General features: G+C 74.1%; 92 protein-coding genes and 1 pseudogene (2 of these 93 only partly in view). 59 read left to right on the forward strand and 34 right to left on the reverse strand.

Going from position 1 to position 115,343, the window contains the following annotated elements:
- Together ACEQ2X_RS20630 and prfA are read left to right on the forward strand one after the other, a co-directional pair.
- Positions 1-457 carry the final stretch of a DUF1385 domain-containing protein gene (locus ACEQ2X_RS20630; protein WP_370327761.1) on the forward strand. Its footprint begins 608 nt before the window's first position, so the window shows 457 of its 1,065 coding nt (coding positions 609-1,065); its start codon lies beyond the left edge, outside the window; it ends in the stop codon at positions 455-457.
- An 11-nt stretch (positions 458-468) separates the two neighbouring features.
- Entirely contained in the window at positions 469-1,545 is a 1,077-nt protein-coding gene (gene prfA / locus ACEQ2X_RS20635; protein ID WP_370327860.1) for a peptide chain release factor 1, read from the forward strand.
- A gap of 7 nt (positions 1,546-1,552) precedes the next feature.
- Here prfA and ACEQ2X_RS20640 read toward each other — a convergent pair whose 3' ends face one another.
- Complete coding sequence (locus tag ACEQ2X_RS20640) at positions 1,553-2,518, reverse strand: UDP-glucuronic acid decarboxylase family protein (RefSeq protein ID WP_370327762.1); 966 nt, start codon at positions 2,516-2,518, stop codon at positions 1,553-1,555.
- A gap of 399 nt (positions 2,519-2,917) precedes the next feature.
- Here ACEQ2X_RS20640 and ACEQ2X_RS20645 point away from each other — a divergent pair, with 399 nt between their 5' ends.
- The 3 genes from ACEQ2X_RS20645 to ACEQ2X_RS20655 are packed head-to-tail and all read left to right on the forward strand — an operon-like array spanning position 2,918 to position 5,367.
- Positions 2,918-3,526 (forward strand): septum formation family protein, encoded by a 609-nt coding sequence (locus ACEQ2X_RS20645; RefSeq protein ID WP_370327763.1) that lies wholly within the window; start codon positions 2,918-2,920, stop codon positions 3,524-3,526.
- 27 nt (positions 3,527-3,553) lie between these two features.
- On the forward strand, positions 3,554-4,900 hold the full coding sequence (locus ACEQ2X_RS20650; protein WP_370327764.1) for a replication-associated recombination protein A: 1,347 nt from the start codon (positions 3,554-3,556) through the stop codon (positions 4,898-4,900).
- An 11-nt stretch (positions 4,901-4,911) separates the two neighbouring features.
- Positions 4,912-5,367: an adenylyltransferase/cytidyltransferase family protein gene (locus ACEQ2X_RS20655; RefSeq protein ID WP_370327765.1), complete on the forward strand. Its 456-nt coding sequence runs from the start codon at positions 4,912-4,914 to the stop codon at positions 5,365-5,367.
- Between the two features lie 6 nt (positions 5,368-5,373).
- Here the strand turns inward: ACEQ2X_RS20655 and ACEQ2X_RS20660 are convergent, their stop codons facing one another.
- On the reverse strand, positions 5,374-7,224 hold the full coding sequence (locus ACEQ2X_RS20660) for a cell wall-binding repeat-containing protein (protein WP_370327766.1): 1,851 nt from the start codon (positions 7,222-7,224) through the stop codon (positions 5,374-5,376).
- Between the two features lie 112 nt (positions 7,225-7,336).
- Between ACEQ2X_RS20660 and ACEQ2X_RS20665 the strand changes: the two genes are divergently transcribed.
- A complete protein-coding gene (locus ACEQ2X_RS20665; protein ID WP_370327767.1) occupies positions 7,337-8,905 on the forward strand; it encodes a serine/threonine-protein kinase in 1,569 nt (522 codons plus the stop codon).
- Between the two features lie 11 nt (positions 8,906-8,916).
- Positions 8,917-11,205: a copper resistance protein CopC gene (locus ACEQ2X_RS20670; protein WP_370327768.1), complete on the forward strand. Its 2,289-nt coding sequence runs from the start codon at positions 8,917-8,919 to the stop codon at positions 11,203-11,205.
- A 3-nt stretch (positions 11,206-11,208) separates the two neighbouring features.
- On the opposite strand, the gene ACEQ2X_RS20675 is transcribed toward ACEQ2X_RS20670, so the two are convergent.
- From ACEQ2X_RS20675 to ACEQ2X_RS20685, 3 genes are all read right to left on the reverse strand, one after another.
- On the reverse strand, positions 11,209-12,378 hold the full coding sequence (locus ACEQ2X_RS20675; protein ID WP_370327769.1) for a glycosyltransferase: 1,170 nt from the start codon (positions 12,376-12,378) through the stop codon (positions 11,209-11,211).
- Positions 12,375-13,346, reverse strand: coding sequence for a glycosyltransferase family 2 protein (locus ACEQ2X_RS20680; RefSeq protein WP_370327770.1), 972 nt, complete (start codon positions 13,344-13,346; stop codon positions 12,375-12,377). The genes ACEQ2X_RS20675 and ACEQ2X_RS20680 overlap by 4 nt, the downstream gene beginning before the upstream one ends.
- 81 nt (positions 13,347-13,427) lie before the next feature.
- Positions 13,428-13,631 (reverse strand): PspC domain-containing protein, encoded by a 204-nt coding sequence (locus ACEQ2X_RS20685; protein ID WP_370327771.1) that lies wholly within the window; start codon positions 13,629-13,631, stop codon positions 13,428-13,430.
- A gap of 62 nt (positions 13,632-13,693) precedes the next feature.
- Here ACEQ2X_RS20685 and ACEQ2X_RS20690 point away from each other — a divergent pair, with 62 nt between their 5' ends.
- The 4 genes from ACEQ2X_RS20690 to ACEQ2X_RS20705 are packed head-to-tail and all read left to right on the forward strand — an operon-like array spanning position 13,694 to position 20,696.
- Positions 13,694-14,104 (forward strand): secondary thiamine-phosphate synthase enzyme YjbQ, encoded by a 411-nt coding sequence (locus ACEQ2X_RS20690; protein ID WP_370327772.1) that lies wholly within the window; start codon positions 13,694-13,696, stop codon positions 14,102-14,104.
- A gap of 58 nt (positions 14,105-14,162) precedes the next feature.
- A complete protein-coding gene (locus tag ACEQ2X_RS20695; RefSeq protein ID WP_370327773.1) occupies positions 14,163-16,709 on the forward strand; it encodes a glycosyltransferase in 2,547 nt (848 codons plus the stop codon).
- A gap of 2 nt (positions 16,710-16,711) precedes the next feature.
- The gene (locus tag ACEQ2X_RS20700; protein WP_370327774.1) at positions 16,712-18,085 is read left to right on the forward strand and encodes a hypothetical protein; all 1,374 of its coding nucleotides are present in this window, start codon (positions 16,712-16,714) and stop codon (positions 18,083-18,085) included.
- Between the two features lie 37 nt (positions 18,086-18,122).
- Positions 18,123-20,696 (forward strand): glycosyltransferase, encoded by a 2,574-nt coding sequence (locus ACEQ2X_RS20705; RefSeq protein ID WP_370327775.1) that lies wholly within the window; start codon positions 18,123-18,125, stop codon positions 20,694-20,696.
- Here the strand turns inward: ACEQ2X_RS20705 and ACEQ2X_RS20710 are convergent.
- Positions 20,638-22,251 (reverse strand): DUF2142 domain-containing protein, encoded by a 1,614-nt coding sequence (locus ACEQ2X_RS20710; protein ID WP_370327776.1) that lies wholly within the window; start codon positions 22,249-22,251, stop codon positions 20,638-20,640. The two genes, ACEQ2X_RS20705 and ACEQ2X_RS20710, sit on opposite strands and share 59 nt — an antisense overlap.
- 159 nt (positions 22,252-22,410) lie before the next feature.
- Positions 22,411-23,103: a hypothetical protein gene (locus tag ACEQ2X_RS20715; protein ID WP_370327777.1), complete on the reverse strand. Its 693-nt coding sequence runs from the start codon at positions 23,101-23,103 to the stop codon at positions 22,411-22,413.
- Positions 23,104-23,239: 136 nt separating this feature from the next.
- Here ACEQ2X_RS20715 and ACEQ2X_RS20720 point away from each other — a divergent pair, with 136 nt between their 5' ends.
- From ACEQ2X_RS20720 to ACEQ2X_RS20760, 9 genes are all read left to right on the forward strand, one after another.
- A complete protein-coding gene (locus tag ACEQ2X_RS20720; protein WP_370327778.1) occupies positions 23,240-24,643 on the forward strand; it encodes a cell wall-binding repeat-containing protein in 1,404 nt (467 codons plus the stop codon).
- A gap of 125 nt (positions 24,644-24,768) precedes the next feature.
- Entirely contained in the window at positions 24,769-27,033 is a 2,265-nt protein-coding gene (locus ACEQ2X_RS20725; RefSeq protein ID WP_370327779.1) for a cell wall-binding repeat-containing protein, read from the forward strand.
- Between the two features lie 85 nt (positions 27,034-27,118).
- Positions 27,119-27,982, forward strand: a complete 864-nt coding sequence (locus ACEQ2X_RS20730) for an ABC transporter permease (RefSeq protein WP_370327780.1) — start codon at positions 27,119-27,121, stop codon at positions 27,980-27,982.
- 2 nt (positions 27,983-27,984) lie between these two features.
- Positions 27,985-29,379 (forward strand): polysaccharide ABC transporter ATP-binding protein, encoded by a 1,395-nt coding sequence (locus ACEQ2X_RS20735; RefSeq protein WP_370327781.1) that lies wholly within the window; start codon positions 27,985-27,987, stop codon positions 29,377-29,379.
- On the forward strand, positions 29,376-30,389 hold the full coding sequence (locus ACEQ2X_RS20740; protein WP_370327782.1) for a glycosyltransferase family 2 protein: 1,014 nt from the start codon (positions 29,376-29,378) through the stop codon (positions 30,387-30,389). The genes ACEQ2X_RS20735 and ACEQ2X_RS20740 overlap by 4 nt, the downstream gene beginning before the upstream one ends.
- Before the next feature lie 16 nt (positions 30,390-30,405).
- Entirely contained in the window at positions 30,406-35,391 is a 4,986-nt protein-coding gene (locus ACEQ2X_RS20745; protein ID WP_370327783.1) for a hypothetical protein, read from the forward strand.
- Positions 35,392-35,605: 214 nt separating this feature from the next.
- Positions 35,606-35,839 (forward strand): WhiB family transcriptional regulator, encoded by a 234-nt coding sequence (locus ACEQ2X_RS20750; protein WP_370327784.1) that lies wholly within the window; start codon positions 35,606-35,608, stop codon positions 35,837-35,839.
- Positions 35,840-35,928: 89 nt separating this feature from the next.
- Positions 35,929-39,147 (forward strand): glycosyltransferase, encoded by a 3,219-nt coding sequence (locus ACEQ2X_RS20755; RefSeq protein ID WP_370327785.1) that lies wholly within the window; start codon positions 35,929-35,931, stop codon positions 39,145-39,147.
- Positions 39,144-40,901, forward strand: a complete 1,758-nt coding sequence (locus tag ACEQ2X_RS20760) for a DUF5719 family protein (protein ID WP_370327786.1) — start codon at positions 39,144-39,146, stop codon at positions 40,899-40,901. The genes ACEQ2X_RS20755 and ACEQ2X_RS20760 overlap by 4 nt, the downstream gene beginning before the upstream one ends.
- On the opposite strand, the gene ACEQ2X_RS20765 is transcribed toward ACEQ2X_RS20760, so the two are convergent.
- Positions 40,902-41,297, reverse strand: a complete 396-nt coding sequence (locus ACEQ2X_RS20765; RefSeq protein ID WP_370327787.1) for a hypothetical protein — start codon at positions 41,295-41,297, stop codon at positions 40,902-40,904.
- A 61-nt stretch (positions 41,298-41,358) separates the two neighbouring features.
- Between ACEQ2X_RS20765 and ACEQ2X_RS20770 the strand changes: the two genes are divergently transcribed.
- The 3 genes from ACEQ2X_RS20770 to ACEQ2X_RS20780 all read left to right on the forward strand — a co-directional run bounded on the left by ACEQ2X_RS20770 (position 41,359) and on the right by ACEQ2X_RS20780 (position 42,913).
- Positions 41,359-42,138, forward strand: coding sequence for a DUF3499 family protein (locus ACEQ2X_RS20770; protein ID WP_370327788.1), 780 nt, complete (start codon positions 41,359-41,361; stop codon positions 42,136-42,138).
- Between the two features lie 3 nt (positions 42,139-42,141).
- Positions 42,142-42,552, forward strand: coding sequence for a hypothetical protein (locus tag ACEQ2X_RS20775; protein ID WP_370327789.1), 411 nt, complete (start codon positions 42,142-42,144; stop codon positions 42,550-42,552).
- A 178-nt stretch (positions 42,553-42,730) separates the two neighbouring features.
- Positions 42,731-42,913 (forward strand): hypothetical protein, encoded by a 183-nt coding sequence (locus ACEQ2X_RS20780; RefSeq protein ID WP_370327790.1) that lies wholly within the window; start codon positions 42,731-42,733, stop codon positions 42,911-42,913.
- A 15-nt stretch (positions 42,914-42,928) separates the two neighbouring features.
- Here the strand turns inward: ACEQ2X_RS20780 and ACEQ2X_RS20785 are convergent, their stop codons facing one another.
- Entirely contained in the window at positions 42,929-44,581 is a 1,653-nt protein-coding gene (locus ACEQ2X_RS20785) for an FAD-binding oxidoreductase (protein WP_370327791.1), read from the reverse strand.
- 25 nt (positions 44,582-44,606) lie between these two features.
- Here ACEQ2X_RS20785 and ACEQ2X_RS20790 point away from each other — a divergent pair, with 25 nt between their 5' ends.
- Together ACEQ2X_RS20790 and ACEQ2X_RS20795 are read left to right on the forward strand one after the other, a co-directional pair.
- Positions 44,607-45,179: a TetR/AcrR family transcriptional regulator gene (locus ACEQ2X_RS20790; protein ID WP_370327792.1), complete on the forward strand. Its 573-nt coding sequence runs from the start codon at positions 44,607-44,609 to the stop codon at positions 45,177-45,179.
- Positions 45,176-46,753, forward strand: coding sequence for a glycerol-3-phosphate dehydrogenase/oxidase (locus ACEQ2X_RS20795; protein WP_370327793.1), 1,578 nt, complete (start codon positions 45,176-45,178; stop codon positions 46,751-46,753). The genes ACEQ2X_RS20790 and ACEQ2X_RS20795 overlap by 4 nt, the downstream gene beginning before the upstream one ends.
- A gap of 89 nt (positions 46,754-46,842) precedes the next feature.
- On the opposite strand, the gene ACEQ2X_RS20800 is transcribed toward ACEQ2X_RS20795, so the two are convergent.
- The gene (locus tag ACEQ2X_RS20800) at positions 46,843-47,460 is read right to left on the reverse strand and encodes a GNAT family N-acetyltransferase (RefSeq protein WP_370327794.1); all 618 of its coding nucleotides are present in this window, start codon (positions 47,458-47,460) and stop codon (positions 46,843-46,845) included.
- A 47-nt stretch (positions 47,461-47,507) separates the two neighbouring features.
- Here ACEQ2X_RS20800 and ACEQ2X_RS20805 point away from each other — a divergent pair, with 47 nt between their 5' ends.
- The 6 genes from ACEQ2X_RS20805 to hisG all read left to right on the forward strand — a co-directional run bounded on the left by ACEQ2X_RS20805 (position 47,508) and on the right by hisG (position 53,738).
- Positions 47,508-48,878, forward strand: coding sequence for a phosphomannomutase/phosphoglucomutase (locus tag ACEQ2X_RS20805; RefSeq protein WP_370327795.1), 1,371 nt, complete (start codon positions 47,508-47,510; stop codon positions 48,876-48,878).
- Between the two features lie 13 nt (positions 48,879-48,891).
- Positions 48,892-49,113, forward strand: coding sequence for a Trm112 family protein (locus ACEQ2X_RS20810; protein ID WP_370327796.1), 222 nt, complete (start codon positions 48,892-48,894; stop codon positions 49,111-49,113).
- 2 nt (positions 49,114-49,115) lie between these two features.
- On the forward strand, positions 49,116-49,916 hold the full coding sequence (locus ACEQ2X_RS20815) for a purine-nucleoside phosphorylase (protein ID WP_370327797.1): 801 nt from the start codon (positions 49,116-49,118) through the stop codon (positions 49,914-49,916).
- A 153-nt stretch (positions 49,917-50,069) separates the two neighbouring features.
- The gene (locus tag ACEQ2X_RS20820) at positions 50,070-52,427 is read left to right on the forward strand and encodes a cell wall-binding repeat-containing protein (RefSeq protein ID WP_370327798.1); all 2,358 of its coding nucleotides are present in this window, start codon (positions 50,070-50,072) and stop codon (positions 52,425-52,427) included.
- A 119-nt stretch (positions 52,428-52,546) separates the two neighbouring features.
- Positions 52,547-52,831, forward strand: coding sequence for a phosphoribosyl-ATP diphosphatase (hisE, locus tag ACEQ2X_RS20825; protein ID WP_370327799.1), 285 nt, complete (start codon positions 52,547-52,549; stop codon positions 52,829-52,831).
- A 31-nt stretch (positions 52,832-52,862) separates the two neighbouring features.
- A complete protein-coding gene (gene hisG / locus ACEQ2X_RS20830) occupies positions 52,863-53,738 on the forward strand; it encodes an ATP phosphoribosyltransferase (RefSeq protein WP_370327800.1) in 876 nt (291 codons plus the stop codon).
- 17 nt (positions 53,739-53,755) lie between these two features.
- Here hisG and ACEQ2X_RS20835 read toward each other — a convergent pair whose 3' ends face one another.
- From ACEQ2X_RS20835 to ACEQ2X_RS20850, 4 genes are all read right to left on the reverse strand, one after another.
- On the reverse strand, positions 53,756-55,417 hold the full coding sequence (locus ACEQ2X_RS20835; RefSeq protein WP_370327801.1) for a DUF6297 family protein: 1,662 nt from the start codon (positions 55,415-55,417) through the stop codon (positions 53,756-53,758).
- On the reverse strand, positions 55,414-56,145 hold the full coding sequence (locus ACEQ2X_RS20840) for an ABC transporter ATP-binding protein (RefSeq protein WP_370327802.1): 732 nt from the start codon (positions 56,143-56,145) through the stop codon (positions 55,414-55,416). Before ACEQ2X_RS20840 ends, ACEQ2X_RS20835 begins: the two co-directional genes overlap by 4 nt.
- Positions 56,146-56,361: 216 nt before the next feature.
- Positions 56,362-57,042, reverse strand: a complete 681-nt coding sequence (locus tag ACEQ2X_RS20845) for an HAD family hydrolase (protein WP_370327803.1) — start codon at positions 57,040-57,042, stop codon at positions 56,362-56,364.
- Positions 57,039-58,007: a zinc-binding dehydrogenase gene (locus ACEQ2X_RS20850; RefSeq protein WP_370327804.1), complete on the reverse strand. Its 969-nt coding sequence runs from the start codon at positions 58,005-58,007 to the stop codon at positions 57,039-57,041. Before ACEQ2X_RS20850 ends, ACEQ2X_RS20845 begins: the two co-directional genes overlap by 4 nt.
- Positions 58,008-58,104: 97 nt before the next feature.
- Between ACEQ2X_RS20850 and ACEQ2X_RS20855 the strand changes: the two genes are divergently transcribed.
- Positions 58,105-58,761 carry a ComF family protein gene (locus tag ACEQ2X_RS20855; protein ID WP_370327805.1) on the forward strand — a complete coding sequence of 219 codons (657 nt, stop codon included), beginning with the start codon at positions 58,105-58,107 and terminating at the stop codon, positions 58,759-58,761.
- On the opposite strand, the gene ACEQ2X_RS20860 is transcribed toward ACEQ2X_RS20855, so the two are convergent.
- Entirely contained in the window at positions 58,661-61,000 is a 2,340-nt protein-coding gene (locus tag ACEQ2X_RS20860; RefSeq protein WP_370327806.1) for an APC family permease, read from the reverse strand. The genes ACEQ2X_RS20855 and ACEQ2X_RS20860 overlap by 101 nt on opposite strands.
- Before the next feature lie 41 nt (positions 61,001-61,041).
- Here ACEQ2X_RS20860 and ACEQ2X_RS20865 point away from each other — a divergent pair, with 41 nt between their 5' ends.
- Complete coding sequence (locus ACEQ2X_RS20865) at positions 61,042-61,740, forward strand: TrkA family potassium uptake protein (protein WP_370327807.1); 699 nt, start codon at positions 61,042-61,044, stop codon at positions 61,738-61,740.
- A gap of 4 nt (positions 61,741-61,744) precedes the next feature.
- Positions 61,745-62,416: a TrkA family potassium uptake protein gene (locus ACEQ2X_RS20870; RefSeq protein ID WP_370327808.1), complete on the forward strand. Its 672-nt coding sequence runs from the start codon at positions 61,745-61,747 to the stop codon at positions 62,414-62,416.
- Between the two features lie 2 nt (positions 62,417-62,418).
- On the opposite strand, the gene ACEQ2X_RS20875 is transcribed toward ACEQ2X_RS20870, so the two are convergent.
- A complete protein-coding gene (locus ACEQ2X_RS20875) occupies positions 62,419-62,781 on the reverse strand; it encodes a hypothetical protein (RefSeq protein WP_370327809.1) in 363 nt (120 codons plus the stop codon).
- Positions 62,782-63,006: 225 nt separating this feature from the next.
- On the opposite strand from ACEQ2X_RS20875, the gene hpf reads away from it, so the two are divergent.
- The 7 genes and pseudogenes from hpf to ACEQ2X_RS20910 all read left to right on the forward strand — a co-directional run bounded on the left by hpf (position 63,007) and on the right by ACEQ2X_RS20910 (position 74,909).
- Positions 63,007-63,618, forward strand: coding sequence for a ribosome hibernation-promoting factor, HPF/YfiA family (hpf, locus tag ACEQ2X_RS20880; protein ID WP_370327810.1), 612 nt, complete (start codon positions 63,007-63,009; stop codon positions 63,616-63,618).
- 62 nt (positions 63,619-63,680) lie between these two features.
- Complete coding sequence (locus tag ACEQ2X_RS20885) at positions 63,681-64,376, forward strand: response regulator (protein ID WP_370327811.1); 696 nt, start codon at positions 63,681-63,683, stop codon at positions 64,374-64,376.
- 868 nt (positions 64,377-65,244) lie between these two features.
- Positions 65,245-65,424: pseudogene (locus ACEQ2X_RS20890) on the forward strand (EAL domain-containing protein); the annotation flags it as partial.
- A gap of 62 nt (positions 65,425-65,486) precedes the next feature.
- Complete coding sequence (secA, locus tag ACEQ2X_RS20895) at positions 65,487-68,357, forward strand: preprotein translocase subunit SecA (protein ID WP_370327812.1); 2,871 nt, start codon at positions 65,487-65,489, stop codon at positions 68,355-68,357.
- Between the two features lie 45 nt (positions 68,358-68,402).
- Positions 68,403-70,406, forward strand: coding sequence for a cell wall-binding repeat-containing protein (locus ACEQ2X_RS20900; RefSeq protein WP_370327813.1), 2,004 nt, complete (start codon positions 68,403-68,405; stop codon positions 70,404-70,406).
- Between the two features lie 61 nt (positions 70,407-70,467).
- Positions 70,468-72,693 carry a putative bifunctional diguanylate cyclase/phosphodiesterase gene (locus ACEQ2X_RS20905; RefSeq protein WP_370327814.1) on the forward strand — a complete coding sequence of 742 codons (2,226 nt, stop codon included), beginning with the start codon at positions 70,468-70,470 and terminating at the stop codon, positions 72,691-72,693.
- Positions 72,693-74,909, forward strand: coding sequence for a putative bifunctional diguanylate cyclase/phosphodiesterase (locus ACEQ2X_RS20910; protein WP_370327815.1), 2,217 nt, complete (start codon positions 72,693-72,695; stop codon positions 74,907-74,909). The genes ACEQ2X_RS20905 and ACEQ2X_RS20910 overlap by 1 nt, the downstream gene beginning before the upstream one ends.
- A gap of 15 nt (positions 74,910-74,924) precedes the next feature.
- Here ACEQ2X_RS20910 and ACEQ2X_RS20915 read toward each other — a convergent pair whose 3' ends face one another.
- From ACEQ2X_RS20915 to ACEQ2X_RS20925, 3 genes are all read right to left on the reverse strand, one after another.
- Positions 74,925-75,896 carry an NUDIX hydrolase gene (locus tag ACEQ2X_RS20915; RefSeq protein WP_370327816.1) on the reverse strand — a complete coding sequence of 324 codons (972 nt, stop codon included), beginning with the start codon at positions 75,894-75,896 and terminating at the stop codon, positions 74,925-74,927.
- A 65-nt stretch (positions 75,897-75,961) separates the two neighbouring features.
- Complete coding sequence (locus tag ACEQ2X_RS20920) at positions 75,962-76,447, reverse strand: Rv3235 family protein (RefSeq protein ID WP_370327817.1); 486 nt, start codon at positions 76,445-76,447, stop codon at positions 75,962-75,964.
- A complete protein-coding gene (locus tag ACEQ2X_RS20925) occupies positions 76,444-77,307 on the reverse strand; it encodes a hypothetical protein (RefSeq protein ID WP_370327818.1) in 864 nt (287 codons plus the stop codon). Before ACEQ2X_RS20925 ends, ACEQ2X_RS20920 begins: the two co-directional genes overlap by 4 nt.
- A gap of 125 nt (positions 77,308-77,432) precedes the next feature.
- Between ACEQ2X_RS20925 and ACEQ2X_RS20930 the strand changes: the two genes are divergently transcribed.
- The 6 genes from ACEQ2X_RS20930 (at position 77,433) to ACEQ2X_RS20955 (ending at position 83,372) form a co-directional block, all read left to right on the forward strand.
- Positions 77,433-78,125: a sigma-70 family RNA polymerase sigma factor gene (locus ACEQ2X_RS20930; protein WP_370327819.1), complete on the forward strand. Its 693-nt coding sequence runs from the start codon at positions 77,433-77,435 to the stop codon at positions 78,123-78,125.
- A gap of 8 nt (positions 78,126-78,133) precedes the next feature.
- Complete coding sequence (gene rsrA, locus ACEQ2X_RS20935) at positions 78,134-78,361, forward strand: mycothiol system anti-sigma-R factor (RefSeq protein WP_370327820.1); 228 nt, start codon at positions 78,134-78,136, stop codon at positions 78,359-78,361.
- Positions 78,362-78,425: 64 nt separating this feature from the next.
- Positions 78,426-78,845, forward strand: a complete 420-nt coding sequence (locus ACEQ2X_RS20940; RefSeq protein WP_370327821.1) for a sigma factor-like helix-turn-helix DNA-binding protein — start codon at positions 78,426-78,428, stop codon at positions 78,843-78,845.
- 16 nt (positions 78,846-78,861) lie between these two features.
- Positions 78,862-81,498 carry a cell wall-binding repeat-containing protein gene (locus ACEQ2X_RS20945; RefSeq protein ID WP_370327822.1) on the forward strand — a complete coding sequence of 879 codons (2,637 nt, stop codon included), beginning with the start codon at positions 78,862-78,864 and terminating at the stop codon, positions 81,496-81,498.
- A gap of 177 nt (positions 81,499-81,675) precedes the next feature.
- Complete coding sequence (locus ACEQ2X_RS20950; RefSeq protein ID WP_370327823.1) at positions 81,676-81,915, forward strand: biotin/lipoyl-binding carrier protein; 240 nt, start codon at positions 81,676-81,678, stop codon at positions 81,913-81,915.
- Positions 81,912-83,372: a sensor histidine kinase gene (locus tag ACEQ2X_RS20955; protein ID WP_370327824.1), complete on the forward strand. Its 1,461-nt coding sequence runs from the start codon at positions 81,912-81,914 to the stop codon at positions 83,370-83,372. The genes ACEQ2X_RS20950 and ACEQ2X_RS20955 overlap by 4 nt, the downstream gene beginning before the upstream one ends.
- Before the next feature lie 12 nt (positions 83,373-83,384).
- On the opposite strand, the gene ACEQ2X_RS20960 is transcribed toward ACEQ2X_RS20955, so the two are convergent.
- Together ACEQ2X_RS20960 and ACEQ2X_RS20965 are read right to left on the reverse strand one after the other, a co-directional pair.
- Positions 83,385-83,618 carry a hypothetical protein gene (locus tag ACEQ2X_RS20960; protein WP_370327825.1) on the reverse strand — a complete coding sequence of 78 codons (234 nt, stop codon included), beginning with the start codon at positions 83,616-83,618 and terminating at the stop codon, positions 83,385-83,387.
- A 28-nt stretch (positions 83,619-83,646) separates the two neighbouring features.
- Positions 83,647-83,898 (reverse strand): WhiB family transcriptional regulator, encoded by a 252-nt coding sequence (locus ACEQ2X_RS20965; protein ID WP_370327861.1) that lies wholly within the window; start codon positions 83,896-83,898, stop codon positions 83,647-83,649.
- Between the two features lie 273 nt (positions 83,899-84,171).
- On the opposite strand from ACEQ2X_RS20965, the gene ACEQ2X_RS20970 reads away from it, so the two are divergent.
- The gene (locus tag ACEQ2X_RS20970) at positions 84,172-84,918 is read left to right on the forward strand and encodes a glycerophosphodiester phosphodiesterase (protein ID WP_370327826.1); all 747 of its coding nucleotides are present in this window, start codon (positions 84,172-84,174) and stop codon (positions 84,916-84,918) included.
- Here the strand turns inward: ACEQ2X_RS20970 and ACEQ2X_RS20975 are convergent.
- The 5 genes from ACEQ2X_RS20975 to ACEQ2X_RS20995 all read right to left on the reverse strand — a co-directional run bounded on the left by ACEQ2X_RS20975 (position 84,902) and on the right by ACEQ2X_RS20995 (position 92,037).
- Positions 84,902-85,831 (reverse strand): diacylglycerol kinase family protein, encoded by a 930-nt coding sequence (locus ACEQ2X_RS20975; protein ID WP_370327827.1) that lies wholly within the window; start codon positions 85,829-85,831, stop codon positions 84,902-84,904. The genes ACEQ2X_RS20970 and ACEQ2X_RS20975 overlap by 17 nt on opposite strands.
- Positions 85,832-85,863: 32 nt before the next feature.
- Positions 85,864-88,032, reverse strand: coding sequence for a transglycosylase domain-containing protein (locus tag ACEQ2X_RS20980; RefSeq protein ID WP_370327828.1), 2,169 nt, complete (start codon positions 88,030-88,032; stop codon positions 85,864-85,866).
- A gap of 49 nt (positions 88,033-88,081) precedes the next feature.
- Positions 88,082-90,736, reverse strand: coding sequence for a putative bifunctional diguanylate cyclase/phosphodiesterase (locus ACEQ2X_RS20985; protein WP_370327829.1), 2,655 nt, complete (start codon positions 90,734-90,736; stop codon positions 88,082-88,084).
- Positions 90,737-90,901: 165 nt separating this feature from the next.
- Entirely contained in the window at positions 90,902-91,693 is a 792-nt protein-coding gene (locus ACEQ2X_RS20990; RefSeq protein WP_370327862.1) for an RNA polymerase sigma factor SigF, read from the reverse strand.
- Positions 91,672-92,037 (reverse strand): ATP-binding protein, encoded by a 366-nt coding sequence (locus ACEQ2X_RS20995; RefSeq protein WP_370327830.1) that lies wholly within the window; start codon positions 92,035-92,037, stop codon positions 91,672-91,674. Before ACEQ2X_RS20995 ends, ACEQ2X_RS20990 begins: the two co-directional genes overlap by 22 nt.
- 106 nt (positions 92,038-92,143) lie before the next feature.
- On the opposite strand from ACEQ2X_RS20995, the gene ACEQ2X_RS21000 reads away from it, so the two are divergent.
- On the forward strand, positions 92,144-96,790 hold the full coding sequence (locus tag ACEQ2X_RS21000) for a DEAD/DEAH box helicase (protein ID WP_370327831.1): 4,647 nt from the start codon (positions 92,144-92,146) through the stop codon (positions 96,788-96,790).
- Between the two features lie 146 nt (positions 96,791-96,936).
- On the opposite strand, the gene ACEQ2X_RS21005 is transcribed toward ACEQ2X_RS21000, so the two are convergent.
- From ACEQ2X_RS21005 to ACEQ2X_RS21015, 3 genes are read right to left on the reverse strand one after another with little or no spacing between them, the layout of a single operon-like run.
- Entirely contained in the window at positions 96,937-99,222 is a 2,286-nt protein-coding gene (locus tag ACEQ2X_RS21005; RefSeq protein ID WP_370327832.1) for an excinuclease ABC subunit UvrA, read from the reverse strand.
- Positions 99,222-99,980 carry an ABC transporter permease gene (locus ACEQ2X_RS21010; RefSeq protein WP_370327833.1) on the reverse strand — a complete coding sequence of 253 codons (759 nt, stop codon included), beginning with the start codon at positions 99,978-99,980 and terminating at the stop codon, positions 99,222-99,224. The genes ACEQ2X_RS21005 and ACEQ2X_RS21010 overlap by 1 nt, the downstream gene beginning before the upstream one ends.
- Complete coding sequence (locus ACEQ2X_RS21015) at positions 99,977-100,969, reverse strand: ATP-binding cassette domain-containing protein (protein ID WP_370327834.1); 993 nt, start codon at positions 100,967-100,969, stop codon at positions 99,977-99,979. Before ACEQ2X_RS21015 ends, ACEQ2X_RS21010 begins: the two co-directional genes overlap by 4 nt.
- 153 nt (positions 100,970-101,122) lie before the next feature.
- On the opposite strand from ACEQ2X_RS21015, the gene ACEQ2X_RS21020 reads away from it, so the two are divergent.
- The gene (locus ACEQ2X_RS21020) at positions 101,123-101,866 is read left to right on the forward strand and encodes a TetR/AcrR family transcriptional regulator (RefSeq protein WP_370327835.1); all 744 of its coding nucleotides are present in this window, start codon (positions 101,123-101,125) and stop codon (positions 101,864-101,866) included.
- Here ACEQ2X_RS21020 and ACEQ2X_RS21025 read toward each other — a convergent pair.
- The gene (locus ACEQ2X_RS21025) at positions 101,863-102,645 is read right to left on the reverse strand and encodes a lysophospholipid acyltransferase family protein (protein ID WP_370327836.1); all 783 of its coding nucleotides are present in this window, start codon (positions 102,643-102,645) and stop codon (positions 101,863-101,865) included. The two genes, ACEQ2X_RS21020 and ACEQ2X_RS21025, sit on opposite strands and share 4 nt — an antisense overlap.
- Position 102,646: 1 nt before the next feature.
- Positions 102,647-103,543, reverse strand: coding sequence for a glycosyltransferase family 2 protein (locus tag ACEQ2X_RS21030; RefSeq protein ID WP_370327837.1), 897 nt, complete (start codon positions 103,541-103,543; stop codon positions 102,647-102,649).
- 20 nt (positions 103,544-103,563) lie between these two features.
- Here ACEQ2X_RS21030 and ACEQ2X_RS21035 point away from each other — a divergent pair, with 20 nt between their 5' ends.
- Positions 103,564-104,328, forward strand: coding sequence for a sulfotransferase (locus ACEQ2X_RS21035; RefSeq protein WP_370327838.1), 765 nt, complete (start codon positions 103,564-103,566; stop codon positions 104,326-104,328).
- Positions 104,329-104,336: 8 nt separating this feature from the next.
- Here ACEQ2X_RS21035 and ACEQ2X_RS21040 read toward each other — a convergent pair whose 3' ends face one another.
- Together ACEQ2X_RS21040 and ACEQ2X_RS21045 are read right to left on the reverse strand one after the other, a co-directional pair.
- Positions 104,337-105,080, reverse strand: a complete 744-nt coding sequence (locus ACEQ2X_RS21040) for a Stf0 family sulfotransferase (RefSeq protein ID WP_370327839.1) — start codon at positions 105,078-105,080, stop codon at positions 104,337-104,339.
- Positions 105,080-106,141 carry a glycosyltransferase gene (locus ACEQ2X_RS21045; protein ID WP_370327840.1) on the reverse strand — a complete coding sequence of 354 codons (1,062 nt, stop codon included), beginning with the start codon at positions 106,139-106,141 and terminating at the stop codon, positions 105,080-105,082. The genes ACEQ2X_RS21040 and ACEQ2X_RS21045 overlap by 1 nt, the downstream gene beginning before the upstream one ends.
- A gap of 236 nt (positions 106,142-106,377) precedes the next feature.
- Between ACEQ2X_RS21045 and ACEQ2X_RS21050 the strand changes: the two genes are divergently transcribed.
- Both ACEQ2X_RS21050 and ACEQ2X_RS21055 read left to right on the forward strand, forming a co-directional pair.
- Positions 106,378-107,427: a glycosyltransferase gene (locus ACEQ2X_RS21050; protein WP_370327841.1), complete on the forward strand. Its 1,050-nt coding sequence runs from the start codon at positions 106,378-106,380 to the stop codon at positions 107,425-107,427.
- Positions 107,424-108,488: a glycosyltransferase gene (locus ACEQ2X_RS21055; RefSeq protein WP_370327842.1), complete on the forward strand. Its 1,065-nt coding sequence runs from the start codon at positions 107,424-107,426 to the stop codon at positions 108,486-108,488. The genes ACEQ2X_RS21050 and ACEQ2X_RS21055 overlap by 4 nt, the downstream gene beginning before the upstream one ends.
- 59 nt (positions 108,489-108,547) lie before the next feature.
- On the opposite strand, the gene ACEQ2X_RS21060 is transcribed toward ACEQ2X_RS21055, so the two are convergent.
- Complete coding sequence (locus tag ACEQ2X_RS21060; protein WP_370327843.1) at positions 108,548-109,414, reverse strand: Fpg/Nei family DNA glycosylase; 867 nt, start codon at positions 109,412-109,414, stop codon at positions 108,548-108,550.
- Between the two features lie 164 nt (positions 109,415-109,578).
- Between ACEQ2X_RS21060 and ACEQ2X_RS21065 the strand changes: the two genes are divergently transcribed.
- The 6 genes from ACEQ2X_RS21065 to ACEQ2X_RS21090 all read left to right on the forward strand — a co-directional run.
- Complete coding sequence (locus ACEQ2X_RS21065; protein WP_370327844.1) at positions 109,579-109,788, forward strand: hypothetical protein; 210 nt, start codon at positions 109,579-109,581, stop codon at positions 109,786-109,788.
- Positions 109,789-109,834: 46 nt separating this feature from the next.
- On the forward strand, positions 109,835-110,869 hold the full coding sequence (locus ACEQ2X_RS21070; protein WP_370327845.1) for an FKBP-type peptidyl-prolyl cis-trans isomerase: 1,035 nt from the start codon (positions 109,835-109,837) through the stop codon (positions 110,867-110,869).
- 21 nt (positions 110,870-110,890) lie between these two features.
- Positions 110,891-111,286 (forward strand): FKBP-type peptidyl-prolyl cis-trans isomerase, encoded by a 396-nt coding sequence (locus ACEQ2X_RS21075; protein ID WP_370327846.1) that lies wholly within the window; start codon positions 110,891-110,893, stop codon positions 111,284-111,286.
- Positions 111,287-111,389: 103 nt separating this feature from the next.
- The gene (locus ACEQ2X_RS21080) at positions 111,390-113,165 is read left to right on the forward strand and encodes an N-acetylglutaminylglutamine amidotransferase (protein ID WP_370327847.1); all 1,776 of its coding nucleotides are present in this window, start codon (positions 111,390-111,392) and stop codon (positions 113,163-113,165) included.
- 137 nt (positions 113,166-113,302) lie between these two features.
- A complete protein-coding gene (gene ngg, locus ACEQ2X_RS21085) occupies positions 113,303-115,015 on the forward strand; it encodes an N-acetylglutaminylglutamine synthetase (protein ID WP_370327863.1) in 1,713 nt (570 codons plus the stop codon).
- A gap of 5 nt (positions 115,016-115,020) precedes the next feature.
- On the forward strand, positions 115,021-115,343 hold the start of the coding sequence (locus ACEQ2X_RS21090; protein WP_370327864.1) for an osmoprotectant NAGGN system M42 family peptidase. Its footprint extends 820 nt past the window's final position; 323 of the gene's 1,143 nt are visible here — the first part of the coding sequence; it begins with the start codon at positions 115,021-115,023; its stop codon lies off the right edge, out of view.

Here is a 115,343-nt window from a genome sequence, read left to right on the forward strand (position 1 = left end):
CGTCATGCTGCTCGCGATCGTCGTCTACACGACCGCCGGGATCATCATCCCCGCCCCCGACGGCGGGAACTTCTTCGCGTTCCTCGGCTACCAGGTCGGGTTGCGCATCGTCCTGCTGCCGGTCGTGGCCGGCCTGGCGTACGAGATCCTGCGCCTCGGCGCCGACCAGTCGAACCCGTTGCTGCGGTGGCTGGCCGTGCCCGGCCTGTGGCTGCAGAAGATCACCACAGCAGAACCCGACGACGAGATGGTCGAGGTGGCCATCCGCGCCTTCGAGGCCGTCGTGCCGTCCGGGGACCTCAGCGGGCGGACCGTCGACCTGCCCTCGCCGATCGAGTGGGGACCTGACACGACCACCGAGGTGGTCGGCCTGCCCAAGCCCGACGGGGCGGTGCCACCGCCGCCCGGCGGCAGCCAGGGGGAACCGGGAACCGACCCGGGATCGGCCATCGCGTGATCGACCCGTCCATGCGCGCCCGGCTCGAGGACCTCGTCGCCACCCACGCCGAGCTCGAGCAGGCGATGACCGATCCCGAGGTCCTCGGCGACCAGGAGCGCTACGCCACCACGGCGAAGCGACACGCCGACCTGAGCGAGGTCGTCAGCGCCTGGGGCGAGTACGCCCAGCTGCTCGAGGACGCCGAGGCGGCCGAGGAGCTGGCTCGCGAGTCCGGCCCGGACGACGCGGCGATGTTCCGGGCCGAGGCGGCTGAGGGGCGGGCGGCCGCCGAGGCGATGGAGGACCGGCTGAAGGTGCTCCTGCTGCCCAAGGACCCGTTGGACGAGAAGAACGTGATCCTCGAGATCCGGGCGGGCGCCGGCGGGGACGAGGCCGGCCTGTTCGCGGCAGAGCTCGAGCGCATGTACGTCCGCTACGCCGAGGGCCGGCGGTGGAAGGTGAACCGGCTCAGCGTGTCGGAGACCGGGATCGGCGGGGTCAAGGAGGTCACCTTCGAGGTCAACGGGACCGGGGCCTACTCGGTCCTGAAGCACGAGTCGGGCGTCCACCGCGTCCAGCGGGTCCCCCAGACCGAGTCCGGTGGTCGCATCCACACCTCCACCGCGTCGGTCGCCGTGATGCCCGAGGCCGAGGACGTCGACGTCCAGGTCGACCCCAACGACCTGAAGATCGACGTCTACCGGTCCTCCGGGCCGGGCGGCCAGTCCGTCAACACCACCGACTCGGCGGTGCGCATCACCCACGTGCCGACCGGGCTGGTCGTCGCGATGCAGGACGAGAAGTCCCAGCTGCAGAACCGCGAGAAGGCGCTGCGGGTGCTGAAGTCACGGCTGCTTCAGGCGGAGCGGGACCGCGTCGCCGCCGAGCGCGCCGACGCCCGCGCCAGCCAGATCGGCACCGGGGACCGGTCGGAGAAGATCCGCACCTACAACTTCCCGCAGTCCCGGGTCACCGACCACCGCATCGGCTTCACCACCCACGACCTGGACGGCGTCCTCGGCGGCGACCTGTCGGAGCTGATCGACGCGCTGAGCGCCCAGGAGCAGACCCAGAAGCTCCAGGCGCTCACCGACGGCGACACCTGACCCGGCGCTAGCCCGTGTTGGCCCGCACCCAGTCGATGGTGCGGGAGAGGCCGTCGGTCAGGCTCACCTGGGCGTCCCAGCCGAGCTCGCGGCGGGCGATGGTGGTGTCGGGTTGGCGGACCTTGGGGTCGTCGACGGGGGCGGGTTGGTGGGTGATCGACGACGACGAGCCGGTCAGTTCGATGATGGTCTCGGCGAGCTCGAGGATCGTGATCTCGTGGGGGTTGCCGAGGTTGACGGGCCCCTCGCCGCAGTCCGACGCGAGCAGCCGCAGCAGCCCCTCGACGAGGTCGTCGACGTAGCACAGCGACCGGGTCTGGGACCCGTCGCCGAACACCGTCAGCGGCTCTGCGGCGAGGGCCTGGGCGATGAAGGTCGGCACCGCCCGGCCGTCGTCCATCCGCATGGAGGGGCCGAAGGTGTTGAAGATCCGCGGCACCCGCACCTCGAGGCCGTGGGTGCGGTGGTAGGCGTAGGTCAGCGCCTCGGCGTACCGCTTGGCCTCGTCGTAGACCCCGCGGGGGCCGATCGGGTTGACGTTGCCCCAGTAGGTCTCGGGCTGGGGGTGGATCTCGGGGTCGCCGTAGACCTCCGAGGTCGAGGCGAGCATGAAGCGCGCCCCCTTGTTCCGGGCGAGCCCGAGGGCCTTGTGGGTGCCGAGCCCGCCGACCTTGAGCGTCTGGATCGGCAGCTTCAGGTAGTCGATCGGCGAGGCCGGCGACGCCCAGTGCAGCACGTAGTCCACCGCCCCGGAGATGTGGAGGTACTCGGTCACGTCGTAGTGCATGAACGTGAACCGGTCGTGGCCGAACAGGTCGGCGACGTTCTCCGCCCGGCCCGTGGACAGGTTGTCGAGCACGATCACCCGGGCACCCGAGGCGAGCAGCCGCCGCGACAGGTGGGAGCCGAGGAACCCCGCACCCCCCGTGATGACCGTCGTCGAACCGTCCAGGGCTGCGAGGTCGTAGGGCATCGGCGCGAGGATAGCCCGGTGGCCGGGGGCTCCTGTGCGCCCACCTGTCCGCGTCGCCGGGGAGGCACTAGGATCGCCTCACGTGGCGGCAGGGGGGTCGGCTCCACGTCGACCGCAGACGACCCGACCCAGCCCACCCACCCAGGAGACGCCACCGTGAGCGATGCGCCGCCGCCCGGCTGGGGACAGCCCCAGGGACAGCCGTGGGGCCAGCCGCAGGGACAGCCCGGCCAGCCGCCGTACGGACAGGGTGGCTACGGGCAGGGCGGCTACGGGCAGGGTGGCTACGGGCAGGGGCAGCCGCCTGGCTACGGGCCTCCGCCGGGACAACCGCCCGGGTACCCCCAGGGCCCGTACGGGGCCCCGCCACCGTCAGGCGGCGGTGGCGGCAAGGGTCTGGTGATCGCCCTCGTCGTCCTGGTCGTCCTCCTCGTGGTCGGCGGCGGCGCCGCCGCGTTCTTCCGGTTCGCCGCGGACGACGGGGACAGCGCCGACGAGGTCGCCTCGGAGATCGCCACCACCATCAGCGAGATGACCGGGTCCGGCCCGGCGTCGGAGACCCCGACCGCGCCCGAGACGCCCCAGCCCTTCGAGACCGGCACCTCCACGCCGACCCCGCCCCCGGGGGCGGCCACCGACCAGTCCGTCTTCGAGCTGGCGGTCGGCACCTGCTTCGACGACCCCGAGAGCGCCGAGGAGATCCAGTCCGTCGGTGCGGTGCCCTGCGAGGGCCCCCACGACAACGAGGTGTTCGCCCTCGTCGACCACCCCGCCGGCCCCGACGACCCGTACCCGGGCCGGGAGGCGCTGACGGAGTTCGCCGACGAGCAGTGCCGCGGCCAGGCGTTCAACGACTACGTCGGCAGCGAGTACCAGTTCAGCCGGTACTTCGTCAGCCAGCTCACCCCGACCGACGGCTCCTGGGAGCAGGGCGACAGGGAGATCGTGTGCCTGCTCTTCGACCCCGCCGAACCGCTGGTGGGCTCCGCCCAGGGCGCGGGGGACTGACCGGGACGGAAGTAGCGTGGTCGTCCCATGTCCGACCAGCTCTTCGACACCGGGGGTGACCCCGCCCCCTCGCCGGGCCGCCCCCCGCGCGCGGCTCCGAGCACGGGCGCGCCGCTGGCCGCCCGGCTGCGGCCCACCACCCTGGACCAGGTCGTCGGCCAGACCCACCTGATCGGTCCCGACGGGCCCATCCGCCGCGCCCTCGCAGCCGGTCGCCTCTCCTCGATGGTCCTCTGGGGGCCGCCGGGCACCGGCAAGACGACCCTGGCCGGCGTGATCGCCGCCGAGGCCGGCGCGGTCATGACCGTCCTGTCCGCGGTCAGCTCGGGCGTGAAGGACGTCCGCCAGGCCGTCGTCGAGGCGGGCGAGCGCCTGCGCCGGACCGACCGGCGCACGATCCTGTTCGTCGACGAGATCCACCGGTTCAACAAGTCCCAGCAGGACGCGCTGCTGCCGTCGGTCGAGGCCGGCGAGGTCACGCTCATCGGCGCCACCACGGAGAACCCCTCCTTCGAGGTGAACGCCGCGCTGCTCAGCCGCGCCATCCTGTACCGCCTCGAGCCCCTGGCCGACGACGACCTGTCGCTGCTGATCGACCGCGGGCTCGCCGACCCCGCCCTCGACGGCGTCGCGCTGTCCGACGAGGGACGCGCCGCGCTGCTGCACGCCGCGGACGGCGACGCCCGGGTCGTCCTGACCGGCCTCGAGACCGCCGCCGCGGTCGCGCTCGGCCGTGGGGACGACGGCCCCGCGCTCGTGGCGCCGGAGGACGTGACCGCCGCGCTGGCCCAGCCCCACCTGCGCTACGACAAGGCCGGGGACAACCACTACGACCAGGTCAGCGCCTTCATCAAGTCCATGCGCGGGTCGGACCCCGACGCGGCCCTGTACTGGCTCGTGCGGATGCTGGCCGAGGGCGAGGACCCCCGCTTCCTGGCCCGCAGGATGGTCATCCTCGCGTCCGAGGACATCGGCCTGGCCGACCCGCAGGCCCTCAACATCGCCGTCAGCGCCTTCGGGGCCCTCGAGCGCGTCGGCCTCCCCGAGGCCCGCTTCGCCCTGGCCCAGGCCTGCCTGTACCTGTCCCTCACCCCGAAGTCGAACAGCGTGACCCGGGCGCTCGCGTGGGCCGACGCCGCCGTGGCCCGCCTCGGCAACGCCCCGGTGCCGCCGGCGCTGCGCGACGCCCACTACAAGGGGGCCAAGCGGCTCGGCCACGGGGTCGGGTACGCCTACCCCCACGACGACCCCCGCGGCTGGGTGCCCCAGCAGCACGGACCGGACGGGCTCGGTGTGGTCTACGAGCCGGGACCCCACGGCCACGAGCCCCGCATCAACGGCTGGCGCGACTCCCGGACCGACGAGAGCCCCTAGGCTCGGCCCCCATGAGCGACGCCGACAGCCGCCCGACGACCGTGATCGTCAGCGGGTACTTCAACCCCTTCCACATCGGCCACCTGCGCCTGCTCCAGGCCGCCGCCGAGGCCGGCGACCGGCTGGTCGTCATCGTCAACAACGACGTCCAGCAGCGGATGAAGAAGGGGCGGATCATCATGACCGAGTCCGACCGCCGCGAGATCGTCGCCGCGATCGGCATCGTCGACGAGGCCGTCATCGCCGTCGACGACGACCGGACGGTCATCCGCACCATCGAGCAGATCGCCCAGCGCGAGCAGGGCAGCCGGCTGGTGTTCGGCAACGGCGGGGACCGCGACTCCGCGGCCGTCGTGCCCGAGCAGGAGGTCTGCGACCGCTACGGCATCGAGATGGTCTTCGACATGGGTGGGACGGACAAGGCGGACTCGTCCACCCGGATCACGTCGGCGATGTCGACCGGCTGACCCTGCCTACGGCACCGCGGTGGCCGCCGAGGCCCCTGCGAACGTCGGCGCCGGCGGGCAGCCCCCCTCCACCAGCTGGCGGATCTGGTCGGCGTAGCCGTCGCTCAGCAGGTCGGTGTCGCCGACGAGGAGGACCTCCTCGACCAGCTCGATGAAGCCCTCGGACCCCGCCCGGAAGCAGAAGTCGTTGACGATGTCCTGGGACAGGTCCTGGTTCTCGGTCGGGATGAACACGGCGCCGCCGAACCGGCCCGACACGGTGGCGGCGGCGAGCGCGTACGCGTAGTTGAACGGCCCGGCCGCCAAGGACACCGCGGCGGCGTACTGCTGCGGGTTCTCCGGCACGAGCGTCGTCATCTCGCCGAAGCGCTGCACCAGGTCGCGGTTCAGCTGGCCGACCGCGCCGCCGGTCTGCACGCGGTTGGCACCGCCCCAGCGGCAGACGAAGCTCGAGCCGCAGAACGAGCTCCACGGCCCGCTCGAGGTGTCCACCGACTGGTTGCCCAGCGCGTAGCCGTTCCCGCGGGCGTGGTCGGCCATCGCGCGGGCCGCGTCGTTGCTGATGACGCCGGTGCCGCCGATGACGTGGATGTAGTCGGGGCGCAGCTCGTCGAGCGCGGCGAGGGTGTCCGGGTGCACCGGCGGGTTCACGTCCATCAGCAGGATCGGCATGCCCCAGAACGCCCCGATCGAGCCGGCCACCACCGCGTCGGGCCAGTTCGACCGCGTCGCGATCAGGACCGAGTTGGTGTCGATGAAGTCGGTCTGGCCGACGAAGGTGTCGAGCTTGTCGGCGACCGCCGCGCTGATCAGCCGGGCGGTCTGCTCGCGGCCCGTGCCGGCGAAGCGGACGACCTCGTAGCCGAGCGCGGTGATCTCCTCGTCGAGGCCCGGGTCGAGCGCCGACGTCCCGCCCAGCAGGTACACCGTCTCACCCCGCGGGAGGGTGCGGAGGAGCTCGGCGCGGGTGATCGTCGCCAGCTGCCCCGGGTCGCGGTCGGCGGGGGCGGACTGGGGGGAGTAGGTGAACAGCAGCGGGCCCTGCCCGAAGCTGAGGGACGAGCCGGCCAGGGCGTCGGCGAAGTCGTCGTTGCGGGCGATGACCGCCCAGGCCCCCTGGTAGGCGTCGATCACGTCGGTGTCGGGGCGGTCGAAGACGAACTGCGAGGTCGCGACCGCCTGGCTGATCGGCTCGGTGCCGCCGATCCCGCACGCCAGCCGCCGGATGGTCAGCTGCTGGCCCGGGTCCACCGTCGGGTTGGCGCAGACGGGGGAGGGGGCGGGCTCGTCGCTGAGGGGGAGCGTCAGGCCGTCGTCGGGCAGGGAGTCGACGGCGACGGCCGTGCCCGCGGTCGGCTGGTACATCATCGTCGCCGCCATGCGCACCGGGGACGCCCCGATGCAGTCCGGGGCGAACCGCGCCGCGATCTGGCCGGCGACGACCAACGTCTGCGGCTCGCAGACGTCCGCACCGTCGTCGTCGACCAGGGAGGCGGCCAGGACCGGCTCGCCCTCGGCCTCGCCGCGGAACATCTCGAGGACCAGCTCGACGTCGTCGTCGGCGTCGGTCGAGAAGCCCACCACCGCCCGGGTGTCCTCGTTCTCCCACGCGGCGTCCCCGACCGGGTCGAGGTTGCCGACCGTGTCGAGGATCACGACCACGTTGGCCTGCGTCCGGTCGTAGTTGACGCACACCTCCACCAGGTCGGCCTGCGGGGCCCCGGCATCCCCGGTCACGTCGTCGTAGCAGCCGAGGGCCTGGAACGTCGAACCCTGGAACGTCGAACCCTGGGAGGCAGCGGGTGCCGCCGGCAGCAGCGCGAGCAGCAGGACGGCGGGGAGGAGGCGGCGCAGCATGGTGACTCCGTAGACGACCAGATCGGTCAGGACGGTGCGGTGACAAGACGATATCGTCCAGTCACCGTGGAGTAGCCTCTTCGGACATGCGAGTGAGGGGCGCGTAAGACCCGTGAGCGACCAGCCTGGACAGGCTCCGGACCCGGACTGGGTCCGGTTCGCCATGCCGGACGACTTCGCGGACCCCGTCCGCGTGGGTCGCGGCGGGTTCGGCTACGTGTTCCGCGCCCGCGAGCTGTCCCTCAACCGGACCGTCGCGATCAAGGTCCTCAGCCAGCCCGCGGCGGACGAGAAGGCCGACAGCCGGTTCACCTCCGAGCTGCAGGCCATGGGCACGCTGGCGGGCCACCCCCACATCGTCACCGTCTACACCTGGGGCAAGACCGCCGGCGGGCACCCCTACATCGTGATGGCGTTCATGTCCGGCGGGTCGCTGAAGGACCGCATCGCCGGCGGGACGCTGCCGTGGGAGCAGACCCTCGACGTCGGCGTCAAGGTCGCCGGGGCGCTCGAGACCGCGCACCGCGCCGGGATCCTCCACCGCGACGTCAAACCCGAGAACATCCTGCTCAACAGCTTCGGCGAACCGGCGCTGGGCGACTTCGGCATCGCGCGGATCACCGGCGGCACCGAGACGGCCACAGGGTCGATCACCGGCTCGCTGAGCCACGTCGCGCCCGAGGTGCTCGAGGGCAACAAGCCGTCGGCCAAGTCCGACGTCTACTCCCTGGCCTCCACCCTGTACGCCCTGCTGCAGGGCAAGCCGGCGTTCGCGGGCGAGGCGGACGAGACCCTCACGCCGATGCTCGCCCGCATCCTGTTGAACCCGGTCCCGCCGGTGACCGCCCAGGAGGTCCCCGACGAGCTGCTCGAGGTCGTCACCCGCGGCCTGTCCAAGTCGCCGGGTGACCGCCAGTCCTCGATCGAGGCGTTCGGCCACGAGCTCCAGGCCGCCCAGGCGGCGCTCGGGATCCAGACCAGCACCATGCTGATCCGTGGCGAGGCCGACGACGACGTCAGCGTCTCCGGGACCGGTGAGATCTCGGCCACCAACGTCGGGCTCGGCGCGATCGACCTGCCGACGGTGGACCGCGAGCCGTCGCCCGCCACCGCGGCCGCCGCGGGTGCGGCCCTGCCGACGAACGTGGTCCAGAGCCCGGCCCCGCCACCCCCTGACCGGACCTCGTCGGCGCCGCCGCCCAGGCGTCGCGGCGCGCTCGTCGGCGTGGTCGTCGGCGTGTTCCTGCTGCTGGCCGGCGGCATCGGCGCCTACGCCCTGACCCGACCCGCTGACGACGGCGGGACGGACCCCACCGAGGAGGCGTCCGGCGCGACCGAGTCCGCGTCGCCGACCGAGTCCGGGTCCGACGCCGCGACCGAGCCCGGCGACCCCGACAAGACCGACGCTCCCGGTCTGACGGTCCCCACGGCCGAGCCGACCACCGAGGAGCCGACGGAGGAACCCACCACCGAGGAGCCCACCGCCGACCCCACGTCGGACACACCGGCCGCACCCGCGCCGCCGCCTCCACCTCCTCCGCCAGCGGCCCCACCGCCTCCGCCCCCACCCCCGCCTCCGCCGCCACCCCCTCCACCACCGCCGCCGCCGCCTCCACCACCGCCTCCACCGCCCCCACCACCACCGCCTCCGCCGCCACCCCCGACGGCTGAGCCGATCTGAGCGGGGTCGACGTGAGACGGCTGGGTGCCGCCAGGCCATCCGGCCCGGCGGTCTGGCTGGCGCTGGTGCTGGCCGTGGGCGTCCTGGTGGTCGGGCCGATCCGGCCCGCGGCAGCGCACACCGCCCTGCTCGGGTCCTCGCCGGCGTCCGGCGACCGGTTGGCCTACTCGCCCGACGAGATCGTCCTGTCCTTCGCCGCCCCGGTCGACGTCCGGACCGTCGGGCACCACCTCCGCACCGCCGACGGGGAGGAGATCGCCGTCGAGGTGGCCACCCCCGGACCGACGGCGGACGTGGTCGCCTTCGAGGTGCCGCGGTTGGCGCAGGGCACCTACGGCTTCGCCTGGGAGTCCGTCGGCGACGACGGCCACCGCCTCAGCGGCGAGGTCGTGTTCGGGGTGGGCACCGCACCCGGTGCCACCGGCTCGATCGCCGGGGGTGGGGACCCGCTGGCCACCGCCCTCGACCTGTCCGCCCTGGCCGGGCGCGTGGCCTGGTACGTCGGCCTGGCGCTCGCCGCCGGCGTCGCTGCGCTGGGCATCCGCGCCACGACCCTCCCGGGTGCGTTGGCCCGACGGCGCGTGCCGGGGGTGCTGGCGGTCCTGGCGGGCGCGGCGGCGCTGCGCGGCGTCGTCGGCGCGCTGATCGTCCTCGAGGCCGGCGGCGGGATCGGACGGGCCCTGGGCTCACGACCCCCGCTGTGGTGGGCGGCCGTCGCCGTCGGGGTGTGGGCGCTCCGCTGGGTCGTCGTCCACCGGCCGGCGGTCCTCGCCCGGACCTCCGCGGCCCGTGCGCTCGGGGTGGCGGCCGGCCTGGCCGTCCTCGGGGGCACCGTCGCCGGGCACGCCCCCACCCGCCCGGACCCCGCCGTCGCGATCGCGGTCGGCGCGGTCCACGTGGCCGCCGCGGCCGCCTGGGTCGGGCCGCTGCTGGTGCTGGCCCTCATGGCGCGGACGCCGGCGTGGCGCGCGCTCGACGACGACGAGCGGCGGGCCACCCTCCGCCGCGCGATGGCGACCGTCGCCCGGACCGCGGGGTGGGCGCTCGCGGCGGTGGCGGCCTCCGGCGCCCTGCTGGCGCTGCGCGCGTGGGACGGCAGCGTCAGCACGTCCTTCGCGTGGGCGCTCGGGATCAAGCTCGCCGTCGTCGCGGCGATCGCGGTGCCCCTCGGCGTCCTCCACCACCGGACCCGCGACCGCTGGTCGGCGGTGCCCCGCACGGTCCGGATCGAGGCCGCCGGCCTGGTGGTCGCGATGGTCCTCGGCGGCGTCCTCGTGGGCGTCGACCCGGGCTGGTCCGGAGGATCGGGGGAGGCGGACATCGCACTCGAGGCCCTCCTGGACGGCACCGCGACCGACCCGGCGGCGTGCGCCGACCTGGACGTGGGGCGCGCGGCCTGCGTCCGCACCGCCCTCGAGCAGGTGCTGGTCGCCGAGGGGCCCCAGGCCGCGATCGACATCGTCGCCGAGCTCTCCACCACCGACGACCACGTCATGGCGAACTGCCACCAGGTCGCCCACGACCTGGGCAACGACGCGTCGGAGCGCATCGACGACATGGCGACCGCCCTGGCGGTGGAGGGGTCGGTCTGCTGGTCCGGCTACTACCACGGGTTCGTGGAGGCGCGGCTCGCCGCGGTGTCGACCGACGACCTGACCGCTGCCCTCCCGACCTTCTGCGAGAGCGCCGCGGAGCCGCGGTACTCCTTCACCCACTACAACTGCCTGCACGGGCTCGGGCACGGCCTGATGCTCCGGGTCGACTCGAACCTCTTCGACGCGCTGCCGCTGTGCGACGCGACGGGGGAGGAGTGGGCGATCCACTCCTGCGCCTCCGGCGTGTTCATGGAGAACGTCATCGCCGCCCAGCAGGGCCTCGACACCGGCGGGTTCGACGACGAGGACCTCCTCCACCCCTGCACCGCCGTCGACGACCTGGTGGCGGGCGACTGCTACCTGATGCAGACCTCCTACGTCCTGTGGCGCCTCGACGGGGACGTCCCCGCCGCGTTCGGCTGGTGCGACACCGCGCCCGAGGCCCACCGCACGACCTGCTACCGGTCGATGGGTCGCGACATCTCCTCCCGCGCCGCGCTGGACCCGGTCCAGGTCGTCGAGCTGTGCGCGCAGGGACGCGCCGACCTGGTCCGCTGGTGCATCGACGGCGCCGCCTCGAACGCGGTCTACGAGCAGGCCGGGACCGATGCCGCCGACGCGCTCTGCGCCGCGGTCACCGGCGACCTGCGGACGGCCTGCACCGAGGCGAGGGACACCGCCGCCGGGATCGTCGCCGCCGGCTGATCCTCAGCGGCCCGCGTGGTGGCCTGCGATGGCGGCGTGCCAGGCGTCGACGGTCCGGCTGACGGCGGCGTCGGGGTTGAGCGTCTGGCGGACCCGCTTCGCGGCGCGCACCACGGCGGGCAGGTCGGGGTCCTCGAGGGCCTCGACGATGCGGGCGCGCAGCATGCCGATGTCGCCGGGGCGGACCAGCAGCTGGCGCTCGACGAGGTCGCGGACGCCGCCGGAATCCGTCGCGACCAGGGGGCGACCCATCAGCACCGCCTCGGCGGCGACAAGCCCGAACCCCTCGGCGTGCGACGGCTGCACGACCACGTCGGCGGCGGCGTACTCGGCGGCGAGGTCAGCCTGGGGGATCCGGCCCGGCAGCTCGAGGTCGACCCCCCGCGTCGCCGCCAGCCCGCGCAGCGTGACCTCGTCCGGCCCGTCCCCGACGATGCGCAGGCGCACCGGCCGACGCAGACCGGCGACGGCCTCGACGAGGTCGCGGAAGCCCTTCTCCGGCACCAGCCGGCCGACGCCCAGCACGACCGGGCGGTCGAGGGAGACGACCGGCGCGACCGGGGTGATCGCGTCGAGGTCGATCGGCATCGGGTTCAGGCCGTGCGCCTCCACGCCGATGGCCGCGGCGGCCCGGTCGGCCAGCGACGTGGAGACAACGTCGATGCGGTCGGCGGGCTCGAGCGCCCAGCGGGCGAGGCCGGCCAGCGGCGGCCGTGACTCCACCAGGCCCACGTCGGTGCCGTGCAGGTGGACGACCAGCGGGACGTCGACTCGCGCCGTCCGGGCGATCACGGCGCCCGGCAGCCACCAGTGGACGTGGACGACGTCGGGCCGCCACCGCCGCACGGCGCGGCGCAGCGCCGCGGCCATCTCGACGCCGAACGCGCCGAGCAGCCCGGGGCCGAACGGCGGGCGCAGCGCGATGCGGTGCATCTCCCCCCGGTAGGCCAGCCGCTCCGCGCCGTCCGCGGCGTAGCGCACCCGGCGGACCGGCGTGCCGGCCACCACGTCCACCTCCGGCAGGCGGGCGTCGTGGGGTGCGATCACCCGCACGTCGTGGCCGGCGTCGCGGATCGCCCGCGCCCACATGCCGAGGAACGCCGCGGAGGGGTCGTCGTCCCACCGGGGGAAGACGTGGGTCAGGGCGATGACGCGGAACGGCCGCCCGCTCACGTGGCCGGTCCGGGGTCCCCGTCGTCGGCCAGCACCCGCCGGACCCGGTACGGGATCTCCTGGCGCGCGTTCGAGTGGCGCAGGACGTCCCCGATGAACCCGGTGCCGATCAGCTGGACCCCGACCAGGAAGCTCAGGACCCCGAACTGCAGCAGCGGCCGGGTCCCGATCCCCTCGCCGGCGAACCACAGCGCGCTGAGGTACGCCATCACCCCGAACCCGATCAGGCTGAGGGCCGCCCCGACCCCGCCGAACAGGTAGAGGGGCCGGTCGGCGAAGCGGGTCAGGAACAGGACCGTCAGCAGGTCGAGCATGGTCTTCGGGAAGCGCAGCAGGCTCAGGTACTTCGACGTGCCGGCCTGGCGCGGCCGGTGCTGCACGGCCACCTCCGACACCCGGAAGCCCAGGTCGTGGGCCAGGACCGGGAAGAAGCGGTGGAACTCCCCGTACAGCGGCAGCTCGTCGACCACCTCGCGGCGCATCAGCTTGAAGCCGGTGTTGAAGTCGTGCAGGTCGAGGCCGGTGAAGGTGCGCGTCGCGGCGTTGTACATCCGGCTGGTCCAGCGCTTGGCCGCGCGGTCGATCCGGGCGGCGCGCCACCCGCCGACCAGGTCGTGGTCACCTGCCTCCATCTCGGCGAGCAGCTTCGGCAGCTCGGCGGGCACGTCCTGGCCGTCGGCGTCCATCGTGACGATCAGCTCGCCTCGGGCCTGCGCGAACCCCGCGGCCAGCGCCCCGGACTTGCCGAAGTTCCGGCGCAGCACGACCACCCTGACCAGACCGGGGTCGTTGGCCTGGAGCTTGGCGAGCTCCTCGGTCGTCCCGTCGGTGGAGCCGTCGTCGACGTACACGACCTCGCTCGAGACGTCGAGGCCCGCGAGGGCATCGACCAGCTCGGCGTGGAACGCGGGCAGGGACTCGATCTCGTCGAAGACCGGCACCACCGCGGACAGGGTGACGGGGTTCATGACCGGTCCAGCGTACGCGCCGGCGTGCGCAGCCCCGCCGTGGCGACCCGGACAGCGGGTCGGTCGTCCGCCTGGGCGCGGTCACCAGCCGCCGCGCGGCGCCTTCGGCATGATCACCCACAGGATGACGTAGGCGAGCTCGCCGGCTCCGACGAGCCCGAAGACGATGAAGCCGAGCCGGACGAGGGACGTGGACACGCCGAAGCGCCGGGCCAGGCCGGCGCAGACCCCCGCGATCATCCGGCCGTCACCCCGGCGGGGGCGCTGCAGGGTCGTGGTGGCCATCGGCGGTCCTCTCCTGGCGGCATGACGTGGCGTCCCCCGGAACCTTCCCGCACCCTGGGCCCATGGAATCGCGCACCGTCACGATCGAGACCGGCCACGAGTTCGCCCACGTCGACCTGACCGGCCACGTCGAGGCCTTCCTCGCCGACGTCGGCGCGGGCGACGGGCTGGTGAACGTCTTCCTGCCCCACGCCACCGCGGGCGTGGCGATCATGGAGCTGGAGCCGGGCACGCGCGCGGACACCCCCCGGGTGCTCGGCGACCTGCTGCCCCGCGACGGCCGCTGGGCCCACGACCACGGGTCGCCGGGGCACGGCGCGGACCACGTCCTGCCGCTGCTCGTCGCCCCGTCGGTGAGCATCCCCGTGCTCGGCGGGCGGCTCCAGCTCGGGACCTGGCAGTCGGTCGTGCTCGTCGACCCGAACGTCGACAACCCGACCCGCACGGTGCGGGTGTCCTTCCTGTCCGGCTGAGCGCACCGCCGCGTTCCGTACACTGCGGCCGCCCCGCCCCCGCCAGGAGCCCCCCTCGATGTCCACCGCTGAGCCCGCACTGCCCACGTCGTTCCGCGAGGGCATGCCGACGATCACCGTCGTGCTCGTCAACCTCGACGGCGAGGACATGTTGGGGCCCTGCCTGGACAGCCTCGGCCGCCAGACCTACGACCCGGACCTGGTCGAGGTCATCCTGATCGACAACGCCTCGACCGACGGCTCGGTCGACATGGTGCGGAGGCGCTACCCGCACGTCCGGGTGATCGTCAACGACGTCAACGTCGGCTTCGCGCCCGCGGTCAACCAGGGCGCCCGCCTGGCCAACGGCGAGTACCTGGCGCTGCTCAACAACGACGCCGAGGCCGACCCGAACTGGCTGGTGGAGGCGGCGCTGTACCTGATGGGCCACGAGGAGGTCGGCTGCGTCGCCTCCCTCATCCTGTCCGAGGACCGCGCCAGCGTGGACTACGCCGGCTCCGCGATGGCCTTCAACGGCATGGGCTACGCGCTGCACAACTCGAAGCCGGCCCACGAGATCCCCGGCTACGCCGAGCCGACGCTGTTCGCCTCCGGCGGGGCGATGGTCACCCCCACCGCGCTGTTCGTCGACGCCGGCGGGTTCGACGAGAGCTACTTCGCGTTCTTCGAGGACGTCGACTACGGCTGGCGCCTGTGGATCCTCGGCCACGAGACCCACTTCGTGCCCGCGTCGAAGGTCCTGCACCGCCACCACGGGACGATCAAGCGCTTCGGCTACGCCCGCGAGCGCTACCTGCTCGAGCGCAACGCCCTCGCGACGATCTACAAGAACTACGGCGACGACAACCTGGCCCGCGTGCTGCCCGGCGCGGTGCTGCTGACGCTGATGCGCGGCCTCAGCGACGTCGACGACGACCACGACCTGCCCGACTTCGCCATCACCCCGGACGCGGCGAACCTCGACGACACCGACGTGCCGATCTCGGCCCTGTCCGCCGCCCACCTGGCCGCCATGCGCGACTTCGGTCGGGCGCTGCCGACCCTGACCGCGAAGCGGTCGGCCGTGCAGGGCCGCCGGGTCGCCTCGGACGCCGAGGTGCTGCCGCTGTTCCGCGAGTCGCTCCGTCCGAACGTCGGCGGCATCGAGTACACCGAGGTCTTCGACGCGGTGCTCGAGGCGTTCGACCTCACCGACGCCCTCGCCGGGCGGGCCCGGGTCCTGATCGTCACCGGTGACACGCTCAGCGCCCGGATGGCCGGACCGGCGATCCGGGCCTACGAGATGGCGACCGTCCTCACCCAAGCGGGGTTCGAGGTGACGCTCGCGTCGACGTCGCCACCCGAGATCGCCGGCCGCGAGGTGGCCGGGCGGCGGTTCACCGTCACCCACGCCGGACCGCCCGGCGCGCTGATGGCGCTGCTCGACTCGATCGACATCGTGATCTTCCAGGGCTTCGTGATGCACGCCCACCCCGAGATCGAGTCCTTCGACGGACCGGTGGTCGTCGACATCTACGACCCCTTCCACCTCGAGAACATGACCGCGCGGAAGCACGAGCTCGACTGGTTCCGCTACACGACGCACAACAGCGACCTGGCGGTCCTCAACCGCCAGCTCGAGCGGGGGGACTTCTTCGTCTGCGCGTCGGAGAAGCAGCGTGACTTCTGGCTCGGGCAGATGTCGGCGCTCCGGCGGATCAACCCGGCGACGTTCGACGACGACGAGTCGCTCCGCTCCCTCATCGACGTCGCGCCCTTCGGGCTGCCGGGCGGCCCGCCGGTCCGCACGATGGCGAAGGCGATCCGCGGGGTGGTGCCGGGCATCGAGCCCGACGACTTCCTGCTCATCTGGGGCGGGGGGATCTACAACTGGTTCGACCCGCTGACGCTGATCGAGGCGGTCGGCCGCGTCGCCGCCGAGCACCCCGACGTCAAGCTGTTCTTCATGGGCAACGCCCACCCGAACCCCGAGATCCCGAAGATGGCGATGGCGTCCAACGCCTACGTGCTCGCCGAGAAGCTGGGCCTGCTCGGCACCCACGTGTTCTTCAACGAGGGGTGGGTCGAGTACGGCGAGCGCCAGAACTACCTGCTCGAGGCCGACGTGGGCGTGTCGACCCACTACGAGCACCTCGAGACCCGCTACAGCTTCCGGACCCGCATCCTCGACTACATCTGGTGCGAGCTGCCGATCATCGCCACCGAGGGCGACACCCTGTCCCTGCTCGCGAAGGAGCGGGGGCTCGGCATCGCGATCCCGCCCGAGGACGTCGACGCGTGCGCCGACGCGATCCGGCGGCTGCGGGAGGACCGCGCCTTCCACGCGGAGTGCGTCGCGAACCTGCAGGCGATCAAGCCGGACATGACCTGGGACCGCGCGATGGCGCCGATCGTCGAGTTCTGCATGAACCCGCGCCGTGCCGCCGACGTCACCGGCGTGCGCCGCGCGTACGTGAAGCTGAACCCGATGCCCGGCGACGTCGTGCCGCCCCGGTCGGCGCTGTACTACGGCAGGCGGTTCCTCGAGAACGCGCGGCAGCAGGGTCCGCGGGCGGCGCTCACCCACGCCCGCAACATCGTCCGGCACTACACGCGTCGGACCTAGGCGTGCGCGCACCCGCGGTCGTCGGCCGGGCCGGAGCCCGGCTCGTCCCCGCCCCGCTGCGCGACGACCGCACCCGCGGGCGGCTGCTCGGCTGGCTCGGCGTCGGCCTCGTCGTCCGCCTGCTGATCGCCCCGTTCACCGTCAGCGCGGACATGCTGGCCGTCTACTGGCGCTCCCACCTGATCGCCTACGACGGGACGGTCTTCAGCGACTACCTGGTCAACATGGGGGCCCACTACACCCACGCGGTCAGCCTGCGGGTCCTCGACCCGCTGCTGCCGCCGGCCGACGTGCTGTGGACCGACCCGTGGTGGTGGTCGGACTCAGTCGGCCTGGCGCCACAGGTGCAGCGGGCGTTCGTCGACACCGACGGGATCTTCGGCACCCTCCTCACCCTCAAGCTCCCCTACCTGGCCTTCGACCTCCTCGCCGGGCTCGTCCTGCTCGCGCTCGTCGCCCGCTGCGCCCCGCGGGCGGTCGAGCGGAGCTGGGCGTTCTGGATGCTGTCGCCCATCGGGCTCTACGCGACCTACGCGTTCGGGCGCTACGAGATGTTCGCGGTCGCGCTGGTCGTCGTGGCGCTGTGGGCCTGCGAGCGGCGCCACCTCTGGTGGGGTGCGCTCGCGCTCGGCATCGCGATCACGATGCGGGGCTACCCGATCCTGCTCGTCCCGGCCTTCGCGCTGGTGGTCAGCCCGAAGCTGCTGCGCCAGATCGCCTGGGCCGCCGTCGCGCTGGCCCCCTTCGCGCTGGTGCTGGCCACCAACACCCTGCTGGCCGACACGGTCGGCGAGTTCGCCCGGCTGCGGGACTTCGACACCGGCTCGACGTTCCTCGCCTACACCGTCGACGTGGACGGCCCCGGCCCGATCTACCTCTTCGTGCTGTTCCTGCTGGGGCTGTACGGGGTCATGTTGGGCCGTGCGCGCGGCTGGTGGGGGAGGGGACCGGTCGCGGTCGAGGACCTGTGGGTCTGGCTGCTGGTCCTCCACGCCGGCCTGTTCGCCCTGACCACGTTCAGCGCCCACTACTTCGCCTGGTTCACCCCGTTCGTCGCGCTCGGCCTGGCCCGCCGACCGACGTGGCGGGGGCTCGGCTGGCTGCACCTGCTGCAGGTGGTGGTCGTGCTCGCGATGGCCGACCTCCTCGGTGGGCCCGGGACCACCTGGGGGCTGTTCCAGCCGCTGCAGCCGGACCTGGCCGACGCCGTCCCGACCCTCCGCGAGCTGCTGCTGACCGCGCCGGACGCCGCCGAGCAGGCCGCCGGGGCGCTCCGCACCGCCTTCATCGCGCTGACCGCCCTGCTGGCCTGGCCGGCGCTCGCCGAGCTGTGGCGTGGCGATCCGGCCGAGGGCGCCCTCAGCCCCCCTCCGTAGGCTGGCCCGCGACCCGTCCCCTCCTCCGGAGACCCCCGTGACTCGATCCCTCCCCACGGTCACCGTCGTCATCATCAACTACAACGGCGGCGACTTCCTGCTGCCGTGCCTGCAGTCGGTGCTGGACCAGGACTACCCCGCCGACCGCGTCGAGGTCCTGCTGATCGACAACCACTCGACCGACGGGTCCCTCGAGAAGGCCCGGGCGCAGTTCCCCACCATCCGCATCGTCGAGAACGAGCGCAACGGCGGGTTCGCGCCGGTCGTCAACCAGGGCGCCCGCCTGGGGAGGGGTGAGTACGTCGCGCTGCTCAACACCGACGCCGTCGCCGACCCCACCTGGCTGCGCGAGCTGATCCTCCCCCTCGTCGGGGACCCCCGCATCAAGGTGACCGGCGGGCTGCTGCTCGACGACACCGGCACCCGGGTCGACTTCGCCGGCGGGGTCCTCGCGTTCTACGGGCAGGGCTTCATCCCCCACCGCGGGGAGGCACCGCCGGCGGACCTGCGCCGCCGCCCCTCGATCTTCGTGTGCGGCGCCTCGATGGCGATGCCGCGCAAGTGGTTCCTCGAGGTCGGCGGGTTCGACGAGGACTTCTTCGCGTTCGTCGAGGACGTCGACTTCGGCTGGCGGACCTGGGTGCTCGGCGGGGAGGTCTGGTTCATCCCCGAGTCCGTCGCGCGCCACCGCCACCACGGCACGATCGAGCGCTTCGGCCACCCGCGGGAGCAGTACCTCATCGAGCGCAACGCGCTGGCCAGCGTGTTCAAGAACTTCGACGACGACAACCTCGCCCGCACGCTGCCGTCGTCGCTGATGCTGTCGCTGCTCCGCGGGTTCCACGACGAGCGGTCCGAGCTGGGCGACTACCGGATCTCCGAGGAGTCCGCCGGCACCCCGCCGCCCGAGCCGGTCGTGTCGTCCCTGACCGGGGCGCACATGGCGGCGATCCGCGACTTCGGGCTGATGCTCGAGAAGCTGCGCCACAAGCGTGCGTTCATCCAGGACAACCGGCAGCGGCCGGACGCCGACGTCTTCCGGTTGTTCGACAACCCCGTGGCGGCGAACGTGGTCGACCCGGTCTTCACCTCGGTGTTCCACCAGGTGATCGACGCCTTCGACATGTCCTGGCCGGGACGCTCCCGCCAGCGCGTCCTGATCCTGACCGCCGACCCGCTCGGCGCGAAGATGGCCGGTCCGGCGATCCGCGTGTGGGAGATGGCCCGCGCGCTGTCGGCCGAGCACGACGTGCTGGTCGCCTCCACCCACGAGCCCCAGACGTCGGCCGCCGAGCGCGCCGCGTCAGCGGGGCGCTCGGGACCGGCCGGGGGGCAAGCCGGTCCGGCCGAAGGTCGAAGCGGCTTGGGCGGGTTCCGGCTCGGCCACATCGACGACTCGAACGCCCGGCGGCTCGCCGACTGGGCCGACGTGATCGTCACCCAGGGGTTCATGCTGCACTTCTTCCCGCAGCTCGCCCGGTCCGAGGCGGCGATCGTCGTCGACATCTACGACCCGTTCCACATCGAGGCGCTGGTCATGCGGAAGGACCTGCCGCCGGAGGAGCGCTGGAACACGATGAACTCCGACGCCGACGTCGTGAACGCCCAGCTGGAGCGCGGGGACCTGCTGCTGTGCGCGTCGGAGTCCCAGCGCGACTTCTGGCTCGGCCAGCTCGCGTCGCTCAAGCGGATCAACCCCGCGACGTACGACGAGGACCCCGACCTGCGGCGGCTCCTGACCGTCGTGCCCTTCGGCCTGCCGGCCGAGCCGCCGGTCCAGACGCGCCGGGCGATCCGCGACACGACCGACGGGATCGGCGACGACGACATCGTCCTGCTGTGGGGCGGTGGCATCTACAACTGGTTCGACCCGGCCACGCTGATCCGCGGGTTGCACACCGCCATCCAGTCCGAGCCGCGGCTCAAGCTCTACTTCCTGGGCACCGCCCACCCCAACCCGGCGGTCCCCGAGATGGCGCGGCTGTCCGAGGCGCACCGCGTCGCCGAGGAGCTCGACCTGCTCGGCACCCACGTGTTCTTCAACTCCGGCTGGGTCGACTACGACGACCGCGCGAACTACCTGCTCGACGCCGACATCGGGGTCTCGACGCACTTCCTGCACCTCGAGACCAAGCTCAGCTTCCGGACCCGGATCCTCGACTACCTGTGGGCCGGCCTGCCGATCCTCACCACCGGCGGGGACCTCCTCAGCGGCCTGGTCACCACCCACGGGCTGGGTGAGGTCGTCGAGGCGGAGGACCCCGACGCGATCGCCGGCGCCCTGCTGCGGCTGGCCGATCCCTCCACCCGTGAGGGGGTCCGCGCCAACGTGACGGCGTTCGCGCCGACGATGACCTGGGACCGCGCGCTGGAGCCGCTGGTCGAGTTCTGCCGGTTCCCACGTCGCGCCCCGGATCTCCGCAGCGACGAGCCCCGGTACCTGGTCCGGCGCGATCGCAACCGGCTGACCCGGCGGAGCCCGCGCGATCTCGTGCGCAAGTTCCAGGACTTCGCGGCCGAGCAGGGTGTGCGCGGCGCGGTGGCCGAGGGCGTCAACTCCCTCCGGGTCCGCCTCGCCGCACGTCGCGCGCGGGCGCAGGCCGAGGCCTGACCGCGGGTCCCGCGACCAGCGGGGTGAGCGCCAGCGCCACCGCGCCGGCCACAGCGGCGAGGAGGACCACCAGATCTGGTCCCGGCGGCCCCCAGGCGGGGTCGGTCAGGTGGTCGAGCAGCGCGCTGCCGCGCCCCGTCCCGTAGCGGGACGCCGCCTGGAGGTGCGCCGCGACGTGCACGACGGCGACCGTCCCCGCCACCACCGCGATCAGCAGACCGGGCAGCCGGGTCGGCAGCCGGTGGCCGCGGTGGGCGACGGTGAGGGCGGTCACCGCGGCGATGCCGAAGGCCACCGGGATCGTGTAGCGGCCCTGCCAGGTGAAGCCCATCTCGGGGGCCGTCAGGCCCTCCGCGACGACGGGGAGCGCCGCGGTGCCGACGACGAGCGCGGCCAGGACGGCGCGCTGGCGCCAGGTGCCGACCAGCGCGGCGGCGAGGAGTGCCGCACCGGTCGCGGCCGCCCACAGCCACAGCATGGGGGAGGGGAGGGGCAGGTCGAGCGTGCCGAACACGCCGACGAGCTGTGCGAGGCGCCCCTCGGACATCGCGAGCGACTGGGCGATCGCCCCCTCGGTCGTGAGCGCCGGGTTCGGGCGGCCCACGAAGGTCTCCAGGGCACCGGACCAGGCGACCCAGACCCCGGCGCCGGCGATGCCGATCGCGGCGACCGCGGCGGCGATCCGCGCCGTGCGGCTGGCGCGGAGGGCGGCCCAGCGGTCGGCGTCGAGCGACACGACCAGCGCGGTGACGACGATCCCGACGGCGATCAGCGGGGACAGCGGGCGGCTCCACGCCGTCCCGACCGCGGCCAGGGCGGCGATGCCGGCGACCCGGCGGTCGTCGGGGGTCCGGACCAGCGCGATGACGCCCAGCCACAGCGCCGCAGAGGCGGCGATCTCCATCCCGTTCGGGTTCAGCGTCCCGAGCAGGAACACCGCCGTCGGGGTCAGCCCCAGCAGGGTCGCGGCCACCGCCAGCCGGCTGCCGAGGCGGGCGGCCAGCCACACCGCGGCGCCGACCACCAGTGAGCCGGCCAGCGCCTGGGCGAGCCGGCCGGCGTACAGCGCCGGGGTGGGGTCGAGCACCCGGCTGGGGGCGCCGACCAGGGCGTACCACAGCGGCGGGTACGCCCCGGCTGCGGTGGCCTGCAGGATCGTCCCGTCGGCCGGGCCGAGGGTCGGCATGCACGCCGCGGGCGCGCCGTCGGCCACGCAGCCGCCGAGGGTCTCGATGCCGCGGTAGCCGGCGGGCACCGCGACCTCGAACAGGACGGCCTCCTCGCCGGTGGCCTCGTTGGCGAACGCGAAGGGCCGTCCGAGCAGGTCGCCGTGGGCCAGCGACACCGCCCGGATCGCGTGCGCCGCCTCGTCGGGGGAGGTCATCAGCGGGCTGGTCAGGGCCCAGGCCGAGGCGAGGAGGGCGCAGCCGAGCACCGCCACCGCCGCCGCGCGGCGGGCGCGGCGATCGGCGTCGGTCGCGGTGCGTGCGCTGTCGAGCATGACCTCCCCGTCGTCGTACCGGCCCAGCGTGGTGCGCCGTGGACGACGTCGCACCCGCCGTCGGCTGTGCCGGATGGCCGGTCCGGGCCCCACGCGCCGGAACTCAGATCTGAGCCCCAGGTCCGTGGGTGGAGCTCCGGCTCAGATCTGGGATCCTGGTCGGGCGAGCTCGAGCTCGGATCTGAGGGGTAGGTCCGCCGGCGCAGCCACGGCTCAGATCCGAGGATCACGACGGCGCAGGCCCCACGCCGCCAGGGTCAGCCCGCCGGCGGCCGCCAGCAGCCACAGCACGGCGAAGACCGGTTCGTCGGCCAGACGGGCACCGGTCGACCGCGCCACCTCGACGACCTGGTCCACCACCTCGCCGGGACCCGATGGGCTGATCACCCGGAACGCGAGATCCCCCTCGATCGACCCGCCCGCGACCGACCCGCCCGCGACGAGCTCACCGCCGGCGTAGGGGTCGTTGGTGATCCCGTCGGTCCCCTCGAGCGGGGTGTTGGCCCACAGGGCGAGCGGGCTCCCACCCTGCCAGCCGACCTCTGCCAGCACCACGTCGCCCACCTCGACGGCCGGCTCGAACCGCGCCTCGGCCCAGCCGCCGTCGACCAGCACGTCGCCGGGGACCGCGGCTGACGCGAGCACCTCCCCGCTGGCGGGGTCTCGCAGCGCCACCTCGAGCTCGCCGGTCGGGTCCGGGTCGGCGGCGAACGTGGCGACCACGACGGCGAGGCCGCTGACCCGGTCGTCGGCGGGGTTGACCGTCTGCCCGACGACCTCGCCGGCCTCCAGGGTGATCGGCGTGTTGAGGGTCGGCTGGAACGGCTCGCCGCCCACGCGCCCGCAGCCGGCGGCGCCGGCGAGCAGCACCACCACCAGCGCCAGTCCGGCCGTCGCACGTCGCATGCACGCAAGGCTAGTGCCGGGCGGGCCGGTCGGGCGGGGGGTGATCGTTCGGACGGGGGTCACGGCACGGTAGCGTGCGGCAGCCTGTTCGGATCGCGGGGGGCGCGACGACCGCACGGGGACCCACGACGACCACATGCAGCGACCCGCTCCCACCGCCCCCACCCTCAGCCGCCGGACGGCGCTGACCGGTCTGCTCGCAGGCGGGCTCGCGCTGGCCCTGCCGGGTCGGCGTGCCGCTGCCGCCGCCGACGGCGTCGCCGCCGTGCTGCTCAGCCGGATCGACGACGAGCGCCGCCGCCACGGGCTTCCCCCGCTGCCCGAGGACCCCCAGCTGTCTGCGGTGGCCCACGCGTGGAGCGGCCGGATGGCCGGCGGCGTCGGCCTGCGCCACAACCCCGACGCGGAAGCCCAGTACGGGTGGCCGGTCGACCGCGCCGGCGAGGTCGTCGCCTACGCGGCGAACCCGGTGCGCTCCGCCGAGGAGCTCGCCGCGGAGATCGTCGGCAGCTGGATGGCCTCATCAGGGCACCGGGCGATCATCCTCGGCTCGGGCTGGACCGACATCGGGGTCGGCTGGGGGCTCGGGGCCGGCGGACGGCTGTACGCCACCGCGAACGTCATCACCGCGCCCCTGCCCGCCGCCGCCCGCGAGGCCGTCACGGTGTCCCAGGAGCTCATCGGCGCCGGGTCGGCTCCCCGGGTCGTCATCACCCGCGGCGACGACCCCGTCGACGCGCTCGCCGGGTCGGCGCTGGCCGGCGCGGACTGCCCCATCCTGTTCACACGTGCCGGACGACCCCTCGGCGACCTGGTGCTGGGGGAGGTGGCCCGCGCGGCGGCACCCGGCGGCCAGGTGCACCTGCTCGGCGGCGCCCTGCCGGGTGAGGTGGCGGACCAGGTGCGCGGGCTCGGCCTGACGGCGGTCCCGGTGGCCGGCGGGTCGCGGTACGCCACCGCGGCGGCGGTCGCGCGAGAGGTCGTGCGGTCGCGCCAGCGCCCCGGCCGCGCCTACCTCGTGCGAGCGGACGCGTGGGCCGACGCGGTCAGCATCGCCGGTCCCGCGGCGCTGGCCGGAGCCCCGGTCCTGCTGGTCGACCGCGACCACGTGCCCCACGAGACCGCCGCCGCGCTCGCCGACCTGGGCGACGTCGAGCGGATCGTCGTCGGCGGCGCCGGCGCGATCGCCGAGTCGGTCGTGTCCGCCCTGCGCGCCTACCGGGTGGCCGGCCCCGACCGGGCGAGCACCGGGGCGGTGGTGATGCGCGAGGTGTGGAGCCGCCACCGGGCCGCGGTCGGCGACCACCTGGTGGTGACCCCCGGCTGGGCGGGCGACGGCTGGGTGACCGCGCTGGCCCACGCGACCTACGGCGCTCGCCACGGCGCACCGCTGCTGTTCTCCTCCGGTGCCGTCCCGCCGCCGGTCCGCGACGCCCTGGTCCAGACCGGCTACTCCGCGGCCACGGCAGCGACCGTCCGCTTCTCGCGCGGGGTCCCGCAGGCGGCCCGACAGGAGTACCTCGCGCTGACGGGTCACTAGTCCGCGCTGACTGGTCTGACAGTCCGGTGAACCGTCACCACGCGCACGGACGGCGGTCGTCGTGACGTCGTAGGGTCGACCCGCGCGGCCGGACGTGGCGGCCGCCGGCCACCGAGGAGCCTCCCATGACCTGGTCCCGCACGCGTGCCCTCACGGCGGTCGTCGCGCTCGTCGCGCTGGTGGCGGCCCTGCCGGCATCCGCCCAGCCCTCCGACACGATCTCGATCGTGAAGGAGGGGGAGGAGGGGCTGAGCAACGCCGAGATCGCCGCCCGGCTGTCGGAGTCGACGTTCCAGTCCGCCGACCGCGTGGTGATCGGGCGGGACGACGAGTTCGCCGACGCGATGACGTCCGGGCTGCTGCAGGCCGACAGCCCGCTGCTGCTGGTCCCGCGCGGCGGACCGGTGCCACAACGGGTCCTCGACCAGCTGCAGCTGCTCGATCCCGCGGAGGTGCTGCTCCTGGGCGGGGTGGACGCGATCGCGGAGACGGTCGCCGAGGAGCTGGACCAGGCCGGCTACGCCGTCGAGCGGGCCTTCGGGGCGTCCCGGTTCGAGACCGCCACCGAGATCGCGGACCTCGCCGCCGCCGACGCCGACACGGTCCTCATCGCCCGCGCGTTCGCCGACCCGGGGGCCGCCGACCCGACCCAGGCGTTCGCCGATGCGCTCGCCGCCGGCGGGTGGGCCGCCGAGAACCGCTGGCCGATCCTCCTGACCCAGACCGACGTGCTGACCGGCACCACCCGGGACTGGCTGGCCGACCACGACGTCGAGCAGGCGTTCATCCTCGGCGGGACCGCCGCGGTCAGCGACGCGGTCGCCACCGAGCTGGCGTCCCTCGTCGGCGACGTCGAGCGCGTCGCCGGTGCCGACCGGTTCGAGACCGCGATCGAGGTCGCCGCGAAGCGGGGCGCGGACAGCGCCGCGGACGCCGCGCGGGTCACCCTCGTCGAGGCGCAGGACGCCGATGCGTGGGCAGGCGGGTTCGCCTCCGCCGCCCACTCCGCCGCGTTCGATGCCCCGGTCGTGCTGGCGAACGGCAGCGGCCTGCCCGACGCGACCGAGGACTGGCTCGGCGGCGGCAGCGCGTTCGCCCAGACGACCGTCGACCCAGGCGACGTGGTGCTGACCTGCGTCAGCCTGCCCGAGGCCTGCGACGAGGCACGCGCGGCCCTCGACCTGCCCCCAGCCGTCACGATCAGCTTCGACCCGCCCGGCGGATCGGTCGAGCAGGGGACGGTCGTGACCGTCACCGTCGACGGCGAGCTGGAGCAGCTGACCGTCGACGGCACCTGCCTGGCCTCCCCCGCCACCACGACGGCCGCGAGCCAGGCGGTCACCCTGACCGAGCCGGGCGCGTGCGAGCTGGTCGCCACCGCCACGCTCGCCGGCGGCGCCACGCAGTCCGCGACGGCCGGCTACGACGTCGGCGAGGCGCCGGTCCGCCAGATCGTCTACCTCACGAGCGACCTCGCGACCGACGGGACGACGGGCGACATCCGGCTGGTCGGCATCGACGGCTCCGCCCCGCAGATCGCTGCGCCGTGCGACCAGTGCCGCGACCTGCGGCTGTCGCCGGCCGCGACCCGGTCGGTCACGGTCGAGCCCGCCGGCCTGGTCCTGCGGAGCGCGCCCGGCTTCGACGACCCGGTGCTGCTCGCCGCCGCCGACTCCGTCACCTCCTTCGCGTACCCGCAGTTCACCCCCACCGGGGACGCGGTCGTGGTGACCCGGTACCTCCAGGGCGTCCCGTCGGTGGTGCACATCGACCTGTCCGGCACCGTCACCGGGGTCGCCGAGGGCGCCACCCTGGCCGGCTTCGACGCGGTCGGCGCGACCGCCGCGGTGTCCGGCGGGGTCGGGGCGCTGGTGCTGCGCACCTCGTCGTCGCCGGACGGGACCGTCACGTCCCTGCTCCTCGTCGACGTGCTGGGGGCGGACGAGGACCAGCCCCTCTTCTCGACCTCCCTGCTGGTCGCCTCGGCGTCGATCAACCCCGGCGGGACGGCGTTCGCCGCATCCCTCCCCGGTGCGGGCCGGGTCGTCGTCGGGACGCTCCCCGGCAGCCGGACGACGCTCTCGACGCCGGAGACCGAGCAGGTGGTCGTCTACGACCCGGTCTGGCGGAACGCCTCCACCCTGGTCGGCGTGGACGGGGGTCAGCTCGGCCCGCGTCCGGTCGCGATCTCGATCGGGTCCGGACAGCTCGACGTGACGGCGGGGCCCGTCGTCGAGGGCCTGCAGGCCCCCGGACGCGTCGGCCAGCTGCCCGACGGCCGGCTGCTCGTCGACCTGACCGGGCACCTGGCGACCGCGGCCGGGGACGTCCTGGCGGCGCACGGCGACGTGATCACGAGGAACCCCCAGCTGCTGGCCCCCCCGAGCTGACCCGCCCGAGCTGACCCGCCCCTCGGCCGTCGGGGCACCCGGTTCGCCGGTGCCCCGCGCCGGTGCTGGCAGACTTCTGGTCGTCATGTCCTCCCCCACCGCTGTGGCGGCGGAGGTCTGGAACGCCCGCGAGCTGCTGCGGAACCTCGTCTCGAAGGAGCTGAAGGTCCGCTACAAGGGCTCGGTCCTGGGCTTCGCCTGGTCCCTCGTCACGCCCCTCCTCATGGCCGCCGTGTTCACGGTGGTCTTCGCCACCTTCCTGCGGATCCCGTTCGGCAACGGCAACTTCACGGTCTTCTTCCTCGCCGGCTACCTGATGTGGCAGTTCTTCCAGAACTCCGTCATGAGCTCCGCCGGGTCGATCATCGCGAACGGCCAGCTGATATCGAAGGTGTACTTCCCCCGCGAGCTGATCCCCTTCAGCCTGGTGCTCAGCCAGGGGGTGCACCTGTTCCTCGCCCTGGTGGCGACCACCCCGCTGTTCCTGTACTACCGCGGTTTCCACCCCGAGGTCGTGCCGCTCCTCCTCGTCGCGATCCTGCTGCTGACCATCTTCACGACCGGCGTGTCGATGCTGTTCGGCGCGCTGACGGTCAAGTTCAGGGACCTGACCGAGCTCCTCCAGGTCATCATGCAGACCTGGTTCTACCTGACCCCCGTCATCTACTCGATCGAGACGATCCGCGGCGCCACCGCCAACGGCGACCAGCTCGTGCGGCTCATCCGGCTGAACCCCATGACCTGGTTCGCCGAGCTGTTCCACACGCTGATGTACGGCATCGCGCTGCCCCTCACCCCGGGCGACCCGACGGGCGGCCCGCCCCACCCGCCGCCGGGCAACGCCGACGACGTGACCTGGCTGGTGTGCACGGCCTGCGCCCTCGTCGCCTTCGCCGTCGGCTACGTCGTGTTCCGCCACCAGGCCGCGACCTTCGCGAAGGAGGTCTAGCCGTGGATGACACCCCGGCCATCCGGATCCGCGGTCTGCACGAGATCTTCCGGATCTACGACGAGGTGCCGCCCGGCATCAAGGAGCGGCTCACGAGCTTCCGCCGCGCGCACTACCGCGAGTTCCACGCCCTCGACGGCATCGACCTCGACATCATGCCGGGCGAGCGGGTCGGCCTGGTCGGCCACAACGGGTCGGGCAAGTCGACGCTGCTCAAGTGCATGGCGAAGATCCTCCCGGCCGACCGGGGGACGGTCGAGGTCAACGGGCGGGTCGCCACCCTCCTCGAGCTGGGCGCCGGCTTCAGCCCCGAGCTGACCGGGCGCGAGAACATGTACCTGAACGGCTCGATCCTCGGCCTGACCCGTGCAGAGGTCGACGCGAGCTTCGACCGGATCGTCGACTTCGCCGGCGTCCGCGACTTCATCGACAACCCGGTGAAGAACTACTCGAGCGGCATGTACGTCCGCCTCGGGTTCGCGATCGCCGTCAACGTCGACCCCGACATCCTCCTGGTCGACGAGGTCCTGGCCGTCGGCGACCAGACCTTCCAGGAGCGCTCGCTGTCGCGCATGCAGGCCTTCGCCGAGGCGGGCAAGACCGTCGTGCTGGTCAGCCACGACCTCGGCAGCGTCGAGAAGCTGTGCGACCGGATCGTGGTCCTCGAGGGCGGGCACATCGTCTTCGACGGGCCGTCGGCCCAGGCGCTGGAGGAGTACCAGCGACGCCTCGCCACCGGCCACGGCACCGACCTGCACGTCCCCGACATGCCCGAGCTGTCCGGCCACCGCACCGACGAGGACGACGAGGATCCGGTCACCCACGCGGTGCGCATCGACGAGGTGACCCTCGACCTGCCGGACGCCGAGGACGACGTGCAGGCCCGGGCGCCGCGCGTCGACACCGGATCCCCCGCGACGCTCCGGATCACCGCCACGCCGACCGCGCAGCTCGTCGGCGACGGCGGCCTGTACGTCCGCGTCGTCGTGCGCCGCCCCGACCTGGGAGTGCCGCTGTACGACTCCCGCACCTCCTACCGGGTCCAGTACGTGGCTCCGCCGCCACCGGACGAGCCGTTCACCACGACCGTGGACCTGCGCCTCAACGTCCTCAGCGGCACGTACCTCTTCGACGTCGAGATCGGCAACGCCGAGACCGACGCGGTCCACGCGGTCGAAGAGGCCGCCGCCCGCGTCGTCGTGCGCGGCCAGCCGTGGGACGTCGGCATCGTCCCGCTCGACCTCTCCTTCGGCCTGTCGAACCCCCGCGGCGTGTGGCCGCCCGAGTCCGAGCCGCCGGGCGTCGACGAGGGCGGCCCCGAACGCCACCCCGACCCGTTGTGGCCTGCGGGCGGCACCGCGCCGACGCAGGTGTCCACCGACGCGAGGAACTCGTGAGGGTCACCGCGTGCGTGGTCAGCTACAACACCGCCGACCACCTGCCCGGGCTGCTCGACTCGCTCGCCACCCAGACCCACCCGGACCTGCACGTCGTCGTGGTCGACAACAACTCCCACGACGGGTCCGCCGACGTGGTCCGTCGCCGCGGGGACGTCGAGCTGATCGCCAACCGGCGCAACGTCGGCTACGCCGGTGCGGCGAACCAGGCGCTGGCCCGCGCCGGCGACGGCGGGCTGTTCCTCGTCACCCCCGACGTCCGCCTCGCCCCCGACCACATCGCCCGGTGCGTGGCGGCGATGGCCGCGCGACCGCGGGCCGCGAGCGTTCAGGGCCGCCTGCGGCGCATGGACGCCGACGGCCACGAGGTGCGCGTCGACGGCCACCCGGTGATCGACTCGACCGGGCACACGGCCCACACCAACCGCGTCTTCCGGAACCGCGGCGACGCCCAGCCCGACGACGGGCGGTTCGACGAGGCGGCCGAGGTGTTCGGCGTGACCGGCGCGGCGGCGCTCCACCGCGTCGAGGCGCTCCACGACGTGGCGGTGGAGGGGGAGGTGTTCGACACCGACCTGTTCGCGTTCTTCGAGGACGTCGACCTCGACTGGCGACTCAAGGCCCGCGGCTGGGAGGCCTGGTACACGCCGGATGCGATCGGCGCCCACGAGCGGGGCGGTGAGGGGCCGCGCCGGTCGGCGCTCGTCGAGCGGCTGAGCTACCGCAACTGGTTCCTGACCGTGGCGAAGAACGACGACGTCGCCACCGCGCTGCCGCACGCCCACCTGCTGGCGGCCACCACGCTCCTGCGGACCGCGGACCTGGCGATCACCGTCCCCACCGCCTTCGTCATGGCCGTGACCGACGTGCGGCTGCTCGGCTCGACCCTCCACAAGCGGCGTGTCGCCGACGCCCGTCGCACCGTCAGCCGCGCCGACATCGCCGCCCGCTGGTTCGAGCCGTTCGACTACGTGGAGTGGATCCGCAAGCGCCTCCGCCGCGGCTGGTGACCCCTACGATCCCCCCATGAGCGACATCGAGTCCCGCGTCGACCAGGCCTTCGCGAACGCCGTCTCGTCCCAGCTCGACGAGCAGCGCGAGATCCGCCGACTCGTCGCCCGCGTCGACGAGAGCCTCGTCGCGCTGTCCGACGGGCTCGTGGACCTGTCGGGCGAGGTGCGCGGGACCGCCCAGCAGCTCGTCACCCCCGACGCGCTCGACGACGTCCGCAGCGACCTCGGGCAGGCGATCGGCCGGCTCGACCGCCACGTCGAGGAGCTGGGTGAGAACCTCGGCGGCCTCGCCGCCCTCGACGGCATCACCGAGGCCATCGCCGGGACGCGGGGAGAGCTCGTGCAGGCGCTCGCGGACCTCCAGCGGGACACCGCGCCGGTGGCCGAGGCCGTCGCCGGCACCCGCCAGGACGTCCTCCGCGCCCTGGACCGGCTCGGCGAGGCGATCACGGCCACCCAGGACGAGGGCTGGCGGCAGGCGGTCGACCGGCTGGAATCCGTCGTGGTCGACCTCGAGCGCGCGCAGGCCGCCCAGGTCGATGTGTCGGCGGAGGCGGTGCGACGGCTCCGCGAGGACGCCGGCGCCGCCCTGCAGGGCCTCGCCGACGCCAGCCGGCAGGACCTGGAGGAGCTGCGCGACCGGGCGGGTCAGCGCCTCGCGGACCGCATCGACGAGATCGCCCGCCAGGTCGTCGACACGTCGGCCGATGCCAGCCGCCAGCTCGGCGAGTCCCTCGCCACCCGGACCGCGGACCTGACCGACGCCGTCACCGACGCGGTCACGGGCGCCGTCGACCGGCTCGACGAGGCAGCCGGCCGCCGGGACACCGCCGTCGCCGCGATCGAGGAGGCCGCCGCCCGCGCAGCCGAGCAGGCGGTGCAGGCCGTCGCCCAGCAGGCCGGACGGGCGGTCGCCGAGGGCACCGAGGGGCTGGCCGCCCGCCTCGCCGAGATCGCGGCCGCAGCAGCAGCGGACGCCGCGGCCCAGGCCGCCGAGGCCATCGAGCGGGCGCAGGCCGCGCACCTCGACACCGTCGCCGCGTCGTCGGTCGACGCCGCCCGGGCCCAGCTCGACGCCGTCGGGCAGGAGGCCGCCGCCCGGCTGGCCGAGATCGTCGACCGGGTCGGCGAGCGGGACCACGAACTGTCGTCCCTCGCGGACCGCCTGCAGGCCATCCTGGGCGGCCTGCGGCCGCAGCTGCGCGCGACGGCGGAGGACCTCACGGCGCAGATCAGCGCGCTGCAGGCCGACGGCGAGCGGCAGTCCCAGGTCCTCGGCGAGATCGCCGAGCAGATCGCCCGGGTCGTCGGCGACAGCGCCGCGGAGACCCGCCGGACCCTGGCCGAGGCGGTCGAGTCGCTCAGCAGCGTCCAGGCGGACGGGGTCGCCGAGATGACCCGCGCGACCGCCGCGATCAGCGAGGTCGCGCGCTCGCTCGAACCCACGATCACCGCCGCCACCGCCGAGCTCCGGACGTCCCTCGAGGACCTCACGCGCGACGACCGCGCCCAGGTCGAGCAGGCGCTCGCCGCGCTGGCCGACGCATCCAGCGCCGCCCGCGAGGACGTCCTCGACGCCGTGGGACGTGCGACGGCTCGGCTGTCGGATGCCCAGACCCAGGGCATCGACCGCCTGACGGTCGTGACCAAGGACCTGGCCGGCCTGCCCGAGGAGATCCGTCCCGCGGTCCTCGAGGCCGTGGAGCAGCTGCGGGCCGGGGTCGCCCGGGGGGTGGAGGAGCTGCAGGCCGCGTCGGCGACGGCCGTCGGCCAGCTGGAGCCATCCATCGAGGCGTCGGTCGTCGGCCTGCGCGATGCGGTGCTGGCCGCGACGGAGGCCGACCGGGCGCGGACCGCCGACGCGGTGGCGGACCTCACCCGCACCGCCGAGGAGGCCGCGGCGGGCGTCCGCCGCGCCGCCGAGGAGGCGGCGCAGCGGGTCGCCGCGGCAGAGTCGGAGGGCGTGGCGGCGCTCGAGGCGACCACCGCGCAGCTGGGCGAGCTGGCCACGACCGTCCCCGGGCTGGTCGACCGCGCGGTCGAGACGATCACACCCCAGCTGACGTCTCTGGTCGGGGAGTTCCGCGAGTCCCTGATGACCGAGGTCGAGGGGGACCGGACGCGGGCTGCCGAGGCGGCGGCGGAGATGTCGCGGGCGGCGGGGGAGATGACCGGCATCGCCGAGTCCTTCCGCGACACGGGCCGCAGCTTCCTACCGTCGGCCAAGGCACTGGTCACCCAGCTCTCGAGCGCCGTCGAGCAGGCCGCCGAGCAGAGCAGCGGCGTCGCCGGCGACGTGGCCGCGGAGGCACGGGACCTGCTGCTGCAGGCCGTCGAGCAGGTCCGCGCGGACCTCGCCGCGCAGGTGGACACGACCGCCCAGACGCTGGAGCGGGCCACAGCGGCCGCGCGTGACTCCGCATCCCGCGGCGTCGACGAGCTGCGCCAGGCCGCAGAGGCCCTCGGCGCGGTCAGCACCCAGCTCGAGCCCGGCGTCGCGGCCATCGTCGACCGGCTGCGCGAGGACCTGATCGCCGAAGCCGCCACGGCGCGCGACCGCACCGAGGAGTCCCTCGCCGAGCTCCGCTCCCAGCTGGTCACCGACGCCGCGGCCGAGCGCGCCCGGGTCGAGTCCGGCCTGGCGGAGCTGACCGGTGCCGTCCGCGAGGCCGTCGCCGCGCTGGCCGAGGAGGCCGGCACGACCCGCGGCGCCACCGAGTCCCTCGTCGACCGGATCGAGGCGAGCGGGCGGGAAGCCGCCGCCGGCCTCGGCGAGCACGTCGCGGGCGCCACCGGCCGCATCGACGAGGCCACCGGACGCATCGAGGCGGCCCTCGACCGCATCGACGCCGCGGGGAGCGGGCTGGTCGCCGCGCTCCGCGAGCAGGTCGCCGAGGCCGGTCGGACCGCCGCGGAGCAGTTGTCCGCGGACGTCGAGGTCACCCGCACCCGGCTGACCGGGGTGCACGAGGGCCTCGGCGAGCAGGTCGGCGAGCTGGTGACCGTGACCGCCGAGCAGATCAGCGCGCTGATCGACCGCACGCGCGCGGACCTCGAGGCCCAGGTCGGCGAGGCGCGCGAGATGACCGGCCAGGACGTCGAGCGGCGCGAGCGCGCGGTCAGCCGGGTGGAGCAGACCGCCCGAGCCGTGGTCGCGGAGATCGCCGAGCTCATCGAACGGGCCGAGCGGGCGGTCGACGCCCGGTTGACGGTCTCCGCCGCCGGCGCCGACGACGCCGCCACGCGCATGACCGAGACCGCGGAGGGGGTCGCCGAGCGCCTCGAGGCCCAGCTCGCCGGGTTCCGCGCCGAGGTCGAGGCCGCCACCGCGACGGTGCAGGCGACCGTGGCCGAGCGGACCGCGGGGCTGACCGAGCGCCTCGACGCCGCCACGGCGCTCGAGGCCGAGACCGTCCAGCGCGGCGCCGCGCGCGTGGCAGCCGGGACCTCCCGGCTGACCGCCGAGCGCGGCCGCACCCGCGACGCGCGGCGCGAGGCGGTCGCCGGAGGCGACGAGGCCGGCCGCGCCCAGCTCGCCCGCCTCGAGACCGAGGTCGAGCGGTTGCTCTCCGGCGTGGACCAGCGGATCTCCCAGGTCGCTGACGCCCTCACCGAGGCGCAGTCCGGGACGCGTGCCGCCGAGGTGGCCCAGGGCGCGCAGCTCGAGCAGCTCGGCGTCGACGTCCGCGCGCACGTCAGCGAGCAGCTCGAGACCGTCCGCGCCGCCCTGGCCGGGCAGGTCGCCGCGCTCGCCGACCGGGAGGTGACCGGCGGGGAGCAGGTCACGACGGTGGTCGGGGGGCTCCAGGCGTCCCTCGAGTCCCAGGCCGCCCAGCTCGCCGAGCTGGTCGCCGAGCTGCGGAGCGCCGTCGTCGACGCCGTCGCAGACGACCGGCGCCACCGCGACGCGGGCCTCCAGGAGCTGAACGGCCTGGTCGACGCCGTGCGGACCGAGCTCGCCGACGCGGTGCAGGGGGTCGCCGCCGCGGCGGCCCAACCGCCGGACGTCGGCGCCCTGGTGGAGGGCGCGGTGGCCGAGCAGGTCGACCGGGCCGTCCAGCGGCTGGGTCTCGCGGCCGAGGAGCGGGTGCAGCAGGTCGTCGACCAGATCGTCGCGGCGGCCGAGCGGATCGATGCCGTCAGCGCCGACCAGGTCGTCAGGGCCGACCGGACCGAGGCGGCGCTCGCCGATCTGCGGGCCGGCATGCGGGCGGATGCCGACGCGGTCCTCGACGCCCTCGCCCAGCGCGCGGACTCGGTGCTCGACGGCGTCGGCGACCAGGCCGACTCGGTCCTGACGGGGTTGTCCGACGCCGAGCGCGCGCTCCGCGCCTCCCTCAGCGACGCGTTCCAGCAGGTGCAGACCGACAGCCTCAGCCGCCTCGACGAGGCGACGTCCCGGCTGATCGCCCTCGGTCCCCGCCTCGAGCGCCAGACCTCTGGACGCGTCGACGAGGTGGTGCGCCAGGTCGTCGATGCCGTCGCCGACCTCACCGGCGCCGTCTCCGCCGTCGAGCGGCTCGACGGGCGCGTCGAGGACGCCGTGGGCCGGGCGATCGCCGAGGCACGCCGCAGCGCCACCGAACGGCTCCCCGCGGCCGGTGACGGCAGCGGCGCAGCCGACCCCGCCGCGGTCCGGGAGCTCCGGGATCGCTTCGAGTCCCTCGAGATGACGCTCATGCAGCACGTCATCGACCTGCGCGAGGGCACCCACCAGACCGAGTCGGTGCTCGAGGAGCTGTCGCGCCAGCTCAGCTCGCTCCTCGCCCGGGACGAGGCGCGGCGCCACCGCTGGGCCAGCCCGCAGCGGGGCGCCGCCGCGGGACCCGAGGCGGTGGCGCCGCCGCCCCCGCCGGCACGGACCGCCGTCGAGGCGCCGGAGGACGCGGTCGTCACCCCGCGCTCGCTGGGCAACGTGTGCCCCGACTGCGGCTTCGTGGCGAAGACGCCGCCGGGGTTGGCCGCGCACCGCCGCACCTGCCCGGGCCGCCGCTCCTGACCGGGGGAACCGACCCGGTGCCGCCCGGCGGCACCGGGGTTCGACCGTGTCGCCGAACCCGCCGAGAGCGCCGCCGACCACCCCGCCTACCACACCCGAACCCGATCGGGGTTGACGTTCCACCACCTTTCGCCGAGAATCGCAGTCGTGTAGTTACACGTCTGTGGCACGCCGCGGACGCTGGTGGACGCGACCGACGACCGAGAGGCAGGACATGATCGGCATCGAGCAGCTGCCGTGGGCCGACCGTGCGAAGTGCCTGCAGGCCGAGCCCGACACCTTCTTCCCCGAGAAGGGCGGGTCGACGAGGGAGGCCAAGCGAATCTGCTCCATGTGCGAGGTGCGCGCCGAGTGCCTGGAGTACGCCCTGGCCAACGAGGAGCGCTTCGGGATCTGGGGGGGCATGAGCGAGCGGGAGCGGCGCAAGCTGAAGCGACTGGCCTCTTGACCATGCGGACGGGGAGCTGATGTGCGGCGTGCCTCGTTAGGCTTCGCCCCCATCGCCGGGATCCCCTGACCCCGATCCCACTTCCCCCGATGTCCTCACCACCCCCCGCCCCCTACGCCCCCGACGCGGCGGCGCCGACGACCCCGCCGCGCGTGCTGGCCATCCTGGTCAGCCGCGACGGCGAGGAGTCCGTGGCCGCCGCGCTGCGGACCCTGGCCGCCCAGCGCTACCCGCGCCTCGACGTCGTCGCCGTCGACAACGCCTCGACCGACCGGACCGCCGACGTCCTGACCAGGCGCCTCGGCGCCGAGCGGGTCATCCGCTCGGAGCGGAACGTCGGCTTCGGGCGCGCGATCGCCCTCGCCCTCCGCTCCGAGGCCGTCGCCGAGGACGTGGACTACGTCCTGTGCGTCCACGACGACCTGGCCCTGATGCCCGACGCGGTGCAGTGGCTCGTCGACGCGATGGAGACCGACCCGACGCTGTCCGTCGTCGGTCCCAAGCTGCGCGAGTGGGACGAGGAGCCGCTGCTCCAGCAGGTCGGGATGAGCGCCGACGTCTTCCTGCGGGCCGAGTCGCAGCTCGACCCCGGCGAGCTCGACCAGGGCCAGCAGGACGGCCGCGGCGACGTCCTGTACGTGTCGACCGCCGGCATGCTGGTCCGCCGCGAGGTCTTCGCCCGCCTCGGCGGCTTCGACGCCCGCTTCGACGCGTTCCGCGACGACCTGGACCTCTGCTGGCGCGTGTGGATCGCCGGCCGCCGGGTCGCCGTGGTCCCGGCCGCCGTCGGCTACCACGTCGGCGCGGCCGCGAGCGGCGCACGCCCGGACCTCGACCTGGCCGAGTCCCGCTACCGCACCGAGCGCCACGCGATCGCCTCGATGCTGAAGAACTACTCGGGACGGCGGCTCGCGTGGGTGCTGCCCCTCAGCGCGCTGGTGAACCTCGCCCGCATGGTCGCGCTGGTGATCGCGCGGCGCTTCGGCGAGGCCTTCGCCGTGGTCCGCGCCTACGCCTGGAACCTCGGGCAGCTGCCGGGGACCCTCCGGCGCCGACGGGTCGTGCAGGCCACGCGGCGCCTGCCCGACAGCCGCCTCTCCGCGCTGTTCACGCCCGGTCTGCCGCGGCTGCGCCAGTACGCGGACTCCCTCCTCGAATCCCTGGCCGGTGGCAGCACGCGCGCGCTGGTCGACGCCGAGGACGTCTCGAGGGTCGGGGTGGACCCGCTGGCGGACCAGCCGATCCAGCGGTTCCTCCGCGACCGCCCCCTCGTGCTGCTCGGCGTGCCCCTGCTGATCGCGTTCGCGCTGTCGGTGACCGGCTTCCTCGACTCCGGCGCGATCGTCGGCGGCGAGGTCGCCCCCTGGCCGGACTCCCCGATGGCGTTCCTGTCGAGCTACCTCAGCGGGTGGAGCGGCGATCCGCTCGCCTCCGCCAGCGCGCCCTCGCCGATCCAGGCGGTGCTCGGCCTGCTGTCGGGCCTCCTCGCGGGCAGCGCGTGGCTGGCCCAGCGGGTGCTGGTCTTCGGGATCGTGCCCCTGGCGTTCACGACCACCCTCCGCGCCGGCCGGCTCGTGACCAACCAGCCCTGGCCGCGCGTCGTCGGCGCGGCCATCTACGTGCTCTCACCCGCGGTCCTCGGGACGCTGGCCGAGGGCCGGTACGGCCTGGCGATCGTGGCGGGCCTGCTGCCCGCGGTCGTCTCGCTGACCATCACCACCGTCGACCCCCGCACGGCCCCCGGGGTGGCGTGGCGGTCCACCGCGCTCCTCAGCCTGGCCGTCGTGCTGTCCCTCGGCGCGGATCCGATCGAGGGGCTGCTCGTCCCGGTGATCATCGTCGTCGCCCTGGTCGTCGCGGTGCTCCGGGGGTGGGTGCGCCCGTTCGTCCGCCTGGCCGTCGGCGCCGTCGGTGCGGTCCTGATCCTGTCCCCGTGGCTGGTCGACCTCGTGCGCGACGGCGGTCCCGGCGCGGGGACGCTCGCGTCCGGCGCGGGTGCGCCGGCCGTCGACATCCCGCTGTGGCGGGCGTTGACCGGCCAGCCGCAGATCGTCGACGGCCTCGATGGGGTGATCGGCTGGGGGATGGTCGCCATCCCCGCTGCGGTCCTCCTCGGCGCGCTCGTGGTCGGCATGCGCGCGCGGCCCCTCATCACCGCGTCGCTGGTCCTGCTGGTCGTCACCTCCGGCGGGCTGGCCTGGGCGACCGGCTACTACGACGTCCCCTTCGTCCACCCGCCCGCGCTCCTGCTGCCCGGCGCCGTCGGGCTGGCCGTGCTGGGGATGATCACCGCCCGGTGGTCGACGGAGACCCTCACGGCTGCCGACTTCGGCGTCGCCCAGGTCGGCACGGCCGTCGCCGGGATCGTGCTCGTCGGCGGGGTGGTGGCGGGCCTCGGCCTGCTGGCGAACGGCCCCTGGACCGAGCTCTCCCAGGACCCCCAGCTCGTCCCCGCGTTCATCGGGGCGGACGCCGAGCAGGTCGGGGAGTACCGGGTGCTGTTGGTCGACCGGGCCGAGGACGGCGCGGTCAGCTGGGAGGTCGTCGGCGACCAGGGACCGGTGATGACGTCGTTCGGGACGTTGCGGGACGCGGCGCTGAGCGACGTCATCGCCGACGCGCTCGCCCAGATCGACGAGGGGGTCAGCACCGAGGCGGCCGCGGTGCTCGGCGTGCTGAACGTCCGCTACGTCGTGCTGCTGACCCCCGAGCCCGCCCTGCGAACGGCGCTCAGCCGACAGGTCGACCTCGAGCCGCTGCCCTCCACCGCCGCGGTCAGCTACCAGGTCCGGACGTGGCTGCCGCGCGCCGCGGTGATCGGCGAGCCCGCCGCCGGACGGCTGCTGGCCACCGGCGACCCGGGCCCGACCCGCGACGTCGACGTCCAGGCCCTCGACCCCCGGTCACCGAGCGCCTACGTCGGCCAGGTCGGTCCCGCCACGGGCGCGCTCGTCGTCAGCGAGGCCGGATCGTCGGCGTGGCGGGCCGTCGTGGGCGGGATGGACCTCGAGCGCGTCCTGGACGACCCGGTCAACGCCTACGCGGTCGCGGTCGACGAGCCCGTGACCGCCCAGGCCAGCGTGTCGACGGGCTTCGCCCTGCGCCGCCGGGTCGTGGTGGCCCTGCAGGTCCTCGTCGTCCTCGCGATCATCTCCCTGGCCGTCCGCCCGCCCGGCGCACGCGTCCGCCCGGAGCGCAGCACCTCGCTGCCGACCGACCTGGTCGGCCTGGCCGACACGACCACCTCCTTCCCGCGGATCGACCCGGACGCCGCTCCGCCCGGCACCACCAGGGGAGGTGGGCCGTGACCGACGCCGGCACCGACGACATCGGGTCGGGGCGCCGACCGCGCGTGCGGGGTCGCAAGCGCGGCATCGCGCTGCTCCTCGTCGCCGTCCTGGTCGCCGGGGCGAGCGTCGCCGCGAGCCAGCTGACCGACCCCGCCGCCATGACCGCCGCGCCGACGCCCGAGCCCGTGACGGCGGCCACCAGCGGCACCGCCTACTGCCCGGCCGTGGCCGGGGAGGGCGACACCGCCCAGCTCGAGATCGCCTCGGCCAGCGCGACGGAGCCCTCCGAGATCACCGTCACCCGCTACGTCGACGGCCAGCCGATCAGCGACGCGCCCCGCCAGCTGGCGGCCGGGACCAGCGAGGTCCTCGAGATCCCCGACGCCCAACGGGCCGTCCCGTTCGCCATCGAGTGGCGCGGCGGTCCCGTCGTGGCCCAGCACGCGATCGCCGACGACACCGAGCGCGCCCTCGCCACCTGCGCCACCCAGCCGTCGGACCGCTGGTACCTGGCGGGCTTCGACACCAACCGCGGGAACACCTCGACCCTCCACCTGTTCAACCCGTTCGGCTCCGACGCCGTCGTCCAGCTGCGCTTCGGCACCCTGGAGGGGCCCGTCGACCTCGTCATCGCCGACGAGCTCACCGTCCCGGCCGGCGAGGTCGTCAGCCGCGACCTGGCGGAGTTCCGCCCGGAGACCGCCGACCTCGCCGTGTCGGTCGTGGCCCGCTCCGGCCGGGTCGTCCCGCAGGGCGAGGTCGTGCGCGGCCCCGCCGGGGAGGGGCTCGAGGCCATCACCGGACGGGCCCTCGTCCCCGCGTCGCCCACCCCCGGCCCGACGCTGCTGCTGCCCGAGGCGCTGGTCGACGACGTCACCGAGAGCTGGGTGACGGTCTACAACCCCGCGGACCGCCACGCCGCCGTCGAGGTGCAGGTGTCCACCCCGCTCGGTACCGCCTCGACCCTGGCCAGCGAGCTGACCGTCCCGGCGGGCGGCACCGCCCGGATCGACCTGGCCGACCTGTCCGCGCTCCCCCGGATGGGGGTGCGGCTCGAGAGCGTCAACGGCATCGGGCTCGTCGCGAGCCGGACGAGCGCCGTCCGGGACGGCGAGCGGACGGGTGTGACGATCACCCCGGCGGTCGGCACGGCCGACGAGGAGTGGGTCGTGCCGGGGGCGGTGGGCACCGACGCCGTGCTGACGGTCTTCAACCCCGGGACGGCGGTGGCGACCGCGACGGTCGAGGTCGCGGGCGACCCCGTCGACGGTGCCGACGGCATCGAGGTGCCCCCGAACGCGCTGGTCGAGGTGCCGTTGGGTGACGTCGAGGGCGGCGGGGCCGCGCTGGTCACCGCCGACCTGCCCGTCGTGGCCGGCGTGGTGTCGCTCGGCGAGGGCGCCGCGGCCACGTACTGGTCGGCCACGGGCGTGCCGCTGTCTGAGCTGATCGGCGGCGGTCAGGCCCTGCCCCCGCGCCGCGACCCGTCGCTGTCCTCCCGGCCGGCCGTCTCGGCGACCGCGACGCCGACGCCGACCCCGGTGCCGGACCGCGGGGGTGAGGGGCAGCTGGACGCCACCCCGACCCCGACGATCATCGGCCCGCCGAGCGAGACCCCGACCCCCTCACCGGGTGCGGTGCCGCCCGCCGAGACGACCGAGCCCGCGACGACAGAGCCCGCACCGACCGAGACCGGCACCGGCCAGCCCGGTCCCGACCCGGGCGGCCCCGACGCGGCGCCGACGACGACCGAGGACAGCCTCTTCGGCTGATCAGTCCGGGTAGGGGGGCTGGCCGAGGGCCTCGCGGATCGCGCCGGCGACGGCCCGGTGGATCTCGCCGACCAGCTCCACCCGCGTGCTCGCGCGCAGCTCGAGGGGGCGGCGGTGGACGATGAGTCGGGCGCGGCCGCCAGGCCGTGGGAGGGTGAGGGACGCGAGCCGCACCCCGTCCTCGGGGTGGGCTGGCAGGTCCGGGTCCGGGACGTCGTCCACGACGAGCTCCGCCGCCCGCACGTGGGGGCGGAGCTCGGTGGGCAGGGCGGCGACCACCTGCTCGACCAGTGCGAGGAACCTGGCGCGGTCGGCGACCCGGAAGCCGCCGGCGGGGCGCCGGCGCTCGTCGGCGTCGACCCGGGCGACCCGCCCGTGTGGGTCGTGGGGAGCCATCGGCGGGAGGGTAGCGCCGCAAATGCGCGGCGTGACGCGCGTCCTCCCGTACGGTCAGGACATGGCCGACATGCGTTCGTGCATCAAGACGGGGTGTCGATGGCCTGCCGCCGCGACCTTGTCCTACCGGTACGCCACCGCCGAGGTGTGGCTGTCGGACCTGGCCGACGACCACCCCTCGACCCACGACCTGTGCCCGCACCACGCCGATTCGATGACGGTCCCGCGCGGGTGGGCCCTGGTCGACGACCGCCGCCCGGTCGAGGCCGTCCACGAACCCTCCGCCGCCGAGATCGTCGAGCGCGTCGCCACCCTCCGGGGCAGCGTCGACCGCATGCTGGAGGCTGAGGCCGAGCGCCCGCAGGAGCGCGCGTCGCGCTACAGCCGGCTGCTCGCCGACCTGCCGACCTACGACCCGCCGGCGGAGGACCAGGGCGCGGACGACGCCGGCGACCACGTCGTCGGGTCCGGCCGGCACGCGCTGGTCGGCGTCGGCCTGTCCCACGAGATCGCCCCCGTGTCCGCCGACATGGCGGTGGTCCGCTCGGTGCTGGGTCGCCAGCGGTCCGCCACCCGCCCCGCCGGGGAGGACGCGTCGGCCGACCACGCCGATGACGTCGAGGTGGTCGAGGTCGACCTGTCCGACGGCGAGCCGTCCGACCGGGTCGAGTCCGACCGCGAGCCGTCAGACCGGGTGGAGGAGCCGCCCGCCCCGTCGGTGCCCCAGGTCCGCGGCGCCGTCGTCCTGCCCCTCCCCTTCATGTCCGAGTTCGCCCCCGAACCCGGCCCGGCAGCCGACGACGCGCGCGAGCGCGCGCGCGAGCGCGACCGGGAGGGCTGACCGGTGGGCCTCCCGCGCGCCCTCGTGGACGAGGTGCGCCGTCTCGACGAGGGCCAGCTCCGCCAGCTCCTCATCCTCGCCCGGGGGTTGCTGCTCGGGTCCGAGGAGCCGGTCATCGAGGTCAGCGACCTCCCGGGGATGCCGACCGTCCGCTACCGCCAGAAGCGCGTGGCGTGCGGGAAGGCGGCCTGCAGCTCGTGCCCGCACGGCCCCTACTGGTACGCCCACTGGACCGAGGACGGTCGACGGCGCAGCCGCTACATCGGCGCGGAGCTGCCCGCGGACGTCCGCCGCAAGCTCGAGGACCTCGACCGGCAGCTGGGGGACGACGGGACCCGGCGCGAGGTCGCAGCGGGCGGCGAGGTGGGGATCGGTGGCGGGAGGCGGCCTGCGCGCCTCCGCCTGGTCGAGTGACACTGGTCGAGTGACGCTGGTCGAGTGACGCTGGTCGAGTGACCCGCGCGGACTAGCCATCTCGCACCCGCCGAAATGGTTCCTCTGGGTCATGGCCGCGGTACGGAGGGTGACCGATCGTAGTGATGAGCGCTCCCACGGAGGGGAGCCCCGACGTCGCCACGAAGGTGATCTCCCGATGGCTCAGTCCGTCACGTGCCCCAACTGCCGCTCTGACGACCTGCTCGTCGTGCGCCTGTCCCCGAAGGACACCCCGATGCGGTTCCACACCTGCCGCCACTGCGAGCACCGGTGGTGGGAGGACATCGTCGAGGGCACCGACGTCGCCCTCACCGCCGTCCTCGCCCACATCGCGGGGTAGCGGCGGCGCGAGCCGTCAGGGCACCAGCTTGCCCGGGTTGAGGATGCCGGTCGGATCGACGGCGTCCTTCAGCGCGCGCAGCAGCGACACGCCGACGTCCCCGACCTCTGCGGTCATGTAGGGACGGTGGTCGGTCCCGACCGCGTGGTGGTGGGTGATCGTCCCGCCCGCCGCGAGGATCGCCTCGCTGGCCGCGGCCTTGGCGGCGCGCCACTGCGCGAGCTCGTCGCCCTGGTCCTGGCGCGCGATCCAGGTGTAGTAGAGCGAGCAGCCCGACGGGTAGACGTGGCTGATGTGGCACAGCACGAGCGGCGGGGTGCCGCGATCGCCGAGGGCGTCGTGCAGCGCCCGGCGCACGGCGCCGTACAGCCGGGGGATGGCCGACCAGGTCGTCGCGGTCTCGAGCGTCTCGACCATGACCCCGCGGTCCATCAGCTCGTCGCGCAGGTACGGCCCGTCGAAGCGGCCGTGCGCCCACGCGTCACCGGGCCGGGTGCCCAGCCGCAGGGTCTCGTGGCCGCGGAGCACACGGGCCGCCGCCGCCCGGCCGAGCGCGACCGACGCGCGTGACCCGTCCCAACCCAGGATCAGCAGGCACCCCTCGCCGTAGCCGCGCAGCGACAGGTAGCCCCGCAGCGCCGTGCCCTTCACCCCCTCGGTCTGCTGCACGAACGTCCGGGTCTCGTCCACGTCGGACAGGCGGCACACGTCCGGGGCGACGCCGGCCTGCACCAGCTCCCGCAGGATCGCCGCGCCCTCGGTGAACGAGCGGACCGCGTGGGCCTCGTACACCTCCACCTCGGGGGCGTGGTGGATGCGCAGGGTGGCCTCGGTGATCACGCCGAGGAGCCCCTCGGAGCCGACCACCACCTGTCGGAGGTCCGGGCCGGCGGCGGTGGCGGGCGAGACGCCCGCGGACAGCTCGCCGATCGGCGTGGCGACCCGGACGGCGTGGACGAGCTGGTCGATGCGCCCGTGCCCGGTGGACGCCTGCCCCGCAGAGCGGGTGGCGACGTAGCCGCCGATCGAGGCGTAGGCGTAGCTCTGGGGGAAGTGGCCGAGGGAGTAGCCGCGACGGCGCAGCTCGGCCTCCGCCTCGGGCCCGCGGATGCCAGGCTCGAAGGTCGCCAGCAGCGACTCCTCGTCCAGGGTGACCAGCCGGTCCATCCGCGCGAGGTCGAGCGCGATCAGCGAGTCGAACCCGCCCCGCTCAGGCTCGACCCCGCCGACCACGCTCGTCCCCCCGCCGAAGGGCACCACGGCGACGCCGCGCTCGGCGGCGACGGCGAGGACGGCCGCGACCTCCTCGTGCGACCCCGGCAGCACGACCGCGTCCGGGGCGGCGACGGCGTCCCCCTGGCGTCGCCGGAACAGGTCGGGGTAGCTCTTGCCGCCGGCGTGGCGGACCCGGGTCAGGTGGTCGTCGAGGACCCGATCGGGACCGACGATCGCCTCGAGGGCGCGTCGGTCGTCGTCGGACAGCGCCGAGGGGCCGACCCGCACCTCCTCGAGCGGCACCGGTGGGGTGTGCCGGTCGAGCGGCCCGATCTCCTGGGCCAGGAGCGCCTCCGCCCGGGGCGACAGGCCGGGTCGGCGCGTGGGGTCGCCCCAGCCGTGCCAGATCATCGGCGTGGTGGGGGCGGTGATGAGGGTGGACGACTCGTGCATGCTCGCGCTACTTTGACATCTGGATATGAAACGTACAAGTGTCGATCAGGTCCTGGACGCCACCAGGGCGGCCGTCCTCGACCTCGGCGTGCGCCGCACCACCTTCGCGGAGGTCGCGCGGCGAGCCGGGGTGTCCCGCGCGACGTTGTACACCCACTACCCCGACGTGGAGGCGGCCGTCACGGCCGTCCTCACCCGCGAGCTCGGCGCGGTCCTGGCCGCTGCGCGGGGTCCCGCCGGGTCCGCCCCGCACGCGCGCGCCCGCCTGGTCGGCACCATCCGCCGGGCCGTCACCGCCCTGGTCGGCGACCCGCTGCTCGCGAAGGCGCTCGCGGTGGACGCCGACACGCTCGTGCCCTACGTGGTGTCGCGCTTCGGCGCGGTGCAGCGGATCGCCCTGGACCTCGTCGTGGAGGGCGTCCGGGCGGGCCACGAGGACGGGTCGGTGCGGCACGGCGACCCCGGCGTCCTGGGCCTCACCGTGGTGCTGGCCGTGCAGTCGCTGGTGCTGGCCCAGCGCGTCCCGGAGGTGGCTGCGGTGGGGGAGGGGTTGGCCGACGCCCTCGCCGACGTGGTCGACCGGGGCCTATCCCCGTGAGCGCGTCAGCGGTCAGGGGACCGGGCGGGGGGCGGGACGTCCCGTCGGCCCTCACCGCGGTGCGGCGGCGGCGGGAGCTCGAGCGCCTGGCGGAGGGGTGGCGCCCGGACCTGCTCGTCGTCGGCGCCGGGTTCACCGGCGCGGGGATCGCCCTCGACGCCGCGCTGCGGGGCCTGTCGGTCGCCGTGGTCGACCGGGCGGACCTGGCGAGCGGGACGTCGCGGTGGTCCTCCAAGCTCGTCCACGGCGGGCTTCGCTACCTCGCCGGGGGCGACCTCGCGCTGGCGCGGGAGTCGGCCCTCGAACGCGGGGTGCTGATGGAGCGCGTCGCACCGCACCTGGTGCGTCCGCTGCCGTTCGTCACGCCGCTGAACGCCGGGATGCCGCCGGTCAGCGGCGCGCTGGCCGGACTCGGCTACCTGGCCGGGAACGCGCTGCGGCTGTCGGCCGGGACCAGTGGGCTGACGCTCCCCGGCCCCCGGCTCGTCGGCCCCCGCCGTGCGCGGGCGATGGTCCCCGCGATCGGGCGCCCCGCCCTGCGCGGCGCCTGGGTCAACACCGACGGGCAGCTGGTGGACGACGTCCGGGCGGTGGTCGCGATCGCCCGGACCGCCGCGGCCTTCGGCGCCGCCGTCCTGCCGCACGTCGCCGTGACCGCCGTCGGCGCGGACCGGGCCGACCTGGTCGACGCCCGCACCGGTGAGGGGTTCGAGGCCCGGGCCGGCCGGGTGGTCGTCGCTGCGGGCGCGTGGTCGGACGCCCTCGACGACCGGGTCGTGCTGCGCCCCTCGAAGGGGGTGCACCTGGTGCTCGACGGGGCGGCGCTCGGCCACCCCACGGCCGCGGTCGCCGCCCCCGTGCCGGGTCACCTCAGCCGGTTCGTCTTCGCGCTGCCCCAGCTCGACGGGCGGGTCTACCTCGGCCTGACCGACGACCCCGTCAGCGGGGCGGTGCCGGACGAGGCGCCGGTGCTGGATGCGGAGCGGGACTTCCTGCTCGACGCGATCAGCCGGGTCCTCGACCGCCCCCTCACCCCCTCGGACGTGGTCGGCGGCTACGCCGGCTACCGGCCGCTGGTGGCGGGGGGCGAGGGTGCGGCGCCAGCGGCCACCGCGGACCTGTCCCGCGCCCACCTCGTGCTCGACGACCCCGACGGGCCGATCACCATCGTCGGGGGGAAGCTCACGACGTACCGGCGGATGGCCGCCGACGTCGTCGACCGGGTGAGCGATCGGCCCTGCACGACCGACCGCCAGCCCCTGGTCGGCGCGCTGCCCCGCCGCCGGCTCCCGGACGTGCCCGCGCGGCCCTGGCTGGTTGCCCGCTACGGCGGTGAGGCGCCGGACCTCGAGGCCCTCATCGCCGCCGACCCCTGGCTCGCCGGCCCCGTCGTCGACGGCCTGCCCCACCTCCGCGTCGAGCTGGCCTTCGCCGTGCGCCGCGAGGGCGCCACGTCCGTCGCCGACCTCCTCGACCGCCGCACCCGGATCGGCCTGGTCGCGAGCGACCGTGACGCCGCCGTCCCGATCGCCGAGGAGGTCCTGGCGCGCACCCCACCGCTTCGCACGGATTGACCACTGACGACCGGTGGGGACCGCGCCGTCGTGGTCGATCCGTGCGGGAGGGAGCGGGGACGTGCGCTCGAGCGCCCCACCGTGTTCGCTCAGCGGACGGCGTGTGGTCGATCTGTGGGGGAGGAGGGGGCAGGACGCCGTGACAGGAGCCACGTCGTGGGGGCATCTACGCCGAACCCCCAGCCCCGGCCCAGGTCGATCCGGTGATCCACGTCGAAGCCCCGCCGCTGGTACCACCCGACGGCGTGGGGGTTCGCGGTCTCCAGGGTGAGGGGTCCCCGTCCCTCCCCCTCCGCATCGACGTGTGCCACGACCGCGTCCAGCAGCGCGGTGCCCAGCCCGCGTCCCTGGGCGTCCGGGTGGACCGCCAGCGTGTGGAGGACCCAGCAGGGTTGGGGGTGGCGGTGGCGCTCCAGCACCGCGTCGGCGTCCAGCGCCGGTCCGATCCGGCGGCCGTGCAGGGCGATGACCTCCGCGCCCACCTCTGCCGAGGGGCGGGCGGCCACACCCGGCGGGACGAGGATCGCCACCCCGTCCACCGGGTCCCCGGCGACCAGCACCCGGCTGTGGGCGAACGCGACGGTGCGCAGGTACAGGCTGAACAGCGACCGGGCGGCCCCGCGGTCCGGCAGGGTCCAGCTCAGCCACGGGTCCTCGGCGTAGGCGGCGTCGAGCACGTCCACCAGTCGACGCCCGCCGGTGGACACCGATCGGACACCGACGTCGCCACGCACATCCCCTAGCCTGTCGCGCGATGGAGCATCTGCCGAGCGAGCGTGCGCTGTCCGAGCGACTGCACGGCATCGTCAAGGCCTACGACGTCCGCGGGACCGTGCCCGACCAGCTGGACGCCGAGGTCTGCCACGCCATCGGGCGGGCCGCCGCGGTCGAGCTCGGCGCCGAGAAGATCATCGTCGCCCGCGACATGCGCCCCTCCGGCCCCGAGCTGGCCGACGCGCTCATGGCCGGCATCCGCGCCCAGGGCGTCGACACCATCGACATCGGGTTGGCCTCGACGGACCTGCTCTACTACGCCTCGGGTGCTGAGGGGCTGCCGGGCATCGTGCTGACCGCCAGCCACAACCCGGCTCAGTACAACGGCATGAAGTTCTGCCGCGCCGGCGCCGCACCGGTGTCCCTCGACACCGGTCTCGGCGCGATGCGCGACCGCGCCATCGCCGGGGACTTCCCCGCTGCGGACCGCGAGGGGAGCCACGAGGTCGTCGAGGGGACGATCGAGCGCTACGCCGACCACGTCCGGTCCTTCGTCGACCTCGACGCGCTGCGGCCTCTGAAGGTGGCCGTCGACGCGGGGAACGGCATGGCCGGGCTGGTCGTGCCCGAGGTCTTCGACGGGCTGCCCGTCGACCTGGTCCCGTTGTACTTCGAGCTCGACGGCACGTTCCCGAACCACCCGGCCAACCCGATCGAGCCGGAGAACCTCCGCGACCTGCAGCGGAGCGTGCGGCTGCACGGCTGTGACATCGGCCTCGCGTTCGACGGGGACGCCGACCGGATGTTCTGCGTCGACGGGGACGGCGAACCCGTCTCCCCCTCCCTCGTCACCGCGGTCATCGCCGCGACGACCCTCGAGCGGCATCCGGGCGCGACGATCCTCCACACCCTGATCTGCAGCCGGGTCGTCCCCGAGACGATCGAGGCGCACGGCGGCACGGCCGTCCGCACCAGGGTCGGGCACTCGTTCATCAAGCAGGTCATGGCCGAGACCGGTGCGCGGTTCGGTGGCGAGCACTCCGCGCACTACTACTTCGCCGACAACTACCGGGCGGACTCCGGGCTCATCGCCGCGGTGATCCTGCTCGAGGCGCTCAGCCGGTCCGGGGGGAGCTTCGCCGACCTGGTGGCCCCCTACGACCGCTACGTCGCCTCCGGCGAGATCAACTCCACCGTGGCCGACCCCCAGGCGGCGGTGGACGCGGTGGAGCGCGCCTTCGCCGACGAGGCCACACTGTCACGACCCGACGGGCTCCTCGCCGAGGCCGACACCTGGTGGTTCAACCTGCGCCCGTCGAACACCGAACCGCTGCTCCGCCTGAACGTCGAGGGCGACGACGAGGCCACCATGACCGCCGTCCGCGACCGCGTCCTGTCCCTGATCCGCTGAGGAGAGAAGACCCATGGCCGTCCCGAAGGAGCTCGTCGAGTTGCTCCGCTGCCCCTGCGCCACGCACTCCGAGATCGAGTACAAGGAGCGGCGGCAGGTGATCCTCTGCCAGTCGTGCACGGCGGTCTTCCCGGTGCGCGACAACATCCCCGTGATGCTGCTCGACGAGGCCAAGCCGCCGCGCGGGCAGTCCGAGATCACGACCGGCGACGGCACGATCATCCGGGAGTCCTAGTCGTGGCGGTCACCGACATCGACGCCGTCGCGTCCGGGCTGACCGAGCGGCTGGAGGGGCGGGAGCCCGCCGTCATGCTGACCCTGGGCTCGGGGCTCGGCGGGTTGGCGGACGGCGTGGAGGAGCGCATCGAGGTCCCCTTCGCCGACGTCGGCCTGCCCGACACGACCGTGCCGGGCCACGCCGGGAAGTTCGTCGCGGGGACGATCGACGGGGTGCAGGTGCTGGTCCAGCAGGGCCGGGTGCACCTGTACGAGGGGCTCGGCGTCGACCGGGTCGTCGCCGCGGTCCGCGCCGCCGCCGCGATCGGGGTCGGCACGTACGTGGTGACCAACGCCGCGGGCGGGCTGGCGGACACCTTCGACCCCGGCGACCTGATGGTCATCGCCGACCACATCAACCTGTCGGGCCAGAACGCGCTGACCGGCATCGTCCCGCCGCACTTCCTCGACCAGTCCAACGCCTACGACCGCGACCTGCGGGCGTCGTTCGAGGCGACCGCGAAGGCGGAGGGGGTGGCGCTCCAGCGGGGTGTGTACGTGGGGCTGGCGGGCCCGACCTACGAGACGCCGGCGGAGGTCATGATGCTCCGCACCATCGGGGGCCACGCCGTCGGGATGTCCACGGTCAACGAGGTAATCGCTGCCAACGCGGCGGGCATGCGGGTGCTCGGCTGCTCGCTGATCACGAACGTCCACCGGCTGGGCGGGACGAAGACCGACCACGAGGAGGTCATGCGCGAGGGCAAGGCCGCCGGGCCCCGGTTGGCCTCGGTGATCAGGGCCTGGCTTCCGTCGCTCTGATCGCATCCCCGGTGACGGATGTGTGACGGAAGGTGGATCTTTCCTGAAAGCACTTGCGCTCGGGGTCGACTGCGAGGATCCTCACGCGATCTGAATCGCACGCCACCGCGGGACCTGGGGTGGGGGGTGGCACCTCCGTGAGGGGAGACCTCCATGCCCAGGAGCCTCGCTGGCCCTGCCGTCATCGTCCTGTCCCTGCTCGCACTGGTCGCCGCGCTGCTCGCGGTCGGCGCGTCGGATGCCTCGGCCCAGGGTGGCTTCGCGCGTCCTGACGGCGACGAGGTCTTCCAGCAGGGGACGGAGAAGCCGCCGCCTCCACTCATCGTGAACACCGAGGAGGACTCGTACGACGGGGAGTGCGATCCGATCGACGCTGCCGAGGCGGAGTGCTCCATCCGCGATGCCATCCATGAGGCCAACGACGTGCGGGGCGGCCACGACACGATCACCTTCGCGGATGGGATCGACCACATCGTGTTGACGCGCACCGGCGACGGTGGGGTCGACCAGGGAGATCTCGACATCACCCAGGCGGTCGCAATCATCGACGCGGAGGGAGTCGTCCTCGATGCGTCCGGGTTGCAGACGCAGTTCACGGGCGGCGACGCCGGTCCAGACCGCGTGATGCACGTCTCGCACCCTCTCTCGCCGGTCGTGAACTTCGCGGGTACATCACCCGTCGACCTGGTGGGGTTGACCCTGCAAGGCGGGTCGGGCGTCGCCAGTGGTGGGGGGTTGCTCGTCGACGAGGGGACATGGGTGGAAGGCACCTCGCTCACGTTGCGAGACAACAGCGCCGGCGTCGGCGGCGGGGCCGCGGTGCAGGGCCGCCTCACGTTGACCGGGAGCACGGTGGAAGGGAACTCCGCCATCGCGTACGGCGGTGGCCTGTACACCATCAACGGGACGGTGGAACTGGTGAACTCCACCGTCACCCTCAACGTGGCGAGCGATGGAGGGGGGCTCACGGCCGACACGGACCTCGCCAGCGCGACGCTTGTGCTGGTCCACGCGACGGTCCTGGACAACGAAGCAGTCGGAATCTCCTCCTTCGCGGGCTTGACAGAGCGGGCGGACAACATCCTCGCGTTCGCCGGCGGCTCCGATGACGCCGTGAACCTGACCGCGAACTACTCCGTCATCCAGACCGACGGACCGAACAGTAACTGCAGGTTCTTGACCGACAACGGGACCGTGACAGTCGAGGGTGCAGCCAACGCGACCAATGACGAGAGCTGTGAGCTCGACGCTTCAGGGAATGTCGTCGATGTCACGAACACCTTCGGTCCGCTCGCAGACAACGGGGGTTTGACCCGGACCAGGGCTCTGCTCGCGGGTTCAGAGGCGATCGACGCGATCGACGTGACTTCAGTTCCGGGCTTCGCGCAGGGGACGGGATCGTGTGCCGTCGAACTGGATCAGCGCGGTGTGAGTCGTCCCCAGGACGGGCCGGACGCTGACACCACCCCGGAGTGCGACCGCGGCGCGTTCGAGTTCGTGCCGCAGCCCAGCAACCCGGAGAACCCCGGCAGCACGCCAACTCCCCAGCCCGAGCCCACGATCCCGCCGGTGCAGGTGAACATCGACCGGTGTGGTGGGGAGACGCGGACCGAGACGGCCACGGAGTGCTCGGAGGAGACGTTCCCCGACGGCGCGGACGCGGTGGTCCTGGCGCGGGCGGACGACTTCCCCGACGCCCAGGCCGGTGCGCCGCTCGCGGTCGAGCTGGGCGCGCCGATCCTCCTCACCCAGACCGACGTGCTGTCCACGCCGACCGCTGACGAGATCGAGCGGCTGCTCGAGCCCGGCGGGACCGTGTACCTCCTCGGCGGCACCGAGGCGATCAGCCAGGCCGTCGAGGACGAGCTGATCGCGCTCGGCTACGAGGTCATCCGCTACGGCGGGGAGAACCGGTACGCCACCGCGGTGGTGATCGCGACCGAGGGGCTCGGCTCCCCGGGCACGGCGCTGATCGCCGACGGCGGCACGTTCACCGACGCGATCGCGGCGGGTGCGGCGGCGGTGGTGGCCGGCGACTCCGACTTCGCCCAGGACGAGGTCGGCGCCGCAGTGCTGCTCACCGCACCGGACGGGATGCCGGCGGAGACCGCGGCCTACCTGGCGGAGGCCAAGCCGGACGAGGTCATCGCGATCGGCGACCGCGCCGGCGAGGTCGCCGGCACCGAGGAGATCGTGACCGGTGACACCCCCGCTGCGCTCTCGGTCGCAGTTGCCGAGCGGTTCTTCACCGACCCCGCCGCGGTGGGCATCGCGACCGACGCGGTGTTCGTCGACGCGCTGACGGGTTCGTCGATCGTGGGCAACCCGTCGGTGGGTCCGGGCCCGATGCTGTTCACCGATCCCGAGGAGCTGTCCCCGGAGGTGGAGGCCTACCTGGTCGCCACGGCCGAGGCGATCGACCGGAGCATCATCTTCGGCGGCATCGAGGCGGTCAGCACGGCGGTCGAGGACGCGATCATCGCCGCCCTCGGCGGGGACGCCGCACCCTGACCCACGGCTCGTCATGACGCGACGGCCGGCCACCCCACGTGGCCGGCCGCCGTCGTGCCCGGGCCGACCCCCGACCCGAATCGCCACCTCCACCACCCGCCGGTAGCATCGCCGCCGTCATGGCCGACCTGCTGACCGACCTCGAGTCCCTCCTGCGCTCACGCAAGGCCGAGCGACCCGAGGGCTCGTACTCGGCGACCCTGGTCACCGACCCCGTCGCGGTCCAGCGGAAGATCATGGAGGAGGCGTTCGAGGTCTGCCTCGAGCTGGGCGCGCCCACCGTGGACCGCGACCGCGCCGCCTCCGAGGCCGCCGACCTGGTGTTCCACCTCCTCGCCGGCCTGGTCGGCGCCGGGGTGTCCTGGGACCAGGTCGTCGCCGAGCTCGCCGACCGCCGTCGCTGACGCGGCCCGTCGTCCCACCTCGAGGACCGAGATGAACGCCATCCCTGCCCGCAGGCCCAACGGCGGGCGCGCCCGCATCGCCGTCCCCTCCAAGGGGCGCCTCCGCGACGAGGCGCTGAAGCTGCTGTCGACCGCCGGCTACCCGACCTCCGGCCTGCGGGGCTCGGGGTCGATGGCCTACGCCGGCGAGGCGCTCGAGCTGATCGAGATGCGCCCCCGCGACGCGGCCGCCGCGCTGTCCGCCGGTGCGCTGCACGGGGCGTTCATCGCCACCGACATCGCGATGGAGCACGACCTGACCGACCTGACCTCCCGGCCCCTCGGCTACGCGCGGTCGAGCCTGGTCGTCGCCAGCCGCGACGACGACGGGCGTCGTGACCACACCGACCTCGCCGGCGGGGTCGTCGCCACGCACATGCCGAACCTCACCGAGGCGTTCTTCGCCGCCGAGGGCATCGACGTCCGCGTCGTGGCGATGGGCGGCTCGCTCGAGGGGGTCTGCGCCGCCGGCCTCGCCGACGCGATCGTCGACAACTCAGAGACCGGCACGTCCCTGCGACAGAACCGCCTGCGCGTCCTCACGGTGATCGAGGAGTGCGAGGCCGAGTTCGTGCACCGACCCGGCCTCAAGGCGCTCGAGGACCTCGAGCTGCGCCTCGAGGCCGCCCTGACCGCCCGCCAGCACCGCTACGTCATGCTCCACATCCCCCGGGACCGGATCGACGACCTCGTCGACCTGTTCCACGGCCTCGAGTCCCCGACCGTCCTGCCCCTGGCCGGGCGCGAGGACCTCGCCGCCGTCCACTTCGTCGCCCGCAACGGCGAGCTGTGGGAGCGGCTGGTGGATCTCCGCGCCATCGGGGCCTCCGACATCGTGGCCACCCAACCCGTCGCACTGCTCGAGTAGCGGAGGCCAGGACGGGCTCAGGCCCGGGAGCCGAGCCACTGGCGCAGCAGCACCACTGCGACACCGCCCAGGGCCAGCGCGGTCGTCCCCGCCGTCACCAGCGCCGAGCCGGGCGACACGCCGCCGTCGACGGCACCGGCGAAGCTCGCCACCGGCACCAGCCCCACCACCAGCGCGGCCCCGGGGCCGACCATGGACTGGGAGGCGTACATCGCGATGCCCGTCTCGCCGTACAGCAGGATCACGGTGGGATCCGGGGGCTCGCGCAGGGCCGCGTAGGCCGCGGCGACGACGGTGCTGGGCACGACGGCGGCCACACCGAGGGCTGCCACCCACGCCACCTCGCCGCCGCCGGCCACCGCCGCGGTCACCGCACCCGCAGCGGCGGCCATGACCGCGAGGACGACGCCCGGCAGCACCAGGTGGGCCAGCAACACCGCCCGGGCCGACCGGCCGAGCTGCCGGATGCCGAAGCGCTGGGAGGCCTCGACCTTCAGCGGCTCCACCAGGGCGCTCGCCGCCCCGTAGCCGCAGACCACCGCGACCGCGGCCCAGGCGAAGCGGGCGGTCAGCTCGTCTGACGTCGCCGATGAGGCCGCCCACCCCGCCGTCGAGCCGACGGCGAGGAGCAGCACCGCCCGCCCCCACAGCCACGGGCCGCGCAGGAGCACCGCCGCGCCGATCCACGGGACCACCAGCGCCCGCCGCGGCCGGACCGGCATCCGCCGCAACCGCCGACCGACCAGGGCGCTGACGGCCAGCCGGCGGGCCGCCGTCACCGCGCCGACGTCCATCCAGAACACGCCGGTCGCCACGGCCCGGGCGGTGCCGGCACGTCGCCGGAGCTCCTCGAACGTCGGCGACCCCGCCGTCTGCAGGCTCGCCACGACCGCGATCGCGGTGACCAGGGTGAGGAGCGCGACCGCGATCGGCCATCCCGCCACGTCCGCGCCGGCGGCGGCCTGCACCGGCGCGGTCGCCCACCCCCACGGCCCGCTCCAGCGCGCGGCCACGCCGACGAGCTCATCGGTGACCAGCGCCAAGCCCACCACCGCCGCCAGCACCAGCGGGGTGGCCCGCAGCACGGCCCTGGCGAGCGTGGGCCGGCACTCGACCGCCCACGACCCAGCCGCCGCCAGCGCGCCGACCAGCGCACCACTCGACGTGCAGGCCGCCAGGAGGGGGAGGGGAGGGACGTCGAGCTCGGCGACCAGCACCACCCACAGCACGACGCCGCCCACGACCCCGAGGCCAGCGGTCCACGCCAGCCCGCGGATCAGGCGCGGGCGGATGAGGTCACCTCGCGGCACGGGGGCGCTGAGCAGCCACGTGAGATCGGCATCGTCGAAGACGACCGGCCCCCGCCAGGTGCCGAGCCGGAGGGCCAGCAGACCGACGAGCACCAGCCCTGCCGGCAGCCACGTCGCGAGGTCGTCGCGGATCGCGTCCTGCACCGAGCCGGCCGCGGGATCGGCCGCCAGCGCCTGGGCGATCAACCAGCCGGCCGGGACGCCGATCAGCGCGAGCCAGACGTAGAGGCGGTACAGCTGGTCCGAGAGCGTGCGCCGTGCGGCGTCCCGGGTGCGCAGCTCCTGCAGCCAGGCCCGCACCATCGGGGCGTCGGGGCGGGAGAGGTCCTCGTCGGGGACGTCGCCGTCCCCCGCTGCGTCGCCCGTCACGTCGGAGTGATCCCGATCGCGGCCGCCTCGGGGCTCGCCACGACGGCGTCGAGCGGGCCGTCCGCCACGACGTCGCCGCGCGAGAGGACCAGCGCACGGTCCGCCAGCCCCGACGCGAAGTCCGGCCGGTGCGTGCTGAAGACCAGCGCGCGGCCACGGCGCTTGACGGCGTGCAGCCGGCGGTGGAGGACGTCGCGTCCGGCGGGGTCCAGGCGGAGGGTCGGCTCGTCGAGGAGGATCAGGCGGAAGGGGCGGATCAGGGCGCACGCGAGCTGGGTGCGCTGCTGGAGACCGGCCGACAGCTGGTGGGGGAGGTGGTCGTGGTGCTCGGCCAGCCCCAGCTCGTCGAGCAGCGGGTCGACGTCGTCCAGATCGGCGCCGTGGGCGACCGCGACCAGCTCCACGTGCTCGGCGACCGTCAGGTCCCGGTAGAAGATCGGGGCGTCATCCACGTAGGCGGTCGCGGCACGGGCCTTCGCGGCCTCGGGCTCGGTGTGCGGGTCCGCACCGGCCACCCGGATCCGACCCCCGGTCGGCGTCAGCAGACCCGCGATGCAGTCGAGCGCGGTCGTCTTCCCGGACCCGTTGTGGCCGAACAGCACGACGCCCTCCCCGCGGGCGACGTCGAGGTCGAAGTCGGCCAGGGCGGTGACGCCCTCGTAGGCGCGGGTGAGGCCCTGCACGCGCAGGACGAGCTTCCGCTTCGGCGCGCCGGGCTGCTCGGTCATCGCGGACACTGTAGGGACAGGTCAGTCCACGTAGGGGCAGAAGGGGTGCCCGTCCGGGGCGCGCATCACCCTGACGTGGTCCTGTGGCTGACCCGTTCGGTGGGCCACACCCACCCGGGCCCGCACGATGTGCAGATCGGCCACCTGAGCGGCCGAAGTGCACATCGGCGCCGCCCGGACCCGGCCAGCGCACCCCGGACCCCGCACCGCCAGACCTCACCCCGCCAGCATCGCCCCGAGCGACGCGGCGTCGGCCGCCACCACCGCGGCGCCGGCGGCGCCCAGGCGGGCGGCCCAGGCCTCGTCCGCGTGCCCGCCGCCGGTGAAGCCGATCACGTCCATCCCCGCCGCGCGGGCGGCCTGCACGCCGAACGGCGAGTCCTCCACCACCCCGCAGGCCGGCGCCTCCACCCCCAGGGCCGCCGCCGCGTGGAGGAACAGGTCCGGCGCCGGCTTGCCCCGCTCGACGTCCTCGGCGCTGAACCGCGCCCCCACCTCGAACAGATCCGCCAGCCCCGCGGTCCGCAGCGACAGCGCGATCCGCGCGTGCGACGACGACGACGCGACCGCGCACGGCACCGCCAGCCCCTCGACCACCGCGCGCATCCCCGGGACCGCCACCAGCCGCTCGGCGAGCGCGGCGTGGCTGTCGGCCTCGAGGCGCGCCCAGAACGCGTCGTCCAGGTCCACGCCGAACTCCTCCACGACCATCCCGCGCATCGCCACCGCCGACGTGCCGACGTACCGCGCAGCCAGCTCCGCCGGCGTCAGCGACACCCCGACCGCGGCCAGGGCGGCCACCTCCACCTCGATGGCGATGACCTCGGAGTCGACCAGCACGCCGTCCATGTCGAAGATGACGGCGCTCGGTCCGCCCGCGCGTCCGCGCGACGTCATGACGCGGTCAGGACGATCTTCCCGAAGAGGTCCCCCTCGACCATGCGCGAGTACGCGGTGCGGGCCTCCTCCAACGGGTACGTCGCGTCGATCAGCGGGCGGACCCCGGTGGTCAGCAGGAACTGGACCAGGTCGGCGAGCTCGGCCCGGGTCCCCATCGTCGAGCCGATCACGCGGAGCTGGCGGAAGAACAGGTGGGCCAGCCCACCCTGGATGTCGCCGCTGGTCATCCCCGACACCACGACGGTGCCCTGGGTGCGCACGGACTTGAGGGAGTGCTCCCACGTCGCCTGGCCGACGGACTCGAGGACACCGTCCACGCGCTCGGGCAGCCGCGCGCCGGACTCGAAGGCCTGGTCCGCGCCCAGCTCGACGGCCCGGGCGCGCTTCTCCTCCGACCTGCTGGTCACCCAGATGCGCAGCCCCCCGGCTCGGCCCAGCAGGATCGCCGCGGTGGACAACCCGCCGCCCGCCCCCTGCACCAGCACGGTCTGCCCCGGCCGGAACCCGCCCTGGACGAACAACATGCGGTACGCGGTCAGCCACGCCACCGGCAGGCAGGCGGCCTCGGCGAAGCTCAGCTCGGCGGGCTTGTCGATCAGGTTGACCGAGGGGACCGCCAGGCGCTCGGCGTGGGTGCCCGGCCAGCGCTCGCTGAACAGGCTGAACGGCACGTCCGGGTCGGTGTCCGACGCAAGCCCGTCGCGGCCCGCGACCACGCCGTGGCAGATCACCTCCCGCCCGTCGGCCGTCACCCCCGCCGCGTCCCCGCCGAGGATCATCGGGAGCTGCTCGGCCTTCAGGCCGACCCCCCGCAGGCTGAACAGGTCGTGGTGGTTCAGACCGGCGGCCTGGACGGTGACCAGCTCCCAGCCGTCGGGGACCTCCGGCTCGGGGCGGTCGCCCACGACCAGGCCGCTCAGGGGGTTCTCGGCATCGAAGGACTCGACGTAGACAGCGCGCATGGCGCCAGAGCCTAGTGCCCCACCTGGCGACCCACCCATCCACAGCCCGCACGCACCGGCCCGGCGGACGCCCCCGCCGACGGCCACCATGCACGGGGTGCGCGCGCTCGTCGACCTGCTCCTCCCACCCCGCTGCCTGGCGTGCCGCTGGTGCGGCGCCGAGCCGCTGTGCGACCGCTGCGGGCAGGCGCTCGTCACCGACGAGGTGCGCCACCACCTCGACGACGGGATCCGCGCCGTGGCGGCCTACGCCTACGGCCCGCCGCTGTCCACCGCGATCAAGCGGGTCAAGACCGACGCGCTGCGGGCCGGGGCCAGGGGCCTCGCCACGCTGCTGACCCCCCACCTGCCCGACGGCGTGCCGCGCACCTGGGTGCCCGCCACCCGCCGTCGCCGCCGTCGTCGCGGCCTGGACCTCCCCGAGGTGCTGGCGGGCCGCGATGCCGTCCCCCTCCTCCGCGCCGTCGGCGACCGGGCGGACCACGGGACCATGGCTGCCGCCGACCGCCGGCGGGTGACCGCGGACGCCTACGAGGTGACGACTCGCCCGCCCGCGGCGGTCGTGCTCGTCGACGACGTCCGCGCGACCGGGGCCACGCTGCTGGCCGCCGCGCAGGCGCTGCGCCGAGACGGCGCCCGGCGCGTGCTGTGCGTCACCTTGGCAGCGTCGCCCGGGCCGCCGTCCGCGGCTCGTCGCCGGGCTCCAGGCGATCCGGGTCGAGGCTCGTCAGCTGCGTCGGGACGCTCGTCGTGACCACGCCGCGGATGAACAGCAGGGTGCTCTTCAGCTGCAGGACCGACTGGTTGTGCAGCGAGCGCTGCCACCAGCGGGACATGATGAACTCGCTCATCACGACCGTGACGACGGTGTGCTGGCCGTCCGGCTCGAACTCCTCGACGTAGTCCCGCAACGAGTCGACGACCGACCGGTAGGGGCTCTCGATGATGTCGAGGGGGATCGTCAGCCCGATGCGCTGCCAGTCGCTCAGGATCTCGCCGGACCGGGCGCCGCTGACGTTGATCGAGACCGCCTGGACCGACGTCGCCTGCAGGGACTCGGCGTAGGCGATGGCCCGCATGGCGGCCTGGTGGACCCGGTTGACGAGCACGACGACGTGGTGCTCGACGGGCTCGATGACCTGGTAGGGGCCCGGACCGCCGATGGGCGCCACGACGTTGGTGACCACGACGCTGCCGTCGGCCACCAGGGCTGCCTTGGCGCGCTGCGCGATCCGGTGCCGGCGCGCCACGTCGAGCCAGGTGTCGCTCCGCGTCTCGGGCACCAGGGCGACGGTGAACGCGTCGGCGTGCTCGGCCGCGGCCGCCGTGGCCGCGTTGCGCATCGCGGTGGAGGGGACCTGGGTCAGCCCCGACGCCTGCTCGTGGACCTCGAGGCCGGGGGCGAGCGCGCGCCAGCGCTCGCGCGCGTCGCTGCGCCGTGCGCCGGTGGGGACCAGGACCGCCTCGACGGACTGGGCGCCGACGGCGTAGGCGTACGCGACCGCCGAGGCCGTGGCCGCGTCCACCCGGTCCTCCACGATCACGACCCGCACCGGGCGGCGCGGCTCCCGGCGCAGGCCCAGGTGCTGGATGGCGGCGTCGAAGGCGTCGTAGTGCCGCTTGGTGCCGGTCATCAGCCACACCAGCAGCGGCCCGACGATCAGGATCACCCAGGCGCCGACGGTGAACTTGGTCGCCAGGACGATCACCAGGACCGAGGCGGTGGCGGTGGTGCCGACGACGTTGACCGCGATCCTCGCCTGCCAGCCGGGCGTCCGCTGCCGCAGCCAGTGCCGGACCATCCCTGCCTGGGACAGGCTGAAGGCCGTGAACACGCCGACGACGTAGAGGCCGACCAGCAGGGTCACCCGCGCGCCCGACAGGACGATCAGCATCCCGGCGGCGAGGCTCAGGACCAGGATCCCGTTCGAGAAGACCAGGCGGTCCCCCCGCCGGGACAGCTGCCGCGGCAGGTAGCGGTCCATCGCGAGGGTCGACGCCAGCCGCGGGAAGTCGGCGTAGGCGGTGTTGGCCGCCAGGAACAGGATCGCGGCGGTCGCCACCTGCACGGCGAAGAACAGGACCGACTCCTGGCCGAAGACGGCGGCGGCGATCTGGGAGGTGACGGTCCGCTCCACGCCCTCGAAGGCCACCACGCCGGGGATCCGCGTCGCCAGGTAGGCGATGCCCGCGAACAGGGGCGCCGCGATCAGGCCGATGGCCCCGAGCACCAGGGCCGCGTTCCTCGCCGCGGGTCGGCGGAACGCGGTCACGCCGTTCGAGACGGCCTCGACGCCGGTCAGCGACGTCGAGGCGGTCGCGAAGGCCCGCAGGACGATCAGGATCGTCAGCCCCCCACCCACGTCGGGGAGCACGGTCTGGGTGAACGGCACCTCGCGGCACCCCGACGCGCACTGGGCGATCCCGAGCCCGATCATGAGAGCCATCACGATCAGGAAGCCGTAGACCAGCACGGCGACCGGCACGCTCGACTCCCGGACGCCACGCAGGTTCATCACGGCGATGACGGCGAGGAACGTGAGCCCCACGATCAGGCGAGCCGGTGCGATCTCGGGGAACGCCGACACGATCGCCGCCGTCCCCGCGGACACCGAGACGGCCACCGTGAGCGTGTAGTCGATCAGCAGGGCGGCAGCAGCGACCAGGCCGGCTCGCTCGCCCAGGTTCGCGCGGGCCACCCGGTAGGCCCCACCGCCGTCAGGGTAGGCCCGGACGGTCTGGCGGTAGCCGACGACCACGATCAGGATGAGCACCGCGACGAGCCCTGACAGGGGCCACACCACCGACAGCGCGCCCGCGCCGGCGAGTGCGAGGACGACCATCGTCTCCTCGGTCGCGTACGCCGCGGAGGAGAGCGTGTCGGAGGCGAAGACGGGCAGCCCCAGCGACGGGGGCAGCACCTGCTCGGTGAGCTCACCGCTGGCGCGCGGGTCCCCGATCAGCCGGCGCTTGAGGGAGGAGAGAATCGCCATCGGTGTGCGTAGCCTACGCAGCATCGGACACACTGACGCCGGTGACTGACGCGACGACCACGAAGCACGTCCTGATCGGCGGCTGCGGCCGCGTGGGGGCCGGCTTGGCCAGGACCCTCGACGAGGCCGGCCACGACGTGGCGGTGATCGACCGCGACGACCGGGCGTTCAGGCGGCTCGGCGAGGCGTTCGGCGGCCGCACCGTCCGGGGGATCGTCTTCGACCGCACCACCCTCGTGCGGGCGGGGGTGGAGGAGGCGGATGCGTTCATCGCCGTCACCAGCGGCGACAACTCGAACATCGTGTCGGCCCGGACCGCCCGCGACCACTTCGGGGTCCGCAACGTCGTCGCCCGCATCTACGACCCGCAGCGGGCCGAGATCTACGAGCGCCACGGCGTCACGACCATCGCCACCGCGCGCTGGACGACCGACGCGATCCTCGTCCACCTCATGCAGCGGTCGGGTCGCGTCGAGACGACGATCGGGCCGGGGGAGGGGGACGTCGTGGTCATCGCCCACGACCTGCCGCCCGCGCCGGCGGGCCCGTGGGAGGTCGAGTCGTTCTCGCGCCAGGGGCGCTGGATGCTGGTCGCCGTCACGCGCACGGGGCAGACGACCGTCCCGGTGCCGCGGCAGCTGGTGCAGGCGTCGGAGCGGATCCACCTGGCGGTCCAGCGCAGCGCCCTCCGCGAGGCCGAGGAGTTCATCACGTCCCTCGACGAGGGGGAGGGGAGCTGACGCCATGCGCATCGTGATCGCAGGTGCGGGCGGCGTCGGCCGCTACCTCGCCGCCGAGCTGGCCGGGCGGGGCCACGACATGACCCTGATCGAGCGGAAGGCCGAGGCGCTCGCCAAGATCGCCGGCGCCGAGATCACCGTGGTCGACGGCGACGCCTGCTCGCCCGCGGTGCTCGAGGAGGCGGCGGTGCGGGACGCCGACGTCGTGGTGGCCCTGACCGGCGACGACGAGGACAACCTCGTCATCAGCCTGCTCGCGAAGGAGGAGTTCGCCGTCCCGCGCGTGCTCGCCCGGGTCAACTACCCGACGAACGAGTGGCTCTTCGACGCCTCCTGGGGCGTCGACCTGGCCGTGTCGCCCCCGCACCTCCTGACCGCCCTGGTGGAGGAGGAGGTGCTGAGCGGCGACCTGATCTCCCTCCTCAAGCTGCAGCGGGGGGAGATCGAGCTGCTCGAGGTCCGCCTGGACGCCGACAGCGTCGGCGTCGGGATGCGCGTCGACGCCCTCGACCTGCCCACCGACTCGGCGATCGTGGCGATCGTCCGCGGCACCCGCGTGCTACCGGTCCGTGGCACCACGCCGCTCGCCGAGGACGACGAGGTCCTCGCGCTCGTGCCCGGCGGTGCCCTCGACGCGGTCCGACGGGCCCTCATCGGCGACCCCCGTCGCCGCTGACGTCAGCGGCGCGTGTCCTCGGAGCAGGAGTAGGGATCGCGGACCAGGCACCACGTGGGGTTGCGCATCGTCGGCATCCCGCCGTCGCGGCACACGGTCCCCTCGAGCCTGAGGCCGCGACCGAGCTCGAGGCCGGTCAGCACCTCCGGACCGGTCCAGACGACGCGGAGCTTGCCCGTCCCGTCGGTGACGACCGCCTCCATGGACTCGCCGGGGACCAGTCGGAGGCGCTGGATGACCCCGAGCGCCACGGCCTGCTGGCGGGGCTCGAGCTCGTTCAGTCGCGTGCAGCCCTCGAAGAGCTCGCACCAGGACTCGAGCTGGGCGATGCGCGACCGGTCGGACTTCTGTGACGTCGTGGGCATGTCGGTGGACCTTCCAACCACTTGCATCCGCGCGGTGTTCCGACCACAGTATCGGTAGCGACGCTGAGGAGGTGATCGGTTGATCCGGGTTCCAGCTCGGCACCGACGCGTTCCTCGAGACCCACGGCCCCGTCCTGCGCCCACGCGCACGTCGGGGCCGTTCTGCGTCGTCAGCGCAGTGCCGTGACGCCTGCGCGCGACATGACAACCGAACAGGAGCACCACGTGGACATCATCCTCCGAGCCCGCAACTGCGAGGTCAGCAGCAAGGTCAAGGACGAGGCGCGGCGCAAGGTCGAGCACGCGACGCGCATCTTCGACCGGATCATCGACCTCGAGATCTGCTTCTCCGAGGAGGTCAACCCACGGATACCGAACCCCGCAGGGGTGGAGATCACCGCCCGCTCGAAGGGGCACACCGTCCGCGCCGTCGGCGGGGGGGATGACCACCACGAGGCGCTGGACCAGGCCATCGCCCGCCTCGAGCGCCAGCTGCGCCGGTGGAAGACCCGCCTGGTCGACCGGGGCCGCCGCGCGAAGGGTGACGAGCCCAAGGCCAACGGCCACCTGCCGGACCTCCGGGCCACCCGCGCGGGTGACGACGCCGACGACGACCCGATGCCCTCCATCGTCCGGCGCAAGTCCTTCGAGCTGACGCCGATGTTCCCCGAGGAGGCGGTCCTGCAGCTCGAGCTGCTCGGTCACGACTTCTACCTCTTCACCAACGCCGGCACCGGTGAGCCCAACGTCGTGTACCGCCGGGAGAGCGGCGATGTCGGGCTGATCGAGGGCGTGACCAGCGCATCCGCGATGGCCGCCGCCGGGGGAGGAGCCTGACCGCACTAGCTAGCACGGGTTAGGCTGGGTCAGAGGACCATACGCCACGAGAAGGTGGAACGATGACCCAGCCATCCCAGGGAACTGAGTCCCAGGGCGACTCGATCAAGGTGATCGTGGCCGACGACCACGCCCTGTTCCGTCGCGGGCTCTTCATGGTCCTCGAGTCCGAGACGGACATCGACGTGGTGGCCGAGGCGAACGACGGGGACGAGGTCATCGCCCTGGCCGAGTCCCACATCCCGGACCTGGTGCTGATGGACGTGCGCATGCCCGGCACGACCGGCATCGAGGCGACCAAGGCGATCAAGGACAAGGTCCCCTCCACCAAGATCCTGATGCTGACGATCTCCGACGAGGAGGAGGACCTCTACGATGCGATCAAGGCCGGCGCGTCGGGGTACCTGCTGAAGGAGATCTCGATCGACGAGGTCGCCGACGCGATCCGCAGCGTCCACGCCGGCCAGTCCCTGATCAGCCCGTCGATGGCCTCGAAGCTCCTCAACGAGTTCGCCCTCATGGCGAAGAAGGACGAGGAGAAGCAGCAGATGCCGGCCCCCCGGCTGACCGACCGGGAGATGGAGGTCCTGACGCTGGTCGCGAAGGGGATGAACAACCGCGACATCGCGAAGGAGCTGTTCATCTCCGAGAACACCGTCAAGAACCACGTGCGGAACATCCTCGAGAAGCTCCACCTCCACTCCCGCATGGAGGCCGTCGTCTACGCGGTCCGCGAGAAGCTCCTCGAGATCAAGTAGCCCGCGGGCTCGTCTGGGGGGTGTCCCGGCCGACGTAGTCGGCGTGGGAGCGGGGGTGGCAGCGCATCGCGGCCGGGCTGGCCGTCGCGGTCATCGGGTCCGGGCTGGTCCTCGGACTCGCGAGCCGCACCTCGCCCCTGGTGTTCCTCCCCACGCTCGTCGGCGGCCCCCTGCTCGTCTGACGGCGCCCGCATCGCCGTCATGCGGTCCGCACCGCGGCTCACGACCTGGTTGGACGCCTCCATCATCGCGGTGCCGGCCGGGTACGTGGCGTGGGAGTGGCTGTGGGAGCCCCACCCCCGGGTGACGGTGGCGTCGGCGGCCTCCGACGTGGTGTTCGTCGTCCTGATGGTCCCGATCACCGCGGCCGCACTCGACGGGGTCCGGGCCGAGCGGGAGTCGAGGGCGCCCCTCGTGGCCCTCGCCGCCGGGCTGGTGTGCTACGTCGCGTCGATGGTGATCGGGGCGCCGCCTGCTGTCGAGACCACGACCGCCATGCTGGTCTTCGACGCCGCCGGGCACGCCCTGCTGCTCCTCGCGGTCGTCCGCGGTCAGCGCTTGGCCCCGGCGCACCCCCGACCCCGCACGCCACCAGCCCCCGGCGGGCCGTGGCTGCCGTCCGCGGGGGCGCTGGCGACGATCGCGGTCGACCAGGGCGTGGTCGGCGCGGCGGAGGCCGGCGACGCGATCGAGACCGCGCTCGTGCCGCTCATCGCGTCCCTCGCGCTGGTGCGCCTCGTCGTGGCGATCCGCTCGCTGCGGGCGGCGCACGCCACGATCGCGGCGCCGGCACGCGGCGTGGACGGCCTGCTGCTGGTGGACCTCGACCGGGATCGACCGGCCGGACGGGCGGCACATCGCCCGGACGCTCGTCGATCTGGCTCACCACCTCGGTCTGCGGGTGGTCGCGGAGGGCGTCGAGGAGGAGTCGCAGCGGGCCGCGCTCGTCGCGATGGGCTGCGACGTTCTGCAGGGCTACCTGATCGGACGTCCCGTCCCCCTCGACCGGTTCCTCGCCGACCACGCCGATACCCTTGAGGTGACCTGACGGGTCGCGGGCACGGCGCTGGCGATGCGTCTGAAGAGGATCACGACACGAGGGAGCCCACCATGGTGCTCGACAAGCTGCTGCGTCTCGGTGAGGGGCGGCGCCTCAAGCAGCTCTGGAAGTCCGTCGACGAGGTCAACGCCCGCGAGGACGACGTCAAGGCCCTGTCCGACGGCGAGCTCGCAGCGCGGACCGACGAGTTCAAGAAGCGCCTGGCCGACGGCGAGACGCTCGACGACATCATGTTCGACGCCTACGCCACCGTCCGCGAGGCCGCCTGGCGGGTCCTGAAGCAGCGTCCCTTCGACGTCCAGATCCTCGGCGGCATCGTGATGCACCAGGGCGACATCGCCGAGATGAAGACCGGTGAGGGGAAGACGCTGACGTCGACCGCCCCGGTGTACCTGAACGCCCTGGCGGAGAAGGGCGTCCACGTCGTCACGGTCAACCCGTACCTGGCCAGCCGCGACGCCGAGTGGATGGGCCGCGTCTACGCGTTCCTCGGCCTGACCACCGGCTACGTCTACCCCCAGCAGAAGAAGGCGGACAAGCGGGCCGCCTACGCCTGCGACATCACCTACGGGACCAACAACGAGCTCGGGTTCGACTACCTGCGCGACCACATGGTCCTGAGCCCCGACCAGCTCGTGCAGCGCGGCCACAACTTCGCGATCGTCGACGAGATCGACTCGATCCTGGTCGACGAGGCCCGCACGCCCCTGATCATCTCCGGCCCGGCCGACCAGTCCAGCCAGTGGTACGAGATCTTCGCCCGGCGCATCGCCCCCAAGCTGACGCGGGACACCCACTACGAGGTCGACGAGGCCAAGCGGACCGTCGCGGTCACCGAGGAGGGCGTGGAGCGCGTCGAGGAGCTCCTCGGCGTCGGCAACCTCTACGAGAACGCCAACACCCCGCTGATCCACCACCTGCAGAACGCCATCCGGGCGAAGGAGCTGTTCCGCCGCGACGACGAGTACATCGTCGAGGGCGGCGAGGTGCTGATCGTCGACGAGAACACCGGTCGCACCCTCCACGGGCGGCGGTACTCCGAGGGGCTCCACCAGGCCATCGAGGCCAAGGAGGGGGTGACGATCAAGGAGGAGAACCAGACCCTCGCCACGATCACCCTGCAGAACTACTTCCGGACCTACGACAAGCTCGCCGGCATGACCGGCACGGCGAAGACCGAGGAGAAGGAGTTCGCCGAGATCTACGAGATGGGTGTCGTCGAGGTGCCGACGAACCGGCCGGTGCAGCGCGACGACAAGGCCGACCAGATCTACAAGAGCCTCGACGCGAAGCTCGACGCGGTGACCGCGGACATCAAGGCCCGTCAGGAGAAGGGCCAGCCGGTCCTCGTCGGCACGGTCAGCGTCGACCGGTCCGAGCAGCTCTCCAAGCGGCTGACGGTCGCCGGCGTCCGCCACGAGGTCCTGAACGCGAAGAACCACTTCCGCGAGGCCGACATCGTCGCCCAGGCCGGTCGCCTCGGCGCGGTCACCGTGGCCACCAACATGGCCGGCCGCGGTGTGGACATCATGCTCGGCGGCAACCCCGAGGCGCTCGCGACGAAGGTCGCCAAGCGCGAAGCCGGCGCCGAGCCGGTGCTCGACCCCGAGACCGGTGAGGTGGAGCCGACCGAGGTGTGGCGCGAGCGCTTCCAGGCGGCCTACGACGCCGCGCTGGCCCGCTACGAGTCGGAGTGCGCGGAGGAGAAGCAGCAGGTCCTCGACCTCGGCGGGCTGTACGTCTGCGGCACCGAGCGCCACGACAGCCGTCGGATCGACAACCAGCTGCGCGGCCGTTCAGGCCGTCAGGGCGACCCCGGTGAGTCGCGGTTCTACCTGTCCCTCGAGGACGACCTGATGCGCTTGTTCAACGCGAGCGCCGTCGAGAGCATCATGAACCGGCTCAAGATGCCCGAGGACCTGCCCATCGAGCACAAGATGGTGTCGAACGCCGTCGCCCGGGCCCAGGCCCAGGTCGAGAGCCGGAACTACGAGATCCGCAAGAACGTCCTCAAGTACGACGACGTGATGAACGCGCAGCGCAAGATCATCTACCGCGAGCGCGACACCGTCCTCCACGGCGAGGACGGCGAGGTCGAGGCGATCGCCGAGCAGTTCGTCGAGGACGCCGTCGAGAACCTCACCACGCTCTTCGCCCCGCCCGGGGTCTTCAGCGAGGAGTGGGACCTCGACCAGCTCGCCGAGCGCGTCCAGACCACGTTCGGCATCGACGACCTCGACATCGACCCCGCCGCGTACGCCGGCAAGGACGCCCACTTCGAGCTGCGCGAGGCGCTCGAGGAGCGCGTGATGGACGCCTACGGCGATCGTGAGGAGCAGGTCGGCGCCGCCGCGATGCGCCAGGTCGAGCGACGGGTGATCCTCAGCGTCGTCGACCGCGTGTGGCGTGAGCACCTCTACGAGATGGATCAGCTCCGCGACGGCATCGGCCTGCGGGCGGTCGGCCAGCGCGACCCCCTGGTGGAGTACCAGCGCGAGGCCTACAACGCGTTCGTCGACATCCAGGCGCGGATCAAGGAGGAGTCGGTCGGCTACTTCTTCAACCTCCCGGTCCGCACCGAGGAGGCCCCCCCGGCCGACGAGTCGGGGAACGGCGCGAAGGCGGCGTCACCACGCCCGACGATCCGCCGCCCGTCCCTCGACGGCCGCTCGAGCAGGCCGATGGAGGCCCAGCTGAGCTACTCCTCCTCCCAGAGCGGTGCTGCGTCCCCGGCCCGCGGATCGAGCAGCTACTCGGTCCCCGCCGGGTCCACCACGGCCGCCGCCCCGGGCTCGGCGAAGGAGAACGCGGCCGCCGCGGCAGCCCAGACCGGCACGGTCCGCAACGACGTGAAGGTCGGCCGGAACGACCCCTGCCCCTGCGGGAGCGGGGAGAAGTACAAGCGCTGCCACGGGTCGTAGGTCGGTCGTTAGCCGTTCGTTAGGGGCGGGGGATAGCGTGCGGCCATGCGTCGTGCCACCCCCCTCCTCTGCGCCCTCGTCCTCCTCGCCACCCTCGTCACGCCCGCGACCGCGCAGGACGGACCGGGGTGGCTCTACGTCGGCCTCGACGGCGACATCGTCGCGATGCGCCCCGACGGCACGGACCAGCGGAACCTGACCGCCACGGCCGACCGCTGGGAGGACCACCCCGACGTCTACGACGTCAGCGGCCGCGACGTCATCACCCAGTACCAGCTGATCGGTGAGGACGGGGAGCCGACCCGCCAGGGTGGCATGCACTACATCAACCCGGTCACCCCCGGGAACGACTTCGATCCCCTCTCCGGGTCGTTCGTGGCGGAGACGTACGCGCCCTCCTGGGGGTTCGACACGTCCCGGTTCTTCTACTCCGACGGCGGCGACGAGATCGGGGCGGTGTACTTCTTCGAGGGGCGGGCCGCGACGATCGTCGCGAACCGCGGTGGGGCCAACGGGTACTTCGACCCCGACGGCACGCCCAGCCAGACCGATCGCGACGAGGTCCTCTACACCTTCACCGCCGGCGGGCGGCTGGGCGGGCTGCGGCTCCTCAACTTCGGCGAGTCCCCCACCGACCTGCTGGTCGCCGCGGGGAAGTACGCCGCCGCCGGGTACGGCCGCTACTACGCCGACGGCGACCAGGTCGTCTTCAGCTGCCGGATCAGCGACGGCGGGCCGCTGCAGCTGTGCCGCTCCGCACCCGACCAGGAGGGCACCGGGTTCGCCGCCATCCCGACGCCGGTCGACGCGATCAACGCCGCCGTGTCACCCGACGGCACCCGCGTGGCCTTCCGCGGCACCGACGGGTCGGTCTGGGTCGCCGGCATCGACGGGTCGAACCCGACCCAGCTCGTCGGCGCCGCTTCCGGGGAGGGGCTCGACTGGGGTCAGGAGATCCCGTTGCGGGGCGGTCCGACCCCCGAGCCCCCGACGCCGCCGGAGCCGGAGCCGCCGGCCGACCCCGCCCCCAACACGCCGCTCGAGCCGGGCGGGACCGACGGCGACCCGACCACGACCGAGCGGGCGGCGTTCACCGACGCGGGTCCGTACTCGACCGCGGTGTCCCAGGCCCGCTACCCCTCGACGTCCTTCGCGGGGGAGGCTGCGGGACCCGCGTACGCCATCCTGAGCCGCGACGACGCCTTCGCCGACTCCCTCGCCGGCAGCGCGCTGAGCGGTGACGGGCCTATCCTGTTCACCCCGACCGACGAGCTGGCACCCGACGTGGCGGACGAGCTCACCCGGGTGCTGCCCCCCGGTGGGACCGTGTACCTCCTCGGCGGCACGGCGGCGCTGGCGGAGTCCGTGGCCGACGCCGTCAGCGCGCTCGGCCTGACCCCCGAGCGGCTGAGTGGCCCGTCGAGGTTCGAGACCGCCGTCGCGGTGGCGCGAGAGGTGATCGCCCTCGGCGGGTCGACCGACGAGGTCCTCGTCGCCCGCGGCACCGGCCCGGCGGACAACCCCACCGCGGCGTGGGCCGACTCGGTGACCGGTGGCGCGTACGCCGCCGCGGCTCGCACCCCCGTGGTCGTCACCCCGTCCGAGGACCTCCACCCGGCCGTCGAGGCACTGGTCGCCGACACCGACGCCACCGCGGTGCGGCTCGGCGGCGACGCCGCGCTCAGCCCGGCGGTGGAGGCGGCGCTGCCCGGCTCGCGGCGCATCGCCGGGACCGACCGTGCCGACACCGCCGGCGCGATCGCGACCGAGCTCCTCGACTACGGTGTCGACGGACCCCGGACCGCACTGGTCCTGAACGGCTTCGCCGACGACGGCTGGATCTTCGGGCTCGCCGCCGCGGGGCTCGCCGCCGACCTCGGCGGCGCCCTGCTGGTGGTCGGGGCGGACACCGTGCCGCCGGCCACGCAGGCGCTGCTCAGCACCTGCGGGGACCCGCAGGTCGAGGTGCTGGTCCTGGGCTGGCGCACGGTCATCCAGGACCCGGTGCTCGAGGAGATCGACCGGTTGGACGGGGGCGCCTGCGGCTGAGCCGCGAGGACCCTGACCATCCCCCCTCAACCCGGGGGTCGTCCCCGCCGATGAGATGGGGATGGCAACGGCCGTGGGCGAGCGCGAGCGTGGACGACGTGTGGTCGTCTCCCTCGCCGTGGTCCTGGCCGCGCTGATCCCGGCCGAGACCGCGCTCGGGTACGACGCGGCCGTGACCGCCCCGCTGATGGTCGTGGTGTGCCTCGTGCCGTGGCGGCGGCTGGTGGGCCTCGACCCGGTCGCCCCCGACTCCACCCCCGGGGCGTGGCGGATCCTCGGCATCGGCATGGCGATGGCCAGCGCGTCCACGGCGCTGCTGTCGGTGCTCGACGCCGCTCCGATCGCGCTGATGGCCGTCCCCGTCCTCGCCACCCTCCCCGCGACGCTCAGGGGCGCCTGGGGTGCGCTGGTCCGCGGCATCTCGGCGACCACCTCCGTCGACGTCGCGATCATCTCGCTCGCGGTCCTGCTGCTCAGCTGGTCCTGGGTCGTCGACGACTTCGCCGGCATGGTCATCGGCGAGGTGGCCGTGACCCTGGTGCTGCTCGGCCTGATCGCGGCCCTCGCCGGTGCGGTCCTCACCAACGCCGCCCGCGACCCGCGGCCCCGTGCGGAGCTCGTCGTCTTCGCCCTCGCGCTGCTGGCCTTCGGCGTCGCCCTGGTCGAGCCGAGCGGTGGGCCGTCGGAGGCCTACCGGACCGCGGAGCTCTCCACCGGGATCGGCTACGGGCTGGCCGCCCTCGCCGTCGTCCGCGGCCAGCTGTCGGGGGAGCGGTCGGCGCGGGTCGCCGAGGAGGCGCTCGGCGGGACGGGTGTGGCCGCGCTGCTCGTCGTCGGGTCGTTCCTCGGGAACGGGGTGGTCACCGGTCTGCGCGACATCCCGCCCCACCCCCTCGAGGGGGCGTTGAAGGCGCTGCTGCTGCTCACGGTGGCCACCCGCGTCGTCATGATGGCCCGGGCCTGGCGTCGCATCCACACCGACCTCGACCACCTCGCCACCACCGACCCGCTGACCGGGCTGCGGAACCGCGCCCAGCTGGTGCGCCGGCTGGAGGCGATCCTCGCCGGTGGCGGGGCCGCAGCCGGCGTCAGCGTCCTGCTGATCGACGTCGACCGCTTCAAGGTCATCAACGACAGCCTGGGCCACCAGGTCGGCGACCGGGTCCTCGTGGCCGTGGCCGACCGGCTCCGCGCCGTCGCCGGTTCCGATGCGGTGTTCCGCTTCGGCGGCGACGAGTTCGTCGTCGTGGTGCCACGCGATGCCGGCGACCCGTCCGCGTACGGCGAGCGGATCCGCGCCGCCCTGGCCGCCACGATCGCGGTCGACGGCCGCGACCTGCAGGTGTCGGGCAGCGTGGGCGTGGCCACCGCCACCGCCGCGGTCGAGCCGACCGCGCTGATCCGGGACGCGGACATCGCCCTCTACCGCGCCAAGGAGCTCGGGCGGGACCGCGTGGTGTGCTTCGACTCCTCCCTCCACGCCGCCGCCCTCCGCCGCCTCGCGATCGAGAGCGGCCTGCGCGCCGCCCACGTCGACGGGTCGCTGTCGGTCTGCTACCAGCCGGTCGTGTCGGCCCGCACCGGCGACCTGGTCGCCGCGGAGGTCCTGCTGCGCTGGACGAGCGCGTCGCTCGGCCCGGTCGGCCCCGGTGAGTTCATCGAGGTCGCCGAGGACATCGGCGCGATCGTGCCGATCGGCAGCTGGGTCATCACGCAGGCCTGCGCCGACCTGGCCGCGTTCGACGCCGCGCTCGGATGCGGCGCCGTGCCGCACCTGACGGTCAACGTCTCGGCGGTCCAGCTGCTGGTCCCCGGCCTGCTCGACCACATCCGCGACCAGCTGGCCGTCCACGGGCTGACCCCGGACCGGCTCGTCGTCGAGGTCACCGAATCGGCGCTGCTCGACCCGAGCGGTCCGGCGGCACAGGCCCTCTTCGAGTTGTCGCGGGCGGGCATCCGCCTGGCGGTCGACGACTTCGGGACCGGCTACTCGGCCCTGTCGTACCTCGAGACCTTCCCGGTCAGCGTGCTGAAGGTCGACCGGTCGTTCGTCACGCCGCTGGACGCGCCCACGCCCGACGGCGCGCCACGACGGTCGATGATCCCGACCCTCGTGCGGCTGGCCCGCATGTCCCGGCTGCTGCTGGTCGCCGAGGGTGTCGAGACGCCCGCGCAGCGCGACGCCCTCCTCGCGATGGGCTGCGTGCTGCACCAGGGGTACCTGTACAGCCGCCCGGTCCCGGCCGACGTGCTCGTGGCGGACTGGGGACGGGTGGAGGTGGCCTAGTGGCGCTCCCCGCCCTCCCCGCCCTCCTCGAGACCGTCCGGCGGACCCCGCTCCGCGCGCGGGCGGGCGCGCTGTCCGTCCTCGGCGTCGGCCTCGCCCTCGGCGCCGTCGTCGGCGAGCCGCGCATCGGTGCCGCGATCGGCGGGTCCGTGGCGATGCTGTCGCGGTGGCGGCCGCGGTCCGACGGCGCGTTCAGGCCCGGGACCACCGCGGCTGGCTGGCGCCTCACCGGGATGGGGGCGGCGGTGCTGGCCGGCGTCGACGCGGTCGGCGAGCTGCTCCACCTCGATCCGCTCTGGCGCGTGGGCGTGCCCGGCCTCGTCGGCCTGCCCCTGGTGGGCCTCGGGCTGTGGTGGGCGGTCCTCAGGCCGCGGAGGACCCGGCAGGCGGCGCTCGACGCCGCCCTGGTCGGGCTCGCCGCCGCACTCCTCGCCTGGGAGTGGGTGTGGGAGCCGCGGTTCGGGACCGGCACGTCGACGGTGAGCATCGCCGTCGTGATCCTCATCTCCATCGCGGTGTGGGCGATCGCGCTGCTGGTCGTGCGGGGGGAGGCCGTCGGCACCGCGGAGGTGGCCCTGTGCGTCGCCGGGCTGGGCGCCTACGTCCTCGCGGTGCTGCTGGTGGAGGACGACGGTCTGATCATGCGCTCGTGGGCGTCGACGGCCGACATCGCCGGCCACGTCCTCGCGACCCTCGCGGTGGTCGGCGGGCAGCGCCAGGTGTGGCGCGTCGAGGACGACGACCAGCGGCACGTCGCGCTGATGTGGCTGCCGGCCGTCCTGGCGGTGGCCGTCGAGCTGGCCATCATCGCCTCCACCCACCTGTGGGAGTCGGCGTCGTCGACGATCGGCAACGCCCTCCACGTGGCCCTCCTCGTCGTCCTCGCCGTGCGGGTGGGGCAGACGGGCCGGCGCTGGCGGGTGGCCCGCCACCAGCTCGAGGACGTGGCCCACGCCGACGACCTGACCGGGTTGCACAACCGCGCGTGGTTGGCGGCCCACCTGGCGCAGATGCTGCGGGAGGGACGGGTCAGCGCGGCGGTGATGTTGGACATCGACCGCTTCAAGCTGGTGAACGACGGGCTCGGCCACGACGTGGGCGACACCGTGCTGGTCGAGTTCGGCGAGCGGCTGCGCCAGCTGTGCCCCACCCACCACCTCGTGCGCATGGGGGGCGACGAGTTCCTCGTGCTGCTCGGCGAGGACGACCGCTCGCCGTCGACGATCGCCGCCGAGATCCGCAGCGCCCTGTCCGAGCCCATCACGGGTCCGGGCTACGTGCTGCGGCCGGCGGTCAGCGTCGGGGTGGCGTCGCCCGCGGGGTCCACCGCGCCGGACGTGCTGCTCCGGGATGCCGACAGCGCGCTGTACCGGGCCAAGGAGTCAGGTCGGGACCGCGTCGAGGTGTACGACGCGGCCATGCAGCAGGCGTCCCTCCGCCGGCTCGACATCGAGCACGGCCTCCGCAGCGCCCTCGCGCGGGACCAGCTGTCGCTGGTGCACCAGCCGATCGTGGACGCCACCAGCGGCGACGTGGTCCTGGTGGAGTGCCTGCTGCGCTGGACCAGCCCCGTGCTCGGCGCGGTCGAGCCCGCCGAGTTCATCCCGGTCGCCGACGAGATCGGTGCCATGGCGGACATCGGCCTGTGGGTGCTCGAGGAGGCGTGTCGAACGGTGATCGCCCTCGACGCCTCCCCGCGGACCTCCGGCGTGGGCGTCGCGGTGAACGTCTCCCGGACCCAGCTGCAGCTCCCGGGCTTCGCCGACGCCGTCGCCGCGATCGTCGCGGCAGCGGACGTCGACCCCGGACGGCTGGTGATCGAGGTCACCGAAGCTGCCCTGCTGGACCGCGACGGCCCCACGGCGACGGCGTTGGCCGCGGTCGCCGCGCACGGGATCAAGGTCGCCGTCGACGACTTCGGGACCGGCTACTCCGCCCTCGGGTACCTGCCGGACCGCGCCGTGCACCTGCTGAAGCTCGATCCGAGCTTCGTCCGCCGCCTCGGCACGCCCGGCCGGCCGACGCTGCTCGGCATCATCATCGACATGGCCCACGACCTCGGCCTCCGAGTCGTGGCCGAGGGGGTCGAGACCGAGGACCAGCGCCGTCAGCTCCGCGCGATGGGATGCGACCTGCTGGAGGGGCACCTGATCGGTGTGCCGGCGCCGCTCGCGGTGCTCATCGACGAGGTGGAGCCGGCCGCCTCCGCCACCTGACCCACCCTCCCTGACCTACCAGGTCCAGGTGCCGCCCGGTCGATCCAGGCACAGCCGGACCTTCCGGCGCCACGACGGGTCGAGCAGGGCGTCGGCCCGGTCGAGGTCGACCCAGCGGACCTCGGCGATCTCGTGGTCGTGGAGCGGCGTCGGGTCCTCCACGGGATCGCTGACGTCCGCGCCGTAGACCAGGTTGATCCGGTCGGGGGAGGGGTGGGCGAACACGCCGAGCAGGCGGGTCGGCTCGACCACCACGCCGCCCTCCTCGAGCACCTCGCGGGCGGCGGCGACGGCGGGGTCCTCGTGCTCGTCGACGAGGCCGCCGGGCAGGGTCCAGGCCCCCTTGAAGGAGTCGAAGACGACCAGGAGCCGCCCGTCCGGGGTCATGCACACCGTCGAGGCCGACACGATCTTCCGTGCGATCGACGCGAAGAAGTTCACCGACCGCTCACCCGCCGACTTCGGCGTCCGCGCCACGGCCAGCACCACCGGTCCGGCGTCCACCAGGCCCGGGGTGGCGTCGAGGGTGAGGTCTGCCCGCCCCCGCCACCCACGGCCGGCCACCCGCGCCGCCGCACCGGGCGACGCCAACCGGCGGACGTCGAGACCTCGCTCGGCCAGCGCGTGGCGGAGGTCCGCGGCGGACATGCCCGCGGCCACGTCGCCCGCGCCACCCGGAGCGGCGTCGCCGCCGACCAACGCGGCGTGGACCGCGGACGGCACCGCGACCACGACCCAGCCGCCCGGGCGACAGCGGCGGACCGCGGCGTCGACCACGGCCGGACCGCGACGGCCCGCCGCCGCGACCTCACCGGCCAGCAGCAGGACCGCGTCGAGCGGCCGGTCCCCGAGCTCACCGGGTGGTCCGGCGAGGACCGCGGGGGCCGCCTGCCGCAGCGCCGCGGCCACCGCCGGGTCGTCCACGCCGAACCGGCCGTCGGACGGCAGCAGGTCGAGGACGAGGTCGAGCAGCGCGGCGGGGTCCATGGACGGGCAGCCTACGGCCGGTCGCCGGCGGTGCCGCCAGCCCGGCGTCCGCGCCCCCCGCCACGTCATGCGGCGCGCGCGGGTCGTCGCCACCCGGCGGGTACGGTCCAGGTCGGCCCGGGGATCACGGGTCGCACCTCGGGCGCGGGTGCGGGGTCGACGGCGATCTCGATGACCTCGACGGCCTCCACCGCTCCGGCGGGATCGGGGGCGGCTGGCGGGGCGAGGGCCTCGGGGCGGCGGATGTCGGTGACCCGCCAGCGGTGGTCCTGGCAGCGGACGGCGATCGCCAGCGCGCCGACGCGGCCCCGGTCAGCCAGCAGCACCACGGCCTCGCAGACCGCGCCGTGGCGCTGGGTGAGGGTGCGCACGACTGCGGGGACCGGTCCGGGCCGGCCGCGGACGGCGAGGTCCAGGCGCAGGTCGGGTGCCAGGAACGGCCGCAGGTGCCGAGCGGGGCGGAGGCCGGCCTCCACCTCGAGGTACAGGGTCACGAAGGCCTGCAGCCAGCGGGCCCGCCCGGCACGCGCGTCGTCCGCCGCGGCGCTCACGGCTGGGCTCCCACCACGATGAGCCCACCGTCCGGCCCGTCCTCCAACCACACGACGTGGGTGGACGCCGTCGCCGCACCGGGCGCGGTCGCGTCGACGAGGGCGACCAGCACGCCGGGGAGGAGCTCGTGCGGGTCGCTGGCCACCGGGGTGACGGACGTCCAGCCGGACTCGGTGAGGACCCGGGCGATCTCGGCGAGCCGCACCTCCCCGGTCGGGGGTGGCATCGTCGGTGAGGGGTCCGGCGGGTCGGGGGCCGGTGCCGGCCAGGGGGGCGACAGGGCCCTCCCGTCGTCGGCGACCGCCACGGCCCAGCGCTGGCGGTGGCTGGTGGACAGCGCCCCGTCGGCGCCCTCGAGCCAGATCGCGTCGAGCACCACCAGCCACACGCCCGCGTCGAGGGGGCGGGCGGTGACCGGTGTCGCCCACTCGAGGTAGGACGTCGTGGTCCCCTGCGTCGTCAGCCGGTCGCGCAGCGCGGCGATCGCGCCGGCGTGGATCCCCGGCGGCGGCATCGGGCCGTCCGACGCGACCTCGGCGGTCTCGGTCGGGGGAGCGGCTGTCGCGGTGGGCGGCGGCGCGTCGGGGGACGTCGGCGCCGCCACGCCGTCGCTCGCGGGCACCTCGACGACCAGGCCGGTCGGGTCCGCCGACGGTGCGGTCGCGACGGGGGAGTCCTGCCCGCCGAGGAACACGACGGCCATCACCCCCAGCCACACCACCCCGCCGGCGGCGCCCAGCAGCCGCCACGGCGGTCGGCGGGTCGCCGCTCCGGAGGACCTGTCGGCTGTCGTGGGCGGCCACCTGTCGGCGCGGTCGTCATCGCCGTCGAGCCACTGGTCGAGTTCGTCGCTGTCCATGTCGATCCCCGTCGTCCTGCGCGTGGGGACAGGTATAGCGCTGTGTGGTGATGGTTGACAAGGATTGACACGATATGACGTGTGGATGGTATGGATGTGGGCGTGCGTGCGTACACTCCGGCGCGATGGCCCAGACCCCGACCGCGGACGAGGCGCGCGGGCGCGGCCCCGTCCGCCAGGAGCTGACCGACGCCGAGCGCCGCGAGCGGTTCGCCGCGGATGCGATGCCCTACGTCGACCAGCTCTTCGGCGCCGCGATGCGGTACACCCGCAACCGCGCCGATGCGGAGGACCTCGTCCAGGACGCGATGGCCAAGGCGTACGCCTCGTTCCACCAGTACCGGCCCGGCACCAACCTGCGGGCGTGGCTGTACCGGGTGCTGACCACGACGTACATCAACACCTACCGCAAGCAGCAGCGGCGTCCCCAGGAGGTCTCGGCGGACGGGGTGCGCGACCGGATGGAGGACGGCGGCGGCGACTTCTCGCTGTTCGACCGCCTCGAGGGGGGCACCTCCCCGTCGGCCGAGTTCGAGGTCATGCAGCAGCTGCCGGCCGAGGCCGTCCGCGCCGCGCTCGACGAGCTGCCGGAGCAGTTCCGGACCGCCGTCTACCTCGCGGACGTGGAGGGGTTCAGCTACGCGGAGATCGCCGAGATCATGGACACGCCGATCGGGACGGTCATGAGCCGGCTGCACCGCGGAAGAAGCGCGCTGCAGAAGGCGTTGTACGACCACGCGGTGCGGTACGGGCTCATCCCCCGGACCGGCGACCCGGACGGATCGAGCGACCAGACCGAGGAGAACAGCGATGGGTGATCAGCGCCATGGGTGATCGATGTGACGCGCTGCTCGAGCGGCTCGAGACCTACCTCGACGGTGAGTGCCCGGTCGATGTGGAGGCCGTCGTCGCACAGCACCTCGAGGACTGCCCCCCGTGCCTGGATCGCGCGGACTTCGAGCGCAAGATCCGGGACCTGATCGCCGCCAAGTGCCGGGACGCCGCTCCGCCCGGCCTCGTCGACGCCATCCGCCAGCGCCTGCAGCTGAGCTGACCCCCGCCGCGGGTGGCCGCACCTGCGGTGCGCCGCGCCCGGTGCGCACCTACCCTTGCGGCCGATGGCACCCTCCGCCGGCACCGACCGACCCGATCGCGGCAGCTCCCACGACGGGGGCGGGCCCCGCGGGTCGCGTGGCGGTCAGAAGGCCGGTCAGCAGTCGGGGCGGGGCAAGGCCGGTGCGGGCAGGGGCGGTCCGTCCAAGGGCGGGGGACGGCGTGATCCGCGGCGGGACGAGGAGCAGGAGGCCGTCCGACTCCGCAGCAAGCTCCTGAGCCTGCTGAAGCGGTTGCCCGAGGTCGAGCGGAAGGTCCTCGAGGCCCGCATGGGCTTGGTGGACGGCCAGCCCCGCAAGCCCGGGGAGGTCGCGACCGAGCTCGGCATGACCATCCCCGAGGTCAAGAAGATCGAGGCCCGCGCGTTCGAGCGCATCCGCGAGATCGGCCCCCTGAAGGGGCTGGAGCGGTTCCTGGGCCACTGATCAGGTCCGGCCTCTGATGACGTCGACGGCGCGCGCCCGGTCCTGGCTGGCGATCATCGCCGTCACCGCCGTCGCGGTCCTCGCGCCGGTCGCGCCGACCGCCGCGGACCCCGCACCCCCGGCGACGATCGAGGTCGTCGACGTGGCCGGTCCGGCGTTCGCCAGCGCGGGGTGGTCCGCCAGCCAGCCGATGGCCGTGTCGCCGTTCGCGATGGTCGGGATCACCCTCGACGACGCGGGCGAGGGCGCCGTGCAGGTGCGGACCGCGCAGGGCGACGGGCCGTGGTCGGACTGGATCGACGTGCCGCACATGCACGACGAGGGGCCTGACCCGGGAACCGCCGAGGCCCGTCACGCCAGCCCCGGCCACCGCACCCACCCGGTGTTCACCGACGTCGCCGACCGGCTGCAGGTCCGCGTCGCCGACGGGTCGCCGGCCGGGTTGAAGGCGCACCTCATCGACCCGTTCGGACTGGATCGCTCGGTGGTCGAGCGGATCGGCGACCGCCTACGGGCGTCCTGGGACGGGGTGCCGACCGCAGCTGCCGGCGCGCTCGCCGACACCCCCCGGATCGTCAGCCGCGCCGCGTGGGGCGCGGACGAGTCGAGCGTGCGCGGCGACCCGTCCTACGCCCGGTCCGTCGAGCGGGCGTTCGTCCACCACACCGTGGGGTCGAACGACTACAGCCAGGCCCAGGCCCCGGGCATCGTCCGGGGCGTGATGGCCTACCACGTCGGCTCCAACGGGTGGAGCGACATCGGCTACAACTTCCTGGTCGACCGCTTCGGGACCGTCTACGAGGGACGGCGCGGTGGCATCGCCGAGGCGGTCATCGGCGCCCAGGCGGGCGGCTTCAACACCGAGTCGACCGGCGTCGCCCTGATGGGGACCTACACGTCCGCCAGCCCGCCCGCCGCGATGCTGGACGCCGCCGAGCGGATCATCGCGTGGAAGGCCGACGTCCACCACTTCCACCCCCTCCGCGACGGCCAGGCCACCTCGATGGGCTCGAGCCGGTACCCCGAGGGCGCGGTGGTCACCCTGCAGAACGTCAGCGGGCACCGCGACGTGTCGCTCACCAGCTGCCCGGGTGACGCGACGTACGCCCGCCTGGGGGCCATCCGCCAGCGCGTGCGGGAGGCGGCCGGCGACCTGATCGTCGACCTCCGGTCCGACCAGCGGTCCATCAGGGTGATCCGCGGCACCCCGGTGGTGCCGTCCCTCACCCTCGGTGCCGACCTCGACCCGCCGGGCACCTGGCGCATCGAGCTGCTCGACCCCCAGGGTCGGACCATCCACACCGCCGACGGCGAGGGGGCCGTCGCGTCGACCACCGTCGACCTGACCGGCGGCGGCTGGGCCCTCGGCACCTACGAGTGGGTCGTGTCGGCACCGGGACGGCTCAGCGCCGTGGAGCAGGTCACGTTCACCCCGCCGGTGATCACCGGGTTCGACCGGTCGACGGACCTGGCGCGCGCCGACCGCGACGGGACGCTGAGAGAGCCAGTGGCCTTCCACGCCGACCTGTGGGAGGGGGCGTCCTGGCAGCTGGTCGTGACCGACCCGTCCGGCGCGGTCGTGCACACCAGCCAGGGGGTCGGTGCCGCGATGGACACCGGGTGGTTCGGCGGGGTGACCCGACCCGGCACGCACACCGCCACCGTGACCGCCGAGGACGCCGCCCCGGTCACCACGACCCTCGAGGTGCGCTACGACCTGTTCGACCGGGTCGCCGACACCCCCGACGCGATCGGCGGGACCACCGCCCTCAGCGCGGCCGCGTTCCCCGACGGCACCGCTGACCACGCCGTCATCGCCCGCCACGACGTGTTCGCCGACGCCCTCGCCGGCGGGCCCCTCGCCGGTCGTGGCGGACCCCTGCTGCTGACCACCCCGGACCAGCTCGACCCCCGCGTCGCCGTCGAGCTCGACCGGGTCCTCGCCGAGGACGCCGTCGTCTACGTCCTGGGCGGACCGGCGGCGATCGGGGAGGAGGTCCTGGCCGACCTCGTGGCCCGCCACGGCACCGTGATCCGGGTCGCCGGCGACACGCGCACCGCGACCGCGGCCGCGATCGCGGACCTGGTCGTCGCCGAGTCGGGGACCACGACCGCGATGGTGGCCCGCGCCGGCCCCGACGACGCGTCCCCCTGGGCGGACGCCCTTGCCGGCGGCGCCTACGGGGCGCACGCCGGGGTGCCGGTGCTCCTGACCGCCACCGACGTGCTGTCGCCGGAGACCGCGGACGCCATCGACGACCTCGACATCGAGGAGGTGATCGTCCTGGGCGGGACCGCCGCCGTCGGCGACGCCGTGCTCGACGACCTGCCCGACCCGCGGCGCCTCGCGGGCGGGGACCGGACCGGGACCGGCGTGGCGGTCGCCGAGCAGCTGTGGGGCGCCGAGGTCGACGTCGCCCGGGTCCTGCTCGCCAACGGCTTCGACGCCGGCGCCTGGGGCTGGGCGCTCGCCGCTGCGCCGCTGGCGGCCCAGCGCCGCGCCCCGCTGCTGGTCACCACCGCGACGACCCTGTCGCCCGCCGTGGCCGCCCACCTCGCCGCGACCCCTGCGGTCGAGGGCGGCACCGTCGTGGGTCCGTCCTCCCTGGTCGACCCCGAGGTGGGCTACGCGGCCAGCGCGATCGTCCGGTAGCTGTCGGCCTGGACCGGCCCGACCTCCTCGCTGCCGCTCGTCGGTCAGGACGCTCCACGAGTCAGCCTCCCACGTGCGGCTGGCGCCGCACGCTCCGGTTCGACACCTGGACCGGCCCGACCTCCTCGCTGCCGCTCGTCGGTCAGGACGCTCCACGTGTCAGACTCTGCGGAGGCCATGGCTGAGACCCCCACACCCCGCACCCTGTCCGTCACGACCGAGATCGTCGCCAGCGTCCTCCGCATCGAGGTCGCCCCCGGTGACCGCGTCCACGCCGGGCAGACCCTGCTGGTCCTCGAGTCCATGAAGATGGAGATGCCGATCGACTCGCCCGCCGACGGCGAGGTGATCCGGGTCGCCGTCGCCGTGGGCGACGTGGTGCAGGAGGGCGACGAGCTGGCCGAGCTGCGGCTGTGAGCGTCCTCACCGACCTGCTCGCCCACAACCCGAACCTCGCGGGCCCCGCCGTCGCGCACCTGCAGCGCCTGCTGAGCGAGTGGCAGATCCTGGCCGACCTGTCCTTCGCCGACCTGCTGCTGTTCGTCCAGGACAGCGACGGCTCTGAGGAGGGGTACCGCTGCGTCGGCCAGATGCGCCCCTACACGGCCCAGACCATCTACGTCGACGACCTGGTCGGCGACTTCTTCCACCGCCACGAGCGGCCGATGGTCGGGCGCGGGTTCGCCGAGGCCCGGGTCATCCGCGACGCCGACCCGGACTGGTCGACCGGGGTGCCCGTGCGCGAGGAGGCCATCCCCGTCGGGTACGGCGGACGGGTCATCGCCGTCATCAGCCGGGAGGCGAACGTCGCGACGGCCCGGTCGCCGTCGCAGCTCGAGCTGACCTACCTCTCGGCCGCCTCGGCGCTGGCCGCGATGTGCGCCGCGGGCGACTTCCCCTACGCCGCAGGCGACCGCCCCGAGGACTCCGAGGTGTCACCGCGCGTGGGCGACGGGATCATCCGGATCGACGAGGTCGGGACCGTCACCTACGCCTCCCCGAACGCGATCAGCGCCTACCGGCGACTGGGCCACCTCGAGGCCGTCCACGGCCAGAACATCGCCGACGTGGACCCGCGGCCCCAGGACGCGGACGCCGCGCTCGACGAGGGCTACGCGGTGATGGGGGAGATCGAGCACGACGGCTCGGTCGTGCTGCGCCGGTTCATGCCGTTGGTGGAGGAGGGGACCCTCACCGGTGCGCTGGTGCTGGTCCGCGACATCACCGAGCTGCGCCGCCACCAGCGCGCGCTGCGGGTGAAGGACGCGACCATCCGCGAGATCCACCACCGGGTGAAGAACAACCTCCAGACCGTCGCGTCGCTGCTGCGGCTGCAGGGGCGGCGCCTCGCCTCCGAGGAGGGGCGGAACGCCCTGGCGGAGTCGGTGCGGCGGATCTCCTCCATCGCGCTGGTCCACGAGATCCTGTCCCGCGAGGCGCGGCAGTCCGCGCCGTTCTCCGAGATCGCCACCCGGATCGTCGACATGCTGTCCGAGGGGCTCGTGTCGGTCGACACGCCCGTCGACTTCCAGGTGGAGGGCAACCCCGGCGAGCTCGGCGCGGAGATCGCCACGCCCCTGGCGCTGGTGCTGACCGAGCTGGTGCAGAACTCCGTCGAGCACGCCTTCACCGACCACGACTTCGACGTCGAGCGGGGGATGGTGACGATCACCTTCGACCGCCACGCCTCGACCCTGCGGATCGTGGTGGCCGACAACGGCAAGGGGCTGCCGGAGGGCGTCGCGCTCGAGTCCCTGTCCAACCTGGGCCTGCAGATCGTCCGGACGCTGGTGACCAGCGAGCTCGGCGGGACGATGACCACGATGTCCCCCGACCACGGCACGGCGGTGGAGCTGATGATCCCGCTCCCCTGACGCCGGAGGCGATCAGTCGCCGACGTCGGGAACCTCGGGTGCGCCGGCGGGCACCTGGTCGGCGGGCACTGGGTCGGCGGGGACCTCCAGCGTCGGGTCCTGCCGGGCGCTGACCAGCTGGGCGCCGAAGACCGAGCCGATCAGCAGCAGCGCGATGGCCACGACGAGGAGCGGCCGCAGGTCGACGAGCCGCGGGGGCGGGCGGTGCTCGACCGCCGGCTGGACGTACGGGTCGAGGTCGGTCACGGCCGCGCGGGTGGCCCGGGGGTGGCCGTCAGCTCGCCATGCGGCGTCGCCGCTGGCGCTGGCGCCGCAGGGTCCGCCGCTCGTCCTCGTTGAGGCCGCCCCACACGCCGGCGTCCTGGTTCGTCTCGAGCGCCCACTCGAGGCACTGGTCGATCACCGGGCAGCTGCGGCACACCGCCTTCGCGCGCTCGGTCTGCTCCAGGGCCGGTCCGGTGGTCCCGACCGGGAAGAACAGCTCGGGGTCCTCGTCCAGGCAGGCGGATCGGTTACGCCAGGTCAACATGCCTCGCTCCTTCAGGATGTGCACGCGCTGCAGGACCAGGTCTGCAGCGGTGGTCCTCCACAGCGGGTGGAGTCGGCTACGCGGTGCGGTCTCAGATCACCGCACCGTGCCACTGATCCGTCGCGGCATCGGTGAAACCGGGCATTTGTGAAACCGGTCACAAGCGATGGCGTGGCTCTCGCTGGGGGAGACTACAGGTCGATTCCAGTCCCGTCCAGAGGTCCTGCGGGGAAAGCCTGCTCGACGGCGAGATCGCTATGGTCGGTGCCCGTGCAGCCCCTCTTCGCCCCACCGCTGCCGGTGGTCGTCGGCCACCGCGGCGCACCGGTCGACGCCCCGGGGAACACCCCGGCGTCCTTCGCCGCCGCGGCGGCCGCGGGCGCCCGCTGGGTGGAGCTCGACGCCCGCCTGAGCGCCGACGGGACGGTCGTGGTCCACCACGACCCGGTCCTGGCCGACGGCCGCGCGATCGTCGACCTCGACGTCGAGGCCTGCCGCGACGCCGGCCTCGCCACCCTGGCCGAGGTCCTCGTCGGACTCCCACCCGAGATCGGCGTCGACGTCGAGATCAAGAACCTGCCGGGGGACCCCGACCACGACCCCGAGATGGCCGTCGTCGATGCGTGCTCGCGGCTGCTGGCAGATCACCCGTCGGTGCGGGTGGCGGGGCGCCCCGTCGTGGTGTCGTCGTTCAACCCGATGGTCCTCGTGGCCCTTGCCGAGCGGGACGACCACCACCCGCGAGCGCTCGTGACGATGTGGACGGCCTTCCCGATCGGTCTCGACACCGCCGTTGAGCTGGGCGCGGCCGGGCTGTTCTGCCACGACTCGACCGACGGGCTCGACCGCGACGGGGTCGACGCCGCCCACGACGCGGGTCTCGAGGTCATGGTGTGGACCGTCGACGACCCCGGCCGCACCCTGGAGCTGGCGGGGATCGGCGTCGACGCGATCTGCACCGACGACCCGCGCGGGGTGCTCGCGACCCTCGACGCGCGGCTCAGACCACGAGGTTGATCGCGTCCGGCACGACCTCGACGTGGAGGTGCTGGGTGGATCCCACCGGGTCGCCGTCGGTGTGGACGGGCATCGGGTGGTCGGTGTACAGGTCGTAGTGCTCGCGGTCGTGCCACCCGGTGACGCTGGGGAGGGACCGGACGTCCCGCGTGAACAGCGCCTTGCGCATGACCTGGATCAGCGACCGCAGCGACAGGTCGGTCATCGCGGTGCAGTCGAGGCCGCGCTCGAGCGTCGCCTCGGGGCACATCCGTGACGGCAGGGGCCCGAGGAAGGTGTACGGGTCGGCCTTGCAGATGACCACGGCGCCGGCGACCGAGGCGGACTCCGGCGCCTCCGCCCGACGGCCCTCCGGGCGGGCGGGCCCGGCGTGGACGCGGATCACCTCGTCCCGCATGCGCATCCGCGCGCCCAGCCCGTGGATCAGGTACGACGGCTGGCCGACGTAGCGCTTCATCCGGGGGTGACGCTCGACCTCCTCGACCACGACCGCGTCGAAGCCGTACCCGACGCACCAGGCGAACCAGCGGTCGTTGGCGCGGCCGGCGGGCACGCGGCGGGTCCGGTCGGTCTCGATCGCCTCCCGCAGGATCGAGGTGGCACCCACCAGGCTGTGGGGCATCCCGAGGATCCTCGCGTACACGTTGGTGGACCCGCCGGGCAGGACGGCGAGGCGCGTCTCGGTGCCGGCGAGGCCCTGCAGGACCTCGTTGACCGTGCCGTCACCGCCGAGCGCGACGACCGCGTCGAGCCCCGCCTCGGCGGCGTCGGCGGCGATCTCGCTCGCGTGGTTGCGGTGCGTCGTCGCGACCACCCGCACCTTGGCCACGTCGGCAAGGGTGTCAGCCACCCACCGCGTCAGGTGTGGACGGGTGCGACGGGCCACGGGGTTGGTGACGATCGCGATGTGCACGGGCGCGAGGGTACCGCCCCCCTCTCGGCTGATCAGTCGCCCCCCACGATGCCCGGCCCGCCCGGGGGCGGCGGCGGGGTCGGCGTCGCGGTGGGGGTCGGCGTGGGGGTCGGCGTCGGCGTGGGGGTCGGCGTCGGCGTCGGCGTGGGGGTCGGCGGGGACGTGGGCGCGGCGGGTGCGGTCGGGGTCGGCGAGCTCGCCGCTGATGGCGTCGGGGAGGGAGTGGGTCGCGCAGGCGGCGGCGCCGCGGCGTGGACCGGGCAGAAGAAGTCCGGCAGCTCGCCGGGCAGGCCGGACACCTCGACGGTGGTGGGGCAGAACGGCGTCGCGATCCCGCCGGTCAGCGGGTCGACGAGGACCGTCTGCACGAGCTCCGTCGGCGGCGCGAAGTCCTGGACCGGCCGCCCCGCCAGCGCCGCGGCCATGAACTCCCGCCAGATCCGGGCCGGCCAGTTGCCACCCTGCACCGTCGCCTCGCCGTGGACGTCGAGCAGCGGGCGGCGGGAGTCGGGGTAGCCGATCCACACCGCGGTGGACAGCTCCGGGGTGAACCCGACGAACCAGGCGTCGGAGTTGTCCTGCACCGTCCCGGTCTTCCCCGCGGCCGGCCGGTCCAGGCGCGCCCGCTGCCCCGTGCCGGACTCGATGACGTCGACCATCGCGTCGGTCAGCAGGTACGCCGACTCGGGGTCCAGGGCGACCCGCGGCATGCCGCGCGGCTCCCACACCGTCGTGCCGTCGGCGTCGTCGATGCGGGTGATCGGCGTCGGCCGCGCGTGGACGCCGCCGTTCGCCAGGGTCGCGAACGCGCCGGCCATCTCGAGGGGCGACACCCCACCCGCCAGGCCGCCGAGCACGATGGAGGGGTTGGCGCCGACCTCCGAGGTGATGCCCATGGCCTGGGCGGCGGACTCGACCGCGCCCGGGCCGAGCTCGAGGGCCAGCCGGGCGAACGCGCCGTTGGAGGACCGGACCAGCGCCTCGCGGAGCGTGAGGTCGCCCGACGTGCCGCTCGCGACCGACCAGGGGTCACCGGCCCCCACGTCGAAGGTGCCCGACCCCGACGCGATCGTGGAGTCGAGCCGCCAGCCGCGGCTCAGCGCCGCCGCCAGCGCGAAGACCTTGAAGGTGCTGCCGGGCTGGCGCCGGCCCTGCGTCGCCAGGTCGAACTGGCTCGCGGTGAAGTCCCGCCCGCCGACCTGGGCGAGCACCGCGCCGGTTCCCGGCTGGACCACGCTGATCGCGACCTCCGGGTCCTCAGGTCCGCTCCAGAACGCGGTCGCCGCCCGCTCCGCCATGGCCTGCAGCGCCGGGTCGATCGTGGTGTGGATCCGCAGGCCGCCACCGAACAGGCGCCGCCAGCGGCTGGTCTCGTCGAACCCGAACTCGGGGTCGGCGACCAGCGTGCGCTTCACGTACTCGACGAAGAACGGGAACCGGGTGACCGGTTGGTCCGGGGGCGGCGCCACGTCCAGCGGCGCCGCCTCCACCGCGGCGAGCTGGGCCGCGTCGAGGGTGCCCTCGCCGTGCATCGCCACCGCGACGCGGCTGCGCTCGGCCCTCGCCGCGTCGGGGTCCGCGTAGGGGGACGTGGTCTCGGGGGACCGGATCAGCCCGGCCAGGAGGACGGCCTCGGGCAGGCTGAGGTCGCTCGTCGTCGTCCGGAAGTACGTCTGCGCGGCGGCCTCGATCCCGTACGCCCCGCTGCCGAGGTACACCGTGTTCAGGTACTCGGTGAGGATCTCGATCTTCGAGGACTCCTCCTCGAGCTGCCATGCCAGGTGCGCCTCGGTCGCCTTCCGCTCGAGGGTGTTCGGCGCGTCGGGGAAGTAGCGGTTCTTGATGAGCTGCTGGGTGATCGTCGACCCGCCCTGCACGATCCCGCCGGCCTGCCGGTTGGCGACCCAGGCCCGGGCGATGGCGCGGGCGTCCACGCCGTCGTGGTCGAAGAACCGCCGGTCCTCGGCGGCGACGACCGCGTCGATGAGGTGCGGGGGCAGGTCCGCCGCGTCGACCGGCTCTCGGTGCGAGAACCGGAAGGTCGCGATCAGCGACCCGTCGGCGGCGTACACGAACGACTGGGCGTAGGTGTCGACCGGCTCGAGATCGATGTCCCGGACCGACACCTCGACCAGCTGGCTGCACGCGGACGCCAGCACCGCGCAGCACACGAGCAGGCTGACCAGGCGCGGGCGTCCCATCACCGACAGTGTGCCGTCCCCGGTCGCCGTGGGCGGGAGGCCGCCGCGGTCACGACGCGGCGGCGGAGCGGAGCTCCGCCCGCAACCGGTCGGCGAAGGCCGGACCGGGCAGCGGCATGGCGAACAGGTGGCCCTGCGCGCTGTCGCACCCGGCCTCCCGCAGACGTCGGGCCTGACGGGGCTCCTCGACGCCCTCTGCGGTGACCGAGACGCCCATGGCGCGGGCCAGCGCGATCGTGGCGGCGGCGACCGGGGACTCCGCGGCCGTGCCCAGGGTCGACACGAAGCTCCGGTCGATCTTGATCCACGACACCGGGAACCGGTCGAGCATGGTGAGCGAGGAGTACCCGGTGCCGAAGTCGTCGAGGGCGACCCGGACGCCCAGGGCGCGCAGCTGCTCGAGCACCTCCCGGACCGCGTCGAGCTCGTGCAGGACCTGGGTCTCGGTGATCTCGACCACCAAGCGGTCAGCCGGCAGACCGGCGGCGGCCAGCACCGCGCGCACGTGGCCGACGAGGCCGTCGTCGAGCAGCTCCGCGGCGCAGAGGTTGACGTTGACCGGGAGGGGCAGGGGCCAGCGGGCGGCGTCGGCGCAGGCCGACGCGAGGACGTGCCGTCCGATCGCGACGACCTGGCCGGTGTCCTCGGCGAGCGGCAGGAACACCCCCGGCGGCAGCTCGCCCCTCGCCGCGTGGTGCCAGCGCACCAGCGCCTCGGCGCCGACGAGCGCCCCGGACGCGAGGTCGACGATCGGCTGGTAGGCCGGGACGAACTCCCCTGCGGCGAGCCCGCGGTCGATGTCGACCTGCAGCGCTTCCCGCGCCCGCTGGTCCTCCCGCATCGAGACGTCGTACACCTCGACGCCGCCGCCGTCCCCCTCCTTCGCCCAGTACATCGCGAGGTCGGCGTTGGAGAGCAGCGCCTCGGCATCCGGTTCGTCGGTCCGGACGGCCACGCCGATGCTGGCCGAGACCTGCGCCGGGCAGTCGTCGGGCAGCGGGATCGGTGCGGCGAGCGTCGTGCGCAGGCGACGGGCGAGACGCGGCGCATCCGCGGCCGCGGGCCCGGTGACCAGGACGGCGAACTCGTCGCCACCGAGCCGCGCGACCGTGCCCGCGGGCCCGACCGCCTCGCGCAGCCGCTCGGCGGTGGCCGCGAGGACCCGGTCGCCCACGACGTGGCCGCGGGCGTCGTTGACGTCCTTGAAGCCGTTGAGGTCGACGAAGAGGATCGCCACGGCCGCGGGTGAGCCGGACCCGACGGTGCCGGGGCGAACGACCAGCGCCTCGACCAGCGCCTCGTCCAGCACCTCGTAGAAGCGGGTGCGGTTGGCGAGGCCGGTCAGCTGGTCGTGGGTCGCGGCGTGCACCAGCCGCCGCTCGAGCTCCTTGCGGGTCGAGACGTCCCGGTAGTTGACGACGATGCCGCCGACGTCCGGGTGGTCGCGGAGGTCGCGGACGGACGCCTCCACCGCCCGCCAGCTCCCGTCGGCGTGCTGCGCCCGGAACTCGACGCTGTGGGCGACCGACGGGTCGGCCAGCATCTCCTGCAGCCCGGCGGCCATCCGCTCGTGGTCGCCGGGGTGGATCAGCTCGAGGGCCTGGCGGCCCACCACCGCGCCCGGCTCGAACCCGAAGACCGACCGGACCGCGTCGCTCTCGAAGGTGATCACGCCGCGGGAGTCGAGGATCCGCAGGCAGTCCGAGGCGTTGGCGATCAGCGCCCGGAAGCGGGCCTCGCTCGCCTCGGTCCGGGCGGCGGATCGCAGGCGATCGAGCGCCAGGCCGGCGTCTGCGGCGAGCGTCTGGAGCGCAGGCAGGTCGCGGTCGCCGGCACCGCGGATCGCGACCAGACCGTCCAGCCGGCCGTCGACCACGACCCCGGCCGCGGTGCAGGTCGGGGCGTCGCTGTCGGCGGCGCAGCTGCGCGCGCATCTGATGGCCTGAGCTCTGCCCGCCACCAGGGCGGCCGCGTCGAGACCGGGGTCGAGCGACCCCTCGGGGCACGTCGCAGTCGCCATCGGCAGGACCCGCAGGCCACCGAGCGCACCCGGGCCCAGGGCCACCACCGCCTCCCGGCCGTCGATCCCCGCCAGCCCGCGGGCGCCGGCTACCACGAGGTCCGCCAGCTCCGCCTCCGAGGACGCCCGGCCGAACGCCGCCGTCGTCCGTGCCACCGCCTGCTGGCGGTCGGCGTCGCGCTGCTGGCCCCACGCGGTCCGCACGAGGACCTGCATGACCAGGCCCGCGAAGCCGAACCCCATCACCTGCTGCAGCACGGCCGGGTCGGTCGCGGGCACCGCTGCGGTCCCCAGCCCGCCCGCGATGTGCACCGCACCGACGTGGGCGCCGAGGAACGTGACCGCCGTCGCGGCGGTCCCCCACGGGCTGTCGACCAGCGCGCGGTAGTGCAACGCCAGGTACATCAGCCCGAGGGCCAAGGACGGCTCGCCGACGCCGACGCCGACCGCCGTCAGGGCCACTGCTTCGATGGCGTACTGCTGGACGGGGACGCGCCTGCGGCGGCGAAGACGCCACCAGCTGCCCAGCGCCAGCCCGAGCCCGAGCAGGCCGACCGCCTTCGCACGCTCCGCAGCTCCACCGGTCACGATCAGCAGGGCCACGACGAGCCCGGCCGCGACGGTGGCGCAGAGGAACCCGCCCTCCAGGCGCCGCAGCAGGCGCGGCGAGTCGGGGTCGGTCACGGCCGACCACGCACGTCGCACGAGACGACGTCCCCCACCGAGGCGCTGGCTCATCCCCGGTCACATCGGCAATGCGGACGCCCAGGGGAGGGTGTGGGCACCAGATCCCCCGACCGGACCCCCTCGACGGTGCGGATGGCGTAGGCCGGCCCTACGCACCCCGGGTCAGAAGGTGGCGTCCCGGTCGGTCTGGCGGGCCCGGAGGAAGCGGATCGTGCGGGCCAGCTGGCGCGAGACGTGCATCTGGCTGATGCCCACCTCCTCGGCGATCTGGCTCTGCGTCATCCCCTTGAAGAACCGCAGGTAGATGATGCGCTTCTCACGGGCGTCCAGGTCCTCGATCGCCGGGGCGATCGACGCGAAGTGCTCGAGCTGATCGAGCCGGTCGTCGTCGTCCCCCATCATCTCGCCCAGGGTGGCGGAGTCCTCGTCCCGGCCGACCCGGGCGTCGAGGGACCCCGTCGAGTAGGCCATCGACGCCTCGTACGCCTCGAGCGCCTCGTCCTCGGACACCCCCAGCTCCTCGGCCAGCTCCGGCACCGTCGGCGCACGGCCGAGCTCCTGGTGCAGCCGCGAGGTGGCCTTGCCGAGGCGCAGGCTCAGCTCCTGCAGGCGGCGGGGGACCCGGACCGACCAGCCCTTGTCCCGGAAGTGCCGCTTGATCTCGCCGACGATCGTCGGTGTGGCGTAGGTGGAGAACTCGACCTCCCGCGTCAGGTCGAAGCGGTCGATGGCCTTCAGCAGACCGACCGACCCCACCTGGACCAAGTCCTCGAGCGGCTCACCGCGGTCGCCGAACCGCTTGGCGAGGAACTGCACGAGCGGCAGGTGCAGCTCGGCCAGGCGCTCCCGCACGTCGGGATCGCCCGTCTCCCGCAGCATCCGGAAGAGCTCCTTGGTGTCTGACCGCTCGTAGCCGCGGAGCCCCTCGGTGCTCACGTCGACGGGGTGAGGGATGCGAAGCGCATCGTCAGCGTGACCGACCCGCCGCTCGCATCCACCTCGAACTCATCGGTCATGGCCGACAGGATCGTCCAGCTGAACCCCTTGGGGTCCAGGTCGACGGGCCCGGTGGGCGACGCCGACACGGTCACGGTCAGCGGGAGGTTCGTCGGGTCCATCGACACCTCGATGGCTGCGGGGGACCCGGCGAGGAGGGTCGTCGCCGCCTCCTCGACCGCGAGGCGGACGTCCTCGAGCTGGTCGATGGTGAGGCGTGCGCGCGCGGCGACGGACGCCGCGGTCGCGCGGAGGACCGACATGTGCGCCGCGTCACCCGGGATGGACAAGCTGATCGTCATGACGAGAGCAGGATCCTACCCCCGGCGACGGGCGACGCACGGTGATGTCCTCCGCGACGACCCGGTCCGGGGAGGTGTCACACGCCGCCCGTAGGCTGGCCGCCGGATGGATCAGGTGCTGGAGCGCTTCGGCCCCGCCACGCGGGCCTGGTTCGCCGCGTCCTTCGCCGCCCCCACCGCCGCGCAGGTCGCCGCGTGGCACCACGTCCTCGAGGGCCGCAGCGTCCTGGTGAGCGCGCCCACCGGGTCGGGCAAGACCCTGGCCGCGTTCCTCGCCGCCATCGACCGCCTGGTCGCCGCCCCGCCGGCGGAGGGCACCCGGGTCCTCTACATCTCCCCCCTGAAGGCGCTCGCCTACGACGTCGACCGCAACCTGCGGGCCCCGCTCGTCGGCATCCAGCAGGCCGCGACCAGGCTGGGGCAGGCGCTGAGCTCCGTGTCGGTCGGGCTGCGGTCCGGCGACACCGCGGCCGACGAGCGCCGGGCGCTCGCTGCCCGGCCACCGGACATCCTCATCACGACGCCGGAGTCGCTCTACCTGTACCTCACCTCGCGGGCGCGCGAGACGCTCGCCGACGTGGAGACGGTCATCGTCGACGAGGTCCACGCCGTGGCCGGCTCCAAGCGGGGCGCCCACCTGGCGGTCTCCCTCGAGCGGCTGGAGGCGCTGCGCCGCGGCGCCGGCGCCGACGCACCCCTCCAGCGGATCGGGCTGTCCGCGACGCAGCGCCCGCTCTCCGAGGTCGCCGCCTTCCTCGGCGGCGGGCAGGTGGACGGCGGGACGTGGCGGCCACGTCCCGTCGAGGTCGTCGAGGTGCCCAGCGAGAAGGTCCTCGACGTCGAGGTGGTCGTCCCCGTAGAGGACATGGCGGACCTCGGTCAGGTCATCCCCGAGGCGCCGGAGGGGCCTGCGTCGGCGCAGGGCGAGAGCCGACGGTCGATCTGGCCGGCGGTCCACCCGCGGATCCTCGACCTGGTCGAGTCCCACCGCTCCACGATCGTCTTCACCAACTCCCGCCGGCTGTCCGAGCGGCTCTGCGCCAGGCTGAACGACCTCGCCGCGGAGCGCTGGGCGGCCGCCCAGGACGTGGACGGGGCGGCCGGGGACCCAGTCGCGCCGCCGGTCATCGCCCGCGCCCACCACGGGTCGGTGGCCCGCGAGCAGCGGGTCCTGATCGAGGAGGACCTGAAGGCCGGCCGGCTGCCCTGCGTCGTGGCGACCTCGTCGCTCGAGCTCGGCATCGACATGGGGGCGGTCGACCTGGTCATCCAGGTCGAGTCGCCCGGCAGCGTCGCGAGCGGCCTCCAACGGATCGGCCGGGCGGGTCACCAGGTCGGCGCCCCGTCGGTGGGCCGGATCTTCCCCAAGTTCCGCGGCGACCTGGTCGAGGCCGCGGTCGTGACCCGCCGGATGCTCGACGGGGACATCGAGCAGACCCGCTACCCGCGCAACCCCCTCGACGTGCTGGCCCAGCAGGTCGTCGCGATGGCGGCCATGGATCCCTGGCACGTCGGCGAGCTCCACGACGTCCTCCGCGCCGCCGCACCGTTCGCCGAGCTGCCGCGCAGCCAGCTCGACGGCGTGCTCGACATGCTGAGCGGCCGCTACCCCTCCGACGAGTTCGCCGAGCTGCGACCGCGGGTCACCTGGGACCGCATCGAGGACGTGATCACCGGCCGGCGCGGTGCCCAGCGGATCGCCGTGACCTCGGGGGGGACGATCCCCGACCGCGGGCTCTACGGGGTCTTCATCGCGGGGGAGGGGCCGGGTCGGCGGGTAGGTGAGCTGGACGAGGAGATGGTCTACGAGACCCGGCCCGGCGAGACGATCGTGCTCGGCGCGTCGACCTGGCGCGTCGAGGACATCACCCGCGACCAGGTGCTGGTCAGCCCCGCGCCCGGGCAGCCGGGCCGGCTGCCGTTCTGGCACGGCGACACCCCGTCGCGGCCCATCGAGGTCGGTCGGGCCGTCGGGGCGTTCCTCGGCGCCCTGGGCGCGGCTGGCCCCTCGGGCTCGTCGGAGGACGACGAGCGGCAGGCGGCGCTGCGGGAGGGCTACGGCCTCGACCAGCTCGCCGCGGCGAACCTGCTCGCCTACGTCGAGGAGCAGCGGGCCGCGACCGAGGTGCTGCCGAGCGACACCCAGATCGTCGTCGAGCGGTTCCGCGACGAGATCGGCGACTGGCGGGTCTGCATCCTGTCGAGCTTCGGCGGGCGGGTGCACGCCCCGTGGGCGCTCGCGATCGAGGCGCGGCTGCGGGAGCGGTTCGGCATCGAGGTCGCGACGATGGTGTCCGACGACGGGATCGTCCTCCGCCTGCCCGACGCCGGCTGGGGCGGCGGCGGGCTCCCCGCCTTGGGCGACGCGGGGTCGGAGGGGGTCGCCGACCCGTGGGCGGGCCTCGAGGCGTCGTCGGGGGAGTGGCTGGACGACGCGGTCCTCCGCGAGGTGCTGGTCCCCGACGCCGAGGAGGTCGAGGACCTGGTGGTCGCCGAGCTGGCGAACTCGACGCTGTTCGCCAGCCGGTTCCGCGAGTGCGCGGCGCGGGCCCTCCTGCTGCCCAAGCGGCGGCCGGGTGGCCGCACCCCGCTGTGGCAGCAGCGCCAGCGCGCCCAGGACCTGCTGGGGGTGGCCAGCCGGTTCGGGTCGTTCCCGATCCTGCTCGAGACCTACCGCGAGTGCCTCCGCGACGTCTTCGACGTCCCGGCCCTGCAGGGGCTCCTCTCCGACATCGCCGGTCGTCGTGTCCGCGTGACCCAGGTGCGCTCGGAGACCGCGTCGCCGTTCGCCGCGTCCCTGCTGTTCGACTACCTCGCCGGCTACATGTACGAGGGCGACGCCCCGCTTGCCGAACGCCGCGCGTCCGCGCTGACCCTCGACCGCGAGCTGCTCGCCGAGCTGCTCGGCGCCGACGAGCTGCGCGACCTGATCGACCGGGACGCGCTCGACACGCTCGAGCTCGAGCTCCAGCACCTCTCCGAGGACCGCCACGCCCGATCGGCCGACGACGTCCACGACCTGCTCCGCGTCATCGGGGACCTGCGGACCGACGAGGTCGTCGCCCGGACGGCGGGCGACGCCGAGGCGTGGCTGGCCCAGCTCGAGGCCGAGCGGCGGGTCTACCGGGCCCGCGTGGCGTCCGAGGAGCGCTGGGCGGCGGTGGAGGACGCCGCGCGGCTGCGCGACGGGCTCGGCGTCCCCGTGCCCGTCGGGCTGCCCGACGTGCTGACCCAGGCCGTGGAGCGACCGATGGTCGACCTCGTCGCCCGGTTCGCCCGCACCCACGGGCCGTTCGCCACGGCGGACGTCTCGGCGCGGCTGGGGCTGCCGCGCGACGCCGTGGAGCTCGCGCTGAAGGCGCTGGTCTCCGAGCAGCGCGTCACGTCGGGGGAGTTCCGCCCCGGCGGCTCTCAGCGGGAGTGGATCGACGCCGGTGTGCTGCGCCGCCTGCGCCGGCGGTCGCTCGCAGCGCTCCGCCGTGACGTCGAGCCGGTGGGTCCCGATGCGTTCGCCCGCTTCGTGCCCGCCTGGCAGGGGGCGGCGCTGCGCCCCCGGACGCCCGGGGTCGACCGGACGTTCGAGGTCGTCGAGCAGCTGCAGGGCACGCCGGTGCCCGCGTCGATCCTCGAGTCCGACGTGCTGGCCAGCCGGATCCGCGGATACACGCCGGCGTGGCTCGACGAGCTCGCGGCGGCGGGCGACGTGGTGTGGGCGGGCCTCGGCCCGCTCGCATCGGCGGACGGCCGTGTCGGGTTGTACCTGCGCGACCAGGCGGCCGTCCTGCTCGACCCGCCGGCGGTGCCCGAGGACCTCGACGGCGTGCACGCCGCCCTGCTCGCGCACCTGTCCGATCGCGGTGCGTCGTTCTGGCCCGAGCTGCTGCGCGCCGCACTGGCCGCTGGTGGGACGGGTCTCCCCGAGGCCGACGTCGTCGCCGCGCTGTGGGACCTCGTGTGGCAGGGGCTGGTCACGAACGACACCTTCGGCGCCCTGCGAGCGCTCACCGGCACACCGGCACGGCGGAGCGCGCGCGGCCGGCGGGCCCGTCCCGGCCGGGTGGCGTCGCGCACCGGCCCCCCCGCGGCGGCGGGCCGCTGGTCGCTCGTCCGCGACCTGGTCGATGAGCGCGTGCCGGCCACCGAGCGCATGGCGGCCCGTGCCGCGGTGCTCCTCGGCCGTCACGGGGTGGTGACCCGGGACGGGGTGGCCGCCGAGGACCTCCCCGGCGCCTTCAGCGGCGTCTACCCGGTGCTGAAGGCGATGGAGGACGCCGGCCGCACCCGTCGCGGGTACTTCGTCGAGGGGCTCGGCGGCGCCCAGTTCGCCCTTCCCGGCGCCGTCGACCGGCTCCGGGCGCTCCGCGAGCCCGACGACCGCCCGGACCGCGAGCCGGAGGTGCTGGCCCTCGGCGCTGCCGATCCCGCCCAGGTCTACGGCGCCGCGCTCGCCTGGCCGGCCCCGGGGTCCGAGCGCGGCCGCCCCCGCCGGGTCGCCGGCGCACACGTCATCACCGTCGACGGCCGACTGGTGCTGTTCCTCGAGAAGGGCGGCCGGTCGGCCCTCACCTTCACCGAGGACCCCGACCTGCTGGCGGCTGCCGCCGCGGCTGCTGCTGATCTCGTGGAGTCGGGGCGGGTCCGGGACCTCCGCATCGCGAAGGTCGACGGCGATCCCGCGGTCGACCAACCCCTCGTCCCCGCCCTCCGCCAGGCCGGCTTCGCCGACCACCCCCGCGGTCTCGTCCGCCGCTGACGCAGCCCTCCGGGCTGGCAACGCGAGGTGCGGCTCCGCCGCGCCCAGCCCTGTTCCGCCGAGTCGTGGCCTCGCTCCGCTCGGGCCTCGGCGGTCCAGCTCGGGTGGCGCCTCGCCGGAGCGGCTGGTCAGAGGGGTGGCGCAGCTCAGCCCACCCCGGCCGTCGCCCTCGCGTCACGCCGGACCGCGTCGGCGGTGTGGGACTCCTGGCACTCGAGCAGCGCCGCCGGGGTCCCGGTGAACACGACCCGCCCGCCGGCGCTGCCTCCCTCGGGGCCGAGGTCGATGATCCAGTCGGCCCGTCGGATCACGTCGAGGTCGTGCTCGATCACGATGACGGTGCCGCCCGCGTCGACGAGCCGGTCGAGCACCCCGAGCAGGCGCTCGACGTCCGCCATGTGCAACCCGGTCGTCGGCTCGTCGAGCACGGTGGTCCGCCCGTCCCCGCCCAGCTCCATCGCCAGCTTGACCCGCTGCGCCTCGCCGCCCGACAGCGTCGTCAGGGGCTGGCCGAGGGTGAGGTAGTCCACACCGACGTCGACCAGCGCCTGCAGCGTGCGGGCGACCGACCGGCGGCCGGCGAAGAAGCCCAGCGCCTCGGCGCACGTCATCTCGAGCACGTCCGCGATCGTCGCGCCGTCCAGGGTGTGGACCAGCACGTCGTCGGCGAACCGCCGGCCGCGGCACAGCTCGCAGGTCGCCGTCATCGGATCCATGAACGCGAGGTCGGTGTAGATGACGCCGAGGCCCTGGCACTCCTCGCACGCACCCTCGGAGTTCGCGCTGAACAGCGACGGGCTGACCCCGTTCGCCGTCGCGAACGCCTTGCGGATCGGGTCCAGGATCCCGGGGTAGGTGGCGGTGTTGGACCGCCGGTTCGTCGAGACCGGCGACTGGTCCACGACCAGGGCGTCGGGGTGGCGGCGGAGGAGCTCGCCGTGCACCAGCGAGCTCTTGCCCGACCCCGCCACGCCGGTCACGACGGTCAGGACCCCGGTGGGGAAGGCCACGTCGACGTCGCAGAGGTTGTGGAGGGTCGCCCCCTCGACGGCCAGCCAGCCGGTCGGGGTCCGCACGGCGTCCTTGATGGCCAGGTGGCGGTCCATGTGGGTGCCGGTCGGCGTCGCCGCGGACGGCAGGCGCGACGGCGGCCCCTCGAACACCACGTGCCCGCCGGCAGCGCCGGCACCCGGACCCATGTCGATCACGTGGTCCGCGGCGAGGATCACGTCGCGGTCGTGCTCGACGACCAGCACGGTGTTGCCCTTGTCGCGCAGCGCACCGAGCAGCGCCGTCAGCCGTGTCACGTCGCGGGCGTGCAAGCCGATGCTCGGCTCGTCGAACACGTACAGCATGTCCGTGAGGCTGCTGGCGAGGTGGCGGACCATCTTGATCCGCTGCGACTCCCCGCCCGACAGGGTCGCGGTGGGCCGGTCCAGGGTGATGTAGCCGAGGCCGATCTCGACCAGGTCCTCGACCCGCGTGCGGAGCGCCTCGAGGACCGGGGTGACCGCCGGCGGCAGGTCGAAGCCGGCCAGGGCCCCCGCGAGGCGCGTGGCCTCCAGCGACGACAGCTCGGCGATGCCGTACCCGCACACGCGGGCGGCCCGGGCGGCGGCGTTCAGCCGTGACCCGCCGCAGTCCTCGCAGGGGACGGCGGTGGTGAACCGCTCCGCAGCGGCCCTGGTGCGCTCGGACATGTCCGTGGTGTCGCGCTGGAGGTAGAGGCGGCGGAACTTCGCCACCGCGCCCTCGTAGGACAGGTTCATCTCCGCGCCGTTGACCGCCGTCGACACCTTGCCCTCGACGCGGTGCAGCAGGGCGTCGAGCTCGTCGTCGCCGTACTCGCCCAGCGGCTTGTCCGGATCGAACAACCCGGACTGCAGGTACACGTCGAGCATCCACCCGCCGGGCTTGAACATCGGGTGGCGCAGCGCGCCGTCCGCGAGGGACCGGGACCGGTCGACGAACGCGTCGAGGTCGACGCCGCGGACCTCGCCGATCCCCTCACAGGTCGGGCACATGCCCTGGGGGAGGTTGAAGCTGAACGCGTGCGCGTAGCCGACGTGGGGCTCGCCCGCGCGGCTGAAGAGCAGGCGCAGCACCGGCGCGATGTCGGTAATCGTCCCGACCGTGGAGCGGGCCCCGCCGACCAGGCGCTTCTGGTCGACGACGATCGCCGCGGACAGGTCCTCGATCAGGTCGACGTCGGGGTGGCCGTAGCTCGGGAGGAAGTTCCGCGCGAACGCGGTGAACGTCTCGTTCAGCTGGCGTTGGGCCTCCGCCGCGATGGTGTCGAAGACCAGGGACGACTTGCCCGACCCGGACACGCCGGTGACGACGGTCAGCGCCTGCTTGGGGACCGCGACGGTGACGTCGGCCAGGTTGTGCTCCCTGGCCCCGGTCACGCGGATGGCGGAGCGCGCGGCCATCAGCGATCCACCGCCCCGGCCATGCCGCGGGTGACGAGGACGACGCCGATGGCGGCGAGGCCCGCGGCGGTGGCCAGCCCGACCGCGACGTCGCCGCCGACCTCGCCCGCGAACGCCGCGCGCATCCCGTCGACGACCCACGTCAGCGGGTTGATCCTGCCGACGGCCTGCATCCAGCCCGGTCCGGTGTCCAGGGGGAGCATCATCCCGGACAGGAACAGCAGCGGGAAGACCAGGCTGGACTGCACCGTGTAGAAGATCTCGTGCTTGCCCCCCGAGGCGATCGCGAGCGCGTCGGACAGCGTGCCGGCGGCCACGCCCAGCAGCACCAGCCCGACGAACCCGAGCAGCGCGCCCACCGGGTGCAGCTCGAAGCCGAAGGGGACGACGACCGCCACGATCAGGAGGCCCTGGACGACCAGCTCGGCGACGGCCTTGAGGGCTCGGCCGACGGCGATCGCGTGGCGGCTCATCGGCGTGACGAGCAACCGCTCGTGGGATCCGGTGGCCATGTCGGTGAGCAGCGAGTAGCCGATGTTGGCGGTCCAGAACAGCGCCAGCATCACCAGGACCGAGGGGACGAACCACTGCCACGCGCTGGCGCCCGGCACCTCGGCGACGCCGCTGAGGAGGGGACCGAACAGCGCCAGGAACACGAGGGGCTGGAAGACCGCGAACAGCAGGCCGGCGGGCTCGCGCAGACCCGGCAGGGACTCGCGCCAGAAGACCGTCCAGACGTCGTCTGCGACCCGGGTCACGCCGCCACCTCCTCGACCTCGGCCGTGCCGATCGTCTCCTCCCGCAGGCTGCGCCCGCTGAGGGACAGGAACACGTCGTCGAGCGTCGGTCGCTCGACGACCGCGCGCGCCACCTCGATGCCGCGCCGGGCCAGGTGCTGCAGGAACCCGGCCAGCACCTCGTCGCCCGCGGTCGCCCGCAGCGACAGCTCGGTGCCGTCGACCGCGCACGTCCCGTCGCCGGCCAGCTCGCGGCCCAGGGTCGCCGCGGCGTCCACGTCGTCCGGCGAGGAGAGCCCGACGGTGATCCGGTCGCCGGCCAGGTCGGCCTTGAGCCGGGCTGGTGCGTCGTCGGCGATCACCTGCCCGTCATCGACGACCACGACCCGCTCGGCCATCAGGTCCGCCTCCTCCAGGTAGTGGGTGGTCAGGAGGATGGTCATGCCGCTCGCACGGCGCACCTCGGCGATGTGGCCCCACAGGTTCGCGCGGCTCTGCGGGTCGAGCCCGGTCGACGGCTCGTCGAGGAACAGCAGGGAGGGGTGGTGGACCAACCCCATGGCGACGTCGACCCGACGGCGCTGACCACCCGACAGCGTCTGGCCCTTCCGCGTGAGCAGGGCGCCGAGGGAGAAGGCGTCCGCCAGCTCGGCGACGCGTCGTCGTCCGTCCGACCCACGCAGCCCGTAGGCGCGGCACTGGCTCATCAGCTCGTCGTCGACGCGCTGGTACAGCCCGGCGGCGTTGCCCTGGCCGACGTAGCCGATGCGGCGGCGGACGGCGGCCGGCTCGGTGCGGACGTCCTGGCCGACGACCGTCGCCGTCCCGCCGCTGGGGCGCAGCAGCGTCGTCAGCATCCGGATGAGGGTGGTCTTGCCGGCGCCGTTCGGCCCCAGCACCGCGACCAGCTCCCCGTCGTCCACGTCGAGGTCGATGCCCCTGACGGCCTCGACCTCCTCCGACCGCGCCGGTCGGAACGTCCGCGACAGCGCGCGTGCGGTGATCATCATCGGGACGGTCTCCCTCCTCGAGGTCCTCGATCGCGCCATCACGAGCGCGACCATTCTTGACGTCACGACCGTACACCGTACCGTATGGTGTACGATTGTGCTGCAGGAACTCCCGGCCAGCCGGCCGGATAGCATCCGACGCCTCAGGACCCCATGGCGACCGATCCGGACTACCCCGACCACACCCGCGTGCTGCAGCTCCTGTGGCGGGGTGAGGAGAAGCCGTCACCGCGAACGGGGCTGACCGCCGGGCGGGTCGTGGCCGCCGCCGTGGCCGTGGCGGACGAGGCGGGGCTCGGGGCCCTGTCGATGCGGCGCGTCGCCGAGCGCCTCGGTGTGGGCACGATGTCGCTGTACACCTACGTCCCCGGTCGCGCCGAGCTGATCCCGCTCATGGTCGACGAGGTGATGGGCGAGCTGCCGGTGGTCACCGAGCACGAGGGCTGGCGGCACGCGCTCGAGTCCGTCGCCGACGGCTGGTGGGCGGCCTACCGCCGTCACCCCTGGCTCCTCGAGGTCCCGGTGACGCGGCCCGTCCTCGGCCCTCACGCGTTCGACCGCTACGAGGCCGAGCTCCGCATCATCGATGGGCTGGGGCTCAGCGACGTCGAGATGAACGCCGCGGTCGAGCTCGTCCGCAGCCACGTGGTCGGCAGCGCGCGCCGGGCGATCGAGATCGCCCGCGACGCCGAGCGGAGCGGCATCAGCGACGACCAGTGGTGGTTCAGCGTCCTGCCGACCCTCGAGCGGGTGACCGCCGGCCGCGAGTACCCCGTCGCCGGCCGGGTGGGGGCCACGATCGCGGCTCCGCACTCCGACCCGCGTGACGACCTGGCGTTCGGGCTGGCGCGGATCCTCGACGGCCTGGAGCTGCTGATCAGCTCCCGCCGCGGCTAGTCCGACCCCAGCTCGGCCTGGCGTCGACGCCGGCGCGCCTCCTCCTCGCGGGCCAGCAGCGCGAGGCCCTCCTGCACGGTCGGGGCGGTCCCGCCGAGGTGGGCCGGCACCCACCAGCGGTCCTCCGGTCCCGACGGCGCCTGCGGGTACGCGGCCGTGGACGCCTCGACGAGGTGCATGACCTGCTGCCAGGCGCGCGCCGTCAGCTGCCGCGGGTCCTCGGACCCCTCGGCGATGATCGGCGCGCCGAACCGCACCGTCTGGACGACCCGCCGCGTGTAGAACGCGTTGCGCCCCTTGGTGATGATGCGCTGCCCGCCCCAGAGCGCGACGGGGACGAGGGGGACGCTCGCCTCGACGGCGATGCGGGCCGCGCCCGGCCGCGGGGGTGCGGGGACGAACGAGGGCGAGATGGTCCCCTCGGCGAAGACGCAGACCGCCCCGCCGCGCCGCAGGACCCCGACGGCCGCCCCGACGGCGTCGCCGGCCAGGCCGCCCCGGTCGACCTCGATCTGGTCGCTCCAGCGGCCGAGGGGGCCGAGCACCGGGTGCTGGAACACCTCGCGCTTGCCGAGGAACGACAGGCGTCGGCCGTGTCTGGCCGCGGCGATCGCGAGGTAGAGGGGGTCCACGTGGCTGACGTGGTTGGCCACCAGCACGACGGGCCCGGTGCGAGGCAGCAGGTGGCCGCCCACCACCTCGACCCGCCAGCCCATCACGCGGTAGAGCAACCGGGCGGTGGCGACCAGCAGGCCGTACACCACCGATGCGCGCGTCACGTCAGCCATCATCGCCGATCTCGCGGAACGGGCGCGCGATCGTCTGCCGCGCCGCCTCCACCTCCTCCGGCGTCGGGTCGCGGAGGACCACCACGTCGTCGCCCGCCCGCTCGATGAGCCCGAGGTCGGCGAAGCCGTCGAGCCACCCGCCCATCGGCCACCACCCCCAGCGCCGGTGGAACGTCCGGGCGTTCTCGAGGGTCGCCCGGAACTGCTGCAGCGGCGGCTCGAAGGTGTCGTGGTGCTGGTGGTACACGTCCGCGCCGTGCACCAGGAGCAGCGGCACCCCGGCAGCCCGGGCGGTGAACGCGAGGTCGGTGTCCTCCCCGGCGTAGCCGTGGTAGCCGTCGGCGAACCCGCCCAGGCGGTCGAACGTCGCGCGCCGCAGGCCGAGGCACAGGCCCCACACGAGCTCGTAGCGGTCGCTGCGGACCCACCCGTCCGCGGGCGGCTCCTCCCGGGCGGGGTGGCGACGGGACGCGGCGCGCAGGCCCGCCTCGTCGGCGGGGACCTCGTCGAGCGGCGGGAGGTACCGCACGTCGCCGATGCACACCGCGTCCTCGGCGGCCAGCGCGTCGGCGAACGCCGCGACGCAGGACGCCGCGGGGATGCAGTCGGCGTCCATGAACACGATCGCCTCGGATGTCGCGGCCGCCGCGGTCGCGTTCCGGGCCGTCGAGTACGGGATCCGCTCGTCGGGCACGTCGAGGGGGATGATGCGCACGTCGAAGGGCAGCGCGGGATCGATCACCGCGCGCGGGTCCTCGCCGCCGGCGTGGGCGACGACGACCTCGGCCGGCCACGTCGTGCCGCGGGCGAACCCGTCGAGCATCGCCGCGAGCATCGCGTTGCGGTTGCGCACCAGGGTGCAGGCGCTGAGGGGGGCCGTGTCGGTCATGGGCGTAGGATCCGGGGTCGGTGGCTGGCGACGGGACACAGGTGGGTGGGCGACGGGACGTGCTCGTCCTCGGGCCGCCGCGGAGCGGCACGAGCATGCTGGCCGGCCTGCTCGCCCACAGCGGGTGGGCGGTCAACGGCGACCTGCTGCCGCCGACGCCCGCGAACCCCCGGGGGTTCTTCGAGTCCTCGGCGGTCAACACCCTGAACGACGACCTCCTCGAACCCCACCTCGCGCGCAGCGCCGTCCCGGTGGCTCGCCGTCACGCGTGGCTGGCCGCGCTGCCGGCGCCGCTCGACCTGACCCCGTCGCCGGCGGTGCGGACGCGCATCGCGGAGACCGTCCCGCCGTCGCCGTTCGTGGTCAAGGACCCCCGGCTCACGATGACGCTGCCGGCGTGGGTCGACGCCCTCGACGGCGTCGCGCTGATCGCCATCGTGCGGCACCCGGCTGCGGTCGTGGACAGCCTGCTCCGGGAGGTCGCCCGCGACGTCGAGTACTACGAGGGGCTGGCCCTCGACGCCGAGCGGGCCTTCGTCGTCTGGCAGTGCCTGGCCGATCACCTCATCGCCCACGCCGAAGCCCACGACATCACCGTGCTGGTCCACGAGGAGCTGGTGTCCGACGGGATCCGGTCGGCCCTCGGCCGCCTGGCGACGGCCGTCGGCGGCGGGATCGACTCCGGGTTCGTCGAGCGCGGTCTGCGCCGGTCCACCCCGGACCGCGCGCTGCCCGGCGACGTCGCCGAGCGCCACGCCGCGCTCCTCGACCTGGCGGTCCGCTGAGGGGACGGTCACACCCCGCACGCCGCACAGCCCCCCGCGTCCGCCGCCCAGCGCGCAGCGACCTCCTCGTTGACCTCGTCGCGCTGCGGGCGCAGGTCGGTGGTCGGCGACGTGCCCCGCAGGTCCGCGCCCACCGCGGCCGCGACCCGCTCGACCAGGACGAGGGGGTCGGGCGCCCACTCCTCGTAGGTGGCCGCGAACCACGGCAGGCCGTCGGCGGCCAGCCGGTCGCGCCACCGGGCCTCCTCGGCGTGCTTGCGGTCGTGCAGCACCCCGATGCGCCCGAGGTCCGCCGACGCGGGGTCCGGCCCCTCCGCCGGGGGTCGGTCGGACGACCAGGCGCCCGTCACCTCGGCGCGCCACTGCGAGACCGCGGCCGCGACCTTGTCACGCCGCGTCAGGAGCACCGCGTGCGGGCGCGGGAGGGCGTGCAGGCCGCGCCCGGCCGTCACGCGGTCCAGGGTTCCCAGCTGGTCGGCCATCACCTTCGCCGCGAAGACCCCGTTCGGGCTGGTGCCGTCCACCGCCGCCCGCTCGAGGAAGGTCGCGTCGTCCACGTCAGCGGGCAGGCCCCACGCCCGGACGAACGCCGACCGGGCGTCGTCGAGGAAGTACTCCTTGGGGTGGCCGAGGCGACCCGTCGTGGTCAGCAGGTCGCACAGGACCGTCGAGCCCACCCGCTGGGAGCCGCAGAGCACGATCGAGCGGTCGGGACGCGTGGTGCCCCGGACACGCCGCTCGGCGGTGCGCATCAGGCCGCCACCGCGCCGGCACGGTGGATCAGGTCCGCGTACAGGGCGGGGTGGCGACGCGCGATCGCCAGGCGCTGGGCCGCCCGCTGGCCAGGCGTGGGCGGTCGTGGCCGGCCGTGGGCGCGCACCGCGTCGATCGCCGCCGCCAGGTCGGCGGGGTCGGGACCGACACCGCGACGGCGGACGCCGACCACCCGCGGCGGCGGGTGCTGGTCGGCGACCGCGAGGTCGTCGGGGACGACGACCGCCGTGCCCACGTCGACGCAGGCCTCGGCCCACCCCGAGTGCGTCCCGCCCACGTAGGGCAGGACCGCCACGTCGATGGCCATCAGGTAGCGCCACAGGACACCGTCCGGCACGTAGCCCATCACGCGCACCTCGACGCGGGGGTGACCGGCCAGCCGGCTGACGCGGCGGGCGAGGTCCGGGTCCTCTCGCGCGAGGCCCGGCCTGACGTCGACCCGGAGCCGCACGTCGGCGCGGTCCGCGATCACCTCGAGGACGGCCTGGAGCGTCGGCCACACATCCATCCCCGCGCGGTTGTCCTTGCAGTGCACCCCGACGACGACCTCGCCGGCGGGCCGCTGCGGCCGTCGCGCCGCGGCGGCCGCGGTCCGCAGGTCGACGACGTGGGGGTGGGGGATGACCGTCGCGTCGCGGCCCCACCGCCTGCGGATGCGGTCCGACGCGCGTCCGGTCAGCGTCACGACCGCGTCCGCGCGGGCCATCAGCACGTCGAGCTGGCGACGGTGGCGCGCCTGGTCCTCGAGGTGCGGGTTCTCGAGGTCGTGGGCGGTGTAGACGAGCGGGATCCCGTGGCGGTGCAGAGCGGCGAGCCACGCCTCGACCTGGTCGTCCGGCACGTCGCCGAAGCCGAAGTGCACGTGGAACACGTCCAGCTCGTCGGCGTGCGCGTCGACCCAGCGCGCATCCATCACCTGCGCGGCGCGGTACCCCCGGTCCGGCGTGGCGACGTGGGTCACCGGGACCGCGGGGTGCAGGAGGTGCCGGGTGTAGCTGTGCCGGCGTGGCGCGGACGCCACGGTGATCCGCGATGGCATGCGCTACCCCTTGCCGCCCAGCTGGTCTCGTACACCGGCTCCGTCCGGTCGACCGGACGGTTTGGGGATGAGGTCCGCGGGGCTAGGACATCGGTGCTGTCCGGACGCCCGGCCCCCGCGCAGGACACGCACACCCACCGCACGCCCGACCGCCGCGCCCGGGCCGTCCGCAGAGGAACCCGTCCGATGTGCACCGCCACCCTCGACCGCACGCCGCCCCCACCGGGTGGGGCGTGATGCGCATCGCCCTGATCGCGAGCGTGCGGCACGGCCTCCGCGCGCCGCACGCCGGCGGGCTGGAGCGCCACACCGCCGACCTCTCCCGCGCGCTGCGCGACCAGGGCCACGAGGTGGCCGTCTACGCGAGCGGGGACTCCGACCCCGAGCTCCGGGTGACCCCCATCTGCCCCTCGGCCACCCGCCTCGACTTCTCCGATGCCGCGCGCGGGGACGTCTCGATGCTGTCGGACCGGTTCATGGACGAGCACCACGCCTACCTGAGCCTGATGCTCTCGCTGGCGGACGCCGACGTCGACGTCGTGCACGACAACTCCCTCCACTACCTCCCCGTCGCGATGGCGCGCACGCTGCGCGCCCCGGTCGTGAAGGTCCTCCACACCCCGCCGACGCCGTGGCTCGAGTCCGCGATCGCCCACCGCGACCGGTCGACCGTGCTCGTCAGCGTCTCCCACGCCAACGCCGCCACCTGGTCGACCCCCGTCGACGCGGTGATCCACAACGGGATCGACCTCGACCGGTTCCTCCCCGGCGCGGGCGGCGACGGCACCGCGGTGTGGGTCGGGCGCCTCGTGCCCGAGAAGGCCCCGCACGAGGCGCTGCGGGCCGCGCGGCTCGCCGACCTCGACCTCGCGGTCGTCGGACCCGCTCCGGATGCCGACTACTTCGCCCGCGAGGTGCGGCCGCTGCTCGACGATCGGCGCACGTGGCTCGGCCACCTCGACGGCGATGCGATCATCGCCCGGCTGCAGGCCGCCGACGTCGCCGTCGTGACGCCGGCGTGGGACGAGCCGTTCGGCCTCGTGGTCACCGAGGCGCTCGCGTGCGGCGTCCCCGTCGCCGGGTACGCGCGGGGTGCCCTGCCCGAGATCGTCACGCCGGACTGCGGCGTGCTCGTCCCGCCCGGCGACCTCCCGGGCCTGGCCCGGGCGCTGCGGCAGGCCATGGCCCTCGACCGGTCGGCGTGCCGGCGTCGCGCCGAGGCGCTCGGCTCGATCGACCGGATGGCGCGGTCCTACCTGCAGGTCTACGAGGCCGCCCTGACGTGATCGGCTGGTACGCCCACCACCACGGCCGCGGGCACCTCGCGCGGGCCCAGGCGGTGCGGCCGCACCTCCCCGGCCCCGTCACCACGTTCTCGAGCCGACCCGCTGAGGGGGTGGTGCCGCTGCCGCTCGACGTGGACCCGCCGCGCAGCCCCGCGTGCGCGTCGGCGGCGGAGCCGACGGCGTGGCACTACGCGCCCCTCGGGGTCGACGGCGTCAGGCGGCGGATGGGGCTCATGACCGCGTGGGTCGTCGAGCACGACCCGGCCGCGTTCGTGGTCGACGTGTCGGTGGAGGTCGCCGGGCTCATGCGCCTGCTGGGCATCCCCACCGTCGTCGTGCGCCAGCACGGGCGGCGGGACGACCTGCCGCACGAGCTCGCGTACCGCGACGCCCAGGTGCTGCTCGCCCCCTGGCCGCGAGCGCTCGAAGGCGACCGCACCCCGGACTGGGTCGTCGAGCGGACCAGCTACACCGGAGGCTTCTCACGCCACGACGGGCGCCCCGCGGACCGTGCCGCGTCGCGCCGGCGGCTCGGGGTGGCGGCCGAGGAGCAGGTGGTCGTGACCCTCGGGGGGGCCGGCGGCCACGACGCGTGGCCCATCGCCGCCACCGCGGCGGCGACGCCTGGCTGGCGCTGGGCCGTGCTGGGCCGTCACCTCCACCTGCCACCGGGGTTCGGTCCCGGGTGGGTGGACGACCCGTGGGACTGGCTGTGCGCCGCCGACGTCATCGTGACGCACGGTGGGCACAACGCGGTCATGGAGTGCGCCGCGGCCGGCACCCCCACCATCGTGATCCCCCAGGACCGGCCCTTCGACGAGCAGCGCGACAAGTGCCGGGCGCTGGCCCGCGAGGGGCTCGGCACGGTCCTCTCGACCTGGCCCGACCCCGACGGGTGGGACGACCTCCTCACCCGGACGGCGGCCGGCGGGTCGACGCTCGCACCGATCAGCGACGGCGGCGGTGCCCTCGTCGCCGCCCAGGTGATCAGCGACCTCGCCAGGCGCATGGGCGGGACGGACAGCGGGATCGGCGACCCCGGGGTGGCCGAGCCGGCCTGACCGAGCCGGCCTGATCGATCTGGCCGGCCGAGCGGAGGTCGGCAGGGGCCGCGGGCCCGTCAGCGCATCCGCGCCCGGTCCGGACCTGGCCCCTGGCACCGGGGGCACCAGTACGTGATGCGCGCGTGCTCACCCAACGCCGCCGACCGGATCGGCGTGCCGCAGCGCGGGCACGGCCGTCCGGCCTTGCCGTACACGAACACCCGATCCGAGCCGCGCCGCCCACCCCGCCGGACGTCCGCGGGACGTCGGGTGGTGATCCGCTGGGGGCCGCCGTGGGCCACGTTGGCGCGCAGCAGGTCGCTGGCGGTGGTCAGCAGCGCGGCGCGCACGTCCGGCGGCACGACCCCGACCGGCGTCCACGGGTCCACGCCGTGGATGAACAGGACCTCGTTCTTGTACACGTTCCCGACGCCCGCGAGGACCCGCTGGTCGAGGAGCGCCTCCCCGATCGCGGTGTCCGCTCGGGCCGCGAGCCTGGCCGCCGCCTCGTCGAGGTCCACCGGCCCGTCCGGCCCACCGGCCAGCGGGTCGGGTCCGAGGTCCCGCAGGGACGGGTGGGCGTCGACCTGCCCGCGGGACAGCAGCTCGATGACGGGTGCGTTGAAGCACACCGCGTCGACGGTCGCCGTCGACAGGACCAGGCGGGCCAGGTGGGCGGGCTTCCGCCACCGCGTGCCGGTCGGGTACAGGTGCCAGGACCCCGTCATGCGCATGTGGGTGTGCAGGGCCAGGTCCGACGGCGTGAACCAGCACAGCAGGTGCTTGCCGCGTGCCTCGACGGAGTCGACGGACTCGCCGACCAGCCGCTCGGGCAGCAGGCGCCGGACCTGGGGGACGGTGGTGCGGACCGCGGTGACGACCTCCCCCGCCAGCGCGTCGTGGAGCGACGCCGCGGCGCGGAAGATCGTGTCACCCTCGGGCACGCCGCCGCACGTCCTGCACGGCCTCAGCGTAGTCGCCGGCGACCGCCGACCCGGATGTGTCCGCTGCGCAACATCTTGCGAACAGTCCGTGCACCGCTGAGGTCTCGCGTGCGCCGGCCGATAGGGTGACCAGGACGTGAACCCTCCGCAGAAGGGGGACAGGCATGGAACGGACCCGCATCGACCGACGGGACCTCGGCCTGCGCGCACGCCGCCTGGCCCTCCGGGCCCGCGCCGACGACGCGGCCGCCGCCCCGCTGCGGTACACCGCCGGCGGTGGGGCCGACGTGGACGACGACGTGGTGGACCGCATCGACGCCGTCCTCGACGAGGTCGCGACCGGACAGCCGCACGGCGACCACGACACCACCTGACCGTCGTGGCGGCGGCCTCCGGGCCCCGTGCTAGCGTCACCCGCCTATGACCACCCACCTGCGCGGACGCCGCGCCGTGCTCGTGATCGTGGCGGTCCTGGCCCTGGTCCTCGCGGCCACGGCGTGTGCCGACGGCGGGACCGAGCTCGCCGCCGGGGCATCCGAGACCGCTCCCGACGTGTCTGTGGGCGAGGGGTCGGGTGGCGAGGAGCCGGGTGGCGAGGAATCGGGTGGTGCCGCCCCCGCGACCGGCGACGCGCACGGCGTGGAGGTCACCGGTGAGCGGGGTGCCGAGCCCGTCATCACCCTCACCGACGGCGTCGAGCCGCCCACCGAGCTGGTCGTGGTCGACCTGGCCGAGGGCGACGGCGAGGAGATCCCGCCCGACGCGACGGTCACGGTCGACTACGTCGGCGTCTCCTGGCTGAACGACGGCGAGGAGTTCGACTCGTCGTTCGACCGGGGCGAGCCGATCAGCTTCCCGCTCGACGGCGTGATCCAGGGGTGGGGCGAGGGCATCCCCGGCATGCGGGTCGGCGGGCGGCGGCTGCTGATCATCCCGCCCGACCTGGCCTACGGCGCCCAGCCGCCGAGGGATGCCATCGCCCCGGGCGACACCCTGGTGTTCGTGGTCGACGCGGTCGGGATCGTGCCGCCGGTCGAGCCGGTCGAGCCGACCGACGACACCATGGGCGTCGAGGTGGGGGGCGAGCCCGGCGCGGCGCCGCAGATCACGCTGCCCGACGCCGAGCCGCCGGCCGAGCTGGTCGTGGTCGACCTGGTGGAGGGGGACGGTGCGGAGGTGCCGCCCGGCGCGACGGTCACGACCCACTACACCGGCGTGTCGTGGCTCAACGGCGGGACCGAGTTCGACTCGTCCTTCGGTCGGGGCGAGCCGGCCACGTTCCCGCTCGACGGGGTGATCCCCGGCTGGACGCAGGGCATCCCGGGCATGCGGGTCGGCGGGCGGCGCCTGCTGATCATCCCGCCGGACCTGGCCTACGGCGACCAGCCGCCGACGGATGCCATCGCCCCGGGCGACACCCTCGTGTTCGTCATCGACCTGACCGACGTGCAGTAGCGACCCCAGAGGAGCACAGCCATGGCAGACGTGACCGTCGAGGGTGACCTCGGCTCGAAGCCCGCGATCACCGGACTCGACGGCGAGCCGCCGGCGGACCTGGTCATCACCGACCTCCACCCGGGGGAGGGGGAGGAGGCGCCGTCCGGCGCGACCGTGACCGTCCACTACGTCGGGGTGTCGTGGGCGAACGGCGGCAAGCAGTTCGACTCGTCGTGGGACCGCGGTGACACGATCTCCTTCGGGCTGCACCAGGTGATCGCCGGGTGGACCCAGGGCATCCCGGGCATGCGCGTCGGCGGCCGGCGGCTGCTGGTGATCCCCCCGCACCTCGGCTACGGTGCGCAGTCCCCGACGCCTGCGATCGCGGCGAACGACACGCTCGTCTTCGTGATCGACCTGGTGGCCGTCAGCTAGCGGCTGACAGGCGGTTAGCCCCCCGCGGCGGGGGGAACGACCCAACCGCCGGTCCTTGGTGACCGGACCTCGACAACGTCTCCTACCCGAGGGGTGCACACGCATGTGCGGATTCGCCGGAGAGCACCGCACCGACGGCCGCGAGGCCGATGACCGCGCCGTCGCGCGGATGGCCGCGACCATGGACGACCGCGGACCGGACGGCCAGGGCCTGCAGACCGCGCCCGGCGTGGCGATGGGCCACCGCCGCCTGCGGATCATCGACCTGACCGACGCCGGCGCCCAGCCGATGCGTCGCGACGACATGCTCATGGTCTTCAACGGCTGCATCTACAACTACCCGGAGCTGCGCCGGGAGCTGATCTCCCTCGGCTGGACCTTCACCTCCACGTCGGACACCGAGGTGATCATGGTCGGCTGGCGCCAGTGGGGCGAGGACCTGCTGGACCGGCTCCAGGGCATGTTCGCCTTCGCGCTGCACGACGAGCGGACCGGCCGCACGACGCTCGTCCGCGACCGGCTCGGCATCAAGCCCCTCTACACCGCCGAGACCCCCGGCGGGATCCGCTTCGCCTCCACCCTGCCGGCGCTGCTGGCCGGTGGCGGGGTGGACACGTCCATCGACACCGTGGCGCTGCACCACTACCTGACGTTCCACTCGGTGGTGCCGGCCCCGCGGACGATCATCACCGGGGTCCGCAAGGTCCCGCCGGCGACGATCACCCACATCGAGCGCGATGGCACCACCACGACCCGCCGGTGGTGGTCGGCGACGTGGTCGCGGCGCGAGGACCGCAGCGACTGGACCTCCGGCGACTGGGTCGACGCGACCCTGGACGTCATGCGGCGGGCGGTGACCCGGCGGCTGGTGGCCGACGTGCCGGTCGGCGTCCTCTTGAGCGGTGGCCTCGACTCCTCCCTCGTGGTGGGGCTGCTGGCCGAGGCCGGTCAGACCGGCCTCGCGACCTTCAGCGTCGGGTTCGGGGCGGTCCGGGGCGAGGCCGGGGACGAGTTCGAGTACTCCGACGTCATCGCCCGCGAGTTCGACACCAACCACCACCAGATCCGCGTGCCGGGCCAGCAGACGCTCGATGCCCTGACGCCGACGATCGCCGCGATGAACGAGCCGATGGTCAGCCACGACTGCGTCGGCTTCTTCCTGCTCAGCCAGGAGGTCGCGAAGAACATCAAGGTCGTGCAGTCCGGGCAGGGCGCCGACGAGCTGTTCGCGGGCTACCACTGGTACCCGCCGATGGCCGCCGTCGGACCCGACCAGGCGCTCGCGACCTACCGCGCGGCCTTCTTCGACCGCGACCACGAGGACATGGCCGACGTGGTGGCGCCGGACCACCTCCTCGACCACGACGCCTCCGGGCAGTTCGTCGCCGACCACTTCGCCCAGCCGGGCGCGGACTCCGCGCTCGACCGCGCGCTGCGCCTCGACGCCAACGTCATGCTGGTCGACGACCCGGTGAAGCGTGTCGACTCGATGACCATGGCCTGGGGGCTCGAGGCGCGCGTCCCGTTCCTCGACCACGAGGTCGTCGAGTTCGCCGCCTCCGCCCCGCCGGAGCTGCACCTCGAGGACGGCGGCAAGGGCCTGTTGAAGGCCGCTGGCCGCAAGGTGATCCCCAACGAGGTCATCGACCGGCCCAAGGGCTACTTCCCGGTGCCGGCGCTCAAGTACCTCGAGGGCGACGTGCTCGACCACGTCCGCGATGCCCTCACGAACGACGCCGCCCGCAGCCGGGGGCTGTTCCGCCGCGAGTACGTCGACCGGTTGTCGGCAGCGCCCAACGACGACCTCACCCCGCTGCGCGGCAACCGGCTGTGGCAGCTCGGCCTGCTCGAGCTGTGGTTGCAGACCCACGGGATCTGACGCCGGTGTCCGCCTCCCCCTCCGCGTCCGATCGACCCGACCGCTCGCGGGACGCGCACCCGGCCGTCGCCGGGACCCCGCCGCGGACCTCCAAGTCGCCGCGGCGCTACGACCCGAGGGTCAACCGCGGCGACCGGCTGTCGACGGGCCACCACGACCGGCCCACCCGGCTGGTGGACGAGGCGGTCCCGTCCGGGGTGGTGCTCGACCTCGGCTGGGGACGGCTGATCTTCGGCCAGACCTTCACCAGCCACGAGCGGGTCCACGACGTGCTGATGAGCGAGGCGGCGGACAAGCGCGACATCGCCATCTACCTCCGCGACCCCCACGTCCTCGTCGGGACCGCCCCGGCGGACCTGTTCATCGACCCGTCGCTGACCTACCGGCTGTGGCTGCACCGCTACCGCCAGCGCAAGGAGTCGATCCGCGGGGTCGTCGTCCGCCAGCTCGAGACGACGGGCGACGCGGAGGCGGTCAACCGCATCTACGCCGCCAACGGCATGGTCACCGCCGACGAGTCGGTGATGCAGGCCAACCAGCGCAAGGCGGAGTTCATCTACCTCGTCGCCCAGGACGCCGAGTCAGGCGACGTGATCGGGACGGTCACCGGCGTCGACCACGCCGACGCCTTCGGCGACCCCGAGGGCGGGTCCAGCCTGTGGTGCCTCGCCGTCGACCCCCAGGCCGGGCGACCGCGGGTGGGGGAGGCCCTGATCCGCCACCTCGCCGAGCGGTTCGTCGCCCGGGGCCGGTCCTACATGGACCTGTCGGTGATGCACGACAACGAGCCGGCGATCCGGCTGTACGACAAGCTCGGCTTCGAGCGCACGCCGGTGTTCGCCGTCAAGCGCAAGAACCCGATCAACGAGAAGCTCTACACCCCGCCGGGTGACGAGACAGACCTCAACCCGTACGCCCGCATCATCGTCGAGGAGGCCTTCCGCCGCGGCGTCGCCGTCCGCGTCGTGGATGCGCGCACCGGACTGGTCGAGCTCTCGTACGGCGGGCGGACCGTCCTGACCCGCGAGTCCCTCAGCGACCTGACGAGCGCCGTCGCGATGACCTGCTGCGACGACAAGGCGCTGACCCGCCGGCTGCTGGTCGACGCCGGCCTGTCCGTGCCCGACGGCCGCTCGGCGACCAAGGACGCCGGCGACGTGCAGTTCCTCGAGGCCCACGGCGAGATCGTCGTCAAGCCGGCGCGCGGTGAGCAGGGGCGGGGGATCACCGTCGGCGTGTCCTCACCGGACCACCTGATGCGCGCGATCGACGACGCCGAGGTCGTCTGCCCCGACGTGCTCCTCGAGGAGATGGTCGAGGGTGAGGACCTGCGCGTCGTCGTCATCGACAACCGCGTCGTGGCCGCCGCGGTCCGCAAGCCCGCGGCGATCATCGGCGACGGCCGCCGCACCCCCAGCGCGCTGATCAGCTCCCTCAGCCGCCGACGGGAGGCGGCGACCGGCGGGGAGTCGACCATCCCCCTCGACGACCACACCTTCGACACGCTGTCCGCCCAGGGCTACGCCCCCCACGACGTCATCGGTGACGGCGAGGTCGTCCAGGTCCGCCGGACCGCCAACCTGCACACCGGCGGGACGATCCACGACGTGACCGACCAGCTGCACCCCGCGCTGCGGGAGGCCGCCATCACCGCAGCCCGGGTCCTGCACATCCCCGTCGTCGGCATGGACCTCATCGTCCCGGATGTCAGCGGCCCCGAGTACGTCATCATCGAGGCGAACGAACGGCCCGGTCTCGCGAACCACGAACCGCAACCAACCGCGGAGGCGTTCCTCGACCTGCTGTTCCCCCGAACGCGACGCGTCCCCCCGAAGGAACCTGCCACGTGACCCGCATGCCGCGCCTCCTGCCGATCGACCGCGACTACATGGCCGACCTGCTGCTGCGGCTCCTCGAGATGCCGAGCCCCACGGGCCGGACCGACGAGATCATGCGGCTGCTGGGCGAGGAGGTGGAGGCGCTCGGACTGCCCACGAGGCTGACCCGCCGCGGGGTGCTGCACGCCACGCTCGGCGGCGCGCGGGCGGACCTCAAGCGGGTGGTGGTCGTCCACGCGGACACGATCGGCGCGATGGTGAAGGCCATCAAGCCGAACGGCCGGCTGCAGGTCGTCGCGGTCGGCACCTGGTCGGCCCGGTTCGCCGAGGGCGCCCGGGT

The organism is Euzebya sp., assembly GCF_964222135.1.
GTDB lineage: Bacteria > Actinomycetota > Nitriliruptoria > Euzebyales > Euzebyaceae > Euzebya.

What these genes read in the sequence shown, in the direction of transcription:
- ACEQ2X_RS20715 (WP_370327777.1), bottom strand. Translation starts at nt 23,103, where the DNA reads ATGCGACGTGCGACGGCCGGACTGGCGCTGGTGGTGGTGCTGCTCGCC.
- ACEQ2X_RS20945 (WP_370327822.1), top strand. Translation starts at nt 78,862, where the DNA reads ATGACGTCGACGGCGCGCGCCCGGTCCTGGCTGGCGATCATCGCCGTC.
- ACEQ2X_RS20770 (WP_370327788.1), top strand. Translation starts at nt 41,359, where the DNA reads ATGGCCGACATGCGTTCGTGCATCAAGACGGGGTGTCGATGGCCTGCC.
- rsrA (WP_370327820.1), top strand. Translation starts at nt 78,134, where the DNA reads ATGGGTGATCGATGTGACGCGCTGCTCGAGCGGCTCGAGACCTACCTC.
- ACEQ2X_RS20655 (WP_370327765.1), top strand. Translation starts at nt 4,912, where the DNA reads ATGAGCGACGCCGACAGCCGCCCGACGACCGTGATCGTCAGCGGGTAC.
- ACEQ2X_RS20730 (WP_370327780.1), top strand. Translation starts at nt 27,119, where the DNA reads ATGTCCTCCCCCACCGCTGTGGCGGCGGAGGTCTGGAACGCCCGCGAG.
- ACEQ2X_RS20950 (WP_370327823.1), top strand. Translation starts at nt 81,676, where the DNA reads ATGGCTGAGACCCCCACACCCCGCACCCTGTCCGTCACGACCGAGATC.
- ACEQ2X_RS20940 (WP_370327821.1), top strand. Translation starts at nt 78,426, where the DNA reads ATGGCACCCTCCGCCGGCACCGACCGACCCGATCGCGGCAGCTCCCAC.
- ACEQ2X_RS21070 (WP_370327845.1), top strand. Translation starts at nt 109,835, where the DNA reads ATGACCACCCACCTGCGCGGACGCCGCGCCGTGCTCGTGATCGTGGCG.
- ACEQ2X_RS21045 (WP_370327840.1), bottom strand. Translation starts at nt 106,141, where the DNA reads ATGCCATCGCGGATCACCGTGGCGTCCGCGCCACGCCGGCACAGCTAC.
- prfA (WP_370327860.1), top strand. Translation starts at nt 469, where the DNA reads ATGCGCGCCCGGCTCGAGGACCTCGTCGCCACCCACGCCGAGCTCGAG.
- secA (WP_370327812.1), top strand. Translation starts at nt 65,487, where the DNA reads ATGGTGCTCGACAAGCTGCTGCGTCTCGGTGAGGGGCGGCGCCTCAAG.
- ACEQ2X_RS20905 (WP_370327814.1), top strand. Translation starts at nt 70,468, where the DNA reads ATGGCAACGGCCGTGGGCGAGCGCGAGCGTGGACGACGTGTGGTCGTC.
- ACEQ2X_RS20930 (WP_370327819.1), top strand. Translation starts at nt 77,433, where the DNA reads ATGGCCCAGACCCCGACCGCGGACGAGGCGCGCGGGCGCGGCCCCGTC.
- ACEQ2X_RS20995 (WP_370327830.1), bottom strand. Translation starts at nt 92,037, where the DNA reads ATGACGATCAGCTTGTCCATCCCGGGTGACGCGGCGCACATGTCGGTC.
- ACEQ2X_RS21065 (WP_370327844.1), top strand. Translation starts at nt 109,579, where the DNA reads ATGGAACGGACCCGCATCGACCGACGGGACCTCGGCCTGCGCGCACGC.
- ACEQ2X_RS21015 (WP_370327834.1), bottom strand. Translation starts at nt 100,969, where the DNA reads ATGATGATCACCGCACGCGCGCTGTCGCGGACGTTCCGACCGGCGCGG.
- ACEQ2X_RS20915 (WP_370327816.1), bottom strand. Translation starts at nt 75,896, where the DNA reads ATGGACCCCGCCGCGCTGCTCGACCTCGTCCTCGACCTGCTGCCGTCC.
- ACEQ2X_RS20780 (WP_370327790.1), top strand. Translation starts at nt 42,731, where the DNA reads ATGGCTCAGTCCGTCACGTGCCCCAACTGCCGCTCTGACGACCTGCTC.
- ACEQ2X_RS20660 (WP_370327766.1), bottom strand. Translation starts at nt 7,224, where the DNA reads ATGCTGCGCCGCCTCCTCCCCGCCGTCCTGCTGCTCGCGCTGCTGCCG.
- ACEQ2X_RS20870 (WP_370327808.1), top strand. Translation starts at nt 61,745, where the DNA reads ATGCGCATCGTGATCGCAGGTGCGGGCGGCGTCGGCCGCTACCTCGCC.
- ACEQ2X_RS20790 (WP_370327792.1), top strand. Translation starts at nt 44,607, where the DNA reads ATGAAACGTACAAGTGTCGATCAGGTCCTGGACGCCACCAGGGCGGCC.
- ACEQ2X_RS20840 (WP_370327802.1), bottom strand. Translation starts at nt 56,145, where the DNA reads ATGACCGAGCAGCCCGGCGCGCCGAAGCGGAAGCTCGTCCTGCGCGTG.
- ACEQ2X_RS20820 (WP_370327798.1), top strand. Translation starts at nt 50,070, where the DNA reads ATGCCCAGGAGCCTCGCTGGCCCTGCCGTCATCGTCCTGTCCCTGCTC.
- ACEQ2X_RS20720 (WP_370327778.1), top strand. Translation starts at nt 23,240, where the DNA reads ATGCAGCGACCCGCTCCCACCGCCCCCACCCTCAGCCGCCGGACGGCG.
- ACEQ2X_RS21030 (WP_370327837.1), bottom strand. Translation starts at nt 103,543, where the DNA reads ATGACCGACACGGCCCCCCTCAGCGCCTGCACCCTGGTGCGCAACCGC.
- ACEQ2X_RS21020 (WP_370327835.1), top strand. Translation starts at nt 101,123, where the DNA reads ATGGCGACCGATCCGGACTACCCCGACCACACCCGCGTGCTGCAGCTC.
- ACEQ2X_RS20725 (WP_370327779.1), top strand. Translation starts at nt 24,769, where the DNA reads ATGACCTGGTCCCGCACGCGTGCCCTCACGGCGGTCGTCGCGCTCGTC.
- ACEQ2X_RS20690 (WP_370327772.1), top strand. Translation starts at nt 13,694, where the DNA reads ATGGAATCGCGCACCGTCACGATCGAGACCGGCCACGAGTTCGCCCAC.
- hisG (WP_370327800.1), top strand. Translation starts at nt 52,863, where the DNA reads ATGAACGCCATCCCTGCCCGCAGGCCCAACGGCGGGCGCGCCCGCATC.
- ACEQ2X_RS20680 (WP_370327770.1), bottom strand. Translation starts at nt 13,346, where the DNA reads ATGAACCCCGTCACCCTGTCCGCGGTGGTGCCGGTCTTCGACGAGATC.
- ACEQ2X_RS20805 (WP_370327795.1), top strand. Translation starts at nt 47,508, where the DNA reads ATGGAGCATCTGCCGAGCGAGCGTGCGCTGTCCGAGCGACTGCACGGC.
- ACEQ2X_RS21005 (WP_370327832.1), bottom strand. Translation starts at nt 99,222, where the DNA reads ATGGCCGCGCGCTCCGCCATCCGCGTGACCGGGGCCAGGGAGCACAAC.
- ACEQ2X_RS20845 (WP_370327803.1), bottom strand. Translation starts at nt 57,042, where the DNA reads ATGACGTCGCGCGGACGCGCGGGCGGACCGAGCGCCGTCATCTTCGAC.
- ACEQ2X_RS21050 (WP_370327841.1), top strand. Translation starts at nt 106,378, where the DNA reads ATGCGCATCGCCCTGATCGCGAGCGTGCGGCACGGCCTCCGCGCGCCG.
- ACEQ2X_RS20685 (WP_370327771.1), bottom strand. Translation starts at nt 13,631, where the DNA reads ATGGCCACCACGACCCTGCAGCGCCCCCGCCGGGGTGACGGCCGGATG.
- ACEQ2X_RS20755 (WP_370327785.1), top strand. Translation starts at nt 35,929, where the DNA reads ATGTCCTCACCACCCCCCGCCCCCTACGCCCCCGACGCGGCGGCGCCG.
- ACEQ2X_RS20810 (WP_370327796.1), top strand. Translation starts at nt 48,892, where the DNA reads ATGGCCGTCCCGAAGGAGCTCGTCGAGTTGCTCCGCTGCCCCTGCGCC.
- ACEQ2X_RS21075 (WP_370327846.1), top strand. Translation starts at nt 110,891, where the DNA reads ATGGCAGACGTGACCGTCGAGGGTGACCTCGGCTCGAAGCCCGCGATC.
- ACEQ2X_RS20695 (WP_370327773.1), top strand. Translation starts at nt 14,163, where the DNA reads ATGTCCACCGCTGAGCCCGCACTGCCCACGTCGTTCCGCGAGGGCATG.
- ACEQ2X_RS20850 (WP_370327804.1), bottom strand. Translation starts at nt 58,007, where the DNA reads ATGCGCGCTGTCTACGTCGAGTCCTTCGATGCCGAGAACCCCCTGAGC.
- ACEQ2X_RS20640 (WP_370327762.1), bottom strand. Translation starts at nt 2,518, where the DNA reads ATGCCCTACGACCTCGCAGCCCTGGACGGTTCGACGACGGTCATCACG.
- ACEQ2X_RS20860 (WP_370327806.1), bottom strand. Translation starts at nt 61,000, where the DNA reads ATGGCGATTCTCTCCTCCCTCAAGCGCCGGCTGATCGGGGACCCGCGC.
- ACEQ2X_RS20650 (WP_370327764.1), top strand. Translation starts at nt 3,554, where the DNA reads ATGTCCGACCAGCTCTTCGACACCGGGGGTGACCCCGCCCCCTCGCCG.
- ACEQ2X_RS20745 (WP_370327783.1), top strand. Translation starts at nt 30,406, where the DNA reads ATGAGCGACATCGAGTCCCGCGTCGACCAGGCCTTCGCGAACGCCGTC.
- hisE (WP_370327799.1), top strand. Translation starts at nt 52,547, where the DNA reads ATGGCCGACCTGCTGACCGACCTCGAGTCCCTCCTGCGCTCACGCAAG.
- ACEQ2X_RS20750 (WP_370327784.1), top strand. Translation starts at nt 35,606, where the DNA reads ATGATCGGCATCGAGCAGCTGCCGTGGGCCGACCGTGCGAAGTGCCTG.
- ACEQ2X_RS20885 (WP_370327811.1), top strand. Translation starts at nt 63,681, where the DNA reads ATGACCCAGCCATCCCAGGGAACTGAGTCCCAGGGCGACTCGATCAAG.
- ACEQ2X_RS20925 (WP_370327818.1), bottom strand. Translation starts at nt 77,307, where the DNA reads ATGGACAGCGACGAACTCGACCAGTGGCTCGACGGCGATGACGACCGC.
- ACEQ2X_RS20875 (WP_370327809.1), bottom strand. Translation starts at nt 62,781, where the DNA reads ATGCCCACGACGTCACAGAAGTCCGACCGGTCGCGCATCGCCCAGCTC.
- ACEQ2X_RS21080 (WP_370327847.1), top strand. Translation starts at nt 111,390, where the DNA reads ATGTGCGGATTCGCCGGAGAGCACCGCACCGACGGCCGCGAGGCCGAT.
- ACEQ2X_RS20900 (WP_370327813.1), top strand. Translation starts at nt 68,403, where the DNA reads ATGCGTCGTGCCACCCCCCTCCTCTGCGCCCTCGTCCTCCTCGCCACC.
- ACEQ2X_RS21040 (WP_370327839.1), bottom strand. Translation starts at nt 105,080, where the DNA reads ATGCGCACCGCCGAGCGGCGTGTCCGGGGCACCACGCGTCCCGACCGC.
- ACEQ2X_RS21000 (WP_370327831.1), top strand. Translation starts at nt 92,144, where the DNA reads ATGGATCAGGTGCTGGAGCGCTTCGGCCCCGCCACGCGGGCCTGGTTC.
- ACEQ2X_RS20980 (WP_370327828.1), bottom strand. Translation starts at nt 88,032, where the DNA reads ATGGGACGCCCGCGCCTGGTCAGCCTGCTCGTGTGCTGCGCGGTGCTG.
- ACEQ2X_RS20765 (WP_370327787.1), bottom strand. Translation starts at nt 41,297, where the DNA reads ATGGCTCCCCACGACCCACACGGGCGGGTCGCCCGGGTCGACGCCGAC.
- ACEQ2X_RS20785 (WP_370327791.1), bottom strand. Translation starts at nt 44,581, where the DNA reads ATGCACGAGTCGTCCACCCTCATCACCGCCCCCACCACGCCGATGATC.